120 protein-coding genes (2 of these 120 cut by a window edge) are annotated in these 115,343 nt (G+C 30.6%); 16 read left to right on the forward strand and 104 right to left on the reverse strand.

The genetic code is table 11. The annotated features are described in order from the left end of the window. Positions 1 to 132, reverse strand: the beginning of a protein-coding gene (pta, locus tag G9F70_RS16445) for a phosphate acetyltransferase (protein WP_164944218.1). It extends 870 nt beyond the left edge of the window; the window shows 132 of its 1,002 coding nt (coding positions 1–132); the start codon lies at positions 130 to 132; its stop codon lies off the left edge, out of view. Between the two features lie 344 nt (positions 133 to 476). Here pta and G9F70_RS16450 point away from each other — a divergent pair, with 344 nt between their 5' ends. After that, positions 477 to 1,700 carry a nucleotidyltransferase gene (locus G9F70_RS16450; protein WP_164944219.1) on the forward strand — a complete coding sequence of 408 codons (1,224 nt, stop codon included), beginning with the start codon at positions 477 to 479 and terminating at the stop codon, positions 1,698 to 1,700. 123 nt (positions 1,701 to 1,823) lie between these two features. Further along, on the forward strand, positions 1,824 to 3,002 hold the full coding sequence (gene ylbJ / locus G9F70_RS16455; protein ID WP_411956005.1) for a sporulation integral membrane protein YlbJ: 1,179 nt from the start codon (positions 1,824 to 1,826) through the stop codon (positions 3,000 to 3,002). Here ylbJ and G9F70_RS16460 read toward each other — a convergent pair. The 6 genes from G9F70_RS16460 to G9F70_RS16485 all read right to left on the reverse strand — a co-directional run bounded on the left by G9F70_RS16460 (position 2,985) and on the right by G9F70_RS16485 (position 8,787). Beyond that, positions 2,985 to 3,509, reverse strand: coding sequence for an ATPase (locus tag G9F70_RS16460; protein WP_164944220.1), 525 nt, complete (start codon positions 3,507 to 3,509; stop codon positions 2,985 to 2,987). The two genes, ylbJ and G9F70_RS16460, sit on opposite strands and share 18 nt — an antisense overlap. A 10-nt stretch (positions 3,510 to 3,519) precedes the next feature. Further along, entirely contained in the window at positions 3,520 to 4,002 is a 483-nt protein-coding gene (gene coaD, locus G9F70_RS16465; protein WP_124999006.1) for a pantetheine-phosphate adenylyltransferase, read from the reverse strand. 39 nt (positions 4,003 to 4,041) lie between these two features. Further along, complete coding sequence (rsmD, locus tag G9F70_RS16470) at positions 4,042 to 4,605, reverse strand: 16S rRNA (guanine(966)-N(2))-methyltransferase RsmD (RefSeq protein ID WP_164944221.1); 564 nt, start codon at positions 4,603 to 4,605, stop codon at positions 4,042 to 4,044. A gap of 76 nt (positions 4,606 to 4,681) precedes the next feature. Then, positions 4,682 to 6,718, reverse strand: a complete 2,037-nt coding sequence (gene recG, locus G9F70_RS16475; RefSeq protein ID WP_164944222.1) for an ATP-dependent DNA helicase RecG — start codon at positions 6,716 to 6,718, stop codon at positions 4,682 to 4,684. A gap of 61 nt (positions 6,719 to 6,779) precedes the next feature. Then, positions 6,780 to 8,423, reverse strand: coding sequence for a DAK2 domain-containing protein (locus G9F70_RS16480; protein ID WP_164944223.1), 1,644 nt, complete (start codon positions 8,421 to 8,423; stop codon positions 6,780 to 6,782). Positions 8,424 to 8,436: 13 nt separating this feature from the next. Beyond that, positions 8,437 to 8,787, reverse strand: a complete 351-nt coding sequence (locus G9F70_RS16485) for an Asp23/Gls24 family envelope stress response protein (RefSeq protein ID WP_124998997.1) — start codon at positions 8,785 to 8,787, stop codon at positions 8,437 to 8,439. A gap of 196 nt (positions 8,788 to 8,983) precedes the next feature. On the opposite strand from G9F70_RS16485, the gene rpmB reads away from it, so the two are divergent. Then, entirely contained in the window at positions 8,984 to 9,175 is a 192-nt protein-coding gene (gene rpmB / locus G9F70_RS16490; RefSeq protein ID WP_124998995.1) for a 50S ribosomal protein L28, read from the forward strand. A 208-nt stretch (positions 9,176 to 9,383) separates the two neighbouring features. On the opposite strand, the gene G9F70_RS16495 is transcribed toward rpmB, so the two are convergent. From G9F70_RS16495 to G9F70_RS16600, 22 genes are all read right to left on the reverse strand, one after another. Then, a complete protein-coding gene (locus G9F70_RS16495) occupies positions 9,384 to 9,554 on the reverse strand; it encodes a hypothetical protein (protein WP_164944224.1) in 171 nt (56 codons plus the stop codon). Positions 9,555 to 9,687: 133 nt separating this feature from the next. After that, positions 9,688 to 10,323, reverse strand: coding sequence for a thiamine diphosphokinase (locus G9F70_RS16500; protein WP_164944225.1), 636 nt, complete (start codon positions 10,321 to 10,323; stop codon positions 9,688 to 9,690). 1 nt (position 10,324) lies between these two features. Continuing rightward, complete coding sequence (gene rpe, locus G9F70_RS16505; RefSeq protein ID WP_164944226.1) at positions 10,325 to 10,975, reverse strand: ribulose-phosphate 3-epimerase; 651 nt, start codon at positions 10,973 to 10,975, stop codon at positions 10,325 to 10,327. Beyond that, on the reverse strand, positions 10,972 to 11,841 hold the full coding sequence (gene rsgA, locus G9F70_RS16510; RefSeq protein WP_164944227.1) for a ribosome small subunit-dependent GTPase A: 870 nt from the start codon (positions 11,839 to 11,841) through the stop codon (positions 10,972 to 10,974). Before rsgA ends, rpe begins: the two co-directional genes overlap by 4 nt. Positions 11,842 to 11,908: 67 nt before the next feature. Further along, positions 11,909 to 13,804, reverse strand: coding sequence for a Stk1 family PASTA domain-containing Ser/Thr kinase (gene pknB / locus G9F70_RS16515; RefSeq protein ID WP_164944228.1), 1,896 nt, complete (start codon positions 13,802 to 13,804; stop codon positions 11,909 to 11,911). Beyond that, positions 13,779 to 14,525: a Stp1/IreP family PP2C-type Ser/Thr phosphatase gene (locus tag G9F70_RS16520; protein ID WP_164944229.1), complete on the reverse strand. Its 747-nt coding sequence runs from the start codon at positions 14,523 to 14,525 to the stop codon at positions 13,779 to 13,781. The genes pknB and G9F70_RS16520 overlap by 26 nt, the downstream gene beginning before the upstream one ends. 2 nt (positions 14,526 to 14,527) lie before the next feature. Further along, the gene (rlmN, locus tag G9F70_RS16525) at positions 14,528 to 15,574 is read right to left on the reverse strand and encodes a 23S rRNA (adenine(2503)-C(2))-methyltransferase RlmN (RefSeq protein WP_164944230.1); all 1,047 of its coding nucleotides are present in this window, start codon (positions 15,572 to 15,574) and stop codon (positions 14,528 to 14,530) included. A gap of 20 nt (positions 15,575 to 15,594) precedes the next feature. Then, positions 15,595 to 16,923 (reverse strand): 16S rRNA (cytosine(967)-C(5))-methyltransferase RsmB, encoded by a 1,329-nt coding sequence (gene rsmB, locus G9F70_RS16530; RefSeq protein WP_164944231.1) that lies wholly within the window; start codon positions 16,921 to 16,923, stop codon positions 15,595 to 15,597. A gap of 29 nt (positions 16,924 to 16,952) precedes the next feature. Further along, positions 16,953 to 17,630, reverse strand: coding sequence for a zinc metallopeptidase (locus tag G9F70_RS16535; protein WP_164944232.1), 678 nt, complete (start codon positions 17,628 to 17,630; stop codon positions 16,953 to 16,955). Between the two features lie 16 nt (positions 17,631 to 17,646). Further along, a complete protein-coding gene (gene fmt / locus G9F70_RS16540; protein WP_164944233.1) occupies positions 17,647 to 18,576 on the reverse strand; it encodes a methionyl-tRNA formyltransferase in 930 nt (309 codons plus the stop codon). 1 nt (position 18,577) lies between these two features. Continuing rightward, complete coding sequence (def, locus tag G9F70_RS16545) at positions 18,578 to 19,030, reverse strand: peptide deformylase (protein WP_124998974.1); 453 nt, start codon at positions 19,028 to 19,030, stop codon at positions 18,578 to 18,580. A gap of 19 nt (positions 19,031 to 19,049) precedes the next feature. Beyond that, positions 19,050 to 21,251 carry a primosomal protein N' gene (gene priA / locus G9F70_RS16550; RefSeq protein ID WP_164944234.1) on the reverse strand — a complete coding sequence of 734 codons (2,202 nt, stop codon included), beginning with the start codon at positions 21,249 to 21,251 and terminating at the stop codon, positions 19,050 to 19,052. Positions 21,252 to 21,298: 47 nt separating this feature from the next. Then, a complete protein-coding gene (gene coaBC / locus G9F70_RS16555) occupies positions 21,299 to 22,489 on the reverse strand; it encodes a bifunctional phosphopantothenoylcysteine decarboxylase/phosphopantothenate--cysteine ligase CoaBC (protein WP_164944235.1) in 1,191 nt (396 codons plus the stop codon). A 1-nt stretch (position 22,490) separates the two neighbouring features. Beyond that, complete coding sequence (rpoZ, locus tag G9F70_RS16560; protein ID WP_124998968.1) at positions 22,491 to 22,709, reverse strand: DNA-directed RNA polymerase subunit omega; 219 nt, start codon at positions 22,707 to 22,709, stop codon at positions 22,491 to 22,493. Further along, the gene (gene gmk, locus G9F70_RS16565) at positions 22,702 to 23,313 is read right to left on the reverse strand and encodes a guanylate kinase (protein ID WP_164944236.1); all 612 of its coding nucleotides are present in this window, start codon (positions 23,311 to 23,313) and stop codon (positions 22,702 to 22,704) included. The genes rpoZ and gmk overlap by 8 nt, the downstream gene beginning before the upstream one ends. Next, positions 23,313 to 23,585 (reverse strand): extracellular matrix/biofilm regulator RemA, encoded by a 273-nt coding sequence (remA, locus tag G9F70_RS16570; RefSeq protein ID WP_124998964.1) that lies wholly within the window; start codon positions 23,583 to 23,585, stop codon positions 23,313 to 23,315. The genes gmk and remA overlap by 1 nt, the downstream gene beginning before the upstream one ends. 14 nt (positions 23,586 to 23,599) lie before the next feature. After that, positions 23,600 to 24,478 (reverse strand): YicC/YloC family endoribonuclease, encoded by an 879-nt coding sequence (locus tag G9F70_RS16575; protein WP_164944237.1) that lies wholly within the window; start codon positions 24,476 to 24,478, stop codon positions 23,600 to 23,602. Positions 24,479 to 24,686: 208 nt separating this feature from the next. Beyond that, a complete protein-coding gene (locus G9F70_RS16580; protein ID WP_187352967.1) occupies positions 24,687 to 25,841 on the reverse strand; it encodes an aminotransferase class I/II-fold pyridoxal phosphate-dependent enzyme in 1,155 nt (384 codons plus the stop codon). Between the two features lie 150 nt (positions 25,842 to 25,991). Further along, positions 25,992 to 27,413 (reverse strand): NCS2 family permease, encoded by a 1,422-nt coding sequence (locus G9F70_RS16585; RefSeq protein WP_164944238.1) that lies wholly within the window; start codon positions 27,411 to 27,413, stop codon positions 25,992 to 25,994. A gap of 265 nt (positions 27,414 to 27,678) precedes the next feature. Then, positions 27,679 to 28,674 (reverse strand): asparaginase, encoded by a 996-nt coding sequence (locus G9F70_RS16590; RefSeq protein ID WP_164944239.1) that lies wholly within the window; start codon positions 28,672 to 28,674, stop codon positions 27,679 to 27,681. A 280-nt stretch (positions 28,675 to 28,954) separates the two neighbouring features. Then, positions 28,955 to 29,155 (reverse strand): hypothetical protein, encoded by a 201-nt coding sequence (locus G9F70_RS16595; protein WP_124998954.1) that lies wholly within the window; start codon positions 29,153 to 29,155, stop codon positions 28,955 to 28,957. Between the two features lie 279 nt (positions 29,156 to 29,434). Beyond that, positions 29,435 to 29,578 carry a hypothetical protein gene (locus G9F70_RS16600; protein WP_164944240.1) on the reverse strand — a complete coding sequence of 48 codons (144 nt, stop codon included), beginning with the start codon at positions 29,576 to 29,578 and terminating at the stop codon, positions 29,435 to 29,437. Positions 29,579 to 30,027: 449 nt separating this feature from the next. On the opposite strand from G9F70_RS16600, the gene G9F70_RS16605 reads away from it, so the two are divergent. Next, the gene (locus tag G9F70_RS16605; RefSeq protein WP_164944241.1) at positions 30,028 to 30,213 is read left to right on the forward strand and encodes a hypothetical protein; all 186 of its coding nucleotides are present in this window, start codon (positions 30,028 to 30,030) and stop codon (positions 30,211 to 30,213) included. A gap of 124 nt (positions 30,214 to 30,337) precedes the next feature. Here the strand turns inward: G9F70_RS16605 and G9F70_RS16610 are convergent, their stop codons facing one another. Further along, a complete protein-coding gene (locus G9F70_RS16610) occupies positions 30,338 to 30,829 on the reverse strand; it encodes a ferritin family protein (protein WP_164944242.1) in 492 nt (163 codons plus the stop codon). 283 nt (positions 30,830 to 31,112) lie between these two features. Between G9F70_RS16610 and G9F70_RS16615 the strand changes: the two genes are divergently transcribed. From G9F70_RS16615 to G9F70_RS16625, 3 genes are all read left to right on the forward strand, one after another. Then, the gene (locus tag G9F70_RS16615; RefSeq protein WP_164944243.1) at positions 31,113 to 34,064 is read left to right on the forward strand and encodes a hypothetical protein; all 2,952 of its coding nucleotides are present in this window, start codon (positions 31,113 to 31,115) and stop codon (positions 34,062 to 34,064) included. 248 nt (positions 34,065 to 34,312) lie between these two features. Next, positions 34,313 to 34,858 carry a glutathione peroxidase gene (locus G9F70_RS16620; RefSeq protein WP_164944244.1) on the forward strand — a complete coding sequence of 182 codons (546 nt, stop codon included), beginning with the start codon at positions 34,313 to 34,315 and terminating at the stop codon, positions 34,856 to 34,858. 381 nt (positions 34,859 to 35,239) lie between these two features. Continuing rightward, the gene (locus G9F70_RS16625) at positions 35,240 to 35,686 is read left to right on the forward strand and encodes a MarR family transcriptional regulator (RefSeq protein WP_318011000.1); all 447 of its coding nucleotides are present in this window, start codon (positions 35,240 to 35,242) and stop codon (positions 35,684 to 35,686) included. Between the two features lie 74 nt (positions 35,687 to 35,760). Here the strand turns inward: G9F70_RS16625 and G9F70_RS16630 are convergent, their stop codons facing one another. Further along, on the reverse strand, positions 35,761 to 36,183 hold the full coding sequence (locus G9F70_RS16630; RefSeq protein ID WP_164944245.1) for a putative ABC transporter permease: 423 nt from the start codon (positions 36,181 to 36,183) through the stop codon (positions 35,761 to 35,763). A gap of 210 nt (positions 36,184 to 36,393) precedes the next feature. On the opposite strand from G9F70_RS16630, the gene G9F70_RS16635 reads away from it, so the two are divergent. Beyond that, entirely contained in the window at positions 36,394 to 37,158 is a 765-nt protein-coding gene (locus tag G9F70_RS16635) for a YkgJ family cysteine cluster protein (protein WP_164944381.1), read from the forward strand. Between the two features lie 91 nt (positions 37,159 to 37,249). Here G9F70_RS16635 and G9F70_RS16640 read toward each other — a convergent pair whose 3' ends face one another. Continuing rightward, a complete protein-coding gene (locus G9F70_RS16640) occupies positions 37,250 to 38,527 on the reverse strand; it encodes an FAD-dependent oxidoreductase (protein WP_164944246.1) in 1,278 nt (425 codons plus the stop codon). Then, a complete protein-coding gene (locus G9F70_RS16645; RefSeq protein ID WP_318011018.1) occupies positions 38,524 to 39,483 on the reverse strand; it encodes a sulfide/dihydroorotate dehydrogenase-like FAD/NAD-binding protein in 960 nt (319 codons plus the stop codon). Before G9F70_RS16645 ends, G9F70_RS16640 begins: the two co-directional genes overlap by 4 nt. A gap of 158 nt (positions 39,484 to 39,641) precedes the next feature. On the opposite strand from G9F70_RS16645, the gene G9F70_RS16650 reads away from it, so the two are divergent. Further along, positions 39,642 to 40,301, forward strand: a complete 660-nt coding sequence (locus tag G9F70_RS16650; protein WP_164944247.1) for a phosphatase PAP2 family protein — start codon at positions 39,642 to 39,644, stop codon at positions 40,299 to 40,301. A gap of 89 nt (positions 40,302 to 40,390) precedes the next feature. On the opposite strand, the gene G9F70_RS16655 is transcribed toward G9F70_RS16650, so the two are convergent. Together G9F70_RS16655 and G9F70_RS16660 are read right to left on the reverse strand one after the other, a co-directional pair. Next, positions 40,391 to 42,727, reverse strand: a complete 2,337-nt coding sequence (locus tag G9F70_RS16655; protein ID WP_164944248.1) for an ATP-dependent Clp protease ATP-binding subunit — start codon at positions 42,725 to 42,727, stop codon at positions 40,391 to 40,393. A 179-nt stretch (positions 42,728 to 42,906) separates the two neighbouring features. Further along, positions 42,907 to 43,059, reverse strand: a complete 153-nt coding sequence (locus tag G9F70_RS16660) for a hypothetical protein (protein WP_164944249.1) — start codon at positions 43,057 to 43,059, stop codon at positions 42,907 to 42,909. Between the two features lie 229 nt (positions 43,060 to 43,288). Between G9F70_RS16660 and G9F70_RS16665 the strand changes: the two genes are divergently transcribed. Then, positions 43,289 to 44,890, forward strand: coding sequence for a recombinase family protein (locus G9F70_RS16665; protein ID WP_164944250.1), 1,602 nt, complete (start codon positions 43,289 to 43,291; stop codon positions 44,888 to 44,890). Positions 44,891 to 45,150: 260 nt separating this feature from the next. Here the strand turns inward: G9F70_RS16665 and G9F70_RS16670 are convergent, their stop codons facing one another. After that, the gene (locus G9F70_RS16670; RefSeq protein WP_164944251.1) at positions 45,151 to 46,278 is read right to left on the reverse strand and encodes a D-alanyl-D-alanine carboxypeptidase family protein; all 1,128 of its coding nucleotides are present in this window, start codon (positions 46,276 to 46,278) and stop codon (positions 45,151 to 45,153) included. Between the two features lie 122 nt (positions 46,279 to 46,400). On the opposite strand from G9F70_RS16670, the gene G9F70_RS16675 reads away from it, so the two are divergent. Then, positions 46,401 to 46,985 carry a DUF2953 domain-containing protein gene (locus G9F70_RS16675; RefSeq protein ID WP_164944252.1) on the forward strand — a complete coding sequence of 195 codons (585 nt, stop codon included), beginning with the start codon at positions 46,401 to 46,403 and terminating at the stop codon, positions 46,983 to 46,985. After that, entirely contained in the window at positions 46,978 to 47,400 is a 423-nt protein-coding gene (gene ytfJ, locus G9F70_RS16680) for a GerW family sporulation protein (RefSeq protein WP_164944253.1), read from the forward strand. The genes G9F70_RS16675 and ytfJ overlap by 8 nt, the downstream gene beginning before the upstream one ends. A gap of 107 nt (positions 47,401 to 47,507) precedes the next feature. On the opposite strand, the gene scpB is transcribed toward ytfJ, so the two are convergent. The 37 genes from scpB to dapF all read right to left on the reverse strand — a co-directional run bounded on the left by scpB (position 47,508) and on the right by dapF (position 78,205). Continuing rightward, positions 47,508 to 48,107, reverse strand: coding sequence for an SMC-Scp complex subunit ScpB (gene scpB / locus G9F70_RS16685; protein ID WP_164944254.1), 600 nt, complete (start codon positions 48,105 to 48,107; stop codon positions 47,508 to 47,510). A gap of 1 nt (position 48,108) precedes the next feature. Further along, entirely contained in the window at positions 48,109 to 48,849 is a 741-nt protein-coding gene (locus tag G9F70_RS16690) for a segregation/condensation protein A (protein WP_164944255.1), read from the reverse strand. Positions 48,850 to 49,037: 188 nt separating this feature from the next. Next, positions 49,038 to 50,219 carry a D-alanyl-D-alanine carboxypeptidase family protein gene (locus G9F70_RS16695; RefSeq protein WP_164944256.1) on the reverse strand — a complete coding sequence of 394 codons (1,182 nt, stop codon included), beginning with the start codon at positions 50,217 to 50,219 and terminating at the stop codon, positions 49,038 to 49,040. 219 nt (positions 50,220 to 50,438) lie between these two features. Beyond that, entirely contained in the window at positions 50,439 to 50,663 is a 225-nt protein-coding gene (locus tag G9F70_RS16700; RefSeq protein WP_164944257.1) for an endonuclease III, read from the reverse strand. Beyond that, complete coding sequence (gene spoIIM, locus G9F70_RS16705) at positions 50,660 to 51,310, reverse strand: stage II sporulation protein M (protein WP_164944258.1); 651 nt, start codon at positions 51,308 to 51,310, stop codon at positions 50,660 to 50,662. The genes G9F70_RS16700 and spoIIM overlap by 4 nt, the downstream gene beginning before the upstream one ends. A gap of 178 nt (positions 51,311 to 51,488) precedes the next feature. Then, complete coding sequence (gene spo0A, locus G9F70_RS16710) at positions 51,489 to 52,304, reverse strand: sporulation transcription factor Spo0A (RefSeq protein ID WP_124998911.1); 816 nt, start codon at positions 52,302 to 52,304, stop codon at positions 51,489 to 51,491. 203 nt (positions 52,305 to 52,507) lie between these two features. Continuing rightward, positions 52,508 to 53,731, reverse strand: coding sequence for a SpoIVB peptidase (spoIVB, locus tag G9F70_RS16715; protein WP_164944259.1), 1,224 nt, complete (start codon positions 53,729 to 53,731; stop codon positions 52,508 to 52,510). Between the two features lie 341 nt (positions 53,732 to 54,072). Next, complete coding sequence (recN, locus tag G9F70_RS16720) at positions 54,073 to 55,761, reverse strand: DNA repair protein RecN (protein WP_164944260.1); 1,689 nt, start codon at positions 55,759 to 55,761, stop codon at positions 54,073 to 54,075. An 11-nt stretch (positions 55,762 to 55,772) separates the two neighbouring features. Beyond that, positions 55,773 to 56,225 carry an arginine repressor gene (locus tag G9F70_RS16725; protein ID WP_164944261.1) on the reverse strand — a complete coding sequence of 151 codons (453 nt, stop codon included), beginning with the start codon at positions 56,223 to 56,225 and terminating at the stop codon, positions 55,773 to 55,775. Continuing rightward, the gene (locus G9F70_RS16730) at positions 56,194 to 57,075 is read right to left on the reverse strand and encodes an NAD(+)/NADH kinase (protein WP_164944262.1); all 882 of its coding nucleotides are present in this window, start codon (positions 57,073 to 57,075) and stop codon (positions 56,194 to 56,196) included. Before G9F70_RS16730 ends, G9F70_RS16725 begins: the two co-directional genes overlap by 32 nt. A gap of 60 nt (positions 57,076 to 57,135) precedes the next feature. Beyond that, positions 57,136 to 57,948, reverse strand: a complete 813-nt coding sequence (locus G9F70_RS16735) for a TlyA family RNA methyltransferase (protein ID WP_164944263.1) — start codon at positions 57,946 to 57,948, stop codon at positions 57,136 to 57,138. A gap of 35 nt (positions 57,949 to 57,983) precedes the next feature. Then, the gene (dxs, locus tag G9F70_RS16740) at positions 57,984 to 59,846 is read right to left on the reverse strand and encodes a 1-deoxy-D-xylulose-5-phosphate synthase (protein ID WP_164944264.1); all 1,863 of its coding nucleotides are present in this window, start codon (positions 59,844 to 59,846) and stop codon (positions 57,984 to 57,986) included. Positions 59,847 to 60,090: 244 nt separating this feature from the next. Next, entirely contained in the window at positions 60,091 to 60,960 is an 870-nt protein-coding gene (locus tag G9F70_RS16745; RefSeq protein ID WP_164944265.1) for a polyprenyl synthetase family protein, read from the reverse strand. Between the two features lie 152 nt (positions 60,961 to 61,112). Continuing rightward, a complete protein-coding gene (locus G9F70_RS16750) occupies positions 61,113 to 61,343 on the reverse strand; it encodes an exodeoxyribonuclease VII small subunit (protein ID WP_164944266.1) in 231 nt (76 codons plus the stop codon). Continuing rightward, complete coding sequence (xseA, locus tag G9F70_RS16755; RefSeq protein WP_164944267.1) at positions 61,343 to 62,548, reverse strand: exodeoxyribonuclease VII large subunit; 1,206 nt, start codon at positions 62,546 to 62,548, stop codon at positions 61,343 to 61,345. The genes G9F70_RS16750 and xseA overlap by 1 nt, the downstream gene beginning before the upstream one ends. Beyond that, on the reverse strand, positions 62,538 to 63,386 hold the full coding sequence (locus G9F70_RS16760) for a bifunctional 5,10-methylenetetrahydrofolate dehydrogenase/5,10-methenyltetrahydrofolate cyclohydrolase (protein WP_164944268.1): 849 nt from the start codon (positions 63,384 to 63,386) through the stop codon (positions 62,538 to 62,540). The genes xseA and G9F70_RS16760 overlap by 11 nt, the downstream gene beginning before the upstream one ends. Positions 63,387 to 63,528: 142 nt before the next feature. Further along, on the reverse strand, positions 63,529 to 63,924 hold the full coding sequence (gene nusB / locus G9F70_RS16765) for a transcription antitermination factor NusB (protein WP_164944269.1): 396 nt from the start codon (positions 63,922 to 63,924) through the stop codon (positions 63,529 to 63,531). A gap of 137 nt (positions 63,925 to 64,061) precedes the next feature. Beyond that, entirely contained in the window at positions 64,062 to 64,451 is a 390-nt protein-coding gene (locus G9F70_RS16770) for an Asp23/Gls24 family envelope stress response protein (protein ID WP_164944270.1), read from the reverse strand. A gap of 81 nt (positions 64,452 to 64,532) precedes the next feature. After that, entirely contained in the window at positions 64,533 to 65,033 is a 501-nt protein-coding gene (locus tag G9F70_RS16775; RefSeq protein WP_164944271.1) for a SpoIIIAH-like family protein, read from the reverse strand. A gap of 38 nt (positions 65,034 to 65,071) precedes the next feature. Continuing rightward, the gene (spoIIIAG, locus tag G9F70_RS16780; protein ID WP_164944272.1) at positions 65,072 to 65,722 is read right to left on the reverse strand and encodes a stage III sporulation protein AG; all 651 of its coding nucleotides are present in this window, start codon (positions 65,720 to 65,722) and stop codon (positions 65,072 to 65,074) included. 112 nt (positions 65,723 to 65,834) lie between these two features. Next, entirely contained in the window at positions 65,835 to 66,428 is a 594-nt protein-coding gene (spoIIIAF, locus tag G9F70_RS16785; RefSeq protein ID WP_164944273.1) for a stage III sporulation protein AF, read from the reverse strand. A gap of 43 nt (positions 66,429 to 66,471) precedes the next feature. Then, a complete protein-coding gene (gene spoIIIAE, locus G9F70_RS16790; RefSeq protein WP_164944274.1) occupies positions 66,472 to 67,620 on the reverse strand; it encodes a stage III sporulation protein AE in 1,149 nt (382 codons plus the stop codon). Positions 67,621 to 67,629: 9 nt separating this feature from the next. Beyond that, the gene (spoIIIAD, locus tag G9F70_RS16795; protein WP_124998876.1) at positions 67,630 to 68,013 is read right to left on the reverse strand and encodes a stage III sporulation protein AD; all 384 of its coding nucleotides are present in this window, start codon (positions 68,011 to 68,013) and stop codon (positions 67,630 to 67,632) included. 17 nt (positions 68,014 to 68,030) lie between these two features. Further along, a complete protein-coding gene (gene spoIIIAC / locus G9F70_RS16800; RefSeq protein WP_124998874.1) occupies positions 68,031 to 68,228 on the reverse strand; it encodes a stage III sporulation protein AC in 198 nt (65 codons plus the stop codon). Between the two features lie 16 nt (positions 68,229 to 68,244). Further along, positions 68,245 to 68,763 (reverse strand): stage III sporulation protein SpoIIIAB, encoded by a 519-nt coding sequence (gene spoIIIAB, locus G9F70_RS16805; RefSeq protein WP_164944275.1) that lies wholly within the window; start codon positions 68,761 to 68,763, stop codon positions 68,245 to 68,247. 1 nt (position 68,764) lies between these two features. Next, on the reverse strand, positions 68,765 to 69,685 hold the full coding sequence (gene spoIIIAA, locus G9F70_RS16810; RefSeq protein ID WP_411956022.1) for a stage III sporulation protein AA: 921 nt from the start codon (positions 69,683 to 69,685) through the stop codon (positions 68,765 to 68,767). Between the two features lie 173 nt (positions 69,686 to 69,858). Further along, the gene (efp, locus tag G9F70_RS16815) at positions 69,859 to 70,416 is read right to left on the reverse strand and encodes an elongation factor P (RefSeq protein ID WP_164944276.1); all 558 of its coding nucleotides are present in this window, start codon (positions 70,414 to 70,416) and stop codon (positions 69,859 to 69,861) included. A 347-nt stretch (positions 70,417 to 70,763) separates the two neighbouring features. Beyond that, positions 70,764 to 71,171: a hypothetical protein gene (locus tag G9F70_RS16820; RefSeq protein WP_224617637.1), complete on the reverse strand. Its 408-nt coding sequence runs from the start codon at positions 71,169 to 71,171 to the stop codon at positions 70,764 to 70,766. 5 nt (positions 71,172 to 71,176) lie between these two features. Beyond that, the gene (locus tag G9F70_RS16825) at positions 71,177 to 71,617 is read right to left on the reverse strand and encodes a hypothetical protein (protein WP_164944278.1); all 441 of its coding nucleotides are present in this window, start codon (positions 71,615 to 71,617) and stop codon (positions 71,177 to 71,179) included. Positions 71,618 to 71,622: 5 nt separating this feature from the next. Continuing rightward, positions 71,623 to 72,399: a hypothetical protein gene (locus G9F70_RS16830; RefSeq protein WP_164944279.1), complete on the reverse strand. Its 777-nt coding sequence runs from the start codon at positions 72,397 to 72,399 to the stop codon at positions 71,623 to 71,625. A gap of 27 nt (positions 72,400 to 72,426) precedes the next feature. After that, complete coding sequence (locus G9F70_RS16835; protein ID WP_164944280.1) at positions 72,427 to 72,885, reverse strand: hypothetical protein; 459 nt, start codon at positions 72,883 to 72,885, stop codon at positions 72,427 to 72,429. Continuing rightward, the gene (locus G9F70_RS16840) at positions 72,875 to 73,333 is read right to left on the reverse strand and encodes a hypothetical protein (RefSeq protein WP_164944281.1); all 459 of its coding nucleotides are present in this window, start codon (positions 73,331 to 73,333) and stop codon (positions 72,875 to 72,877) included. Before G9F70_RS16840 ends, G9F70_RS16835 begins: the two co-directional genes overlap by 11 nt. After that, positions 73,330 to 73,776, reverse strand: a complete 447-nt coding sequence (locus G9F70_RS16845; RefSeq protein ID WP_164944282.1) for a type II secretion system protein — start codon at positions 73,774 to 73,776, stop codon at positions 73,330 to 73,332. Before G9F70_RS16845 ends, G9F70_RS16840 begins: the two co-directional genes overlap by 4 nt. Next, positions 73,757 to 74,200, reverse strand: a complete 444-nt coding sequence (locus G9F70_RS16850; protein ID WP_164944283.1) for a type II secretion system protein — start codon at positions 74,198 to 74,200, stop codon at positions 73,757 to 73,759. Before G9F70_RS16850 ends, G9F70_RS16845 begins: the two co-directional genes overlap by 20 nt. An 85-nt stretch (positions 74,201 to 74,285) precedes the next feature. Beyond that, the gene (locus tag G9F70_RS16855) at positions 74,286 to 75,482 is read right to left on the reverse strand and encodes a type II secretion system F family protein (protein WP_164944284.1); all 1,197 of its coding nucleotides are present in this window, start codon (positions 75,480 to 75,482) and stop codon (positions 74,286 to 74,288) included. 71 nt (positions 75,483 to 75,553) lie between these two features. Further along, positions 75,554 to 77,233: a GspE/PulE family protein gene (locus G9F70_RS16860; protein WP_164944285.1), complete on the reverse strand. Its 1,680-nt coding sequence runs from the start codon at positions 77,231 to 77,233 to the stop codon at positions 75,554 to 75,556. Positions 77,234 to 77,383: 150 nt separating this feature from the next. After that, positions 77,384 to 78,205, reverse strand: coding sequence for a diaminopimelate epimerase (gene dapF, locus G9F70_RS16865; RefSeq protein WP_164944384.1), 822 nt, complete (start codon positions 78,203 to 78,205; stop codon positions 77,384 to 77,386). A gap of 185 nt (positions 78,206 to 78,390) precedes the next feature. Here dapF and G9F70_RS16870 point away from each other — a divergent pair, with 185 nt between their 5' ends. Beyond that, on the forward strand, positions 78,391 to 80,130 hold the full coding sequence (locus G9F70_RS16870; protein WP_164944286.1) for an NFACT family protein: 1,740 nt from the start codon (positions 78,391 to 78,393) through the stop codon (positions 80,128 to 80,130). 158 nt (positions 80,131 to 80,288) lie between these two features. Here the strand turns inward: G9F70_RS16870 and G9F70_RS16875 are convergent, their stop codons facing one another. The 26 genes from G9F70_RS16875 to mraZ all read right to left on the reverse strand — a co-directional run bounded on the left by G9F70_RS16875 (position 80,289) and on the right by mraZ (position 104,099). Further along, on the reverse strand, positions 80,289 to 80,747 hold the full coding sequence (locus G9F70_RS16875) for a hypothetical protein (RefSeq protein WP_164944287.1): 459 nt from the start codon (positions 80,745 to 80,747) through the stop codon (positions 80,289 to 80,291). 495 nt (positions 80,748 to 81,242) lie between these two features. Further along, positions 81,243 to 82,382: a class I SAM-dependent RNA methyltransferase gene (locus G9F70_RS16880; RefSeq protein WP_164944288.1), complete on the reverse strand. Its 1,140-nt coding sequence runs from the start codon at positions 82,380 to 82,382 to the stop codon at positions 81,243 to 81,245. A 209-nt stretch (positions 82,383 to 82,591) separates the two neighbouring features. Beyond that, positions 82,592 to 83,875: a uracil permease gene (uraA, locus tag G9F70_RS16885; RefSeq protein WP_164944289.1), complete on the reverse strand. Its 1,284-nt coding sequence runs from the start codon at positions 83,873 to 83,875 to the stop codon at positions 82,592 to 82,594. A 143-nt stretch (positions 83,876 to 84,018) separates the two neighbouring features. Continuing rightward, a complete protein-coding gene (gene pyrR, locus G9F70_RS16890) occupies positions 84,019 to 84,555 on the reverse strand; it encodes a bifunctional pyr operon transcriptional regulator/uracil phosphoribosyltransferase PyrR (protein ID WP_164944290.1) in 537 nt (178 codons plus the stop codon). A 184-nt stretch (positions 84,556 to 84,739) separates the two neighbouring features. Continuing rightward, positions 84,740 to 85,657 (reverse strand): RluA family pseudouridine synthase, encoded by a 918-nt coding sequence (locus G9F70_RS16895; RefSeq protein ID WP_164944291.1) that lies wholly within the window; start codon positions 85,655 to 85,657, stop codon positions 84,740 to 84,742. Next, the gene (gene lspA, locus G9F70_RS16900) at positions 85,658 to 86,104 is read right to left on the reverse strand and encodes a signal peptidase II (RefSeq protein ID WP_164944292.1); all 447 of its coding nucleotides are present in this window, start codon (positions 86,102 to 86,104) and stop codon (positions 85,658 to 85,660) included. 132 nt (positions 86,105 to 86,236) lie between these two features. Beyond that, complete coding sequence (locus G9F70_RS16905; RefSeq protein WP_164944293.1) at positions 86,237 to 86,839, reverse strand: TraR/DksA C4-type zinc finger protein; 603 nt, start codon at positions 86,837 to 86,839, stop codon at positions 86,237 to 86,239. Between the two features lie 126 nt (positions 86,840 to 86,965). After that, positions 86,966 to 87,772 (reverse strand): 3-deoxy-7-phosphoheptulonate synthase, encoded by an 807-nt coding sequence (gene aroF / locus G9F70_RS16910; protein WP_164944294.1) that lies wholly within the window; start codon positions 87,770 to 87,772, stop codon positions 86,966 to 86,968. An 11-nt stretch (positions 87,773 to 87,783) separates the two neighbouring features. Further along, on the reverse strand, positions 87,784 to 88,476 hold the full coding sequence (locus tag G9F70_RS16915) for a 5'-methylthioadenosine/adenosylhomocysteine nucleosidase (RefSeq protein WP_164944295.1): 693 nt from the start codon (positions 88,474 to 88,476) through the stop codon (positions 87,784 to 87,786). A 121-nt stretch (positions 88,477 to 88,597) separates the two neighbouring features. Then, positions 88,598 to 89,209 carry a DivIVA domain-containing protein gene (locus G9F70_RS16920; protein ID WP_164944296.1) on the reverse strand — a complete coding sequence of 204 codons (612 nt, stop codon included), beginning with the start codon at positions 89,207 to 89,209 and terminating at the stop codon, positions 88,598 to 88,600. A gap of 16 nt (positions 89,210 to 89,225) precedes the next feature. Further along, a complete protein-coding gene (locus G9F70_RS16925; protein WP_164944297.1) occupies positions 89,226 to 89,999 on the reverse strand; it encodes an RNA-binding protein in 774 nt (257 codons plus the stop codon). Between the two features lie 17 nt (positions 90,000 to 90,016). After that, a complete protein-coding gene (locus G9F70_RS16930) occupies positions 90,017 to 90,274 on the reverse strand; it encodes a YggT family protein (RefSeq protein WP_164944298.1) in 258 nt (85 codons plus the stop codon). A gap of 27 nt (positions 90,275 to 90,301) precedes the next feature. Then, positions 90,302 to 90,751, reverse strand: coding sequence for a cell division protein SepF (locus G9F70_RS16935; RefSeq protein WP_164944299.1), 450 nt, complete (start codon positions 90,749 to 90,751; stop codon positions 90,302 to 90,304). A 2-nt stretch (positions 90,752 to 90,753) separates the two neighbouring features. Further along, a complete protein-coding gene (locus G9F70_RS16940) occupies positions 90,754 to 91,425 on the reverse strand; it encodes a YggS family pyridoxal phosphate-dependent enzyme (protein ID WP_164944300.1) in 672 nt (223 codons plus the stop codon). 125 nt (positions 91,426 to 91,550) lie between these two features. Continuing rightward, the gene (locus G9F70_RS16945; RefSeq protein ID WP_164944301.1) at positions 91,551 to 92,264 is read right to left on the reverse strand and encodes a DUF881 domain-containing protein; all 714 of its coding nucleotides are present in this window, start codon (positions 92,262 to 92,264) and stop codon (positions 91,551 to 91,553) included. A gap of 9 nt (positions 92,265 to 92,273) precedes the next feature. Next, the gene (locus G9F70_RS16950) at positions 92,274 to 92,615 is read right to left on the reverse strand and encodes a small basic family protein (RefSeq protein ID WP_164944302.1); all 342 of its coding nucleotides are present in this window, start codon (positions 92,613 to 92,615) and stop codon (positions 92,274 to 92,276) included. Positions 92,616 to 92,625: 10 nt separating this feature from the next. After that, positions 92,626 to 93,345, reverse strand: a complete 720-nt coding sequence (locus G9F70_RS16955) for a DUF881 domain-containing protein (RefSeq protein ID WP_164944303.1) — start codon at positions 93,343 to 93,345, stop codon at positions 92,626 to 92,628. A gap of 46 nt (positions 93,346 to 93,391) precedes the next feature. Further along, positions 93,392 to 94,198 carry a cell division protein FtsQ/DivIB gene (locus tag G9F70_RS16960; protein ID WP_164944304.1) on the reverse strand — a complete coding sequence of 269 codons (807 nt, stop codon included), beginning with the start codon at positions 94,196 to 94,198 and terminating at the stop codon, positions 93,392 to 93,394. Between the two features lie 251 nt (positions 94,199 to 94,449). Then, positions 94,450 to 95,556: a stage V sporulation protein E gene (gene spoVE, locus G9F70_RS16965; protein ID WP_164944305.1), complete on the reverse strand. Its 1,107-nt coding sequence runs from the start codon at positions 95,554 to 95,556 to the stop codon at positions 94,450 to 94,452. A 148-nt stretch (positions 95,557 to 95,704) separates the two neighbouring features. After that, positions 95,705 to 96,658: a phospho-N-acetylmuramoyl-pentapeptide-transferase gene (mraY, locus tag G9F70_RS16970; protein ID WP_164944306.1), complete on the reverse strand. Its 954-nt coding sequence runs from the start codon at positions 96,656 to 96,658 to the stop codon at positions 95,705 to 95,707. Next, a complete protein-coding gene (locus G9F70_RS16975; protein ID WP_164944307.1) occupies positions 96,655 to 98,106 on the reverse strand; it encodes a UDP-N-acetylmuramoyl-tripeptide--D-alanyl-D-alanine ligase in 1,452 nt (483 codons plus the stop codon). Before G9F70_RS16975 ends, mraY begins: the two co-directional genes overlap by 4 nt. Next, a complete protein-coding gene (locus G9F70_RS16980; protein ID WP_164944308.1) occupies positions 98,107 to 99,552 on the reverse strand; it encodes a UDP-N-acetylmuramoyl-L-alanyl-D-glutamate--2,6-diaminopimelate ligase in 1,446 nt (481 codons plus the stop codon). It lies immediately after the preceding gene. Between the two features lie 351 nt (positions 99,553 to 99,903). After that, positions 99,904 to 102,099: a stage V sporulation protein D gene (locus G9F70_RS16985; protein ID WP_164944309.1), complete on the reverse strand. Its 2,196-nt coding sequence runs from the start codon at positions 102,097 to 102,099 to the stop codon at positions 99,904 to 99,906. A gap of 76 nt (positions 102,100 to 102,175) precedes the next feature. After that, the gene (locus G9F70_RS16990) at positions 102,176 to 102,685 is read right to left on the reverse strand and encodes a hypothetical protein (RefSeq protein ID WP_164944310.1); all 510 of its coding nucleotides are present in this window, start codon (positions 102,683 to 102,685) and stop codon (positions 102,176 to 102,178) included. A 27-nt stretch (positions 102,686 to 102,712) separates the two neighbouring features. Beyond that, positions 102,713 to 103,645: a 16S rRNA (cytosine(1402)-N(4))-methyltransferase RsmH gene (rsmH, locus tag G9F70_RS16995; protein WP_164944311.1), complete on the reverse strand. Its 933-nt coding sequence runs from the start codon at positions 103,643 to 103,645 to the stop codon at positions 102,713 to 102,715. Positions 103,646 to 103,676: 31 nt separating this feature from the next. Beyond that, positions 103,677 to 104,099 (reverse strand): division/cell wall cluster transcriptional repressor MraZ, encoded by a 423-nt coding sequence (mraZ, locus tag G9F70_RS17000; protein WP_164944312.1) that lies wholly within the window; start codon positions 104,097 to 104,099, stop codon positions 103,677 to 103,679. Between the two features lie 309 nt (positions 104,100 to 104,408). Between mraZ and ychF the strand changes: the two genes are divergently transcribed. Further along, a complete protein-coding gene (gene ychF / locus G9F70_RS17005) occupies positions 104,409 to 105,506 on the forward strand; it encodes a redox-regulated ATPase YchF (protein WP_164944313.1) in 1,098 nt (365 codons plus the stop codon). A 60-nt stretch (positions 105,507 to 105,566) separates the two neighbouring features. Here the strand turns inward: ychF and G9F70_RS17010 are convergent, their stop codons facing one another. After that, a complete protein-coding gene (locus tag G9F70_RS17010) occupies positions 105,567 to 107,861 on the reverse strand; it encodes an AAA family ATPase (RefSeq protein ID WP_164944314.1) in 2,295 nt (764 codons plus the stop codon). Positions 107,862 to 108,107: 246 nt separating this feature from the next. On the opposite strand from G9F70_RS17010, the gene G9F70_RS17015 reads away from it, so the two are divergent. Next, entirely contained in the window at positions 108,108 to 108,527 is a 420-nt protein-coding gene (locus G9F70_RS17015; RefSeq protein WP_164944315.1) for a hypothetical protein, read from the forward strand. Between the two features lie 210 nt (positions 108,528 to 108,737). Here G9F70_RS17015 and G9F70_RS17020 read toward each other — a convergent pair whose 3' ends face one another. Then, positions 108,738 to 111,275 carry a cation-translocating P-type ATPase gene (locus G9F70_RS17020; RefSeq protein WP_224617862.1) on the reverse strand — a complete coding sequence of 846 codons (2,538 nt, stop codon included), beginning with the start codon at positions 111,273 to 111,275 and terminating at the stop codon, positions 108,738 to 108,740. Positions 111,276 to 111,633: 358 nt separating this feature from the next. Here G9F70_RS17020 and G9F70_RS17025 point away from each other — a divergent pair, with 358 nt between their 5' ends. Next, entirely contained in the window at positions 111,634 to 113,277 is a 1,644-nt protein-coding gene (locus tag G9F70_RS17025; RefSeq protein WP_164944317.1) for a putative manganese-dependent inorganic diphosphatase, read from the forward strand. Between the two features lie 84 nt (positions 113,278 to 113,361). On the opposite strand, the gene G9F70_RS17030 is transcribed toward G9F70_RS17025, so the two are convergent. The 3 genes from G9F70_RS17030 to G9F70_RS17040 form a co-directional block, all read right to left on the reverse strand. Continuing rightward, positions 113,362 to 114,141 (reverse strand): hypothetical protein, encoded by a 780-nt coding sequence (locus G9F70_RS17030; protein ID WP_164944318.1) that lies wholly within the window; start codon positions 114,139 to 114,141, stop codon positions 113,362 to 113,364. Positions 114,142 to 114,285: 144 nt separating this feature from the next. Continuing rightward, positions 114,286 to 115,083, reverse strand: a complete 798-nt coding sequence (locus G9F70_RS17035; protein ID WP_164944319.1) for a flagellar hook-basal body complex protein — start codon at positions 115,081 to 115,083, stop codon at positions 114,286 to 114,288. 28 nt (positions 115,084 to 115,111) lie between these two features. Continuing rightward, positions 115,112 to 115,343, reverse strand: partial view of a flagellar hook-basal body complex protein gene (locus G9F70_RS17040; RefSeq protein ID WP_164944320.1) — the final stretch only. 551 nt of this gene lie beyond the right edge of the window; the window shows 232 of its 783 coding nt (coding positions 552–783); its start codon lies off the right edge, out of view — the gene reads right to left on this strand; the stop codon is at positions 115,112 to 115,114.

A 115,343-nucleotide genomic window follows, 5' to 3' on the forward strand; every position in this document is an offset into this window, starting at 1 on the left:
TATTACCTCAGCTATTGAATTATTTTTTATGATTTCACTAGCTCTTATAGTTCTTTCTTCCTCACCTTCTGGAAGTGCTATTATTTTCACATCTGATTTTGCCATTTTACATATTTTCTCTATAAATGCCATTCTTATTTCTCCTCTCACTTATTATCAACTTATATACACTAATAATATACTACTTTTCTGGTATACATTTCAACCTAAAATATGAAAATCCACTACATATATTGTATTTTATTTATTCGCCATATTCGTAATTTTCTCTTATTTTTATTTTATCCTTGAATATATATGCTTTTATTAATTTGTATTATATAATATAAATTAATAAATAGAAGTTTTCACCCTACTCCAAAATAAAATTTTTCTGCTTTTTCTTCAGCTTATATTTATAGATAAATTTTAGCTTATATTTAGTATGGTGGTAATTTATTTACTTATATTTATATAAGCTTTCATGAGGTGATTAAATGAATATTTCAGGTATAATTGTTGAATATAACCCATTGCATAATGGTCACGTGTATCATATTAATAAAACCAAAGAAATCACAAATTGTGATGCACTAATCTGTGTTATGAGTGGGAATTTTGCTCAGCGTGGAATTCCATCCACTATAGATAAATGGACAAAAACTAGAATGGCACTAAACAATGGAGTAGATTTAGTAATAGAACTACCCGCAATTTACAGTGTTTCTTCAGCAGATTTTTTTTCCTATGGCTCTGTAAGTCTTCTAAATAGCTTAGGCATAGTGGATAATATTTGTTTCGGTAGCGAACAGGGGAATATAAAGGACATATACGATATTTCCAATATACTGCTTAAAGAACCTATTGAATTTAAATCATTATTAAAAACTTATTTATCCAAAGGTATTGTCTACCCACGAGCTAGATCTAATGCACTTTATGATTATTTAATTAATTCAAAAAATGACATATCAAAATTATTATTGGAGGATTTTCTTAAATCTCCTAATAATATACTAGGTATTGAGTATTGCAAAAGCTTAATAAAGTTAAATAGTTCAATTAAACCCTATACCTTAAAAAGAGAAGGTGCATCCTATAACAGTAACATGTTGCATAATGAATTTTCAAGTGCCACGGCTATAAGAAAATTCATTAAAGAAAATGGTTCACTAGGGGAGCTAGAAGGTCATGTTCCAAATTCAGTATTAGCTGAAATCTTAAATTTATACTCAAATAATTACGGATTCACCTTTGAAGATTCCATGTTTCCGTACATAAAACATAAATCTGCTACATCAAAAAACTCATTAGTAAACTTACCAGACGTGTCAGAGGGTATTGATAATAAGATTATTAAATCCTTACAAAACAATTTAAGCTACGGAGGCGCCCTAGAAGATATAAAAAGTAAACGCTACACATATACCCGAATTAGCAGGATATTATGCCAATATTTTATAGGATTTGATAGCTTTGATTCCAAAAAATTAAGAGTAATGGCTTGCCCTTATGCACGTGTCTTAGGATTTAATTCAAAGGGAAAATCAATTCTAAAATCTATAAAATCAAACAGTAGCATTCCACTTTATACTAAAATCCCTAAAGATCAAAATGATACCTTGCGGCTAGACATTCAGTCTACAAGAGCTTACAGCATAATAAATAGCAGTATAAATCCTAATAGTGATTATTTAATATCCCCAATAATTGTAGATTAAATAAAATAAATACTACTATCATAAAAATATAGTAGTATTTATTTTATTTTAACCACTTCAATACATAAGTTTATTAAAATTCAAATATATTTAATACAGAAATACTTTAAAAGGGGTTTAAAATTGAAGTTACTATTAGTTATAATATTACTTCTCACAATGTTCTTATTGTTTAAACTATTTAAAACTTTGAATATAAATATTTTAATAACAATAATTTGTTCCCTTGCTATTCTCCAAATAATATTAGCACCAAATATTTGTATAAAGTACACTATATCTGGTGCAAAATTGTTTTTCAATGCTGTTTTTCCCTCTCTTTTCCCATTTTTAGTCGTAATAAATATTATAATAAGCTACGATGGTATTCATATTTATTCTAAATTATTAGGTAATATAATTTGCAAACCATTAAAACTGACCAAAGAATGTAATTTTGCACTGTTAATTAGTATATTATGCGGTTACCCCTTAGGCGCACGATATACTTGTGATTTATATGAAAAAAATCTAATTGATTTAAATACCTGTGAAAGGTTGCTAAATATAGCTTCGAACTCCAGCCCTTTATTTATTATAGGTTCAGTAGGTGCTTCTATGATGCTAAGTGCTAAGATTGGCTATATATTATTGCTTTCTAATCTTTTATCTTGCATGTTTATGGGATTTATTATTCCATCAAAAAATTCACTTTATAAAATTAAGAATAAAAATACTAATTCTTCTAAAAGGACAGATTCAACTAAAAATATTGGCATAATATTTAAAAATAGTATCGAAGATGCCCTAAAGAATTCCTTAAATATAGGTGGTTTTGTCATCGTATTCTCTGTAATAACAGGTATAATTAAAGACAATGCGCTATTTCACATTGTCATTAATAAGGTTTCTTTGATTATTGGTCTTTCTAGAAGTTTTATAGAGGGATTAATATTAGGATTATTAGAGGTAACTAATGGATGTTATTTAATATCTTCTAGTAATTCAAGTTTATATATAAAACTTCCAATTTTAAGCTTTTTAATTGCTTTTAGCGGTTTATCTATCATTTCGCAAGTTTATAGTTATACCTATAAACACGATGTGTCAATAAAAAAATACATCCTTCGAAAATTTATTCAAGGCATAATTTCTTCAATTTTGACAATAATTTTATATTATGTTTTTCTTCAAACTTCATCTATTTTCACCTTTAATGATATAAATTTATATAGCAGTAGTAGTTTGTACTTTTTAATACTGTTAATTTTGTTTGTCCCACTACTGCTCATAAACATAATTAGACTATTTCATAGTTCTTAATTCTTTAACATTTTCTCTTATTAAAGTTGTGGTATCCGTAACTTCTTCTTGCAGAGAGATTAAGAATGTTTGAACATCCGCTTTAATCTTATGAAGCATCTGTTGACCTTTTAACTCAATTTCTTTATCTAATTGAGTTAATATTTCATCCGCATAGTCTTTAGCACCTAGCCTCATGATTTTAGCGTCTCTTTGCGCTGCAGCTATGATCTCTTCAGCTCTTGTTTGCGCTTCTTTAACTAGGTCTTGCTTTTCAACTCTTCTTCTTATTTTGTCAATGGTTTCTTCCTCGAAAATTTTAGCTTGTTTTTTTGCATCAATAAGAATTCGCTCTTTTTCATCACAAATCCACTGAGCCTTCTTAAATTCATCTGGCAAGTGATTTACAACTTGATCAATTATATCCAATATTTCTCTTTTGTTTATCACTGACTTACCTGTAACAGGTATTTTAGATGAACTCTCAATAATTTCTTGAAGATATTCTAAAAGCTTTATAACATCCATATTTACCCTCCTATTTAGAATTAATTTTCCTCATAATATCTGGAATAATCTGGTCAGGTACTAATCCCTTAATACATCCCCCAAACATTGCAACCTGCTTAACTGAGGAAGAACTTAAATAGCAATATTCTGCCTTCGTCATCATAAACATGGTTTCCTTAGTTGGATCCAATTTATTATTCATGGATGCCATTTGAAACTCATATTCAAAATCCGAAAAAGCTCTAAGGCCTTTCACAATAACTCCTGCTTCCTCTTTATTCATTAGATCAACAAGTAAGCCGCTAAACTTCTTGACCCGTACATTAGGTAAATCCCTCACTAAGCTTTTTATTTGTTCTACTCTCTCGTCTACAGAAAAGAGATTTTTTTTCTCAGGGTTAACAAGCACTCCTACAATCAATTCATCAAAAACCCTAGCCGCCCTCTCAATAATATCTAAATGTCCGTTGGTTATTGGGTCAAAACTTCCAGGGCAAATTGCTTTTTTCATGTTATTCCTCCATGTCTTCCTTTGGTATACTAATAATTTTTAACTATTAGTTCCCTTGTATTCATAAAATAAAACAGTGGTATTTCCATATTTTCTCAAATCAGAAAGATGAATAATATTATTTCCTTCATATATTTCTTCTGAAGAATCTATTTTACAAACAATCAATCCATCCACACTTAAAAGTTTATTTGCTCCAATAATCTCAATTGCAGGCGGAATCATATCTTTAGCATATGGCGGGTCTATAAAAATTAAATCAAAAACAACTTTTTCCTGCGCAAATTGTTGCATATATTTATATGTGTCACCTTTTAAGCACTTACATTTATCATTAAATTTTAAATTATCTACATTCTTCTCTAACATGGCAAAAGTAGTATCTCCCATGTCAATTAGATAGCATTTTTCAGCTCCTCTACTTGCTGCTTCGAGACCTAAGCTCCCCGTACCTGAAAACATATCTACCACTACTGCATTCCTTGTTCTGTCTTGGATTATATTAAATATTGCTTCTTTTATTCTATCTAACGTGGGCCTCGTTCCCATCCCAACAGGGGACAACAGCTTTCTTCCTCTTGCACTTCCCGAAATTATTCTCATATGTTTATTCCTCCATCTAGCCAGTTTCGATAATATTTTAACATATTTATGTAATATATACAAAGATATTTTTCCCCTAATTAAAACAAATATAATTAGAACTTTGCTGTATTTTTTCTGTTATTTCATTCTTTACCTTTATGTCTTCAATATTATTACTTTTTATTAACTCTTTTGCTTCACTATTTGCTAGTTTTAATATATTAATATCTTCAATTACATCGGCTATTATTAAACCTGATTCACCATGCTGCTTAAACCCAAATAATTCTCCCGCGCCACGAGTTTTCAAATCCTCTTCAGCAATAAAAAAACCATCATTACTTTTTATCATTATTTCTAATCTTTTTCTTACTATTTTGTTTGTTATATTCGCCAGTAGTATGCAATAAGACTTATGCTCTCCTCTTCCTACGCGTCCTCTAAGTTGGTGAAGTTGTGCAAGACCAAACCTTTCTGAATTCTCAATTATCATAACAGTAGCATTGGGAACATTCACTCCAACTTCTATAACAGTGGTACAAATCAATGCTTTAATTTCTCCAGTTTTAAATTTATCCATGATTTCATTTTTTTGCTTACTAGGCATTTTACCATATACCATTGCTATTTCTGTAGAGTTAAAATATTCACCCTTTAGTTTTTCATAAATCACCTGAACTGAACTTAATTTCATTTCTTCATTTTCTTCTACCAAGGGGCAGACTATGTAAACTTGTCTTCCTTTATTAATTTCTTTTAATGCAAATTCATATACATGTCTACTGGAGGTCACGCTTTCATAGGAGGTATCAATATTCTGCCTACCTGGTGGCAATTCATCTATTATAGATACGTCTAGATCACCATATAAATATAAAGATAGTGTTCTTGGTATAGGCGTAGCTGTCATTACAAGAATATCTATGTTTTTACCTTTATTAGAAAACCTATTTCTTTGTGACACTCCAAAGCGATGCTGCTCATCAGTAACAATCATACCTAAGTTTTTAAATTCTACATTATCTTCAATAAGTGCATGTGTTCCAATAATAATATCAATGGTTCCATTCTTTAGTTCTTGTTTTATTAATTCCTTGTTTTTAGGGGTTGTACTTCCAGTTAATAGCTTTATGGTAAGCGGAAAATCTTTTAATACATTTTGAATTTCCTCGTAATGTTGATTTGCTAGAATTTCAGTTGGTGCCATCATAGCTGCCTGATAACCATTTTTCACCACATTAAACATGGTAATTATAGCAACTATTGTTTTACCGCTTCCAACATCCCCCTGTAAAAGCCTATTCATGCCTTTATCCTTCTTTTGATCTATTAGAATTTCCCGCACAACTTTACTTTGTGCTTTTGTAAGATTAAACGGAAGTCGCTCTTTTAATGTTGTAAGTTCTGGGGCTATTTTAAACTTGATACCATCATTATTAGTTTTTATAAACTCTTTTAACATTAATATTTTCAATGAATATGTAAATAGCTCTTGAAATTTTAGTCTTTTTTTTGATGAATTAAGTAATTCTAAACTTTTAGGGCTATGAATACTTCGAATAGCTTCATCTAAGGAACAAAATCTGTATTTATCCAGGAGCCATTTAGGCAAGTTCTCTGTTATTTCAATATTACAGAGAACGTCAGATATAATTTTATTGAAAAAATTATTTGTAACATTATTTTTAAGTGGATATGTTGCAATAATTTTATTTGTATCCATCGACGTATTTTTAACTATTTTTGGATTCATCATTGTGATTTCACCCTTAAAATTATTCACTTTGCCAGTGATGATATAACTATTTGAATTTTTAAAGCTATTTTTTGCATAAGTTTGATTAAACCACTTACCTTTGAATTTATTTTCACCTTGGCAAAATAGTATCGTAGAAAGAGTTTTATTATTTTTTAACCTCTGATCTTTTAATATATTTAAAACAGTACATTCTACAATAATTTTTTCATTATCTTGGCAATCCATAACATTTTTCACAGCAGATACATTCTCATAATTTCTCGGAAAATATAATAAAAGATCTAATACATTAAAAATTCCACATTTATTCAATGTTTCTGCCATTATAGGCCCAACACCTTTTATATATTTTATATCACTATAAATATCCACAAATACCACTCCAAAAATAAGATTTTAATTAATATACCTAAGAAAAAAAGCCCTAGGGCTTTTATTCAACTGAAGCAATAAAATAATATAGTGGCTGTTTTCCATTGTAATGTTGAACATCTATATTTGGGTATTTATTCTCTAACTCAGAAATAAATGCTTCCACTTCACTTATTATACAATCCTCACCATAGAAAATCGTAACAAGCTCGCTATCTTCAGTAATCATACTATCTATAACATCGGTGCAAACTTTGTAAATATCTGTTCCAACTTCTTTAATTTTGTTCTCAACTAAACCTAGGATATTTCCTTGTTTTATTGTTTTACCATCAGATTCAGTGTCTTTAACTGCATAGGTCACAGAAGCGGTTACAACATTTTTAATTGATTCTTTTAGTGTATGTTCATTTTCTTCTACACTAGCTTCTGCATTAAACATTGTTACGGCAGTTATTCCTTGAGGAATAGTTTTAGAAGGAATAACTATTACATTTTTATCTGACAGTTCCACTGCTTGCAGCGCTGCCATAAGTATATTTTTATTATTAGGTAATACAAATATATTATCCGCATTAATTTTATTAATACTATCTAATATATCTTGTGTACTTGGATTCATAGTTTGGCCACCCTCTATTACAACATCCACACCTAAATCCTTAAAAATATTTCTAATACCCTCACCAAGTGCAACAGATACAAATCCGTATTTTTTATTTTCAGTTGTATTTTCTGCTGCGGATTGCTCTGCTACTTCCTCTTGAATCCCTAATAAATTTCTATGTTGCTCTCTCATATTTTCAATTTTTATCTTAGAAAGCTCACCTAGTGTTACTGCTTTTGAAAGCACTAACCCTGGATCATTTGTGTGTATGTGAATTTTAAGAAATTCATCTTGGGTCACCACAACCATTGAGTCTCCATGTTTTTCTAAGTAAGTCTTTAATTCATTAGTATCAACATTTTCAGCAATAACTAATAATTCAGTACAGTATCCATACTTTATGTTTACAGGCATATCTGTAGCTGCAGGTGGTATTATTTCTGATTTACTACTTTGCTTATCTGATTTATTAATGGTAGCTTCCATATTGTTTTTTAAAGCTTCATGCATGCCCTTAAATATTATTAAAAGTCCCATGCCACCTGCATCAACAACTTTTGCTTCTTTTAATGCTGGAAGCATATCTGGAGTTTTATCTAACATAACTTGACTATGCGTGCAAACTTCTTCCATAAGTTCAACAACATTTGTTGCTCCGCTACTAACTGCACTTTCACCAGCAGCTTTAATTATTGTTAAAATAGTTCCTTCAGTAGGTCTCATAACAGCCTTATATGCAAAAGTGGCACCTTCTAAAATACTTTTAGCAAATTCTTCAGAAGTAACTTCAATTTTGCCTTCTAGGCCTTTTGCAATCCCTCTAAATATTTGTGATAGTATAACGCCTGAATTACCTCTTGCACCCATCAGCGCGCCTCTAGCTATCTTTTGTGATATCTCACTAATAGATGTAGTTGACATGTTTTCAACTTCACACACTGCAGCCTTAAATGTCATTGACATATTAGTGCCTGTATCTCCATCTGGAACTGGAAATACATTAAGCGCATTTACGTATTCCTTTTGATCTTCTAACCTATTAGATGCATTAATTACCATATTACGGAAGTGTTGTCCGTTTATTTTTAAGTATTCCACTGTCTTTACCCCCTTAAACCCTTACACCTTGTACGTTTACTGTTATTGCTGCCACTTTTAGTCCTGTATAATTTTCAACATTATATCTTATTTTTTGAATTATATTATTTGCAATTACAGAGATTTTTGTGCCATATTCAACTATTATATACAATTCAATAAATAGTTGATTTTCCTTAGAATGAATTTTAACCCCTTTATTTAAACCATCACTTTTAATTAATTGCCAAAATCCATCCTTAGCATCTTTTAATGCCATTCCCACAACTCCATAACACTCCATTGTAGAAATGCCAACTATATTAGCTAACGATTCCTCTGAATAATATATAATACCATTCTCGCTCGTAATGTTACCTTTCATTGTAATTCCTCCTTATAACGCTATATAGATTATTTTATAGTATAAAGCTAATTTATTCAAGAAAATTAATTGTTAAATTACTTTAGTTAGTAATAATTTTGTATTCTACTTGCAAGAGTAGTAGTATCTATGTTACAATAATGCGTGTTTCAATTGAGAAATTTTTTTTCTTATTAGTCTTAAGGAGGTGTTTTCATTGTCAAGAAAATGCGATATATGCGATAAAGGTGTTATTTCTGGTGTTCAATATAGTCACTCACACCGTCAATCAAAGAGAAAATGGGCTCCAAATATCCAAAAGGTTAAAGCTATAGTTAGCGGAACGCCTAAATCTATACATGTATGTACTAGATGTCTTCGTTCAGGTAAAGTACAACGTGCTATATAATTAGAAACAAAAAATGCAGCTTATAAAGCTGCATTTTTTTATTTTAACGACATTAGTGAGAATATTAATATCATTATAAACTTTTCTATGTTATTTTCTAAAGAAAAATCTAATTATTCGAGATATAAACCTGGGTACTTTAATAGCCACAATTTTCATCTTTATTCCCCCCTAAACCTGAGCTATAAACCTGTCTATCACCACATTACTAACAATGATCGTTGTGATTCATTATAGTAAAGCCACAATAAACAATTCCTCCTCCCGCAGCAATCAGCCACCACCAAAATGGAACTATTACTGCTGCTATAATCCCTATTCCCACACACGCAACAATTACTCCAAGTTGATCTCCTAGATGCTTATAATACTTTTTCATAAGTTGTTATCCTCCAAAAGTATTCCAATATTATTATATGATTTACTGTCAGCAATGTTGCAAAAATAAAAAACTATTTTTTTATCGAGATTATCAATAAAAAAATAGTTTCTATATAGTTTCTATAAAGATATTAATCTAATGATAATATTATCATTAGAGTTCCAGATTTAAATTTAAGTTCAACCTGAGGCACCACAAACTCGTTTGAAATAGTTATACTCTGTCCAGTTTTCAAATTATAATTATTTAGTGGATATTTTGAGCCCTCAATGGTTAATCCAATTATTTCATCACCATAAGATTGTAGTGAGAATATCTGCCCCACAGTACCACTTAATGATGTTGAGGTATTAACTAGCCTAATATCATTGTTTTCATCCTTTATGCAAGCATCAACGCCATTTTCCATGCAAATTTTCAGCATTCCAATATTCCCAAGCAAATGATCAACTCTACTCCCTATGCAACCGAGAAACACTATTTTATTTGGTTTCATGCTGAGAGCCTTTTTAACTGCAATTTCAGTATCAGTAAAATCTTTTTCTGCAGGATAAATGTCTATAATACATTTGCTTTTTTTAAAATAATCAAATGCCCCTTTATCAATGGAGTCAAAATCTCCTACTAATAAATGAGGCTCTATATTATAGTCATATAGACAATTTGCCCCACTATCAGCTCCAATTAAAAATGTATCCTTAGTAATTTCCTTTGTGATAAATTCCTTGGATGGCGGATTACCTCCTGATATTATTATGACCTTCATTCTAAATACCAGCTCTTAATTCTTTTATATTTTTCTCAATTTCATCATTCTTAAATATAGCAGACCCAGCTACAATTACATTAGCACCGCTACGCGCGACTTCCGAAATATTAACTTTATCAATGCCACCATCTACTTGAATCATAAGGTCTTTATTATATTTATCCGAAAGAGCTCTGACTTCTTTAATTTTATCTGAGCAATATTTAATATATTTTTGCCCACCAAATCCAGGGTTTACAGACATAATAAGTACCATATCAAGATTACTTATTAAATCTTTAATACAGTCTACAGGTGTAGCAGGATTTAATGCAATTCCTGCTTTAACACCAAAACTTTTTATGTAATTAATAGTTCTATCAATATGCCTATCTGCTTCATAATGAACAGTTATAATGTCAGCTCCTGCCTTTGCAAAATCTTCTACATATCTAGATGGTTCTTCAATCATAAGATGCACATCAAAGGTTAATTTTGTTAGTTTGCGAACACTCTTAATAATTGGAATACCAAAAGAAATGTTAGGTACGAACATACCATCCATTACATCAATATGAATCATATCAGCACCATATGCATCTAGCTGCTTTATATGTTCTCCTAACCTTGAAAAATCCGCTGACAATATAGACGGTGATATTTTAATCATTTTCTATTCCCCCTAGCAATAATTTCTTCTAATGTTTTTACATAAAACTTATACCTATCCCCGTAAATTTCATTATTTTCTACAGCCTCTTTAACTCTGCAGTTAGGTTCCTTATAGTGCATACAATTAGAAAACCTACATTCACATCTATGTTTTTCAAATTCTGGAAAACAATATTGTAATTGTTCTTTGTCTATGAAATCTAAACTTAAAGAGGAAAATCCTGGTGTATCTAACAAAAATCCTTCTTCATATTCAATAAGTTCACTGTGCCTTGTAGTGTGCTTACCTTTTTGGGATTTCTTACTTATATCTCCGGTTATCATAGCTTCTCTTCCAACTATGCTATTTAGTATAGTTGATTTTCCAACTCCAGAAGGTCCACAAAAAACACTAATATTATTTTTTATTTTTGTTTTAAGTCCGCCTAACCCTTCGCCTTCCTTTGCTTTTAAAAATACTATATCACATCCCACACTCTTTAATTCTTTTATAAGGTCCTCATTAACTTCTTCAACTAAATCTAGCTTATTTAAACAAAGAACTATTTTTAACTTATAAAATTCACAAAGCACTAAGAATTTATTGAGTAAATCCATATTTAAATCAGGTTGCTTAAAAGCAAAAACCACAAAAGCTTGAGTGACATTAGCCACTACTGGGCGTATCATCTCATTATCTCTTTCAAAAATTTTTTCAATTACACCTTTGCTCTCGTCTAACTCTATCATTATTTCTACTTTATCACCAATAACAGGGGAAAGCCCAGCATACCTGAACTTCCCTCTTGCCTTACATTGAATAACTCTATCTTCAACTTTTACAAAATATAATCCGCCTACACCTTTTATGATTACTCCTTGCATATATCCTCCAATGTTTAACTTTCATTTAATTTTTTTAAATGTATTTCATATCCTACTTTATATCTTTTTATTGACCGGTTGGCGGTGTTACTGGAGCCTGGGCCTTTGAAGTTAATGTTATAGTATCTCCAACATTTACCTTAGTCCCTGGCTCCTTATCTTGTTTATCAATGATATCTGCATCATTACCACTAACAACTATAGTTATGTCATTTTTAGCAGCTAAATCTCTTGCATCCTTAACTGTTTTTCCTATAAAATCTGGAACAGTAAATTGCTCTTTTGGGGGTTCTTTATATCTATAATAACTAAAACCTACAGAATTACCTTGCTCAACTTTTGTATTTGCAGGAATTGTTTGATTGAAAATTTTACCATCCTGTGACTTATCCTTAGTTTCCACTTCGTTTGTATTACCTAATTTTAAATTTGAATTTTGCAATACGCCTTTAGCTTCATTTTGAGATAGTCCGAATAATTCTGGAACTTTTGACCACTTAACATCTGCTCCCTTACTTATTACTAAATTTACTTTATCACCCTTTTGAACTAAACTTTCTGCACTTGGATCTTGGCTTATTACTATACCACTAGCAACGGATTCACTGAATTCCTTTGTAACATTGCCTAATACCAAACCCTTTTGTTCAATAGCAGCTTTAGCGGAAGCTTCGTCAAGTTCTTTAACATAAGGAACTGGCAAACCCTCTGGCCCTTTACTCACCTTAACTCTTACTTCTTTATTAGCTTCTATTTCTGTTCCTTCCTTTGGCCAGCACTCTACCACCGCACCCTTGGGTTTTTCACTATTTTCTTCTCCAATTTCTGTATAAATCAAACCTTTTTCTTCAACTGTTTTTTTTGCTTCAACTTTATCTAACCCGATAATTTTAGGCACTAGTAATTGAGCTGTAACTTTAACATTCTTATCTCCAAAAATACCTTTATATATTACGCCTGCTGCACCCAGTAGCACAATTAATAAAATTACTGCAACAGATACTATTATTTTTGTTTTATTTTTTTTATTAATTTTTGGTTTTTCATTTTTGGGAACCTCTGGTTTTTCATAATCCTCTACATTTACAGGTGCCATAACTCTAGTATATTCATTTTCCATGGTATTTGTTGTGACAGTATACTCACTATTTTTTTGTATCCTTTGTAAATCCAAAAGCATTTCATTGGCAGTTTGATATCTTTTTATAGGTTCCTTCTCTATTGCTTTTAATATTAATTTATTTAAATTTTCAGGAACATTGTCATTTATGTCCTTAGGTGGCACAACTGGTTCCTGTATATGTTTAAGAGCTACGGATACAGGACTTTCAGCATCATAAGGCACTCTCCCTGTAACCATCTCATAGAGAACTATTCCAAAAGAATAAATATCCGTTCGAAAGTCCACAAAGCTGGCCTTAGCTTGTTCTGGTGAAAAATAATGAGCTGACCCCATTACTGTACTAGTATTAGTTATAGTTACAGAACTAGAAGCTTTTGCTATACCAAAATCTGTAACTTTCACTGTCCCATCTTCAGTCACTAATATATTATGCGGTTTTATGTCCCTATGTATAATGTTATTCTTATGAGCACACTGGAGTGCTTTTGCAATTTGAATACCATAATCTATTACCTGACTATTATTCATACTACCATTTTGAAGTATAACTTGCTTTAGTGTTTTACCTTTTATATATTCCATTACAATATAGTTAATGTCATTCTCTTGACCAACATCATAAATGTTAACTATATAATTTGATGAAAGACTAGCTGCAGAAGCGGCCTCTTTTTTAAATTTTTCCATGAAATCTATATTATTTGAAAATTCTTCTTTTAATATTTTTACAGCAACATTACGATTAAGAAGATGACACTTAGCTTTATAAACTATTGCCATTCCACCTTCTCCAATTTTTTCAAGGAGTTCATATCTACTCCCTAACATGGTTCCTATCATCTCTGCACTCTCCTTCAAATACGATAACTGATATGTTATCGCGTCCACCCTTAGATTTGCTTAAATCCACTAACATTTTGCAGCTAGAGTCATTGTCATTTTTGATAATAATATCATACATTTCATCATAAGTCACATCATTGGTAAGACCATCTGTACATAAAATACATTTAATTACGCTAGCCAAATCCACATCAAATAAATCAACTTCTACTTCTTCATTTGTTCCAAGTGCCCTTGTAATAATATTTTTATTTGGATGATTTCTAGCTTTTTCTTCAGTAATAGTACCATTATCTAAAAGTTGTTGTACAAGTGAATGATCTCTTGTAATTTTTGATAATTTTCTTTTATTATCCATAACATAACAACTACTATCCCCCACATTTGCAACAACCATCCTATCTTGCTTTTTAAAACAAATTGTTATAGTTGTGCCCATACCTTTAAGTGAATCGTCCTCACTTGCCATATCATAAATTTTCTTATTTGCATGTTTTATTCCTTTTGAAAGCACTTCTTTTAGATCGGAGCCATCTTGATTGACCTTTACGTATTCTATTATAACCTTAATAGCCAGTTCACTTGCAACCTCTCCTGCGTTGTGTCCTCCCATACCATCAGCTACAGCATAAATGCCAAAATCACTACATTCAAAATAACCTACAGAGTCTTCATTTGTTTTTCTAACATTTCCAACATCAGATAAAACCCCCAGCATTTCTACACCCCCTCATTAACCTTATTCCCCTTAATGTAGCTTCTTCTAAGCTGTCCACATGCCGCATTAATATCTAGGCCCATTTCGCGCCTTATTGTTGTCTGAATATTATTAGCTTCAAGTACATCCTTAAATCTAGAAATAGCATCATTTGAAGATCTTTTTAACTCGTTCTCTTTTATCTCATTAACTGGGATCAAATTAACATGGCATAACATACCCTCTAGTAAAACACTTAATTTTTCCGCATCTCTCGTGGTATCATTAAGATCCGCTACAAGAGCATATTCAAAAGTTATTCTTCTATTGGTTTTATTTATATAGTATTTACATGCATCAATAATTTCTGCAATAGAATACTTATTTGCAATTGGCATGCTCCTCATTCTAATTTCATCTGTAGCTGCATGAAGTGAAATAGCTAGTGTTGTTTGCATATTCATATCTGCAAACTCTTTTATTTTTGCTACAATACCACAAGTAGAAATAGTTATATGTCTTTGACCAATATTAAGTCCGTTTTCTGAATTCACAATATCCAGAAATTTGATAACATTTTCAAAGTTATCAAAGGGTTCCCCACTTCCCATTAGTACAACATTAGAAATTCTCTCGCCAATTAGATGCTGCGCTTTCATTATTTGAGACAACATTTCTCCAGTTGTTAGATTTCTAATAAGTCCTCCAATGGTAGAAGCACAAAATTTACATCCCATCCTACATCCAACTTGAGTGGATATGCATATAGAATTTCCATGTTTATATTTCATAACAACACACTCAATTAAATTACCATCATTTAGTGCAAAAAGGTATTTTCTTGTATCGTTTATTTTTGAAGTATATTCTTCTACAAGCTCCGGTATTCCTATATAAAAATTACTTTGAAGTTTTTCTCTTGTAGCTTGTGGAATATTATTCATATTTTCAAATTTCCAAATGCCCTTATAAATCCAGTCTGAAACTTGTTTAGCTCTAAATTCACTCTCGGAATTACTTTTCATCCATTGTTTTAGCTCTGCTAAATTTAAGTCTAAAATATTTGTCATTTTATACACCTACCACCATTTTATAATTTTACGATTTTGGCTATAAAAAATCCATCCATGTACTCATTTGGCAATATAGTTACATAACCACTATCACTATAGTTTATATTCTTCAGATCACCATAAAATACTGGCTGAATTTTAAACTCTGGATGGTTTTCTATAAACCAATCAATATTGCCTTCATTTTCTTCCTTGTTAAGGGTGCATGTTGAATATACAAGCACTCCACCTTTTTTCAGGTATTTAGAAGCATTCTCCATTATTTTTCTTTGTGTATGTACTATATTCTCTATATTTTTTATATGCTTACTCCACTTTATCTCAGGTTTTTTCCTAATAATCCCAAGACCGGAACAAGGTACATCCATAAGTACCCTATCTGCAGATTCCAAAAGATTCGGATCATAAATCGTAGCGTCCATAACATCACAAGTTGTATTTATAATTCCTATTCTATCTAAATTTTCTTTTATTAAGGACAACTTGTTTTTATGGATATCAAATGCAGAAATGTGTCCTGTGTTTCTCATGATTTCTGCAATGTGTGTCGTCTTTCCACCTGGCGCACTACAAAGATCTAATACTTCTAGATTTGGTGCAAGGTCCATAGAATGAGCTGTAAGCATTGCACTTTCATCCTGAACTGTAATGCTGCCTTCATTAAATAAAAGGTTATTCTCTATATTTTTCCCTTTTATAATTCGTATTGCATCAAGGCACGCGTAACCTTTTTCTATATTATACCCATTTTCTATAAGTTTTTCCCATATTTCTTCATAAGTTAATTTCAGAGTATTAACTCTAACTGTAACATCAGGTTTTTTATTTAAGCCACTTAGAATTTCTTCAGCGGTTATAATACCGTATTGTTTTATAAAAAGTTTAACTAAAGCCTTAGTGAAGGAATACTCAAAACATAATCTTTCAATATCATTTTTTTCATTATAGTACACTGCTGCATCATCTCTTAAGTAGTTCCTAAGTACTCCATTAACAAATTGTGCAGCTCCCGCATTACTCATCTTTTTTGTTAAGTTTACAGCCTCATTAACCACAGCAAAGCTAGGTATTTTATCTAAAAACCTAATTTGATAAATTGATATTCTTAATATATTTAAAACAAAACTATCTAAGGATTCGAAACCTTTTTTTATAAAGCTACTGAGTATTTTATCTATAGTATATTTATATTTTAAAGTACCATAAACTATCTCTGTAACTAGTGCTTTATCTTTATCATTTAAATCTGATTTATTAAGTTCCAGGCCTAAAACTATATTAGAATATGCATTTTCATTTATTACTTTTTCTATAACTACAATTGCTACTAACCTACTATTATTCATATTTTTACCTCTATTTTCCATTAAATTATTTATCTATCCCGACTTATAAGAACAAGACGTATAAGCTGAGAAATTGCCATAATTGCTGCAGATACGTATGTCATAGCTGCTGCGCTTAATACTGATTTAGCTCCTTTTATTTCATCTCCATAAAGTATACTTCTGGATTCTAAAATTGTAAGGGCTCTACTAGATGCATTAAATTCAACGGGCAAGGTAATTAACTGAAATACTACTACCCCCGAAAATAATATAATTCCAATATTTACTAAAGAAGGAACACTTAAAATTATTCCCATTAAAAATAGTAACCAGGATGCATTAGAACTAAAATTAACTACCGGCACTATAGCGTTCCTTATTTTTAAAGGTGCATAATTTTCTTTATCTTGAATCGCATGCCCAGTTTCATGCGCTGCAACTCCTATAGCTGCAACTGAAGTCCCATTATAGACCTCCTGAGAGAGTCTCATAACTCGTTTAGAAGGGTCATAATGATCAGTAAGTTTTCCGCCTACTATTTCCACTGGTATATCAAAAATACCACCATCATCCAATAGCATTCTAGCTACCTGTGCTCCTGTATAACCATTTGCACTATTTACCTTTGAATATTTACTAAAGGATGCCTTAATTTTAAACTGTGCTAAGGCCGATATAATTATAGCTGGTAATAATATGATCATAGTACTATCATAAAAAAACATATTACTTCACCTCTCTTTATTTTAAAACCACACCTTCATCTATCTTATTTCCTATTATATAATCTTTAACTTTTAGTGGTTTTTTGCCAGGAAATTGTATCTCTTCAATAAGTAGAACACCACTACCCGTTGATACCTTTAATCCCTCTTTTGAAACCTCTATAATACTTCCACTACTTTTATTTGACTGCTCGTTTATTACTCTTGATTTATATATTTTCATTACCTTATTCTCATAATGAGTGTAAGCAATAGGCCATGAATTTAACCCTCTTATGAAATTGTGAATGTTCTCGCTACTATGCTCCCAATTTATCACAGCCATTTCCTTGCCTAGCATGGTTGCATAGGAGCTAAGCTCATTTTCTTGTTTAACTGGCTGCACCTCATTATTTACTATACCATTTATCGTTTTGATTAAAAGCTGCCCACCACTATTCATCAGAATATCATGCAATTCACCGGCCGTAATAGTATTTGTTAGTTCTATTTCCTCTGTTAAAAGTATATCCCCTGTGTCAAGTCCAACATCCATAAGCATAGTTGTATTTCCACTTTTAGACTCGCCATCAATTATACACCAATTTATAGGAGCGGCGCCTCTATACTTTGGTAATAGTGATGCATGTAAGTTTATGCATCCATATTTAGGAATGTCCAATACTTCTTTTGGAAGGATTTGACCAAAAGCTACTACTACAATAAAATCTGGTTTTAAATTTTTTATTACCTCTATCATTTCCTCATTTTTTTTAAGTTTTAAAGGCTGATATACTGGTATATTATAGGAGTTCGCTAAAAGTTTAACTGCGGACATTGCTAGATTTTTGCCTCTACCCTTAGGTCTATCTGGCTGAGTAAAAACTGCTGAAACCTCAAATTCATTTATAAGTTCTTGAAGGGCAGTTGCTGAAAATTCTGGTGTACCCATAAAAATTATCTTCATATTATTTCTCCTCGTCGTCTATTGCTTTATCTACAAATAAAATACCATCTAAATGATCAATTTCATGGCAGAGGGCTCTTGCAAGAAGACCTTCTCCGTTTATTATTATTTCTTCAGCCTTTTCGTTTATTGCCTTCACTGTTACTTTTTCAGGCCTCTCTACATTTTTTTGTACCCCTGGTATACTTAGGCAACCTTCATTAGATATATTTGAACCTTGCATTTCTAATATTTCTGGATTAATAAGTGCCATAGGTCCATCTCCAACATCAATAACTATTATTCTTTTTAAAGTTCCAACCTGTGGTGCTGCAAGACCTATGCCCTTAGAATTGTACATCGTTTCTTCCATATCTTTAATTAATAATAATATCCTTGGGTTAATTTCATCTACCACTCTGCTTTTTTTTCTTAATAATTCATCGCCATAGTTTCTAATTGTTCTTATAGCCATACAAAAACCTCCTTGCTTCTTAAAACATGCTGCTAGGATTAATATCTATACTAACCCTTATATTATTATAAATATTTTTAACTAATTCATAAACTAAATTCTTTATATTTTGCGCTGTAGTTTCTTCAATATTTCCTTTAATGATAATTTGCCACCTGTAGAAATTTTTAATTTTAGAAATTCCACAAGGACAAGGTCCAAGTAATGTAATTTTATCATTATTTTCAAGCTTATATTTTAAATTTATGCCAACATTCTGTATACTTTTTATTAACAAATTTTCATCTTCAGAGCTCATAGTTATGACTAGGATTCTTGTAAAAGGTGGATAATCCATAGCTTTTCTCATCATAATTTCGTTTTTATAGAAACTATCATAATCATTAGCTGCGGCATATTGTATAGTAGGATTATCTGCACTGTATGTCTGAATAACCACGCTACCTTCTTTTTTACCTCTACCAGATCTTCCTGAGACTTGAGTTAGAAGTTGAAATGTTCGCTCAAAAGCCCTAAAGTCTGGCAAATTTAAGGATAAGTCTGCAGCTATTACTCCTACCAAAGTAACATTTTCAAAATCTAAACCTTTAGCCACCATTTGAGTTCCAATTAAAATATCTGCCTCTCTGTTTTTAAAGGTATTATATATATATTCATAAGAATTTTTTTTCCGTGTTGTATCAAAATCCATTCTTAGAGTTTTTGCACTTGGAAAAATTCTATTAATTTCTTGTTCAATTTTTTCTGTTCCTACTCCAAAATACTTCACATAACTACTTCCACAACTAGGACAAGTTTTACTAATTCTCTCTTTCTCACCGCAGTAATGGCAAGTTAAATACTCCCCTGCATTATGATAAGTTAATGAGATATCGCATTTTTTACATTTAAAAACATATCCACATTTTCTACAAGATACAAAGGTTGAAAAACCTCTTCTATTTAAAAATAATATCACCTGCTCTTTTTTACTTAGAGCCTCGATAATACCTTCATGTAGCAACCTACTAAATATTGAACGATTGCCTTTCATGAGTTCTTCCCGCATGTCAACAATTTCTACACTGGGCATGGCCGCACCATCCGCCCTATCATTAATAGTAATCAATTCTAATTCCTTTATGGAAGCCCTATAATAGCTTTCAATAGAGGGGGTAGCTGAACCGAGTAATAATTTGCAGTTTTCTAGTTCGCATTTCATATAAGCTATTTCACGAGCATCAAATTTGGGGTCACTGTCTGATTTATAACTGAGTTCATGTTCCTCATCTATAACAATTAATCCTAAGTTTTCAAAGGGCAGAAATATAGCAGATCTTGCACCAATGGCTATTTTAACATTACCAAACTTAACTCTCATCCATTCATCAAATCGTTCACCATCTGATAACCTACTATGAAAAACTGCTATATCACGTCCAAATCGGCCTTTAAAGCGCTCTACCATTTGAGGTGTTAAAGATATTTCTGGTATCAAAATTATAGATTGTTTGTTCTCTTTTAACATATAACTAACCAAATTCATATATATTTCAGTCTTTCCACTACCTGTAACTCCATGCATTAAAAATTTTTTCTTGTTAGAATTTATTATAAAATCTACTGATTGTTGCTGTTTCTCATTTAGTATTTTTTCTTCGTATCTAGAATAGTTTTTTTCATTATATCTATTAATTATAATCTCCTGAGTGGCTAAGAATCCATATTTAATCATGGTATTAATTGAGGACAGTGACTGATTGAAATTTTTACTGAATTCACTTTTGTTATATTTCATATTATTCAATTGTATTAACCCATAGATGTTTTTATAAGGCTCATTTAAGAATTTCCCTTCTAACTCTCTACTTACAATTAATACTTGCATGGTCTTTTTCTTTATACCTTTTGTTATTCCTCTTGGAATAATAACTTTTATACACTCCAAATATGTACAAAGGTACTTTTTTTTCATAATCTTTACAAGTTCGATATCAGTTAATCTAAGCAGTGGCATTTCATCGCAAATGCTGGCTATATCCTTAATTTTATTCACATTGTCACATTGTTCATATAATTCTAATACAAAAGCATCTAATGTCTTGTTTCCCCTGCCAAATGGTACTTTTATTCTAAATCCCAAAAGGACCTTTCCTATCAAACTAATAGGTATCTTATATGTGAAAATCTTATCTACTTGAACAGAATCGTTATTCACCACAACTCCAGCATACTGATACACACAATCACCCTTTTAATTTATAATTTTCTATAATATAAAAAAGCGCATTAGCGCTTTTTATTTATTAAACTAAACAATTCCCTAGCGACTTGTTTTTTTGCCATTTTATCTAATGCTATTGGACTGTTATCTTTACTTAGTATAATTACTTTATTATCATCAGTTCCAAAACCAACATCTGCTTTTGATATATCATTGGCAACTATATAATCCAAATTTTTCTTCAAAAGCTTTGCTTTTGCATTTTGGAGTAAGTCATTGCTTTCAGCTGCAAATCCTACCAATATTTGCTTTTTCTTGATGATTCCTAATTCTTTCAAAATATCATTGTCACGTACAAATTCTATGTTTAATCCATTTTCGCTTTTCTTTATTTTACTACTGCTATAACATTTAGGTTTGTAGTCAGCTACAGCTGCTGCACTTATAACTATATCACTGTCTTCATAATTATTTATTACAGCTGCCCTCATCTCCTCATTAGTATTTATCCTTATGACATTTGCGCCAAAAGGTACTTTTTCATGACATGGACCAGATATTAAAGTTACAATTGCTCCTCTATCTATAGCTTCCTTTGCAATTGCATATCCCATTTTACCTGTTGATCTATTTGTTATAAATCTTACAGGATCAATAGGTGCAATTGTTGGTCCTGCTGTGACCAAAACTCTAGTTCCCAGCATATCTTTTATTGGATACAACTTACTCATTATTATTTCAACAATTTCTTCGGCCTCTGCTAATTTTCCTTGTCCTATGTCACCACAGGCCAACCTTCCTGAGGTTGGGTATATAAAATCGTACCCATAGTCCTCAAGCTTTTTAATATTATCCTGTACTATTTTATTATTATACATATTTACATTCATTGCTGGTGCAAAAATCACCGGTGCCACTGTTGCCATAATAGTAGTAGTAAGCATATCATCTGCAATCCCATTTGCAACTTTACCAATTATATTGGCAGTTGTTGGAACTACAAGGAGCAAATCAGCTTTTTTAGCAAGAGCTATATGTTGTATCTCCCAAGCTCTAGGCTCTTCAAACATATCATGAATCACCATGTTTTGACTTAGTGTTTGAAAACTTATTGGGTTTACAAATTCCAACGCCGCTTTAGTCATGATAACATGTACGCAAACATTTTCTTTTCTTAATCTACTAATAACATCTAAAGCCTTATATGCTGCTATGCCTCCTGTTACACCAATAACTACTGTTTTTGTATTTTCCATACTATTTTATTCCTTCTGTTGTTGTAATAGCCACAATAGCTCCTTCATAAATCTCATGTATAGCTATAGTAACAGGTTTAGTTGAATCCACATGTACAAGTGGACTTTGACCCTCTATTATTTGTCTTGCCCTTTTTGATGTTGCTACAACTAAAGAATATCTGTTGTCAACTCTTTCTAATAAATTTACTATTGATGGGTTAATCATTGAATTATTCATTAATAATTTCCTCCTTTAGAAAATCTCCATTCATTCTATCTACTCTACATCTTTCTGCAATTATAATGCTTTTAATTTTTAAGCAAGCAGTACTTACAGTGTCATTTACAACTGCATAATCATATTTTGATACAAAACTAATTTCTTTATGAGCTGATGTAAATCTAGTAATTAAAGATTCTGGGGTTTCACTACCCCTATTTGTAATTCTATTTTTTAATTCCTCCATAGATGGAGGAAGAATAAAAATAAATAAACCATTTGGATAAGCTGTTTTTACCTTAAGAGCACCTTGAATATCTATTTCGAGTATTACATCCCTGCCGCTATCTAATACTTTTAAAACTTCTGATTTAGGTGTTCCATAAAAATTTCCATAAACTTCTGCATATTCAAGAAAATCATCTTTCTCAATTTTTTGTAGAAATTCTTCTTTGGTTATGAAATAGTAGTTTGTGCCATCTATTTCATCCTTTCTTGGACATCTTGTGGTGGCGGACACCGAAACCCAAAAATTGTTTTTTTCAAGAATTGCCTTACATACAGTTCCTTTACCAGCACCAGAAGGTCCTGAAATAACAATGAGCTGCCCTTTACTCATCATTATTCCTCGACCTCATCTATATGTTCCTCATCTTTAACAGATAACCGGTGTGCAACAGTTTCAGGTTGAACAGCTGATAAAATAACATGATCACTATCAGTGATAATAACTGCTCTGGTTCTTCTTCCATAAGTAGCATCTATTAGCATGCCTCTATCTCTTGCTTCTTGAATTATTCTTTTAATTGGTGCTGATTCAGGGCTAACTATGGCTACCAATCTATTTGCTGAAACAATGTTCCCAAAACCTATGTTTATCAATTTTATACTCATTGCGCGCCTCCTGTTTATTCTATGTTTTGTATTTGTTCTCTGATTTTTTCTATTTCGCTTTTCATATTGATTACTGTATTTAAAATTTCTAAATCATTTGCTTTTGATGCTATTGTATTAGTTTCTCTGTTCATTTCTTGAATAATAAAGTCAAGCTTTCTTCCAATTGGTTCGTCTAAAATTAGCGTTTCCCTCATTTGCTGTATATGACTATTTAATCTTACAATTTCTTCATCAATTCCAGCTTTGTCCGCAAAAATTGCGACTTCCATGGCAACTCTATTTTCATCAAATTCAACTTCCTTATTCAGAGCATTTAGTCTTTGAGTTAGTTTGTCTTTATACTCATTAAAAACAAAGGGTGATCTTTCCTTAACCTTTTGAACAAGCCCACTTATAAAATCACATTTAGTTATAACATCCTCTAGTAATTTTTCACCTTCCCTTTCTCTCATAAAAAGAAGAGCTTCAAGGGCTTCATTTAATGATTGCTCAATGGCATCAAAGGTTTCTGAGATATCTTCTTCCTTTTGTTTAAGAGTTATTACCTCAGGTAATCTCGCTATTTGAGAGACTGATATATCGCCTTCTAGATTATATTTTTCCTTTAAAACTCGAAAGCATTCCATATAACTTTCAGCTAATTTTTCATTCAAATTAGCAAAAGCGTCGTCCTTATCATAATTGCCTTGAGTTACAAATACATCAAGTTTTCCTCTTTTTACTTTTTCACCAATTATTTTTCGGATTTTATCCTCAAAAGATACTAATGCTCTAGGCATTCTTATATTAGTTTCGAAATATCTATGATTAACACTTTTAATCTCAATGGTAAAGTTTTTACCATCTTTTTCGCAGTTCCCTCTCCCAAACCCAGTCATACTCCTAATCATAACAACGCATCCTTCCAATGTTCATTGTGAACCCTTACAATTATACATAAACTCTCACTACAATTTCAAGTTAAAATTATAAGTTGTCACTTTTATCAGGATTTTTATTAAAAAAATACTGTTTTATTGTAATTTAATGTATTTTAAAAATAGTTCACACTTATAATAAAATATTTCCTATATAATTTATATTATACCAATAATATTATTAATCACCACATTTATTTAGAGATTTTAAAGCTTCTTCAATAATAACCTTATCTTTAGTCAATGCTATACGGAAATAATCATATCCAAGTTTTCCAAAAGCATTACCAGGCGTAACCACAATTCCATTATTAATCAATAGCTCTTCACAAAACTTGTTAGTTGTATAATTGTCAGGTGTTTTGCACCACAAATAAAAAGTCCCCTCTGCATCAAAAAAATTAATGTTTTTTTGTAGTAAAACACTTTTAGCAGCTTCTCGTCTTTCATCATATATTTTTCTCATATTGTAAACATAATCTCGTTCTAAATCAAGAGCAGCAATTGCGGCCTTTTGCACCGGAATAAATTGCCCAGAATCGCAATTACTTTTCACCTTTAAAAGAGCATTTATTACTCTAGCATTACCAACAGCATATCCTATTCGATATCCTGTCATATTGTATGTTTTAGATAATGTTCCAAACTCAACACATTGCCTTTTTATATCATACTGCATAAGACTAACGGCTTTTTTATCTGCCTTAATTATCTCATTATATGCCGAATCATTGCATAAAACAATATTATTATCATAAGAAAACTTTATAATACTCTTATAAAACTCACAACTTGCTACAGCACCAGTTGGATTATTGGGATAATTTATAAACATAAGTTTACAATTAGCAATTATCTCTTCAGGGATAGTATTAAAATCTAGCATATATCCGTTTTTTGGCGTTAAAGGTACAGTATAAGGTATAGAGCCCCATAGTTTGGAACAAATCCTGTAAACAGGGTATGCAGGTTCTGGCACTATTACAGTATCTCCTATGTCACATACCGCTGGAATAATATTGCTTATTCCTTCTTTTGAGCCTATAAGAATTATTACTTCATCGGAGTCTAGACTTACAGAATAAACCTGTTTATAGTATTTAATAACGGCATTTTTAAGTTCAATTACGCCATCATAGGGTGGATAATTATTATACCTATAATCTTTTAATCCATCTATTAGAGCACTTGTGATTTTCAAATTAACTTCTAAATCTGGATCTCCAATACTCAAGTCAATAATTTTTTTACCCGTTAGAATCGCTCTATTTTTCATGTCCTCAATTTTTTTAAAATGATATTCATTAACATTTGATAGTCTATTATTTATTTTCATAATATCACCCTTTACACAATTTTTTATTATGTTATTCAAGTGGTACTAACTTTGTTACAGTACTTTATTTATAAAAAAAAAGAAGAGTATGCTTAAAACTCTTCTTAACTGTTTTATCTATTAATAAGTGGTGTATAAATATATTCTCCCTTAGGGTAATATAATAAATCTAACTATAAATAATAGTGCTAAAACATAAACTATAGGGCTTACTTCCTTCCTCTTTCCTGTTGCTACTTTTACTATTGGATAGAAAATAATTCCTGCTGCTATACCATTTGCTATACTATAGCTAAAAGGCATTATTGCTATAGTAAAGAATGCTGGAAGTGCTTCTGTAAAATCTTCAAAATCTATTTTAGTCACTGAACTCATCATAAGCACTCCAACTATTACAAGTGCTGGAGCAGTAGCCTCAGCTGGTACTATTCCTACAAGTCCACTAAAGAATAATGAACATAAAAACAACACTCCAACTGTGGCTGATGTAAGGCCTGTTCTTCCACCTTCGGCAACTCCTGCTGTAGATTCAACATAAGTTACTACAGTACTTGTTCCCATGAATGCTCCTGCCGTAGTAGCTACTGCATCTGACATCAATGCCTTTTTCATATTTTTCACTCTACCTGTTTCGTCAAGCATGTTAGCTTTTGTTGCTGTTCCTACAAGGGTTCCTATGGTATCAAACAAATCTACTAAACTAAAGGTTATTACAACCATTATTACACTCATTATTGCTGCAAATAATCCTTTACCGGAACCTGCTCCTAAAAGACCTGCAAAGTCAAATTGCATAAATGTAGGTGCAAGAGATGGTGGTGCGCTAAATACTTGAATTCCTGAGAGTTTAGTAATTCCAAACGGAATTCCTACTATTGCGCTTATGACGATTCCAAATAGGATAGATCCCTTTACTTTTCTAGCCATAAGTATTGCCGTAACAGTTATGCCTATTAATGTTACTATTGCACTTGGATTTGTAAAGTTACCAAATGTTACTAGAGTTTCTTTACTTCCTACGATGATACCACCACTTTTAAAACCTATAAGTGCTATAAACAGACCAATACCACCTGAAATAGCGAGTTTTAAATTTTGTGGCAGCGCATCCACTATTTTTTCTCTTATTGAAGTAAGCGTTATTATTATAAATAAAATTCCAGATATAAGAACCGCCGATAAGGCTTGTTGCCATGTATATCCCAGTGTTAAACATACACTATATGTAAAGAATGCATTGAGTCCCATTCCTGGTGCCTGTGCAAAGGGCAAATTAGCATAGAATGCCATTACAAAAGTACCTACTGCTGCTGCAAGACATGTAGCAGCAAAAACTGATGCTACAATTGGGTCATTTAGAGCATTAAATGCTGCTGCCCCATCTCCCTTTAGCCCTGGTAGATTCATTCCAGCAAATTTGAGAATGTTAGGGTTTACAAATATAATATACGCCATGGTAATGAATGTAGTTATACCAGCGAGTATTTCTGTTTTAACTGATGTATTATTTTCTCTTAGTTTAAAAAGTTTTTCAAATATAGAATCTTTGGCCTTGTTTTTTATTGATTTCATATTTATCCCCTATTCTGTATTTTATTATATCTTGGGTAATGATTACAATTTTATCTTTCGTTTATAAACGAACTCCTTCCGTTTTAAATTAGCTACATAAGTTAAAAAATGTGGTTAAAACAACGAAGCTAATATATTTACAATACAAAAATAAAACCACTAAGGTTCGTGAACCCTTAGTGTATATTTACTTTTATACAAACATAATACCAAAAACAGACTTGTACGTCAATACCATCACGAATATTTAATTTTGAAATGTATTTTATATTCGGCTTTTATATCTTCCTCTTTCAAACATAGATTCAATTTCTTCTAAATTTGTGGTGCTAGCAAGTGCAAGCATAAGTTTAATTCTAGCCTTTTGCCCCGGAAGGCTATCTCCAAAAATCACACCAGCATTTCTAAGCTCTTTGCCACCACCGGGATACCCATAAGAATCTAATACTCTTCCTTTGAAGCATCTAGATACCATAACTACTGCCACACCCTTTTCTATAGCTACTTTTACTCCTTCTGCCATTTCAGGTGGGATGTTTCCTCTTCCCATGGCTTCAATAACAAGTCCTCTTGCACCCTGCGCCACACAAAAGTCAATTAATTTCGAATCCATCCCAGCACAAGCTTTTATTAAATCTACTCTAGTTTCTATTTTTTCTGTTAGTATATGTTCTTTTTTTAAACTATCTCTGTAGAATATTACCTCATTATTGTCGATAATCCCTATAGGCCCAAATTCAGGGCTCTGAAAAGTATTTAGATGCATTGAATGTGATTTAGTGACTTCCCCTGCACAATTAAGTTCATCATTTAAACACACGAGTACTCCCCTATTTCGTGCCTCTTCTGAAATTGCAGTACAAATAGAAGCTGATAAATTTGCTGGCCCATCATACCCAAGTTCCGAACTATTCCTCATTGAACCTGTAACAATTACCGGCTTTGGATTATCTATAGTTAGGTGCAATAGATAGGCTGTTTCCTCAAGTGAATCCGTACCATGTGTCACTACAACCCCACATATATCGTCTCTAAGCAGGAAAGTTTGTATATATTTAGACAATTCCATCATAAGTTCTGGTGTCATATGAGGCCCCGGTAAGCTCGAAAACGTATATGATTCTATTTGTGCATAATTTTCAATTCCCGTAACCATAGACATTATTTCTTCTCCACTTAGAGTTGGAATTGCAGCCTTTATTCTTGGATCAACCGTCATAGCTATTGTCCCGCCATTAAATATAACCGCAACTTTTTTCATTTGAAATTCCTCCTAAAATTTAGTCTTAAAATTAAATAATGTATTTTATTGTTTGTCAATAATAGAGATAATTTTTCTAAGACAAACAAACTCTATTTTACAATATATTAATAATAATTACATCTCTTATATTAAAATTTTGTGCCTGATAATAAAAGAAAATAAGATATGCTATTTGTTACAAGCATATCTTATTTCCATTATAATGATTAATTATTGCTAATATGTGCCATTTAATATAAAATAGGCATTCACGAATATGACAGTATAAATATACAAACTATTTACTTTTTAAATATTCAAATAAATTCCTTTCTATTTCATCTGCAGCATTATCATCTAAGGTTATATACTCCCTACGTCCATCTAACGCTTTAACTTCAACCCTCCCTATTTCTTGGCCATTAACTTTATCAATATCACGTTCAAACTTCATTATCTTATACCCTTGATTTATAAAATACTCTGTTTTATTTTCCATGGGTTCTCGCTCCCTTTCTAATTGCAGATGTGTACTTTAAATCATCATCTAAAATGTCGTTAAAATTTAAAATTAAATATAACTCTAATCCTAAAAATTTATTTCAATTTCTTCTTTCCTTCTTCTGGTCCTTTTGTTTATCGCTAGAATCTGTTCTTTTAGTCCCAATATTAACTTCTTGCCTATTAGCCTCACTTTTTTTACCCTTTTGCATATTATTACCTCTCCTCTAAATGATTTTTTTCGCAACATAGTTTTTTTTAAAATTCATTTGAGCATTTACTCAAGAGTTTCTCCATTGAAATTTTCATACAAAGGTGGTGATTTTTTATCTCCTTTACTTTTTTTAGGTTTACTAATATTGTCACGTTTAACATTAATATTACTATTTTTACTACCTCCAACATGTTGATGATCAGGCATCTTTAAAACTCCTTTCAAATTAATTTAGGTTCTATTTTCAAACCACATCTAAAATTTTTACCTTAATAACCTCATTTGCTACTAAATACATTACATGTACTTTATTATTTTCTCTCATTGTAAGAATAATTATACCTAGAAAGCAGATTTAAAATTCATTTTAGCATGGACTTATAAAAATCTTTATCTATTTATTTTGTAAACAATGAAAAACCTAGTAACAATTTCTTTGAATCTCCATAGTATATATTAAAGTAACTTTAATTATAGGATTTTTAATATTATTACCACTTATTTGTTTATTTCTATCCCCCCAATAAAAAACCACCGCTCTATTAAATAGATTGGTGGTTTTATCATTATTATTGAAATATTTATTTATATATGGAATATTAATTTGACTGTAGATAATATATATATATAAGCAAGTAATTGATGAGGTGTATTAAATGGATGATGACTTAAAAAAAATAATCCATGACGAAATTAATGAACCGCTTAATAACATTGTTGATGTTTTCACTCCAAAGCCTAAAAAAACAGATTACAAACTAATGGTCCTTTGGTTTCTAGTTGGCTTTTTAGCTATATTATTACTTTACTATGGTTATGAAATGATCTTTATTTATTTTTAGTGTATTTTCACTCTATTATATGATTTAATAAAACAATTTTATAATTTCTTATAAAAAAATAAGGTATCTATGATTATAACATAGATACCTTATTTCCATAATTAAATCATCTTCTAAAATATAGTTAAAATGGTGCATAACCCTGCTCTGACCACCATTCTTCTTTTAGCTCTTCATACTGCAATGAAAATTTATCCAAATGAATTTTTTCCCATTTAATTAAAATATTAAATAGTTCCTTTGCCTCTTTAATTCCCGTCTCTTTAGCAGCCTTTGCATAGTATTCTATTGATGCTTTTTCCATTTGTATTCCAATGCCAAAAGCAGATACTGCAATGCCAGCATCCTTTCTATCAAGGTTCTCCCATTTAAAAATTGCTGGAGAAGCTGGTTCTGGAATTAATGCCAATTGAAAATCCACCACATTATCATCTTTAACCTTATTAAATAAATCTTTTAACCAAACTACATGTTGCATCTCTTCCTGCGCAAGTTCAAAAAAAGCGTTTTTCACCTCAGCGGAATTAGCCTTATTCGCCGCCATATTATAAAATTCATACCCTTCTATCTCGTTTATAATAGCTTGTTTTACAATCATAAGTTCTTGATTATTCACTAATATCTCCTCCTAAATATACTATTAAATTATCATTTTTGATGTTATATTATCAAATAAATATTAGTTATTTATTAATAATTAATATTTATTTATTATATTAGCATATTTTGAAAACTAATACAACAATTATGTTTTTTCACTTTAACGTAGGCAAACTATTATGCGCCTTTTAATAAATATAGATAAAATTAAATTTTCCCAATCTTGTTATAAAATTTTAACAATTGTGTTAAAATAATTGAGAACGTAAAAGAAAGTATATTAGGGGGTATTACAAGAGATGAGAAAACTATTGAAAAAAGCATTTATTTTATTGTCATTTTGTATTTTATTATTATCTGCACATACTTCATATGCATTTGAACCAAATAATGATCAAGTAGTTAGTGCAAATAAAGTCTGGAATATTCAATTTAATAAAGAGCTTAAATATGATGATGCAACACAGAAATCTATTACCGTAATAGATAGTGTTGGGAAATTAATAAATACAAAATTAGAACTAGGAAAAGATATGAAATCTATTTTAATTAAACCGCCAGTAAAAGGATATGTACTAGGAGAATCATATACCTTGAAAATTGCTGCAGACATTTATTCAAAAGACGATATGAAACTTTCCAAGCCGATTCAGCTGAATTTTAAAACCAATAATAACCTACTTGTAGAAAACAATGAAAACCTTAAGGTTATTTTTAATGATAATTGTATTAACCTTTTAGATAGTGGTTGGAGTAGAAATTCTGAAAATACACAAAGCAACTTTATAGGCGATACTAGTGATTATAATAACTATTATACTCATGTTCCATATGAACAATATTTGTTTTATAATAACTCTCAAAATTCAATTTCAAAAATAAGTAAAGATGTAGAAATAGGAGCTGGGCCTTTTAATATAGAATTCGATGCTAAAATCACTGATTTGCAAACTCCAAGTAAAAATGCAAACTGGAGAGGCTTTGCAATAGATATAATTGCTAATAATAAAAGGTACCGCTTAAGCTTTAATAGCAAAGACTCAGATAACAAAATAAAAATAAACTTAATGAATAAAGCATCAGGAGATGGTTCTTTTCAAACCGTTGATGCATATTTACCAAAGGATAATAATATTCATAGATGGTCTATCAAAAATAATGGAAATAACAATATTTCCATATTATTAGATGGAACTAAAATAGCGAGCTTCAATGACCCACAATTAGCAAGTACTGGTCTTTCTGATATGGTTGTTTTATATAATGATATGACTGATGCACTTACTGGTATAAATCAAATATATATTGAAAATTTTGCTATAACGAAATCCCTATCAATAAAAGATTGTACTGTAACAGCTGATGAAAATAATCAAACTGTAAATGCTTCCATAGCTATGACTATTGAAGATGAAAAGCTTATAAGGGAAAAACATTATGTAGTTAAATGTGCCTTATACAAAAATGATAAAATTGTAGCAGAAAATACAAAGACACTAGACAATAAAAACATCAGTTTTGCCCTTAATAATATAACCCAATCTGGCGAAATGAAGCTTGTACTTACAGTTATTGCAGTCGACAAGAAAATTGAGGAAATATCAAAAATTATTACCCTTAATGTTAAGACAATTAACTTAGAGCCAGGCCAAACTATAAGTTCCCAGCCAGGAAAAGTATACTTATATAATAAAATAGATAAAATGCTGGCAAACGATCAAAATGACGCTCCGCACTCAGGGTGGGGACTAGAGACTTACAAAGATTATGACTCGAATGAAAATGGAACAATACTTGAAAATGTAGAAAATGCTCTTCCAATAAATATGCCCGTAAAACTAAGTGGCTGGTTTAGGGTTTATGTTGGATATGTTACAGGTACGGAAAGCTTTAAAATAAGTCAAACAGATGGCTCTTCCACGCTTCAAATAAAAGGTGATATTTCTCTTGAATCTAAAGAGTTATACGGTGATCAGTTTATTAATGAGGAATCTACAATAATATCAAATTTTAATAGTAGCTCAATTAAAATTTCTCCAAACCCATCTCAAAGAGCAAGGATTGCTTATATTAAATTAGTGGGTTTAACTAAGGAACAGATCTCAATATATGAAAAACAATCGGATAATAAAAAAACAGCTCTATATGATTTTGATGGATATTCTGGTTTTTTTGATGGGTCATACCCTGATATTGAAACTCTTAAAAGTAAAACGGTAGATATTTTTACTGGAAAAAATGTTGGAGAATTAAATTGGTGTTTAGGAACTACTGGCATGTTAAATTATAATAGTAAATATGCTGGCAACGCTTTTGAAGGTCTAGAAATATATGATGACCAACTTAGAGATGGTGATAAATTAGCAAAAAATCAAATATTAAACATCTTAAGTTCTGGTAAATCCCCTTTAGAAATCATTGCTGATAGAGGCAAGGAAAAAGGAATGAAGGTTAATGCTTCACTTAGAATGGATACATTTTATAGTCCATTAATTTACGGATTTTTAAATGGTGCTATGTATAATAAATATTATAATTTTACTCAACCTGGAAGCTTTTACTTAGACTATTACTATCCAGAAGTCAGAGCTTATATAAAAAATGTACTAATGGAAGCAGCATCTTTTAATAATGTTGGAGGCATAACATTAGATTTTTGTAGGTATCCTACACTCTTCGGTGAAAATCGTTCAAATGAGGAAAAGATACGTATTATGAATGATTTTTTACGAGATTTAAGAAAAGACCTACCAAAAGACAAGACCATTAACATAAGAATACCTTATAATGACCCCATTAAGTATGGTTATGATATTAATACTTGGATTAAAGAAGGTTTGCTTGATAGATTAATACCCTCAAGCATTAGTCGCGAGGAATATTTCAACATTAAACCTTATGTAGACATGGTTAAAAACACCAATGTACAATTATATATTGGTATTTCTGCAGATGTTAGTGGGCATGATATAACAAAACAAGAAGAAGAATTAGTAAAACAAGGTCTATATGTAAATAATAAAGTTTATTTAGATATCCAACAGTATTTGCTACGAGCTTATGAAGTATATAAAGCTGGTGCTGATGGAGTATTTTTATTCAACTCAAGTTCTAGCCTTCTTGTGGATAACAATGCGCCAATTGAATCAACCTTCCTAGGTGATAAAACATTAATTCAAAAGTGGCGTGAATTTGATTATGTATCAGGCTTTATGATAAATAAAATTAATGTTCAAAAGCCCACCTTTTAAGTACAATATAAGGATTTATTTTCAATAATATACGGATTATTATAAGCATGCCTTATGATAATCCGTATATTTTTTTATACAAAACTTAAATCTCTTATTTCACAAAAGAAGTCCTTGACAGTTTATGATTAACATGATATATTAAATTCATAAAACAGTTGCATGCAATTTAGTTTTACATGTTTAAATTGATGCAAATTAATATATTGCTATATAAGAAAAAGCATATAAAGGAGGATTATTAAATTATGAATATTTATGACTTTAAATTTAAAACTATCGATGGAGAGGATGCAGCCTTAGATAAATTCAAAGGCAAAGTATTATTAATTGTAAATACTGCAAGTAAATGTGGTTTTACACCTCAATATAAAGATTTACAAAAACTATATGAGAAATATAATGCTAAAGGCTTTGAGATACTAGGTTTTCCCTCTAACCAGTTTGCAGACCAAGAACCTTCAAATAATGATGAGGTAAAAAACTTTTGCGAAATTAATTTTGGAGTAACTTTCCCACTTTCTGAAAAAGTTGAAGTTAGAGGTAATGATGCACACCCAATATTTAAGTATTTGACACAGCAAGTAGCCTTTGGAGGCTTTGATATGAATAACCCAAGCGGTAAAATGTTACATGCATTTTTGCAAGAAAAATTTCCTGAATTTTTATTAGGTGATTCAGTTAAATGGAATTTCACTAAATTTTTGATAGACAAAAGTGGTAATGTTATAGAAAGATTTGAATCTCCTATAGAACCAATGGAAATTGAAGAGAACATTAAAAAGCTTCTATAAAATTCCATTAAATTTATCCATCTCATTAATTTTACTAGTGTGGACGTAAAACATATTTTCAAGCTATAATATATGTTTTATGTTCATACCTTTTTTTATTTTAACTACATTTCAGAAGGAAAGTCTCCCACTTCTATAAGTGGGGGTCACATACTACAACAAACAGAAAACTTCAGCGGGGGGGTAACAATTGAGAATTGTTACCTACTCCAGAGGACTACAAAGGGGTAAATCTCCTTCTGAAGTCGTTAATATTGCAGCATCGCAGATGATGATTTAATGACATTTCTAAAGGAAATCCGCCCACTTCTATAAGTGCATGTCATTAATATTACAGCGTCGAAGATGATGATTTAATAAACCATAAAGGAAGTGATTAAAGTGAACTATGAACCACTTAAATTAGATAACCAATTATGCTTTGCTCTATATGCTTGTTCCCGTGAAATAACAAAATTGTATAAGCCCGCCCTAGATAAACTCGGTATAACCTATACTCAATATATTTCTCTTTTAGTATTATGGGAGAAAGATAATATAACAGTAAAAGAGATGGGAAAAAAATTACATCTTGATTCTGGCACCTTGACTCCACTATTAAAAAAATTGGAGTGTATGGAGCTAGTAAATAGAACTCGGGATACCGTAGATGAAAGAAAAGTATTTGTTAAGTTAACTGAAAAGGGCATTGAATTAAAAGAAATGGCCATTGAAATACCAACTAAAATTCTTTGCTCTACAGGACTTACCCTTCAAAGTGCAGAACTTTTGAAGGAAAATATCACTTCACTATTGCTCAGTTTAACTCCTAGCTATAATAGCAAATAAAAAATATACGGTGTGTTTAATGTATTTATTACATTGAACCCACCGTATATTTTTTTGTATTTATAACTTCCTTCTCATTTAGAATTATAGTTGATACTGCTTTCAATGCATATTATAGCATCATGGATTTTTTCAAAGATAATCCCAACCACAATCCATACTGGTGCATAAGCCAATGTAATTATTCCACCTATTGATAATGTTTTATTTTCATAGTTCCAAGGGCACACACCTAAAACCGATTTAAGCAGCAGTCCGCAAACTAATTCTACTGCAAATATAAGAACCATGTATATACCTCCCCGAGCTATAAGCGGAAGATGTTTTATCCTATAATGCACCGGTTCAAGAAATACGGCAAGCCCATATATAGGAAACATCCAAATACAGGTAGTGCCCCTAAGTAAAACATCACCCCTAAGCATTGCGCCAAAAGCATTCCATAAAACCTCTGCGCAGAGACCTAAAAGTCCGTATATAATAAATCTTTTCCACATAAATCTATTGTTTGTATTCCCTTATAAAATATACTGCTAACTTTATTTATTAGTTTAAAAATAAAAATATATTTTTACATTTGCAGTATATGATACTATAATAAATTTACCACTACTTTTAGAATCAACATATCTATTGTAATATAATGAGAAAACACAAATCATATATAGGTATTTATTCAAACGTAATTAAACAAGGGGCGGATTAAAATGAAATTTAATGCTAGTGTATCAATAATTCCCAAAGATCAATTATGTATATGCGGAAGTGGATTGAATTTTTCTGATTGTTGTATGAAAAAAAATCATACTTATGAAGCAATATTGTTACCTGATGCTGGAAGACAAATCATTTATGATCAAACTGAAATTATCACTGCAGTACAAAAAATAAATAGATTTATTGAATCTAGAATTGATTCAATAATTTCTGGATTATCTCCAGAGGAGGCCTCTAGGAAACTCAGACGCCTTTACGAAAAACTTGATAATGCATTAAAGCCTATAGAGAAAGTTACTTCTTGCAAGCAGGGCTGTAACCATTGCTGTTTTTTACCAATATTATCAAGTCAACTTGAAAATGAATTAATAAAAGTTTACATGAGTGAGCATTATTCTAAAGATATGATGGCTGAATTTAATTATAAAATCAACCAAAACAGAGAAATTTTATCACGCCTTGTTCATACTAACGGTAGATTTATAGATGAAAATTATAAATTATATGCAAACGCTAATATTCCTTGTGCCTTTTTAGATAGCAATAGCAATTGTACAATCTATTCTGTAAGGCCTTTTATATGCAGAAAATATTTAGTTTTTAATGAGCCAACCCTTTGCGAAAACACTTTAAATAAAACTGATCAGTATTATTCGACTTACCTAACTAAAGTAAAAGATTCCATAATAAAACTTAACAAACTAACCTATGGTGAGGGTTTTCAATACAAGCATATATTATCTTGGTTTGTTTAGGCTTAATAATTTTAAAATACCTAGCAATTATAAAGGTTTAGAAAAGTGAAAAGGTCCGCTCCACCTTAAGCTGACCTTTCCAAATCTTTCTCTATATAAGTTTTTCACTAAATATATTAGTTAAATTTAATTTTTCTACTTTTCCCTTTATCTTATCTATATCCAAAGTATAAAGTCCCATTTCCACCATTCTATTAAAATACTCCGCTCCTGCAAAAGTATATCTGTTTGTTCTTCCTTCTTTAGAATTTATTTTTTCATTTGCATAGGCAATTATATCTCCAACGGCTAGGGACCTTGGTAATATCAAAAGAGGCATGCCTAAATAGTTTCTTATTGCATTGTGTCCAGCTAAAGCACCAGTTATAATGGCTTCTGTATGACCTACAAATAATCCAGCCTTCTCACCTGCACAAAACAAATTATCGAGGCCTACAACCTTCATACTGTTTGTTCTTGGAGCTACGGATAGATACCTTATGGAGTTTCCCTTTCCCCCTGCATATGGATCTATATATTTTGCGTTTTCAAGTCCTTTAATTTTTCTTAACTTTTCCAATGGATAATACGAAGTCATAAGCTTTGCATGACCTGTATCTAAAAGAATTATATTTTCTGCAAACTCTTTAAGTGCATACTGCTGACATACCTTTAGTTTAAGTTTATCCAAATTAATATCTTCTTCTGGAACCTTTAAAATAACTAATCCTGTTTCATCCAGTTGTTTAATAACATCCTCTGCTAAAGAATCTTTGGCTAGTTTGCAAGAACCACTAATAGCTCCATATACATCTTCTTCTCTTTCACCCTTTAGGTCTTCAATTCCTGCTCTGTAGCTTATGCTTACCCTTGGCCCAAAAGCTGGACATCTTAAAATGCACATCGAGCATCCATTTCCATATTTTAAACAGTTACCCATTGGCCCTGTGGAACCTGTAGTTTCTATAAATACATCAGCCTGCACATATTCTCCATCTGATAAATATATGCCTTTTATTCTATTGCCTTCTTTTTCAACATCCACTACTCTTGTTATCATGTTTATTTCTATATCCATAGCTTTTAAATATTTTAGAACTGCTGGCTCAATCTTGTTTACATCGTAAAGCCAGGCATGTTTATGTCCAGGAAAGTCGATATTTTTATGTCTACTATTTCCATCAGTCAAATGTATTAAATCTCCTGCTCCTAGCGCTATCATTTCTTCTGATGCGGTATACCTTCCATTATTTCTCATTATACCACCTACATTACCAAGTCCTAAAAGCATATCTGTTTTTTCGTATAATACAACTGTAGCACCCGCTTTCTTTGCTGCAATTGCCGCACTACAACCAGACCACCCACCACCAATTACAATAACCTTCAAAATATTCTCCTCCCCTCTAATACGTATTTAGGTTCTGTCTGCATTTTGCAGAGCCTTCTTAGTTTACGGTCATTATTTTTTCTTGTACAGCAGCCACATATGCCTTCTCCACAGCACATCTTTGCATTATTACAACATGAATATTTAATATTTTTGTCTATATCTTCTATGACCTTCATCAATTCATAATTTAAAACATCTGCTGCATCACAATGCACTAATTTGATATCATTATTATTAATTAAATCCTTCAATATATTATTAAATTCCTCTGTGATCTTTCCATGGCATATAGTACTTACAAGTATAACTTTTGAAGCATACTTTTCCATGTATTCATTAACAAAGCTATTTTTATAGGGGGCATTGTCAATTATAACTGTAATTTCATTATTATTTCCATGCAAATGTTTAAGCGGAGGTATCATAGGGGCCTGACCTATACCTCTTGCTACAATTAAACATTTACTATTTTTAATAGTATTTATGTTTTTCACACCTAAAATACCATTCCAAAATGGTGCTTTTACTAGCATCTCTTCTCCTTCTTTTAATATATCTAAGTCCTTGGTTTTTGTTCCTTTTAATTCTATAGCAATAGTTATAGTATTATTTCTCGTATCTGTATCCATTATTGATATCGGAGTATCAAACCTTGCATCTGTATCTGGACGGCGAGCAAAAACATAACTCCCTGCATGAACCAATTCACTTACCAATTTATCACTTACTTCAAGAGTAAATATAACAACATTATCTTCAAATTTATTTTTCTCTACTATTTTGCAATGATAATATTTCCTGCTTTCTTTAGCTTTGTAATTGTTTGAAGCATAGTCTTGATATATGCATACTCCATTCCAATTACAACAATCACAGAAATTTTTACCTGCTAGCTGAGAACATAATATACAGTCTCCTGTTTCTGCCAGACGGCAAGGACATGCTCGAAACACCAAACTGCGATGATCTCTTGTGCATTTTATACTCTCTTTTCCACATATTTTTTTATTTTTTTATGATAATGACACAATATCGATAAAAAATTTCACGAAAATCATTGAAAACATTGTGATTTTCCGTTAAAATAGTCTTTGAAGAGAGGACTGATTACTTGAAAAAACTTTTTAAAAATTTATTACCACTGTTACTTATTGGTTCTATCCCTTTTTCTAATTTGTTTTATTGGACGCTAAATAATACCCAAAGAGGGGTCTATGACCTAACTACTGATTTAGATAGATTTTTACCACTTATAAAAGTCTTCATAATACCTTATATGACCTTATGGTTTTTCTTAGCCTTTTGTTTTGTTTATTTGTGCTTTAAAAACAGAAAAGTTTATTATAAAATTATGCTTACCTTAATCTTATGTTATGTTGTTGCTTTTATAACTTTTTATTTTTTCCAAACCACTGTAGCAAGGCCTATTGTCACTGGAGAGGATATATTCTCAAAATTAATCTTATTTACTTATAACTCTGATATGCCGTATAATTGCTTTCCAAGCATACACGTAATTACTACATACCTAGCAGTTAAAGGGATTAATCTTACAAACGCTAATAAATGCATTAAAATTCCAGTTAATGTGGTAGGATTTCTTATTATAATATCTACTCAATTTATTAAACAACACGTGATAATGGATATATTTTTCGCAATTTTTTTATGTGAAGTATTTTTCACAGGGATTACTTATATAGAGGAATATTACAAAATCTACAATTCCAAAAAAGCTTATAATTTATTAGAAAAAGATATTGAACAATAACGTGTAAAAGCTGCTGAATAATTTTCAGCAGCTTTTACACGTTACTCCGTACATTAACATAATTTAACTATACAAAAGGCTTATTATTACTATAGTCTTATAACAATTTTACCTTCTTTTAATTCTAGGAATATATTTGACCCTTCACTAAATTCATTTTGGAGATACTGCTCTGCAATCTCATCCTCAATGTATTTTTGAATAGTTCGTCTCAGTGGTCTTGCTCCATATTTGTCATCGTATCCTTTTTCTAATACAAAGTCCTTTACCGCGTCTGTTATGTCCACTGTAATTTTCTTTTCTTTTACCTCTTCCACAACTTCCATAATCATTAAATCTACTATTTTGCGAAGTTCTTCTTTTTTAAGAGGAGTAAATACAATAGTTTCATCTACTCTATTTAAAAATTCCGGTCTAAAGGTTTCTTTTAAAGCATCCTTCACATGAGCTTCTAAAATATCATAATTATCCTGAACAAACCCCATACTACCGGCTTTAAACTGAGTACCTGCATTAGATGTCATTATTATTACAGTGTTATCAAAGAAAACAGTTCTTCCCTGACTATCTGTTAATCTTCCATCCTCAAGAATTTGTAATAGCATATTAAATACATCCGGATGAGCTTTCTCAATTTCATCTAAAAGAATCACGCTGTAAGGCTTTCTTCTGACTTTTTCAGTTAATTGGCCAGCTTGATCATAGCCTACATACCCTGGTGGTGCACCAATCAACTTTGAAACAGTATGTTTTTCCATGTATTCAGACATATCTATACGAATTAATGCATCCTCGCTTCCAAAGAGTTCCGAGGCTAGTGCTTTAACTAGCTCTGTTTTTCCAACCCCAGTTGGTCCAACAAAAATAAAAGAGGAAGGCTTTTTCTTCTTTCTAAATCCTGAACGATTCCGCCTAATTGCTCTAGATAAACTAGTAATCGCCTCATTTTGGCCTATAACTCGTTTATGTAGTCTGTTTTCTAAGTCCAATAGCTTTTTGGCTTCTTTTTCTGTAATCTTTTGAATTGGAATTCTAGTCCATGATTCAATTACAAAAGCAATATCCTCCTGCGTAATTTTCACCTCACTGCATTTTTTCTTAATTTCAACAATATTCTCTTTTATTTTACATAGTTTCATCCTATATTCTGCAGCTTTTTCAAAGTTTCCAGTAGCTTCTGCATCATCCTTTTCATTTTGTATTTTTTCTGACTGCTGCTTTAATCCTGAAAGTTCAATAAGTCCAATATTTTTTAAATTAGCCCTAGAACCAGCTTCATCAATGACATCTATAGCTTTATCTGGAAGAAACCTGTCAGTTATATATCTTTCAGATAAGTTTACAACTTCTTCAATAATTTCATCAGATATTTTAACTTTATGATATTCTTCATAATAGCCTCTTATTCCCTTTAAAATTTCTATTGTCTCTTCTATGCTTGGTTCTTCAACTAGGACTGGCTGAAATCTTCTCTCAAGAGCTGCGTCTTTCTCTATATATTTTCTATATTCCTCGAGAGTAGTAACTCCAATAACTTGTATTTCACCTTTGGCTAAAGCTGGTTTTAAAATATTTGCTGCATTCATTGACCCACCCTGAACCTCACCAGCGCCCATAATATTGTGCACCTCGTCAATAACCAATATTATATTTCCACTTTCCTTAGCTTCTTCAATAATTGACTTCATCCGACTTTCAAATTGTCCTCTAAATTGTGTACCTGCAACAACAGCAGTGAGGTCAAGCAGATAAACTTCGGCATTAAACAATTTCTCCGGAACTTGTTTTTCTGAAATTCTCACAGCTAAACCCTCTGCAATAGCTGTCTTACCAACACCTGCTTCCCCAATTAATATGGGATTGTTTTTAGTTCTTCTATTTAAAATCTGAACTACGCGATCAATTTCTTTATTCCTCCCAACAACCTTGTCTACACCCTTTTGATTTGCTTTGTTTGTTAGGTTTATCCCATATGTCTCTAAGTGCTTTCGCTTCTTTTTAAAGGGATTCTTTTTCGACTTATCTTCTGGTGCATTCACAATCTTTGGTGAAGTTTCAATTTCCTCATCTATGAAATCTTTATTTTCATCTTTAGGTGAAAATAAGCCATTGAAAATATTACCAATGAGTTTTTTACCGTCACCATTCTCATTGTTCATATCTTCAACCTTCACATCTTCTAAATTCATATCTTCTAAATTCATATCTTCTAAATTCATATCTTTAAAGATATTACCCATTTGCTGATTTAAGTTTTGAATATCCTCTGAAGATATCCCAGCTTGCTGCATCAATTGATCCATAACTGGAACTCCCCTCTTTTTAGCACATTCTATACATAAAGCTACAGTTTCAGTTTTTCCGCTTTCAATTTTTGATGTTAATATCATTGCTATATTTTTTTTACATACATCACATAACTTCATATAAATCATCTCCATATTTCATCTTGTATTAATATTATAATAGTATATCATTCTTTAATAGAATTTGTTTAGTATATTCAGGATTGTTTGTTTTTTATTAATAAATAACACTACTCATTAGTATTTAACTCTCTCTTTTCTATTTATTCTACGCTTTTAATCATATTACCTCTTAAATACTAGTGTTGGGTTAAATTTTCTATTAATTCGTTTATTTCTTGTAATGAAAGCTCAGGCGTTAATATTTTTAAAGCAGTCCTTGTATATAGTCCATTCAAAAGTTCTGTTTCACTCTTATTTAATTCTAAAAGAATAGTAGAGTTAACCTTCATTTATATTCCCCCAAATACACTGTTATATTATAGTATGCAGTTTTATAAGCAATGTTACAAAGGTATATATAGCTAAATATATTTACTTATATAGATAACATAAGCATATTATTTTTTTAAAATACATATCTTTATTTTGTAAAGCTATTATGGTAATTAGGGAATTTCACCTATTATATTCATTTTACCTTTTAACAAACTTTAAATCAATTATTAAGGAGTAAGTAAATTGAAAATTGCCGCTATATACTCCAGAAAATCAAAGATTACAACAAAAGGCGAATCAATAATTAACCAAATTGAACTATGCACGCATGAAGGCACTCATTTAGGAATTGAAAAATTTATAATATACGAAGATGAAGGCTTTTCAGGAAAAAATATTAAAAGACCTCAGTTTCAAAAAATGCTAAGTGATGCAAGAGAAAAAAAATTTAATGTTATTATCTGTTATAGACTAGATAGAATCAGTAGAAATATATCCGATTTTTCTACCCTTATAAATGAATTAGATAGTCTGCATATAAGTTTTATAAGCGTTAATGAACAATTTGATACCTCAACTCCTATGGGACGTGCAATGATGTATATTGCCTCTGTTTTTGCACAACTGGAACGTGAAACTATCGGTGAGCGGGTTCGTGACAATATGTTAGAGATGGCTAAAAATGGCAGGTGGTTAGGAGGTCAAACACCTTTAGGCTATGAAAGTAAAAAAATCACCTATTTAGATTCCCAGTTCAAAGAAAAAACAATGCATACATTATCACCTATAAAAGAAGAACTAGATGTTGTAGCCTTCATATACGATAAATATTTACATTATAAATCTATTAGCCAAGTTTTTATCTGTGTTTTCCAAAAAAACATAAAAACAAAAAATGGGGCTGACTTTAATAAGAAAAGAATTCAACTTATATTAAGAAATCCCCTCTATGTTAGAGCAAATGAAGCTGTTATGAAATATCTTGAATTTATTGGAATGAATGTCATGGGAAAATTTGATAATAAGCATGGAATTCTAATTTATAACAAAAGTAAAGGAGCTAAGATTAAGCGAGATATAAATGAATGGGTAGCTGCAGTTTCTACACATGAAGGAATTATTGATTCCCCTGTTTGGCTTTTAATTCAACAAATATTAGATGAAAATAAAAATAAAGCACCACGCCTTGGAACTTCCTCCGCTGCATTACTTACCGGAACTTTAAAATGTTCTAAATGCGGTAAAAGTATGATTGTTAAACATGGACATATTAGTGCGCATTCCAATAAAAAAATTCAATACTATGTTTGCAGTACTAAAGATTATTCAAGGGGCCTCCGATGTAACAATCCTAATATCCGCGTAGATGAACTCGAATCAATAGTTATAGAAAATTTGAAAAATGTCACACTAGACAAAAATGTTCTACTTGAAGAGTTAAATAAAATCAAATCTGATATGACCAAAAATAATTTTATGCATTGTGAAATAGATAATTTACAAGGACAAATAAAAATTAAACAATCTCAAATAGATATTCTAATAAGCCAGTTATCACTAGACAATGAAATATCCAAATATATAAGGCCACAAATTTTAAAATTAGGAGATGAGCTAGAAAAGCTAAAGGATAAATATGAAAACTTAAAAACTGCTTCCTATGAATATAAAAACAATAAGTGGGACGCAAATAAATTTATATATTCCTTAAATAACTTTTCTTCCCTAGTAGATGTTTTAGATTTCAATAATAAACGCCTATTAATTAATAGTATTATACATTCAATATATTGGGATGGTACTAAAGGTATCATTAAAATAAATCTAATGTCTTTAAAAATGTAATCTCATTATCGTCGTTTAGTGTAGCTAGAACAAAATTCACTTCCTACATCAATACAATCATAGGGTTCATAACTCATAAATATAACCTCCTAAGCACTATACTATTAAAATATTTATAAATGTAGAAATTGTGACAAGTTAAATAATAATAATAATAATAATAATAATAATAATAATAATAATTAGAAATGCTAGATGAATACCTAGTCACCCCCCTTGTGAACTTATCCCTAGTAAATAAAAGAGTCTTATGGGCTCTTTTATTTACTAGGGATAATTAAATTCACAATTTCATCTAATTTTTGTCTAAACATATTTTTTCTTGCCACAGAATTTTTAGCTACTAGAGCCTGCGTAAACAAAAGTTTATTATTTGAATATATATCTACCCTACCGAGTTTTTCGCCCAGCTGTACTGGAGCAATTATCTCATATAGTGGCTTTTTTATTTTAATCTCAATATTTTCATCCTTCTTTACTGGAACTATAATATCTCCCTTACTTGCTATTTGAACACTAGATACACCATTTTTTATATTAAGAGATTCCAAAGTATCATCTTTACTAATCACTTTCTTATATTCATAATTTTTATCTATATATTTACTTATTTTTTCAGTTTCTTTCCATCTAGGGGTACAATTCAAAGTAATTATAATAACCTCTCTATTTTGAATTTTAACAGAAGTAACTAAACATTTACCTGCCTTTCCGGTAAAACCAGTCTTTACTCCTGTGGCATTTGGTAAAAGATATAGAATTTTATTTATATTATGATAACTTCTATTAAAACCGTATTCTTTAGCATCAATATCTTTAGAACTTACTATATCATTAAATAGTTTTATTTCTTTTGCCTTTGCAGTAACCAAAGCTAAATCATAGGCTGTAGAATAATGATTACTACTATCTAAGCCATGAGGAGATTCAAAGTTACTATTTAATAATCCAATTTCTAGTGCATACTCGTTCATTAGTTTTAGAAACTCATCAACACTTCCACTTACTCCTTCTGCAATGGCGATTGCTGCATCATTTCCAGATCTTAACATAAGTCCATATAATAACTCTTTTAAGGTTATTTCTTCTCCAACCTTTAACCCTATTTCTGAACCACGTATAGATGCCGCCTTTTCTGATACAACTATTTTTTTGTTTAAATCCCCACATTTAATTGCTACAAGGCAAGTTATTATTTTTGTAGTGCTTGCAATCTCAATTGGAGTGTATGCATTTTTTTCATATAAAACAAGTTTAGAATCACAATCTAATGCTATAGAACTTATGGCGTTAACATATATATCTTCAGCATAAACATTTTGAATTAGTGATGTGAATAAAAAAAACATACTTAAAATAAGTGATAAAAAAATTTTATTTTTTTTCATGACTTCACCTCTTTTTATATATTAGTGTATAATTTTGAATACCTATAAATAATAGTGATTTACTGATTTTTTTATAGATTTTTGGACATAATACCAATTATTAGGCGTACTGGGAGGTTAACATGTTTAAAGGTATAATAGTGTTTCTTTTAACCTTAACAATTATATTATTTCCAATCCCTTTGAAAATAACTCTTAAATATAAAAACAAAGTTTTGGAAATTTACATATATAATAAAAAAATAAAGGCAAAAACGCCTTCGAAAGATAAAGTAAATTCAAAAATAAAAATCATCGAAAAAGAAATCACAAAGACAGATTTTTTAAAATCATTAACTTTTAATGATTTTAAATTAATTATTAACAAAATTAAGAATTTAAAATTCAAGCCAACAATGAGTTTAAATACTTATTTAGAATATGGTTTTGATGATGCTGCTTTTGTAGCTATTTTATTTGGCTTAATTCACTCCACCTATAGTTTTCTTTATTTACTATTACAAAAATTCACTAAAGTTAAAAAGATAGATTTAAAAGTTACCCCTCACTTTAAAGAAAATGATATTAATATGGAAATTTCGGGTATAATTTATGCCAATTTAGGAAAAATTATTTATATATCATTTGTAATGATAAGTTGCCTTATAAATATTAAGCATAAGAAAACAAATTCTAAAAAATATAAAGGAGGAAATGTACATGGATAATCATCCAATTGAAAATTTAATGAGAACCACTATGGAAAGTATAAAAGATATGATAGATGTGAACACCATTGTAGGCGATCCTGTAGAATCTATAGATGGTACTACAATTATTCCTATTTCAAGGGTATGTGTTGGTTTTGCATCTGGAGGTAGTGAATTTAATAATATTAAACCTAGTGTTTCAAGCGATAAATACCCTTTTGGTGGTGGTTCTGGCGCTGGAGTTACCGTTAGGCCTGTTGCATTTTTAGTAGTTAAAAACGATTCAGTAAGGCTATTATCTGTAGATCAACAGAATACATATGATAGAATTGTTGATACTGTACCACAGGTTATAGATATTGTTAAAAGTATGTTTAAGGATAAAAGTGATAAACATACACAAAATGAAGACAATGAAAAGTGTGATGAATAATCTAATATAAAAACTTATAAATATACCCCCCATAATAAAGTTTTCAATATAAAAGCTTTATTATGGCGAGGTTTTATAATTTTATACCCATAAATCTTTGAAAATAATTATTCAGCTTCATTGCTTTCAATATTTGTTTGTAAATTTTCTACATTAAAATCTTCTAAGGGTGGCATTTCAGCCAGACTGTAAAAATTAAAATGTTTAAGAAATTCATCTGTAGTTACATAAATTATTGGTCTTCCAGGAACATTTTTTCGTCCACTTTCTTCAATTAACTTTTTTTCTGCTAAGGTATATATTGCTCTATCACTCTTGACACCTCTTATATCTTCTATTTCAACTCTAGTTATAGGTTGTTTATATGCAATTATTGCTAAAGTTTCAAGCGATGCCTGAGATAATGATTGTCTAATATTAGTTTTTAACAGTTTTTGAACATATTCGCTATTACAGGGTTTTGTAACAAATTGATATTGATCATTAGTTGCTATGATTTTAATTCCTCTGTCCTCTTCTTCATATTTTACTATTAATTCATTTATTAGTTCTCTTGTAAAATCATTGCTACATTCTAATATATTTGCCATAACCGTTAGTTTTAATGAATCTCCAGTAACAAACAACAAGGATTCAATAATGGAAAAATATATTTTTTTAGTAGATACCTCTTCAATGTCTAATTGTTTAATATTAAATTCATTCATTTTAATTTATCCTTTCTAAATATATATCTTTAAAAGTACTTTCCTGAATTACTCTCACACTTCTAACTTTAATTAGTTCGAGTAATGCTAAAAACGTAACAATAACTTCTATTTTTGATGAATATCCAGTGATTAACTTTGAAAAATAGACTTTTCCAAATAAATCAAGCGCTTCTTTCAATTCTAGCATTTTATCTTCTATTTTGTATTCATCCACTAATATTTTTTTATTTATAATATTATCAACGTTCATTTTATTTATATATTGTTGCATTAAATTATTGTACAAATTATACAAATTAAGCATTGTAACATTTTTCAGAAAATCTATTTCTTTAATGTTTTTACTATCTTCTTCAATTATTTCTGGTTTCTTACTAAACATTATACCTGCTCCCTGCTCTAGCATCTTTAAGTTATCAGCTATAATTTTATATTTCCTATATTCTATTAATTTATTTAATAATTCTGCTTCTACATCATTTTCTTCTTCTTTACTATTTTCCTCTTTATTTTTAGGTAGCAATCGTTTGGATTTAATTTGGATTAAAGTTGCGGCTATTACAATAAATTCTGATGTAACCTCTAAATCCATTTCTTTCATAGTTTTAAGATACTCGAGGTACTGGCTAGTGATTTCATAAATATTAATATCATAAATGTTCATCTCATTTTTCTTAATAAGATGCAATAACAAGTCAAAGGGACCCTCAAAATTAGTTACTTTTATACTTAATGGCATGTACACTCGCTCCTAGATAAAAATTTAATTATAAAGAAATATGGCATTTATGTTAGTTTCTTTATATCAAGTTCTTTTAAGTATAGTGCATCTTTAAAAAAATAACTAGTCAGTATAAAAAATTAGCTTCTAAGCAAAGAAATTTTTGCCTAGAAGCCATAATTTTGTATTACAATAAATGTATTAATTTAAATTGCTCTATCAAACAGGTCAGTAAAATTATTTTTAATATTATCCCATACTCTAGATTTTTTTATATCTCTATCACTATAGATAATAATCTTCCCACATAATTCATTATCAACATATATTTCACAAACTCCAATTGCTGCATCTTTTTTATACTCTGTAAGGCCTTCATCTAAAACTAATTTTTTAGTGATTTCATTCTTCTTACCTCTTTCAAGTGTTATAAGAAAATTTTCTTGTGCTTTAGCTATTATAAATTTATCACCTTTTTTATTTAAAGGTATTTTTTCTAATTCTTCATCTTTAGCTATTACTTTTTTAGTTTCAAATTTAGAGAATCCATAGTTCATTAACATGCTAGCATCACTATTTCTTATTTTAAAAGTTGGAGCACCCATAATTATTGCTAGCATTCTTACATTGCTTTGCAATGCAGTAGCAGATATACAGTATTTTGCCTCACTTGTAAATCCAGTTTTAAGTCCATCACAACCTTTGAAAAATCTAACAAGCTTATTATGATTTACAAGACCTATAGGCGTCTTTCTGCCCTCAGTAATAGTCTCCATATAAGTTGATGAATATTTTAATATTTTAGGATGTTTTAATAACTCTCTAGACATAATTGAAATATCAAAGGCTGAGGTAAAATGTCCATCTGCACTGAGCCCTGTGCAATTTTTAAAAGCTGTATCTTTCATATTGAGGCTTTTTGCTTTTTCATTCATCATAGATACAAATGCACTTTCACTACCACCTAAATATTCTGCCATTGCTACAGCTGCATCATTTCCAGATGCAATAGCAATACCTTTTAAGATTTCTTCCACAGTTCTAATTTCACCAGTATCAAGTATCATACTACTTCCACCCATTTTTTTCGAGTTTTCACTTATAGTTATTTTATCTTGTAATTTAATCTTACCTGAATCTACAGCCTCCATAGCGAGTAACATAGTCATTATTTTAGTTACTGAGGCCGGAGCAAATTTTTCATGAGAATTTTTTTCATATATTATTTTGCCACTAGACGGTTCCATTAGTAGTGCCGACTTCGCTTCTACTGTAATTCCGCTGTTAACTTTATTTTCTCCTTCTGCCTTTGCTGATATTGTAAAAACCTGCGCCGTAAAAATTAACGATAACATCAAACATAATACATTTTTAATATTTCTTTTCATATGTATCCTCCTCATGTTTTTTCCGCTAGGCAACAATTATTAAATGCTGTCTACCTTGCTTAAAATTTATATCATTATTTTTACCAAGTTACCACAATATTATCACTATATATTTAAATAAAGTAAAAAATTTATAATATGTATAAAACAAAACTTGCCTTCACATTTGAAAGCAGTTTTTGTTTTGTTTTGCTAAATTCTATTTAATTTATGAATGCTTTAGCCTCTAAAAAACAAATAAAATGTAAGAACATAGTTATAAGCTAATTTATAATTTTTATCCACTAATTTGTAAACAAATATAGAATTTTTGTAAATTGTTGTATTATTTAAACTTTGAAGTATGCAATCCACAGCTTTAGGCAATAGAACTCCAATTACTAGTAAAATCACAAAGCATTTTATCGTTAGCATTACAAACCGCCATAAATCTTTATTCTTCATTTACTTACGCTTCCTAGACCATTAATAAGATTTTTTATGAAATAGGGTGCAATATAAGATTCTATAATTATACCTATAAACAAGAATGCTATTAGTACAATAAATATTACGCTATAATATATTATTCTGCTAGATATACTACTTGTCCATTGTTTATTAAACTTGTCTTTAAGTAGCATTATAGAAAATTCCATTGATACTACCGATGCGAAAATGATGCATGGAATATAAATCAAATTTTGAGGCAGAACTCCTAGTACTGCAATTCCAATCCCACTTTTACCAAGGCCACTAATCATAAAGCTAAATGTAAATCCAACTGTAAATCCCTTTAATAAATCAATAATTATGATTATTGGTATTCCCACAATAGTTAAACCTAAAAACCAAAGAAAAATAATCACAGGTAGATTATTTTTAAGTGATTGGAAGAATATTAATTTATAACTGATGCCACTTGTATTAGAAGGGTCAATAAAATTCATCAAATAATTTACTAAATCATTTTGTTCAATTTCCCCCATGTATTTCACGCTATAGATTCCTAAAATTATACCTGTAAATACACAAAGAATACTTATAATATATAGCCAAAAATTTTCTTGTATGTGTTTGTTTATATTGCTTATTAGTGTATTAGATGACATAAATTACTCCCCCTTTGTTAATCATTTTTCTTATTTATTAGTATCATAATTAATTATAAAATTAACTTATTTCATATTTATGATAAGGAAGAGTGTTATATGCTTACTTAGTTTAAGATTATTTTCTTATTAAAAAAATATAACCTATGTGCATAGTGCACATAGGTTATATTTTTAATTAACTTACTCTATTTTGTAATCTTAGCTTATCAGCTACCATAGCTATAAACTCGCTATTTGTGGGTTTACCTTTAGCATTATGTATGGTGTACCCAAATATCTTATTTATAGTTTCGACTTGACCACGCCCCCATGCTACCTCTATAGCATGCCTTATTGCTCTTTCTACCCTACTAGCAGTTGTATTAAATTTTTTAGCAATAGATGGATATAATTCTTTTGTTACTGCAGATAAAAGTTCAATATCGTTTACTACCATAGTTATTGCTTCTCTTAGATACATATATCCTTTAATATGAGCTGGAACACCAATTTCATGAATTATACTTGTTATTTCAGCTTCTAAATCCATTGGTTCATTGCGATTACTTTTTCTAGGTTCAGTTGTGTCAATAAAAGAAATTGATTTCTTACTGCTATCACTAGAAATTGTATTATTAAACATCTGTCTTATTCGTTTTGTAAAAACATCCATATCAAAAGGTTTTACTACATAATAATCTGCTCCCAAAGTAATGGCTCTTTGCGTTATTTTATCTTGACCTACTGCCGATAATACTATTATTTTAGGTATTGGATCAAGATCCATGCTACCTAATCTCTCTAGTACACCAAGACCATCTAAATGAGGCATTATTATGTCTAGTACTACTAAATCAGGTTTTCTCTCCTTTATTAATTTAAGAGCTTCTATTCCGTCTTTTGCAATGCCTGTAACCACAATATCTCTTTGACTTAACAAATAATCATTTAATATATTACAGAATTCTTTATTATCATCTGCAATAAGTACACTAATTCTAGGTTCTTCCATATTATAACTCCCCCTTACAAATAAATTATCATTTCCCATAACTTAACAAATTATAAATTCGACAAAAGAATCTTAATTCCTTCTAATATTGAAAAAAATTACAAATAAATAAATATTTATTATTATTCATAAAATAAAAGATAGCATTTGCTATCCTTTACCTGTTAATCTCTATTTTACCTCTTTTTTTTTAAAATTGCTAGTTATTTTGATAATATACCTGCATCTTTAAGCATCCACTCTATATATATCCCATATCCCATATCAGGCTTATTAATTAAAACATGGGTAACCGCTCCAATAATTTTATTGCTTTGAATTATTGGACTGCCGCTCATACCTTGCACTATACCTCCAGTTTTTTCTAGAAGCCTAGGATCTGTAATTTTAATAATCATGCTTTTAGATCCCGATGTATTTTGAGGTAATAATTTCTGAATTTCTATTTGGAACAATTCAGGTTCACTACCGTTTATAGTGGTTAGAATTTCAGCTTTCCCTTCTTTAATTTCATTTCTTAGACCTATTTTCATAGGCTTATTAAATTTACTATTTATAAGGCTTTTGGTTCCATTTCCAAATATTCCACATTCTGTATTATTTATTATTTGCCCTTTAATTTTATTTTCATCTATAAAAACCCCTCTCAATTCTCCTGGATTTCCCTTTGTTCCTTTTTTTATAGATGCAATATTAGATGATACAATTACACCATTACTGACACTTAGTATTGTTCCAGTATCTGCATCTGTAATAGGGTGTCCAAGCGCTGCAAATTTTTTAGTTTTATCATCATATAAAGTTAATGTTCCAACGCCGGCTGTTGAATCCCTTACCCATAGTCCTATTTTTCTTTTCCCATCTTTAGAATCAACTGCAGGTTTAACCTTAATTTCAAAAGCATTTGCATTATTTTTTCGCTGTACTTTAAGAGTGATTTCTGAATTTTCTTCCCTATTTACAAATCTTGTTACATCTTCTGCATGAGTTATTTCAATATCATTTATTTTTATTATACTATCTCCTATTTGCACACCTGAAGTTGCCGCTGGACTTGCTATTTTGCCATTACTGCTATCAATATCAGATAAAGCTACTACTAAGACACCTTTAATATTCAATTTGACACCAATTGGTTGTCCTCCTGGATAAACCATGATTTCTTCATTTTCCTGCACAAAAGTAGATTTGGTTTCTATAAGCTTTGAAGGATTTAAATCTCGATTTTTGCTTTTCTCAGTTACATAGGAATTGGTAAAAATATTGTCTTTGCCTCCATTAACCTTTGGAATTTGACTAGAATATAAACTTTTCATGGGTATGTTAAATATAGGAGCGATATTATTTTGAGTTTTAAAATATAAATTTAAAGCAATAATTACTATAGGCGTCATAATCCAGCATATTAAATTTAATCTTTTCTTCATGTGCTTTACCTCCTTCTTATAGTTATGACTTTAAGTTACCCTCGAATTCTTTACATTATGCTATAACATTAATTCAATAATAGTTAAAGACATAGATTGAAAACTAAATTATCATAAATTAAAAAAATTGTTCAGTATTTCAATTATTTTCACATTTTTTTATAAATTATATAGCTTAAAATTTGTTATTATAGATATATCAATATTATTTTTTTATTTACTATATTTTCAAAATAATAAAGTCATAAAAAAATAAAGTTATCAATGAAATTTTTCATTGATAACTTTATTTTTTCCTATAAAGGTATTTTTATTACTATATTATTTTATAAAAACAAAAACTAAAGTAACTTTTGTTTTTTCGCCATATTTATCATTTCTTTAGAATTTTCTAAAGTTAATTTTGTAACCTCGGTACCACCTATCATTCTAGCTATTTCCTGTTGTTTTTCATCATCATTCATTTTTATAATATTAGTATAAGTTTTATCATTTTTAACATTTTTAGATATTAAATAATTTGTATCCGCCATACTAGCTATTTGTGGCAAATGAGTTACGCAAAAAATTTGATGGTTTTTAGATATTAAATACATTTTTTCTGCCACACATTGTGCAATTCTACCACTAATACCAGTATCTATTTCATCAAATATAACAGTAGGTATTTCATCCTTATCAACGAATACTGTTTTCAGTGCAAGCATTATACGTGATAACTCTCCTCCAGACACAATATCCACAAGTGGGCTAAGTGGTTCTCCCGGGTTTGTAGATATACAAAATTGAACCCTATCACATCCATTTTCATAAAATTCATTTTCTAATTTTACTTCTATGTAGAATTTGCTTTTTTCAAGTCCAATATAATTTAATTCATCTTTTATTTTATCTTGGAGATCTTTTGAAATATCACATCTAATTTCATGAATTTCACTGCCTAAAATTCTCATTCCACGCTCGTAATCTGCTTTTTCTTTTTGAAGACGAGTAATTATTTCATCACTATTAGTTAATTCTTCATATTCAGCTTCAATTTTTTCTTTATATTCATAAATTTCTTCAATAGTGGGTCCATATTTCCTCTTGCAAATATTAATTTGGTTTATTCTGCTATTTAAATATTCCAATTCTTTTTCATCATAGTAAATTGTCTCTTTTAAGTTTCGAAGGTCTGCAATATTTTCTTCTATATTATAGTAGCTTTCTTCTATTGAGTCTGTAATTGTTTTTATCTTTTCCATATGTTTTTCTATAGTTCGGAGTTCCTTAATAGCTATAGCTAAATTGTAAAAAACAGAAGTACTTTCCTCATCGTTAATATATAACAATCCATAACTTTTTGATAGATGTTTTTCCAATTTTTCTGCATTACTAAGAATTGCATACTTTTCTAAAAGTTCTGTATCTTCACCAATTTTTATATTAACACTTTTAATTTCTTCTATTTGGTAATTTAAGAAATCAATTCGCTTTGCACGGTCTCCTTCATTTCCTTCAAGTTTGTGAATCTTGTTTTTAATCTGGGTGAGCCTTGCATATTTCTCATTATATCTTGAAAGAACCACATTAATCTTATCATCTCCAAAGGAATCTACATAAAATATATGATTAGCACTATCTAATAAATTATGATTATCATGTTGACCATGAATATCAAGCAAGGTCTTACTAATATATTTAATCTTTGATAGTAGCAATGATTTACCATTAACTTTAGCAATACTTTTTCCAGATTGAAATGTTTCGCGACTTACAATTACCATGTCTTCATAATCAATTTCCATCTCATCTAGTGCATTTTTGTTATTCTTATTATCGATGGTAAATATGGCTTCAACATAAGTTTTGTCTTCCCCTGTCCTAATTGTGCTTTTATTAAATTTCCCACCTAACACATAATTTATAGCATCAATCAAAATTGATTTTCCTGCTCCTGTTTCACCAGAAAACACGTTAAATCCCCCTTCAAAATTAATACTTAAATTTTCAATTAGAGCAAAATTTATAATATTTAATTGTAGGAGCATACTAATTCCTCCTATACGTTAATCATTTTTTTGATTTTTTGAACTATTACTTTAGTATCTTCTTCATTTCTAGCTAAAATAAAAACAGTGTTATCCCCAGCTAAAGTTCCTACAATACCATTGAATTTCAAAGAATCTAAAGCTTCAGCAGCAGCAGGAGCCGCTCCAGATATAGTTTTAAGTACTATAAATTTATCTACATTGTCAACATATATCACGGTTTGACAAAAAATGTTGACCAATTTATTTGATAAGAAACTATCCTCTGGAGAAATAGTAGCATATTTGTGAGTTCCATGTGAATTCATAACCTTAATTAATTTTAGTTCTTTTATGTCTCTTGATACTGTTGCTTGAGTAATATCAAAACCTTTACTTCTTAGTTCTTCTGCTAACTGCTCTTGTGTTTCAACTTCTTTTACCTGAATGATTTCAATTATTTTCGCATGACGTGCAATCTTCATTTTTATCCCCTTCACAATCTGTAGTTCTAGAAATTATTTTTTTTCTTAAGATTTCAAAATAATTATAATCATTAAATTTAACCAATCTACATTTTTTATTTGAAACACTTACTAATATTTTCTCATAATTATTTAACTTTATTGCGCGTTGTCCATCTAGTGTCAAAAATATGCTTTCATGTTCACATTTTATATTTATAGCTATTTCACTTTTACAGTCCAGCACTATAGTTCTCATAGATAGTGACAATGGGCAAATAGGTGTTACAGCTATAACATCTAGATTCGGATAAATTATAGGCCCACCAGCAGATAATGAATATGCTGTAGATCCTGTTGGTGTAGCAATTATAAGTCCATCTCCTGTAAAATCAATATAGAATTTATTATCTATGTAAAGTTCATATTTAACAACTCTTGCTAGTGTTCCCTTTGATACTACTATATCATTTAAAGCAGTATACTCTTCATGTCTTTTTCTACCAGGTAATTTACAATTAAGAATCATTCTATCTTCTACATAATAATCATCTTCAATAAATCTTTTCATGGCCTTTTCAAATTCTAGGAGCTCCACACTGGAAAGAAAGCCCAAATTGCCTATATTCACCCCGAGTATTGGAATATTATAGTTATTTAGATTTCTTGATGTTCTTAAAATAGTTCCATCTCCACCTAAGGCTATAATAATATCTAAATCGTTATGTTTTATATTTTCAAGGCCAATTGAATCTTTAAACATGAATATATTAGTTTCATCAATATATTTGCTAATAATATTTTTTACATGTTTAATTATTTTGCCATCTTTATCCTTTGTGGTATTTATATTAATGCCAATGCTTTTCATAGTTCCTCCTTGCCCTTCTCTATAGCAAATATGGACTATTAATTTTTGCTTGCCCTGACACTAATTTAGATTCTTATGGGCATTACTAACTAATAGCTCTATATTTTCCATCACAAAATTCACATAGTGATCTTTAGATTTTGTAAAATATATTAAATATTCAATATTACCATTAGGTCCTTTTATTGATGAGTAATCAATGTTGATAACATTTACATTGAGACATTTCAAAAAGTTTATTACTCTAGTTATTACCTCTATATGTTCACTCTGTTTTTTAACTACACCTTTTTTATTAACTTTGCCTAGGCCTACTTCAAATTGTGGCTTTAATAATGCTACAACACTTGCATTATTTTTTAATAGACCCAGCAAATTTGGAATAACTTTTTCCAGCGATATAAACGACACATCTATACTTGCAAAGTCGGCAAGTTCCCCTATACTATCCAGGCTTAAATACCTTATGTTTGTATTTTCCATTGACACTACTCGCGCGTCGCATCGCAGCTTATCATCTAATTGGTCGGTTCCAACATCTATAGAGTATACTCTGCATGCCCCATGCAAAAGCATGCAGTCTGTAAACCCTCCTGTGGATGCTCCTATGTCCAGGCATACTTTATCTTTAAGGTGAATGTGAAAGGAGTCTATAGCCTTTTTAAGTTTTAATCCCCCTCGGCTTACATAAGGAATATCTTCTCCAATAAATTCAATCTTGGATGATAAATCTATTTTTTTTCCGTATTTGCGAGTTATGATTCCATCCACAAATATATTACCCGCAATAATATTTTCCTTTGCTCTTTCTCTAGAAAACAAAATTCCCCTTTGGACTACAAGAACATCTAATCTCTCTTTATTTTCTATCATGAAAAACTCCTTATAAATCCACTAAAGTGGATTATTTAAATTAACTTTAGAATGCTTTGGAAAATTCCAGAAGCGTCTAGTTTATATAATCTATATAGTATATCAACTGTTCCATGAGGAATAAATTCATCTTTAAACCCTAAATTAATAACCTTTGTTTTCTCCTCAAGTGTGTTTACATATTCTAGTACTAAGGAACCTAATCCTCCATGTACAATATTATCTTCTATAGTTACTATTGAATATTTTTTATGGACTAACTCTGAAATTAGTGCTTCATCAATGGGCTTAATAAAGCAAGCATTAATTACTGTAACTTCTACTCCCATGTCTTTCAGTTTTTCTCTAACTAAAACAGCATTTTGGACCATTTTGCCTGTAGCTACTAAGGCTATTTTACCACCTTGGAAAAGAATCTCCCATTTCCCTCTTTTAAAATTTTGAATAGAAGACATGCTAATATTTGGATTGTCTCCTCCCCTAGGATATCTTATAGCAATTGGATAATCTTGTTTAACTGCAAAAGCGAGCATCGACTTAAGTTCACTGATACATTTTGGAGCCATAATTGTCATATTAGGAATATGAGATAAGTAGGATAAATCAAATATGCCTTGGTGTGTTTCTCCGTCTTGGCCAACTATGCCAGCTCTATCTATGGCAAAAATAACAGGTAGCTTTTGAATGCATACATCATGTACAATTTGGTCATAGGCCCTCTGCAGAAAAGTGGAGTAAACTGCAAAAACAGGTTTTAAACCTTGTGATGCCATTCCTGCCGCCATAGTAACTGCATGTTGCTCAGCAATCCCTACATCAAAAAATCTATTAGGAAACTGTTTTGAGAACTTCTCTAGCCCAGTACCTTCAGGCATAGCAGCTGTTATTGCCACTATATTTTTGTTTTCCTTTGCAAGGCTTACAATTTGCTCCCCAAATCCATCAGAGTAACTTTCCTTAGAACCACCACTCAACTCTCCAATTAAGGGGTTAAATGGGCCTACGCTATGATATTTACCTGGCTGGTTTTCAGCAAATTTATAACCCTTTCCTTTTTTAGTTATAACATGAATAATTACTGGTCCCTCTATATTTTTAGCTAGCTTTAAAACCTTACTTACTTCTTTAATATCATGTCCATCTATAGGTCCTAAATATTTTATACCCATATGTTCAAATAACATCCCTGGAACAACAACCTGTTTAATTCCATCTTTAATTTTATGAATTGATTTGGCCATACCATTGCCTACACTAGGAATTCTTCTAAGGGTAGAATTTATTTCTTTTTTTATTCTATTATAAGTTGGATCAATTCTAAATCCGCTTAGGTACTTAGATATTCCTCCAACATTTTTAGAAATAGACATTTGATTATCATTGAGTACAATAATCATTTTAGTTTTCCTAAAGCCTACATCATTTAAAGCTTCCAACGCCATGCCGCCTGTAAGTGCACCATCACCTATTACTGAAACGACATCGTAATCTTTACCTTGCAGATCTCTAGCCCTTGCCATACCAAGGCCAGCAGAAATAGAAGTGCTACTATGCCCTGATTCAAAGCTATCATATTTACTTTCTTCTCTTTTAGGAAATCCACTGAGTCCTTCAAAATTTCTAAGTGTATCAAATTTATCTTTTCTCCCTGTAAGAATTTTATGTACATAAGATTGATGCCCTACATCCCATATTATTTTATCACTATCTAAATCAAATACATTGTATAAACTTAGAGTTAATTCTACTATACCTAAATTTGAAGCTAAATGCCCTCCAGTTTTAGAAACTTTTTCAATGAGAAAATTTCTAATTTCTACTGCAAAAACATTTAATTCTTCTATAGACATTTTTTTCACTGCATTTATATCATTAAAATTATCTAAAATTCTACTCATATTTCTCTACCTTCTTTATTAATTATAATATTAAAAAATCCCCAAAAATAAAATCAATGCACCTATATTATAATAACCTATTGATTGAAATGTACCAAAAACTAATAAGGCATTGACTTTATTTTGACCGCATTTATGGGGACATTATATCATATAATAATATTTAATTCAAAAGCTATTTCCACTTATATAAGCAATTTAGCGTAATTTTAGAATGTTCTCATTAATAGCAATATACCGATTTTTAAAATTCCCTTTCCAATAAAAATTCTGTAATTTCTTCTAGATATTTTGTATTTACCTCAAGTTTCTTTAATATTTGGAAACATTCCTGAGTTAAAGCATTACACTTTTCCTTGCATTTTTCTAAGCCATACATGGTTATAAAAGTTGTTTTATTATTGCATTCATCACCTTTTATATTTTTACCCAGAATATCAACGTCACCAATTACATCCAATATATCATCTTTTATTTGAAAAGCCAGGCCCAATTTTTCACCGTAGTCACTTAAATCCTCTAAATCTTCCACCGATGCATTTGCAAGGATTGCACCACTCACTATTGCCGCTTTAATTAGTTGACCAGTTTTATTTCTATGCATATAAAGAAGCTCTTCCTCGGATATTGTGATGCCTTCACTTAAAATATCGCAAATTTGCCCAGCTATCATTCCTTGAGATCCAGAAGCAGTTGCTATAACAGCGCTTGCTTTAATTTTGTTTAAATCTCCATCTAAACATTGATTTAGCATTATTATCATGGCCTCATTTAATAATCCATCTCCTGCAAGGATAGCTATTGCCTCCCCATAAATTTTGTGATTTGTGGGCTTTCCTCTACGCAAATCATCATTGTCCATGCTAGGCAGATCATCATGAATAAGAGAATATGTATGAATCATCTCAAGAGCTGCTGCAAACGGCATTATGTCTCTATAATCACTCTTGTACATATCATATGTAAGAAGCATTAAAATCGGCCTAACTCTCTTACCACCAACCTTTATACTATAAATCATTGCTTCAAAATTTCTATTATCAACTTCAGGCTTATTATCAAAATAATCGCTTATCCACTGTTCTAATGTATCCTTAACGGCTTTTGTATTCATTTTATCCCTTCTTTTCTTTACAAATTTTAAAAATAATATAGTTCAAGGCACATTAAAATAAATAACAAGCACCTATACTAATCTATTTTGACTTGTTGTTTATTTACATGCACCTAAATTGATTTTTAAGGACATTTTAGAAGGAAAGTCTTCTATTTAACCACTTCAGGTATTACCATAAAATCTTTTTCACCTTCGGCTGTTAGTATTTTTATTTTACCTTCTGTATCATTTAAAATTTTATATAAACTGTTGCAAATTTTTGTACCTTCTTCGTAAATAGTCATGGTTTGCTCTAATGTAATTTCATTGCCATCCATGGTATCTACAATTTCTTCAAGTCTTAACATCATATTTTCATAGGATTCTTTTTTCTTTGCCATTAAATCATCTCCAAATCGCTTATTTTAAATTCAGCGCTACCATCTTTTAATGTAATTTTAACCTGTTTTATATTTTTCAAATTGCTAATTTCACTAATAACTTTATTTTCATCATTTTGCAATAGTGCATAGCCCTTATTTAATACATTCAAAGGGTTATGTGCCTGCAAAAGAGCATTGAACTTGGAAAGTTTCTGCTTTTCTAATGAAATCACAACATTAAATTTATAGCTTAGGTTTTCTTTTAAATTATCTATATGAATATATTGATTAACTATATAATTTAAAGGGTTATTTATTTTTAGTGATTTATTTAGTAAATTAACTTTATTGTATTCCTTAGTGAGCTTAGATTCCACAGATCTCAGTAATAATTCTCTAAGTGCTTTAATTTCATTATTTAAATCTTTTAAATTCTTCACAGCAATTTCCGCTGCGGCTGATGGAGTCGGTGCTCTATAGTCAGATGCGAAATCTGCTATAGTAAAGTCTGTTTCATGGCCAATTCCAGTAATTATAGGTATTTTAGAATTATAAATTGCGTAAGCTAAGTTTTCTTCATTGAATGCCCATAATTCCTCTATAGAGCCTCCTCCTCTTGCAATAATAATTAAATCAACATTTTTTGTGCTATTAAAATATTTTATGCCACCTTCAATGTCCGCGCTTGCGCTTACACCTTGAACTAGGGCTGGATATATTAAAATGTTAACCAAAGCGTTACGTCTTGTAGCAACATTAATAATGTCCTTAATCGCAGCCCCTGTTTCTGATGTAATTATTCCTATTTTAGCAGGAAATAAGGGTATATTTTTCTTATGAGTACTTTCAAATACTCCTTGTTTTTCTAACTTTTCCTTTAGATTTTGAAAAGCTAAATATAACTGCCCTTCACCGTCTGGCTCTATAGACTCACAATAAATTTGATATGCCCCATCTCGTTCATAAACTGAAACCTTCCCACGAACAATAACATTCATACCATCTCTAGGGGTAATTTTAAGTTTATGTGTTTGAGATTTAAACATTACACAATTTATCTTCCCAAATGCATCTTTTAATGAAAAATATATATGCCCACTAGAATGCAATTTTACATTAGATAGCTCGCCTTTAACACTCGCATTGTTTAATATAAAATCACTATCTACTATTTTTTTAATGTATCCATTAAGGGCGGTTACTGTTATTACTTTAATAAACATTATTCCTCCAGGCTTCGCAAGCATTTTTAATAAGCATCGTGGTAGTCATGAGGCCCGTTCCACCTGGCACAGGTGTAACATAGCTTGCATGATTAATAACATCGTAAAAATTTACATCCCCTGCAATTTTATCATTTATCATTGTAGTACCAACATCTATAACTACTGCTCCCTCTTTAATAAAATCACTTGTAACAAACCCTGGTTTACCAATAGCCGCAACTATTATGTCTGCTGTTTTACAAATTTCTTTTAAATTTAGTGTTTTAGAGTGACATATAGTTACTGTTGCATCTTCATTAAGTAGTAATTGTGCTGCTGGTTTTCCTACAATATTACTTCTACCTAAAACAACAGCATGCTTTCCTTTAATAACGCATCCAGTATTTTTAATCATTTCAATTACCCCTAAAGCAGTACAAGGAATAAAACAATTCTCTCCCTTATAAAATCTGCCCATATTCTTATCGGTTAATCCATCAATATCTTTTTTATATGAAATTTTAGAAGTAATTTCTTTCTCATTATATTTTTTTGGTAATGGCAATTGAAGTATTATACCGTCTACACTACTATCTTCATTAAATTTTTCTATAAGCTCTATAATATCTCTTTCATCCACGTCTTTATCTAAATGAGTACAACTATATGAAACACCTAATTTATCGCAGAGGTTATTCTGACTTTTTACGTATGACAATGAGCCACCATCATCACCAACTAAAATTGTTTTAATTGAAGGCACTCTTAGTCCCTTCGAAGTCCCTTGGCTTATAACTGCCTTAATTTCATTTCTGTAGTTTTCAACTATTATTTTACCATTAACTTTAATTCCCATATTATCCTCTCCTTATTGGTTTTAAAATATTAATTACTACAATAGACTTCTCTTATAATTTCAAATTTCCTCTTTTAAAGTAATAAAATAGACTAGTATAGTGACTAGTCTATTTAAAAATAGCATAAAAGGCTCTAACATTTTAGATCATTTTTGCTAAAATACCATTTATAAAAGCAGGAGAAGCATCTTCCCCATATTTCTTAGCAAGTTCTATTCCCTCATTTACAGAAACTACACTCGGTATCTCTTCCTCGAATAGTATTTCATATGTACTAATTCTTAAAATGGCTAGGTTCATTTTTGATAGTCTATCCAATTTCCACTTAATTAAATGCTTTTCAATATTTTTATCAATTTCCACACCATATTCATGAATTCCCGCGAGTACCCTTGTAATATATGACATATCAACCTCTTTTAAATCCTCATCTGTATACTCTTTGAAGTTTTCAATTATCTCCTCATAGCTCTCTTTATTTATTGACATTTCAAAAAGTAATCTCATTGCTACTTCTCTTGACTTTCTTCTATTCATTAGTAATCCTCCTAGTTTTTCTATCAAATATAATAATAAACATCATAAAAATATAAAATTTGTTTTAATTATAATTATGTCCAAATTCATATATTTTTAACGTATAAACACCCTCTGATTAGAGAGGGTGTTTATTCCTATGCTTCTATTTCCTCTACCTTTTCTGTTTTAGGTAGTACAACATTTTGTACATACACATTTACTGCTGAAACTGTAAGTCCAGTCATTAGCTCTACAGATTTTTTTACATTTATTTGCGCTTTCTCAGTTACTTCTGGAATTTTAACCCCATATTCAACTACAACGTGTAAATCAATTACTGCACTATTTTCTCCAACATTGACTTTAACGCCTTTAGATAAATTTTTCTTACCACTTAATATTTGAGTTATTCCACCAACGAGACTAGCACTCATTCCCACAATTCCCTGTATTTCAGCAACAGCGAGTCCCGCTATAACACTAACTACATCCTCAGATATCTTAACAGTACCCATTTCCGTTTCATTTAAAATATTATCTTCCATATTAGTACCCCCTTGTTTAGCTTAGGTAAAACATGATAATGCTATATTTATTATAGCAGATAAATATTTGATTTACAATTATTATTCTTTTACCTTAACATCGATATTCTCTAATTTTGTTTTACTCATTACAACATCTTGAATACCTCGAAGCTCTTCTTTTGAAAGTTCTTTCTTGGAACTTTTAACAAATATTTCCACCTTGTCATCAACTATACTGCAAAGTGCTTCCTCAAACCCTTTAGCTTTTAGTGCAAGTTCCACGTCTGATTCTTTCTGCGTAGTAGTTGATACATCTAAATATTCATCAGCAGCCTTTTTCTTTTCTTCTTTTGGAGTATTAGCGTCATCGATTATTAATTTAATTGCTTGAAGCGCTTTTGCACTTTCTTGATTTCTTGATAATTTTGCTTCTGCAAAAAAGGTTGAAGAACTTTTGTTTTCTTTTAAAGATATTGCACTCTTCTCACCAAAATCACCATCATTTACATATAATGGCCCATTTACCTTTGTTGCAAGATACCCTGCACAAATTATAAGTACTACCAACGTAACAATTATACCTGATTGTTTTTTATTCATAATATTTCCCCCCATCTACCTTTCTAAGAAATTATATGCTAATTATTCATAGGATATACATTAACTTTATTTTCAGGCAAATTAAATAAATTAATTACTGCCTGTCTAATCCTAAGCTCAGTTATTTTTTCATTTGATCCTTCTGCCACCACACATACACCAGTAATAATAGGCTTGTATTTTTTTACAATTAGCGGTTCATTTGTATTTCCGTTATTGGACATAACAACCGTTCTTCCATCATTTTTTTGAGTGATATTTCTTTTTCCTCCTCCAGTATCATTTTCTACTGTAAGACTTTCAGAATCATTTATGTTTACTGCAGGAACACTCTCCTCCCCACTCTCAAAATAGATCATAAGCTGTACCTTTCCAACTCCTCTAATTTCTTCAAGTGTTGATTTAAGTTTATTTTCTAATTGTGATTCATAATCACTTAATCCTAAAACCTTTGTTTCTTTTATAATTTTATCCTTCTGCGTCTCTTCTAAGGCAGCTGATGTTGAACTGTTATTTTTAAAAAAACTACTCCCAAGGACTATTACAACTGCCACTAAGATCATTAATACCAGGTTTCCGAGTAGCTTGTCAGATTTTTTACCATTACCCAGTTTCTTTTTGTCATCACCACCATTTAATTTTGATTTAATATACTTAGTAAATTTACTAAGCAAATCATCATTGTTCATAGGAATCCCCCTTTTTTCTTATTTTTAATCTTAATCTCATATAGATAAATAATCAGTATGCTATACTAACTTAATAAGCCTTATGCAATATACTAATTGTTAATCTCATTTTTTATGAGTTTAATTTATAAACAGTAACAATACTCGCAGATATTTTAAATTTACTACTTAAGAGCCTCTTTATTTTGTCCCCTTGTTCCCCCTTTAAAATATCTCTTTTAGACGCATTAACACTTTTAGCATTAATTTCTATTTTCCTAATATTTCTAACCCCTTTATCTACAATTCCAATTTCAATTTTATTAATATTGAATACTGCCTTTTTATCATCATAGATAATATCTATATCGGCATTATACTTATTTTCCGGATAAGATTCTTCTAAATTTATAATACATTGCTTCTCTAAGTTTTTTTTAAAATTTTCAGTGGTATTTAGCATGTTAATATCTTTATACTTTTTTATATCTGTGACTGCAGTACTTGACTCCATGTAACTTGTTGCTTTATTGGTATAAGAATAAAAATTAAAGTCCTTATTAAAAATCTTTATTATAGGGTTTATAATTACTACAATTAGCATCAGTCCTAATACAAATTTAGCATATTTTTTCATGTTATTATCTGGTAAAATCATCTCCACTGCTGTAATGAAAAATATAGCAATAGTGATGTTGATTACCCAGACTTTTAATGCTTCAATCAAATTAGCACCACCCCCTTTTTTATAAGTTTAGAGCTTATTTGTTTCAACCCATCATTATCCCTTTTCCAGTGGAAGCTATTATTGCCACCATTATGAAAAACATTACACTTACAGATATTACGCAGGACATTAAAAGAATAATAGAATCCCCTACTGAATTTATACAATCTACTGTGCGACTATCACTTATTGGTTCAATTATTGCAGCTGTAACTTTATATAGAAAAGCCATAATTAACAGTTTTATAATAGGCAATAAAACTATTACTAAAATAATAATAAGGCCTAACCCACTTATGGCATTTTTTAAAAGAAGTGAGTATCCAGCTACTGTAGAAATTGCATCAGATAAACATTTCCCAACTACAGGTATAAAATTATCTACTGCAAATTTTGCTGTTTTTATAGTAACTTGATCTATAGTTTTTGCTGCTATACTTCTTAAGGTAATTACCCCAATGAAGACTGTCATTACTATTCCCTGAACCCATATAGCAACTTGTTTTAAAAGTTTTGTTAAATTATTAATTTTAAAATCACTAGATATATTGTTAACAAATTGTAGTACAAAGCTCATAAATATTATAGGAATGAGAATATCCACATAAACTCTAGAACTTACAGTAGCAAAACCCATTATTACAGGGTCCAGCAGTGTAGCTTCGGTAAATCCTCCCACACTAGCTAGTAGCATCATTAGTACTGGCATAAGCGCTGCCATAAAATCCGCCATATTAATAATTGTGCTTTTAGCAAGCTCTACTCCTATATAAAAGCTTTTAGTTATTAGAATTATCATTACACCATAACAGGCAAAATAAGCAATGCTTGATAAATTTTCACTACTAAAAGCACTTTGTAGATTGTGAAGTAGGGCGCACACAATAGCAATAATTAAAAGACTACCAATTAGTTGCAATGACGCACATATTTCTTTAAATGTGAATTTAATAAGATAATTAGAGATATTTTTAAAACTAAATCCATTTTCGCCAGTTTTCATAAATCCATCTACAAACGCTTTTGGCTCCATATCATTAAATATCTCATACTTTGTTTTTATATTAGTAATGTAATCATATAAATTGCTTATTTCTTTTTGCTGTTTTTCTCCAATTTTGCCTACTTCGGTAGCATGTACACTAATAGGTAAACATATTAAAAGTAATAAAATCATCAATATTTTTTTCATATTATACCTCTACATTATTTTTAGAATAGATTGCATTATTGCCATTAAGATAGGTATTGCCAAAACTAATATCAATATTTTCCCGGCAAATTCAACTTTTGCCCCGATGCTATTTTCACCAGCATCCCTACAAATCTCACTGCAAAAAGATGCTAAATATGCAATGCCAAGTATTTTGAAAACTGTGTTTAAATATACAACATCAATATTGGCCCTATTTGCTAATGTTTGCAAAAAACTCATTATTATTGTAAGTTTGTTTATCATAAACAAAAAAATTAATATTCCTGCTGCAATACTAACTTGAATAGCTAAATCATCCCTTTTGTCTTTAAATATAAGCACAATAAATAAAGCCATGAAAGCAAATGCAACAACTTTAATTATTTCCATAATGCCCTCCTCTTGTGCTAAAACTGAAACAAAGTTTTTACAGAAGTAAATAGTTTGCTTACTAGATTTATCACCATAATAAGAATTATTATTACTCCGGCTAAATTTGCAACTACAGCAATATCTTCCTTTCCCCCACTTTTTAAAATCTTGTCAATAATAATTATGAGAATACCTGTTGCCCCTATTTTAAACAGCAAACTAACATCTAACACTTAGAAAACCTCCCCCCTATATTAATACTATTACAATCATCGCCCCAAAAGAAAAACCTAAATATCTATACATTCTTATATTTTTATTCATAAAATCTTCTGATATTTTAATTTGTTTTTTTAAATTTGCAAGGGTCAATGAAAATATATTGATTTGACCTTCAATATCAGACTCTCCCAAAGTTTTAGATAAATCCAAAATAACATTTATATCATCAGAGTTTAGATATATTCTACTTTTTACTGAATTCATGGCACTGTTCATTGCCTCATAAACATTTTCATAGTTATTGCCTGATAATAATTCACTGGTTTTATTAAAAAGCTCCCCTATTGGCTCTTTGCTTTTTTGTGCTACACTTTTAAATGCATCCGGCAAAAGAGCATGTACATAAGTTATTTCATTTTGTAGTTGATATATCGCTCTTTGAACTTCATTTAGTTGAAAAACCCTATACTTTAACCTTTCACTATATATAAAACCAGCTATAGTTGAAGCAGTTACAATCACAACACATGCAATTATTTTAATCATATTATGACCTCCATATATCTGCACCTTTAGTAAAATCATAAATGCATTCTATTGTCCCAATACCTTTTTTGTTAGAAAGCACTATGCCTCTTGAAAATACGTAATTTTCCATGATATCTTTAAAAACCAATCTTTTATACAGGTCTTCAATTCCAAAGCCATGAATAGTTGTAATTAAACTAATACCAGAATTTAATGCCATTAAAATGCTTTCCATATCATTTTGAGTACCAATTTCATCACATACAATAACATCAGGTGACATACTTCTAATTGCCATCATAATCCCTTGGCTCTTGGGACAATTATCTAGTACATCCGTTCGAATGCCCACATCCATTTGTGGTATGCCTTTAAACGAACCTGCTATTTCAGACCTCTCATCAATTATAGAAACATTTTTACCATTAAAATTTTTATTTTTATCCCCCTGGGATATATGCCTCGTAATATCTCTAAGTAAAGTTGTTTTTCCACATTTAGGAGGAGATATAATAATTGTATTGTGTACTGAATTATTACACGTAATATAAGGCATTACGATGCCCGCACAACCAATAATTTCTTTACACGCTCTTATGTTTATAGATGATATATCTTTAATAGTTTTTATGCTATTATTCTCAATAACACAAATTCCACATAGTCCAACTCTATGTCCACCTTTTATAGTTATATATCCTTGCCTGATTTCGTCTTCAAAAGCATATATTGAGTAATTGCTTATTCTCTGCATTATATATTTAATATCTTCAGCCGTTGCAATATAATTCCAAATTTCTTCTTTATTACCAACATGTGTAAGTATAGGCTTGTTTACTTTTATCCTAAGCTCTTCAAGTTCCTGTATTTTATTAACCTGTTCTAATTTACTTCTAATAGTCATAGGTAATATTTCAAATAAATCTTTTGTAACTAAAATTTTTATCACCCTCTCATATATAATTTCTATTATAGGTTACTGTAAAATATTCCATATAAGTCTAAAAATTATTAGCTTGAACCATTCATTTTACATAATATATGTGATAAGTCTTCAAAAAAGAATAAAAAAAAAGAACCAAATTGGCTCTTTTTAAATATATAATCTATAGCTTATACTCTTAGCATATAGTCACCATTTCTGGTATCTATTCTTATAGTTTCGCCTTCATTAACGAACATTGGAACTTGAATTATTGCTCCTGTTTCTACAGTAGCTGGTTTTGTTACACTTGAAGACGTATTACCGCGAACACCTGGTTCAGTAGCTGTTATAACTAGTTCTACAAAATTTGGAGCTTCCACTGAGAAAGCCTCATTCTTATAAAATTTTATTACAGCAAACATGTTTTCTTTTAAGTATCTTATGGCATCTTCAACTTTTTCGTAGTTAAGTGGTATTTGTTCATATGTTTCTTGATCCATAAAGTAGTATAATCCATCTGCTGCATATAAGTACTGCATTTCTTTTCTTTCTATAACCGCTTCTTGTAGTTTTGTAGTTGGATTAAAGGTTTTTTCTGTAACCCCTTGGTTAATAACATTTCTTAACTTAGTTCTAACAAAAGCGGCCCCTTTACCAGGTTTTACATGTAAAAATTCTATTACTGTGTAAACTTGTCCACCTTCATCAAATGTAGTTCCTTTTCTTATATCTCCTGCTGAAATCATTAAGTATCCCTCCAAAATTCATTGTTAATTCAATTAACCCATTATATTATAACCTTATTAGATATATTAATACCAATTTCTACAATTATATTGTAGAAATCTTTTTATCCCAGTAAATTTAAATTTGACCCGTTTATAATTCAAATTTCCCTATGTAAAAATCGCTTTAAAATTTTTCTTATAATCTCAGTAAATGTAAACATTACAGTGGAACAATGTTATTTTATCAAAACTTAATGATATTTGCAAATATAATTATATAATATTTAAATAATCTTTATCTTTTTCATAATTATACCACTTAATCATCTTCTTGAGGCTAAAATATTAAGGCTATCACCCATAATTTACTTGTTTTTTTTAAAATCAATACTTATAGTTGTAGTTTTAGATTCCTTATTAATATTAATACTGTTTATGCTTAAAAGACTCTTACTTTCATTTAAAGAATATAATGAAGTATTCAATAATTTTATATCTCCCCTGTAATCTACTTGGACATTACATTTCTCCTGTCCTATCATATTGATAGTTTTCACTCCAAAATCACTATTTCTTCCTATAAGTTCCAAAATGTCACTGTATCCATATTTTTCTACCACCACAGGGTTTTTATCCACTTTAATATTAACTACGTCTTGGTTTTTAATAAAGTTAAATTTATGCGCTACAAAAATAAGTTTAAAAGACAAAATCCCCATTATAATTAGTAAAATAAATAGAATCCATTTAAATTGTCTGTTTTTATACATCATTATACCTATAATATAACTTTAAAGTTAAACTTCCCTTCATTTTTAATGTTTGGAGTTAATTTTTTAATGGAATATTTATCTTCTATGAGTCTTACTACACGAATATATTCCTCATAGTTATTAACTTCTATATCTATTTCCAAATTATTTTTTGTTATATTAATATTCTTGTAGGTGAAATTATTATTCTCAAAAAATTTGCTTATTTCTTTATGCTTTTCAATAATAATTCTATCTTTTCCAGCAGTTTCTATAATATTAACAGCTTTATTTTCACTAGCTTTCTCGCCAGCCACATTTTTTATCCCATTAGAAATATTAAATATGAGGCTTATCAAAATAATGTTTACTATTAAAACTATTTTAATACATAATTTAACTTTTTTATTCCATATTTCACTTTTTCTATCTTCGTACCAATTTGGAATGAATGTTTTTTTCACCATAACATCTACCCTTTTATTATCATATATTTTAGCAATTGTTCCCTTTTTAAATTTTCTAATATTTCCTTAGGCAATGTAAGATATCTGAATTCTTCTATATTTAACCCTTCCACATTTACATAATATATTTTTTTACATAGTTTAGCATAGTCGTTGTACTTATCTAAAAACTCATTCATTGCATATGAAAATTTAAACAATAGCAAATCCACAACCCTAACAATAGTATTAGCCACAATTTCATCATTATTACATATTATCAAGTATAAAATATCATTGTAATAAAAAACCAATATATAGTTTTTCTCATAGATTTTGTTACAATAGTAATCTTTAAAACAAAACTGAATTAAGTTTACTTTTTTTAAACTGATATTATTATCACTGGAGCTTTCTAATACGTTTAGCTTATTTCCACTAAGGCAAAAAACTAATATTTCCATATTAAATTTATCTTTTTTAATAAGCTTATAAGTAAATGAAATATGCTCTATGTCTTTATAATAGTATCTTAGTTCATTTTTAATCAAATCATTAATTAGATGTTTTTTCACCAGCGGTAGGTTTATCATTTTAATATATACTGTCTCCCCCTCGACAAGAACATATAGGTTTTTGTTCTTTATATCCATTTCAAAATCTTTTGTATTGAGAGTATCCTTATAATATGTATTTCTGCAGGCTATAGTATTAACTCTATTTAATATTCTGTTTTTTGAAAATTCTGTGCCTGAAATTCTTTCTGCTGAAACTTCTAAAAGCATATTCCTTCTAAATTTCATTTTTTCCACCACCATTTATTGTTATAATCACTTATTTAAAGGTTCAGCCACTTGCCCAGTGTGTGGCACTTTATACTCTGTTTTTATAAATACCATATGAAAACTTTCACCAATAGATTGTAATTCAAAGTAATCATTTCTATTTGCACCATACTTGTAAGGTGTTGTAAAAATGAACTCATTGCTTTTATTAGAATAGTTCACCTCCGCTTTTTCATACTTTACTATGTAGCTTTTAGAATTGTAAAAAAACTCATTTATCCCTTTTTTTATTTCTTCTTTATTTTCATTAATATAAGTAAAAAATAAAGTCATTAGGTATTCACTGTATCTTTGATATTCATCCTCTTTAAGTAGATATACTTTAGTACTTTTGGAATACTTTACTTCTGACAGTTGAATGTCAAATATATACATCATTATAGTTAAACAAATAATTCCTACTAAAGTAATATAAACCATTATAAATCCCTTTTTAGTTTGCATTTTCTATCGCTAAACACCTCTCAATGCTTTGACCATTATGCCAGGTAACTTTAATATAAAGAGTTTTTCTGGTTCTTCTGGCCACAAAGTCTTTCACATCATCTATAATTACATTTTTATGGGAATTTTCTACAGGTGTAATATTCTTTGTACCATACAAGATATAAAGATTTCCATTGATACATTTTATGTAATTTATGGTGATTCCATCAGAATAATTTATTTTAATAATATTATCCTCAGTTGTTATTGTACTTGCATCCTCATTAACTTCTTTTTCTATTATTGCTATGGCTTCGTTTAAATAATTAAACCCTTCATTTTCTAATACATTATTTTTATAATTTTTCAAATATGAGATAAGCATACTATCTACAACCCCCACCATTAAAAATACCAAGCCCATAACAATTACTATTTCTATAAGTGTAACTCCACTTTTTTTCATTTATGATCGCCTTTATAGAAATTACACTGTAATTCTATAATATTCTTTGGACCCCCAGAATGTAATGATAAGCTTAAAGTGTATACCTTAAATTCACATTTTAAAAAGCTCAATTCTATATAGGGATCCGTAAGTATTGCTTCCTCTGAAAACACGTCCAATACTCCGCTTTGAATTTTATTCAAAGTCATATTTTCCTTATTTACAAAAACTCTGTTATTTTTCTGTAACCCTTCTAACTCCTCAAAGGTCATAGAATATATAATATTGTTTTTAAGGCCCTCCATTATGGATACATTATTATTTATAGTTTTAATATCTTTTTTTATATTATGAGAAGTTAGGTCAAAGGACATCATGCAAATGAAAATGGTAGAGAATATTCCTAGGCTACATAGTACCTCAAGCAATGTAAATCCTTTTTTACTTATTGATTTTGACATATGACGTACCTACTCTCATTGTAATTTCCTGTTCTATTGAATTATTATCCTTTAATATTATTGTGCATGCATCATTACTAAAACCATCCTTATCAATTTCAATTTTTCCATTTATTCGTCTACCTTGAACTTTATATAAGGTTATCTCCTTTGTGAATGCTAGTGTTTTTACCGTATTACGGTCATTTTCTAAATTCATTTCATTTTTTCCTATATCAAAAGTTATTTTTGCACTACAAGAATTTTCTCTGCAATACATCTTTGAATTATTAATAAAACCTACTGTTGCATTGCAATAATAATCTAAATCCACTTTATTTTTTACTGATTTATGGAATCTTAGAGAAATAACGCTACAGCCTGCAATCATGCTCATAATTGCTATAACTAATACCATCTCAATTAATGTAAATCCCTTACGCATAATTTCACCTTCCTTACTAAATCATCATCTGTGCTAATGAACAGCACCATCGGTGATGAACAGCACCATAGGTGCTGAAATGTCTTTAAAATTTGCCTGCGGAGTCCATAACGCTTAGCATTGGTAGCATAACCGCTAATATTATTGTACCTATCATAACTCCTAAAAATATTATTAGAATTGGCTCTAGTAGTGCAGTAGCTTTTTCTACATTTTCCTCTGCATCTTCATAGAAGATGTCTGCAGCTATTAAAAACATGCCATCTAAATTACCGGTTTCTTCTCCTATTTTCACCATAGCCACAAAAAATTGTGGGAATAGGTTCATTTCATTTAAACAGCTTGATAAATCTCCCCCTTTCTTAATGTCACTTGAAACTGTTTTAAGTTTTAGCTTAAAATATCTATTTCCAATAATATCATGGATTATTTCAAAAGCTTTTAAAAGACCCACGCCACTAGTTAGCAATATATTAAGCCCTCTAGTAAATCTTGTATAAATGAGACGTTTATATACTGGGCCTAATATTGGGCAAATAAATTTAAATTTGTCAAAATCCATCTTGCCCTTTTCTGTTTTAAAGTATTCTATAGAAATAAAAATGAGAGTTAAATTTATCATTAAAATCCATAAAAAATTTGCTCCTAAAAAGTTACTCATCCCTAAAACCAGTCTGGTGATTAATGGAGTTTTTGCATGGAAAGAATTTAAATTTGTAATAAATACGGGAATTACTTTTATAAACAAAAAAAATGATACAATTGTTAATGTAACAAATACTGTGCAAGGATAAATCATTGAATTCGTGAATTTTTTTAACAGCTTATGCTCTTTTTCATAATACCCTGCCAATTCTTCTAGAATTATATCTAGCTTTCCACTCTCTTCACCTAAATAAATCATATTTATCATAAACTCTGGGTATACATTTATAGTTTTTTTCATACTCTTATGCAGTGAATTACCCTTTTGTACATTTTCCCTAATGCTTAGGAGACTCTTTTTTATTGACTTATGTACCATTTGTTCATAAAGCAAATTAAGAATGTCACATATAGGAATGCCTGATTTAATACATATTGAAAATTGTCTGCAAAACATAGATATAGTTTTCAAATTAGGTTTAGTAGAAATTTCAGTTATTTTTTTTATATTCCTACACTTTATTAAAAATAATTTTTTTTCGCGTAATTCAAGTGCTAAATCTTCTATACTATCACTACACGTAGTACCCTTTATTGTTATTCCGTTGAATGTTTTGGCCATATATTTAAATCTCATATTATATTTCACCTATCACTAATTCTCTTTTTTTAAAAAACTAGTCCAATACCAATCTATTATGGTAAGACTTATTTAAAATTGTAGCTATAAGTAGCATTTATAAATTCTTCTATGGATGTTACACCATTGCGCACTGAAGCCCTGCAAGTCTCCATAAAAGAATCTGATTTCTTTTCATTACAATATTTCCAAAGCTCATCACTTATGCCACTTCTTGCTATAATAGATTTATGAACATTATCTAATTTCAGTAATTCATATACCACTGTTCTACCTTTATATCCAGTTCCATTACATTTATTACACCCCACTCCTTTATATATTTTCTCTCCATTATTAAATCCTAAATGCTCAAATTCGTCATTAGTAATCTCATATTCCATTTTACAAGTGGAGCACAATTTTCTTATTAATCTCTGAGCAAGTACTACAACTAATGAATCTGCAACTAGATATGATGGAATACCCATATCTATCAGCCTGGATATTGACGTAGTTGCATCATTTGTATGAAGACTTGTTAATACTAAATGTCCTGTTATTGATGCCCTCACAGCAATTTGTGCCGTTTCTTCATCTCTTATTTCTCCAAGCATTATTATATCTGGATCTTGCCTCAAAATACTTCGGAGCCCGGTTGAAAAAGTAAGACCCGCTTTATTATTTACGTTTACTTGATTAATTCTAGGCATATTATATTCTATTGGATCTTCTATCGTAACGATATTTTTACTTTTACTATTAATTTCATTTAGCAGTGCATATAGTGTTGTTGATTTTCCGCTTCCTGTTGGTCCTGCAACGACAATCATTCCATGAGAAAGCTTTAATATATCCTTTAAAATCATAACCTTATCGCAGCTAAAGCCCAATGAGTCTAAATTTATAAACCTCTCTAACTTGTATAAAACTCTTATAACTAGCTTTTCTCCATACATTGTTGGCAGCGAAGATACCCTAAAATCATAGTCTATTCCATCAATATTTTCAGTTATTTTTCCATCTTGTGGAATTAATTTAGTGGCTATATCCATGTTTGCCATTATTTTTATTCTTGTACATAGTGATTTATATACGTTACTTGGAATTTGATTTATCTCATTTAGAATACCATCTACTCTCATACGAAGTATGGCAAAATCCTTAAAAGGCTCTAGATGAATGTCACTAGCTTCTGCATTTACGGCTTGCTTTAAAAGGGAATTTGTTATTCTTATAACTGGTGCATTTTCAGTAGAAAATTCTGAATGTGCCTCTTCATTTTTTTCACTTTCCTCTAGCATATATTCTTTTCTCATTTCTTCCACTGCCACATCCACAATTTGTTTTCCATAACAGTTTTCAATAGCCTGGTCTATATTGCTACACAGTGCAAAAAATATTTTTATTTTTTTGTTTGTTATAAATTTAAGTTCATCAATAACTTTTATTTCAAATGGATTTGAAAAAGCAACATGTACTTCATTACTATTATCATAAAAAGGTATTAAGCCGTATCTGTCAGCTACCTCCCTAGATATTAGTTTAAACGCTTGATTTTTTTTACTATTAGATTCAAGCTCCGTATAAGATATGTTAAAATCATTTTCTAATATTAAAATAAGCTGATTTAAATCTATTTTTAAGTCCCTTAAAATTATTTGTTCTTCACTACACCCTCTTTTAAATGAGTCCTCTTTTATCTGTATACGTTCTTCCTCTGTAATTAGGTTTTTGTCTAATAATAATTGAAGTAAATTTTTTTTCATATTATTTTACCTTTTCTAATATTTGATTTTCATAGGATATCCTTTTTTAATTTTTGTCCACTTTCACAATTTTATTCACCTTTTAGATCAGAAATTTTCGACAAAATAAAAAACAACTGTACTATTGTTAAATAGACAGCTGTTTTAAAATTAATTTAGAAAAAATTTGCCTTCAAAGGTTATTTCCGCTGGTCCTTCCATTAGAACCTCATCTTTAGCAATCTCTACAGTAATTACTCCACCGGGAACCTGTACTTCTGCCTTTTTATCAATATATCCTAGTCTATTTGCTGCTACTACAGATGCACAACTACCAGTACCACAAGCTAATGTTGGTCCTGCACCCCTTTCCCAAGTTTTCACCCTTATCACATTTCTTCCTACTATTTCACAAAAATTTACATTTGTTTTTTCAGGAAATAGGTCGAGACGTTCAATAAATTTTCCTTCCTCAACCTGATACTCTTCCTGCTTGCCAAAAACAATAGTATGTGGCACCCCCATAAACATTGAAGTAATGTAATACTCTTTATTACTAACCTCTATCTTTTTATTAATTATTTCTGACTTAGATAAAGCAGGAATACTACTGGGATTAAAATTATATTTTCCCATATTTATATTTACGCTTTCAGCGAATCCATCTTTAATGCATATATTAGCCAGCTTTACACCATCACCAGTTTCTATTTTCACATTTTCCTTTTGCACATATTTCTTTTCAAAAACATATTTAGCAAAGCACCTTATGCCATTTCCACACATGGATGCATAAGAGCCATCCGCATTAATAATTATCATCTGAATATCTGCTATATTACTTTTTGTAACTATTAAAATCCCATCTGCACCTATTCCAAAATGCCTATCACAAAGTTTTATAGCCAGGCCTTCCAAATTAGCATATTTGCCCTTAAAATCTTCAATAACAATAAAATCATTTCCCGTTCCCTGCATTTTTGTAAAATTTATAATTTCCAAATAGCTCCTCCTTTTTGCAATACAACTAGTATGACTTTTCAATAATTTTCTTTAATGGTATAATATAAATATAACTTAACTTATTAATATTATATTATATAATGTATTATTTACAAAGCATAAGTGCATAATTTTATAAAGTTTTAAAGACGTTTCAGAAGGAAAGGGTGATACGTATGGCATTAGATGGGATTTATTTATCTAGCCTCATTGAGGAAATAAAAGATGTTATTATAGATTGCAGAGTTGATAAAGTAACCCAACCAGAAAAAGATGAGATCATATTAAGTTTTAAAAAGAATAGAAAAATATATAAGTTATTAATAAGTTCAAGTTCAAATTATCCTAGAATTCATTTTACAGAATTTAATAAAGAAAACCCAGCACAAGCACCTATATTCTGTATGGTTTTAAGAAAATATTTAAATACTGCCACAGTTTTAGATGTAAGACAATTAAACTCCGATAGATTGTTAATTATCGACTTTAAAAGTAGTGATGAATTAGGCTTTGATAGTGTCTACTCTTTGATAATTGAAATAATGGGTAGGCATAGTAACATTAGCTTAGTCCGTACCCGTGATAATTTAGTTATGGATAGCATAAAACACGTTACAGCAGATGTAAACACTTTTAGAGTTTTATTTACTGGTGTAGAATATGCATACCCTCCTATTTCTACAAAACTAAATCCTTTTAATTTTACTTATGAGGAGTTCTATGAGTATATAACCACTAAAGAAATACACTACGCTGAAAAATTCTTTACAGGTACTTTCACAGGAATAAGTTCTAAACTATCCTCTGAACTCTTATATAGGTATTCTTTTGAACATAAAAGTTTTGATTTAGAACATGCCAAACACATTTATGATTTTACAGTAAATATGTTTAAGTCACTATCTAAAAATACTTTTTTAGCTTCCTATACTGTGAAAGGTAAACTAGAAGATTTCCATTGCGTTAAACTAACCTCTTTAAAAGATTGTGAATACGCAGAGTATGATTCACCCTCTAAATTAATAGAAAATTTTTATTTTCAAAAGGATAACCACGATAGATTAAATTCTAAAAGTGCAGGTCTTCAAAAAATAGTTCATAATAACATTAATCGTTGTGATAAAAAAGTAAAAATACTTAAAGAAACTTTAAAAGAATGTGATACTAAAGGCGCCTATAAGTTAAATGGCGAACTCTTAACTGCAAATATATACTCCCTTAAAAAGGGTGACAAGTTTGCTAGCGTAGTTAATTATTATAGTGAAGATGGAGCCTTTGTTAAAATAAAACTTGATGAAAATAAAACTCCCTCACAAAATATTCAGTACTACTTCAAAAAATATAACAAATTTAAGATAGCAGAAGAAATGGCCATAATTCAAATGAATCTTACTGAAAATGAATTAAAATATCTTCATTCTGTACTCACTAACATAATAAATGTAGAAAACTATAATGGAATTGAAGATATTAAAAATGAATTAATAGAAACTGACTATATTACATTTAAAAAACATAATAAAGGTAAAAATAAAAAGGCAAAGCCAACAAAGCCCATGCATTTTGTTTCAAGTGATGGAATAGATATTTATGTGGGTAGAAATAATATTCAAAATGACTTTTTAACATTAAAGCTTGCTAATAAAAATGATATGTGGCTTCACACAAAGGATATCCCAGGTTCCCACGTTATTATTAAAAACTTTGGTGATATACCTGAAACCACACTACTGGAAGCTTGCAACTTATCAGCATTTTATAGTAAATCTAAGGATTCTTCTAGTGTACCTGTTGATTATACAGAAGTGAAAAATGTAAAGAAGCCCTCAGGTGCAAAACCTGGAATGGTTATTTACTCTACAAATAAAACTATGTATATAACTCCTAGCGAAAGCACTTTAAAAAGGGTTGAATAAAAAATATGATATTATCTTATACCCTCACTTATAGAATTAATGGGTGCATTTTCGAGGTGTATATATAACAACTAACACATTAAATATTATACATTTTAACAATAGAAAAAGCAGAGGGTTTAAACACAGCCTTCTGCTTATATTTTGAGGTATTGCCTTTAACTTATCTTTCGTATCTGTACTTGTTCAGGTAAATTTTCTTTTAGAATAGTAATATCTTTATCGTAATCACTCTTTTTAAAATGAAATGTTTGCTCCATAAACCCACCTGCTAACTTAACCTTTATATCCTTTGAACTAATTACAATAACTTTTTCAATTTCATTCCATAATACAATCTCTTTATATCTATACATTGATATGAAACCTTTTGAGTTAATTCCTTGTTTAATCCATATGCTTACAAACATAACAATAGCTAACACTCCTATTACATAATGAACCCAGGTATTCGCATAAAAATATATAATACCTATGAAAATGATCACACAAAACAATACAGTAATAATTTCTACATACGTTTTTCTTGTTGGCATTATTAATTCTTTCATGTATCTTAACTGTTTTAAAATAATCGCAATAAAAGATAATGGAATAATAATATCAAAAATACTCATTCAAACTCTCTCCTTCACAAGTAATTTTAGTTGTTTATATTTAGTGTTCCTTTTATTCATGTCCTAAGTTTTTACGACTATCAAACAACTTACAGATAGATTGTACCATTTGATACCATGAAATAACCTTCATTCATCAAAATATAAGACAAAAATAATGGAATGAATATATGTATAATATATCCATTCCATTATCTTCATTTAGAAATTCTCATAAACCTTCCGCAGTAACATGCATAATAGTATGAGCTTTCTCCAAAGTGACTTGCAATAAGAAGCGCAGTAACATTGAAATTTAATTTAGAAATTCTTCTTTTTTCAATATAAAATTCTCGTAAGCCTGCCAGGACGGCAGGCTAGCGAACCTGAGCCAGGAAGGCGAATGTGAGTGTTAGAGAAATTTATATTGGAAAAAGATTAGAATTTCTTAATAAAATTTCACGTTTTAAGCTCTTATTGCAAGGCACGTAGGAGAAAGCTCATAGGGATACACTCTTACTCTTCTTTTTTCTTTCTAGGTATTTCTTTTATATATTGGTAATAATAACATAAAAGTCTTCCATTATATAATTTCCTATTTTTATCTGCTTTCTTTCCAAATTCCTTCTGAAATTCACCATTAGCGGTTATGACAAAGCAGGACCATTCATTTAGACTCTCATACATCTCTCCAAAATCAATATGAAGTTTTTTTACTTCTGTTGCCTCTCCTATTCTCTCTCCATAAGGTGGATTTGTTATTATAACTCCATATTTCTGCCTAGAGGTAAAACTTTGCATTGGTATTTTTTGAAATTTTATAAAGTCCTTAACTCCTGCTTTTTCGGCATTAGCTATGGCTGTTCTAAGTAAACCTCCATCAATATCTGAAGCTAATATTTCAATTTCATTGTTATTTACAGTTTTTCTTGCACCTTCGCGTACTTGCTCCCATATATCAGTCTCAATATTTGGCCAAGTTTCACTGACAAATTTTCTATTTATCCCTGGAGCAATATTTTTTGCTATAAGGGCCGCTTCTATGGCTATAGTCCCAGAACCACAAAGGGGGTCAGCTAAAACCCTTGAACTATCCCATTTACTTATTAGCACAAGGGCTGCAGCTAAAGTCTCTTTAAGTGGTGCCTCGCCAGCATATTCCCTATATCCTCTTTTATGTAGTCCCACACCTGAAGTATCTACGGATAGCGTTACTATATCCCTTAGAATTGCAACCTCTATCTTATACTCTGGTCCCTTCTCTGAAAACCACTCACTATCATATTTTTTCTTCATAGACTCAACTACTGCCTTTTTTACTATGCCTTGGCAATCTGGCACACTGTGAAGCTGTGATTTTACAGATTTACCTACGATATGCATATTACCGTCTTCTGGTATTAAATTGCCCCAATCTACGGCTAAGGTGCCTTGAAATAGCTCTTCAAAAGACAAGGCCTTAAATTCAGCCATCTTTATAAAAAGTCTTTCTGCTGTTCTTAGCCAAGTATTGCATATAGCAATGTCCATTTCATCGCCTTCAAAAGTTACTCTTCCATTTTCAACCTTTAGATCTTCGTATCCTAGTGCTTTTAGTTCTTTTGCTGTTACTGCTTCTATTCCAAAAGTAGTAGTGGCAATTAAAGTATACATCATATATTATCGCTCCTATTTCTTCTTTTCTTTAGTCATCTTAAAAAAATAGCTAGTCAGTATGCTAGTTACTCATTTAAGATACTTTATTGTTAGTATAACTCATATTATAATATCTCTATTTCTTATTATTGTCTAGAAATTTTAAATTTCAATCTAAATAAAAACAAAAGTGCCAGAATTAAATCTGACACTTCTGTTAAAAAATCATATTAATTATCTCCTGACTTACTCTTTTCAGGTAAAACTAAGTTCAGTATTATGCCCACCAAGGTTGCAAGGGCTACCCCTGCAATCTCAAATTCTCCACCTGCAAATGGGAACTTAATACCTCCTCCACCAACACCTAAAACTATTATCACTGAAGCAATTATAAGATTTCTCTTTTTACTAAAATCAACTTTGTCCTCCACAAAAATTCTAAAACCAGAGGATGCAATTATTCCAAATAACATAACACTAACTCCCCCAATTACTGGAAGTGGAATATTTCCTATTACTGCTGAAACTGGTCCTATAAAGGATAATATAATTGCTATTATTGCAGCTCCTCCAATTACCCAAACGCTGTAGACCTTTGTGATTGCCATAACTCCTATATTCTCACCGTAAGTGGTATTAGGCGGTCCTCCTACAAACCCTGCAAACATTGTAGCAATTCCGTCTCCTAGGATTGATCTATGTAGCCCTGGATCTTTTGTGAAGTCACGGCCACAAACATTACTTGTAACATATACATGACCAATATGTTCGGCAAGTGTTACGAAAGCTACTGGTGCCATAAGCATAATAGCATTTATGTTAAAGGTTGGCAAAACAAAACTTGGTAATGTAAAAAATCTAGCCTTACCTATTTCCTGTAGAACTTCCTTTGGAATTACCCCAAGTAACATAGAAAGTGCATATCCAATTACCATTGCAATGAGTATTGGTACTACCCCGAAAAATCCTTTGAAATACATAGTACCTATTATAGCAATTGCAAGTGTTGTCATCGATACAAGTATCCATGCGCCTCTAGATACACCCTCAAGTGCTGGTGTTGTAAAGGATGAATTTAGCCCTGCCCAATTTATTGCAACTGAAGCGAGACTTAGTCCTATTACAATTACAACAGAACCTACCACCACTGGAGATAGCATTCTATCTAACCATTTGGTTCCTGCAAATTTAATAATTAAAGCTACAATTACATATACAAACCCTGCTGCAATAATTCCTGATAACATAGAACTTTGGCCATATGCTTTTGTGGCCACACCCATAGGTCCAATGAACGCAAAGGATGATCCTACATATGCAGGAAGCCTAGCCTTTGTACATAAAATATATAGTAACGTTCCCACCCCACTACAAAACAGTGCAATTGAAGGACTAAGACCTGTAAGCATTGGTACAAGTATAGTGGCTCCTACCATAGCAAATAAGTGTTGGAAGCTTAATGGGAGAGTCTTCATGATTGGTAATCTTTCATTAACATCTACAATATTATTCATTTGTTCCTCCTTTTAGTCTCACGGACTATTTTAAAAGATTATTTATCTTCTTCGAAGCTATGCATCTTCTTCGAAGCTATGCATCTTCTTCGATGCTATTTATCTTCTTCGAAGCTATTTATCTTATCGAAGCTGAGATGTGGTTATATCTCATATATACTTACTGAGTCAATTTCATCAATTTCTAAAAGCTCCACAGAAATCATTTCTTTTCCTGAAGTAGGTATGTTTTTTCCTACATAATCTGCTCTAATAGGTAACTCTCTGTGTCCCCTATCTACTAAAACGGCGAGTTGTATCATTTGAGGCCTACCACTAGCTATTATGGCATCAATTGCAGCTCTGGCAGTTCTTCCGGTATACAATACATCATCTACTAAAATTATTTTTTTACCTCTTACATCTATACCCAAATCTGCATTGTTTAAAACCGGTTGCTCATTTATAGCGCTAAGATCATCTCTATATAAAGTAATATCAACACTACTTACTGGGACTTTAGTTCCTTCAATCTGCTCTATTAAAAGAGCGATTCTTTTTGCAATTGGTACTCCTCTTCTTTTTATCCCCACAAGGATAATATCCTCTATACCCTTATTTTTTTCAATAATTTCATGTGCTACTCTTGTCAATGTTCTTTGTATAGCTTTTTCATCTAATAGCACTGATTTAAATTCCATATACTTTGCCCCCTATTAAATAATAATTATTTATTTTCATTTTTAAAATATAAAAAAGCCTTTACCATAAAGGTAAAGGCATACTATACACATAATAGTATTGCTATCATTATCCTTATGTTCTCTCTGGAACATTTAAAGGCATAAGTATTTAATTTAACAACATATTATCACATATTATGTTCTATTTCAACTCATTTCTTAACTTGATTATAATTTTTTCAAAATAATTTGGAAGTGGTGAAACAAATTCCATGTATTCATTAGTACTTGGATGTATAAATCCAAGCATTTTCGCATGAAGAACCTGCCCTTTTAAATTAAAATGCTGCTTTTTAAATCCATATATCAAATCCCCTACTAAAGGATGTCCTATCTTTGCCATATGTACTCTTATTTGATGAGTTCTTCCTGTTTCTAAGTTACATTCTAATAATGTATGGCTTTCAAACCTTTCTATTACTTTATAGTGGGTAATAGCCTTCTTGCCACTTTCTACTACTGCCATTTTTATCCTATCTTTAGGGTGCCTTCCAATAGGTTCATCTACTGATCCTTCATCTTGCTTAATTATACCTTCTACAAGGGCTACATAACTTCTTGTCATTGAATGATCTTTAAGCTGCTCTGCTAAAGAGTTATGTGCATTATCATTTTTAGCTACTACAAGGGCTCCAGATGTATCCTTATCGATTCTATGAACTATTCCTGGCCTTAGAACACCATTAATGCCTGATAGGTCCTTGCAATGGTATAGCAGTGCATTAACTAAGGTGCCACTATAATTTCCTGGCGCTGGGTGAACCACCATATCCTGTGGTTTATTAATTACAACTACATCACTATCTTCATATATGATGTCCAAGGGTATATCTTCTGCCTGAACGTCTAACTCTGTAGCCTCTGGAATGGATAAAGTAATTATTTCATCCACTTTTAATTTGTAATTACTTTTTCTCATTTTGCCATTTACAAACACCGCTCCACCTTCAATTATTCCTTGAACGTATGACCTGGATTTATTTTCTAATTCATTAGAAATAAATACATCTAACCTTGTACCAACTGAATCCTCATTAACTTTATACTCAAAACTGTCCATTTATACCTCATCCTTTACTATAGAAATTGCTAAAATCAAAGTACCCACAACTACTAACATATCCGCTATGTTAAATGTTGGGAAATAATATATATCTTTATAATGAAGTAAAATGAAGTCTACTACATATTTATAAAATAGTCTATCATATAAATTTCCAAGTGCCCCACTTATAATTAGCGCGAAGCTTATTCTCAGGAATTTTGATTTTGGTTTATATCTAATAATATAATATATCATTCCTGATATAACAAGTAGAGTAACTAACGCTAGCAATATGGTTTTGTTTTGCAAAATTCCAAAAGCTGCTCCTCTATTTTCTAAATATTCTAATCCGAAAAAATCTTTAATTAATATAATTCCATTATTATCTTTTAAAGAACCAAGGGCCCAAACTTTAGCTAATCTGTCCAATAGCAAACCTAAAAAAATAATTAATAGTTCCATACCCTTCCCCCCCTATAGATAAGCATATATTGCAGGAATATGTTTTTTACCTAAATATCTCTAAACTCATTCAATGCAATATATGCTTTTTTTATTCTGCCTAATTTAAAATATTGTTTGGATTTAACTTTTTTAATCTGGCAACTGATTTTTATATTGCTCATTACTTATTTTCTCTATAGGTTCAACATACCCATTGTCATTATCATCATCGTAGTAGTCAATTATGTCTTCTATTTTATTAAAGCGTTCTACTGCCATATAAATATCCTCAGCATCAATACCTGCACCAACCCTAGTACTATATCTAAAAGTTGTATCCAGTACATCTTCTTCCACTGGTCTATCATTTCGCTCTGCTGGTTTTTTATCACCAATGGCTTTTTCGCATGATACACAGTTCTCTGCGTATGGTATAAATTCTAATCTTTCCTCAATTATATCATTACCACAACTCTTACATTTCCCATAGGTATTGTTTTCTATACTCTTTAATGCATTTTGAATCTTTTTAATAATTGACATTTCATTGACCTTAAGTGCTAACCCTTTTTCTATATCAAAAATTTCTGTGGCAGTATCTGAGGGATGATTGTCATAAAATGATATTTCAGACGATATTTCACTGTTAGAATTTGCAACTCCATTTTGTTTAAGTTGATTAATGAGACTTTGAACTCGTGACTTCTCACTTATTAATCTTTTTTTAAAATATTGAATTTTTTCATCTTCCATGATAACAACTCCTCTAGTTATTAATATAGTAGTAATATCGAACTGATAAAATTCCTATAGGTTTATGTTTTCTCATGGAGTGAATTTTATTACACATATTTAAAATTATTTTAATAATTATACATCTTAGTCCCTAAACATCCCATCAAATTTCCTTACATTTTTCACTATTTGACCTACGGTATCTATTGACACTGTTTGCCTTGCGTCAGATATAGCATTGTCCGGAGTAATATGACTTTCAATCATTAATCCATCCGCACCTGCAGCTATTGAAGAAAGTGACATCCTTGCTACTAATTCACGCCTGCCCGTCCCATGGCTTGGATCAACAACTATTGGAATACGATATTTTTGTTTAATTGCAGCAACACTACTTAAATCTAGTGTATTTCTTGTGTAGGTATCAAAGGTTCTAATACCTCGCTCGCAGAGAACAACATTTTCATTGCCATTTGCCATAATATACTCTGCCGCATAGATCCACTCTGATAGTGTTGCACTCATACCTCTTTTTAATAAAATAGGTGTTTTTAATTTTCCAACCTCTTTGAGTAAACTGTAATTGTACATATTTCTAGACCCTATTTGTAACATATCAGCATACCTTAGAACTAAATCTATGTCCTTTGAATCCATAACCTCTGTTACTATTGGCATATTAAATTCATCGCCAACAATTTTAAGTGTTTTCAGTCCTTCTTCCATGAACCCTTGAAAATCATAGGGTGAAGTTCTTGGTTTAAAAGCTCCGCCCCTTAATATATGCACACCTATTTTTTTTAAACCACTTGCTATATCATGCATATTGTCATAACCTTCAACTGAGCAAGGCCCTGATATTATTACTTTTTCTTCTCCACCAATAACTATGTTTTTAACCTTTACCAATATATCTAAACCACTATTTTTATGAACTAATAACTTTTCCATATACAAGACTCCTAAATTAGTTTTAACATATTATTTAAAATTTTTGTGGAATTCTCCACAGCAATATCCTTGAATTTCTCATACTCCATATGAGCTCCATTATTTGCATTGTCTGATATTGATCTAATAACAACAAATGGGATTTCATTTAAATAGCATACTTGAGCTATACTTGCCCCTTCCATTTCACAAGCCAAACATTCAAACTCAGAATTAAGCCATTTTATTTTATCAATGTTTGCAATAAATTGATCACCTGACACAATTCTTCCCACAAAATAATTATGACCACTTATATCCTCGCAAGCCTGCCTTGCGTGATCTATTAGTTTTTTATCACATTTGAAATCAAAAGTATCCAGTCTCGGAATTTGTCCTATCCTATCACCAAATGCAGAAGTATCAATATCATGTTGTACTAAATTATTCGCTATTACAATATCTCCAGGGTATATATTTTTTTTAGTTCCTCCTGCAATACCAACATTTATAAGATAATCCACCTTAAAATCATCTATTAATATTTGAGCACAAACTGCAGCATTAACTTTTCCAATACCACTAGTAACTATTACTACATTTTTATTATGTATAGTGCCAAGACTAAATTTCATATTAGCCTTAACCTCACTTGTTTCAAGCTCCATATCTCTAAGTAAAAATTCAACCTCTTCACTCATTGCTCCAATAATACCTATATTCATTTTTTATTCCTCCTTGATCCTCTATGATGCAAATGACAAATACTTATTTGAAAGTACTTAATGTATTATATCACATTTGCGACATAAAAAATCTCACCCATTGAGTGAGATTTCTATGTTTTTAATCTTTTGCAAAAAAACTTTTTATTTCTTTCATCTCATTGTTATGAAAATCTTTTTCATCAATGTTTTTTAATGTTAATTTTGAATATTCTGAGGTTTCAGTATTTTTTTCACCCATTTTTTTATCCGCAATTTCATTACCCACATTGTAACTCTTAAAATAATCACTTTCTAAACCATCAAACATCTCAACTTGACAATTCATAAAATTCCTAAATTGCGTTCTAAACTTTGCAAATTCTTGCTTAGTTCTATCATATTCATCATTTATCTTAAGTACATCATCATGAGCTTTATCTAACATTCTTTGAGAAGAATCATTTGCACTTCTGATAATCAATTCCGACTCCTTTTGAGAAGAAGACTTTGCTTGTTCCGCAGCATTTTGAGCCAGCACCAAAGTGTTTTGAATTGTAGATTCTATTTTAACATGATGATCTAATTTTTCTTCTAAAAAACTGTTTTTTTCTCTTAGGTTTGAATTTTCTTTGTACATAATTTCATATTCTTCAGATACTTTATCTAAAAACTCATCAACTTCATCCGCATTGTATCCTCTTAAACCCTTTTTAAACTCTTTATTATTAATGTCCATGGATGTCAATCTCATTTTTTCCCCCCCTTAATTATGTATACTGCTTTATTGCAACTTTTAAACGGTCCTTTTGAGTGCTCCCTATAATCTCTGCAACCACTACTTTACCGTATCCTCTAATGGTTATGGTATCATTACACTTTATAATCTTATCTTTTTTTAAACACTGAAAATAATTCACTAATATTTTACCCGTGGATATAAGCCCCACTGAATTATTTCTTGAAACATTGCATATAGCTGATACCATGCCATCAAGGCGAAGTGAGGTAGATATAATAATTTTCTCTTGGAATTGACCCTGAGGAAGGTCCTGTGATGTATAAGGGTATTCATTAACTTCACATGGACAATTGCCTATATCATTCAAATTACTAATTATATAACTACTTATGTCACTACAGACTGGCACATAGCATATTTTATCTCTAATTATTAAGTCCCCTAATTTTTCTCTTTTAATTCCTAGTGACATTATTGCACCTAAATAATCCTTATGCTGAAGGGTTCTAAACTTCGAGTTATTATTTATTTTTAATAAGTTTATGGGATATGTTAAAGGAACGCCTTCGGATGAAAATGCTAACATCCTCCTGTCGGAATCTTCAAATATTCCATTTGCAAATGATTTTATTTTATAATTTTCACATAGGACTAAAATTTGATTCCATACAATTGGTGATAAAAAATCATTAGTAAATATGATTTTATTTGTTTTTTGCGCTATTTGCATTTTATTAAATATGTTAGAAATCAAATTTTTATCTTCATGATTTATACTATTTAAAAAATAGGTCTTATCCATTTAACTCATTCCTTAATTTAATAACTCAATAAACCAAGCACTATTGATTTTAAAATCATCAAAATAAAAAGTGCGATTATTGGTGAAAAATCTACCATTGTATTGCCAAAATATTTATCTTGAATTTTTCTACCAGGCTCAAGTAGAGGACCTGTAATCTTATGCAGCAATTCTATATATTGATTTGTACCCCTATAAACCCAAGATAAAATCACTTCGATAAATATTGCACCCTGCAGTGCATTAAATATTAATTCAAAAAATCTATAAAACAAATTTTATAACCTCCAGTATTTCTCTAATTATTTATTCCAATTAAAAATCCCTTTTGAACTTAGTTCATTTTTTAATTCGTTATCAACCTCTACATTAGAAGGCGATAATATATATACTCCTTTTTCTACTTGCTGAAGATCTCCACCTAAAGAGAAACAAGACCCTCCTATAAAATCTAGTAATCTTTGACCAGTTTTAGCTTCTAGTCCTGTAGTATTAACTACAACAATTTTTCTAGACTTCAAGTTATCACTAATTGTAGTTGCTTCATCAAAATCTTCTGGTTTAATAATAACCACTTTTGTAGATGCTGTAGTATGGATATTGACTACTTTACTTTGCTTTTTATTTGCAGTCATCAAAGATTCAATCTCCATATTATCCTCCTCTTCAGTCTCCATTTCTTCAATTTCATCCGATGCATCCTCTGCCATACCTAAAAAACCCATAACCTTGTTTATTACTTTACTTGCCATTGTTATCCCTCCAGTTTTTTATACTCTCTTCTTCCAAATATTTTCTCACCAAGCCTTATCATGTTGGATCCTGCTTGTAGTGCAATTTCAAAATCTCCACTCATACCTAAAGATAAAAATTCCATGGAAACATTTTTATATTTAAAAGTTTTTAGATTATCAAACATACTTTTCATCTCATTAAAATACATTCGACAATCCTCTACATTGCCAATTGGGATTGTAGCCATTAGGCCTTTAACTTTTATGTTGTTACACTTCTCACAAGCTTGTATTAGAGAATCAATTTCCGAAGTATCTATGCCAGTCTTAGCATCTTCTTTTCCTATATTAACTTGAATTAAAACGCTGGCAATTTCATCTTTAGCCCCGTATTGCTTTTCAATTTCCTGCAATAAGCGTATGCTATCTAAAGAATGAATAAGATGAACTTTTCCAACAATATATTTCACCTTATTCCTCTGCAGATGCCCTATAAAATGCCATTTAATGTCTTGTTCTAGGTTATCATGTTTTTCCATTAATTCTTGTGCTTTATTCTCCCCGAAATCTCTAGCTCCAGCTGCATATGCTTCTTTTATTTCATGAATCTGTCTAGTCTTAGATACACATATTAATTTTACATCTTTTGGAATTTCATTCTTTAAGTCCTTATAAGCTTCACTAATTCCCAACTCAACTTGCCTCCTTGCGGTTCTAATGGTATAACGCAATTATTAATTGTTATCTTCCATTTCTAGTTTATTTCTTCATTGAAGAGAAAAATTCCTTCATTATTTTTATATGAACTTAAATTATATTATTTTTTTTTATTTATAGCATCCATGTATAAATATTTATATTTACCTGTATATGCTAATATTTTTATATCATCTGACTTAACAATGTTAATTTTAGCTTGTCTAAACTTTAACTCTTTTATATGGGTGGACTCTAGTGTTACATAATTATATAAAACATCTTCATTTCCTATGGCATCAATGTAGAATGGGACTACTATCTTAACTCCATTTAAATCAATAGGCGCGCCATTACATAATGCATAATTATCATAGACAATTCTTTGACCATTAACAGAAATTGCTTCTGCTCCTGCACTTCTGAGGTCATTTATCACTTGCACAATATCACGGTCATGAATTAACTGTGCATTACTATACTCATTAATATCACTGATACCATCCTCTAATGTGATTTTAATCCCATTTCCTTGAACATCACTCTTTCCTAATATAATATTGTTTTCATTAACTTCATTTTGAATTTCTTCTAAAACTTTATATTTTTTTACATCGCCACTATCATATTTTTTAAGCTTTGATGTGGAATCAAAGTATTGCTGCTTTAAATTGTTTAGTTCAGAATATAATTTACTTCTCTCATTATAGGCTAAATCATATTGCTTTACATCTAAAAAATTGTGCTTCCCTTCAAATCCAATATTCATAGCTATAAGAAGTCCTATTATTATTGACGCAATAAAAACAAATATAGTAGCTTCATTATTTTTCATTTAATCACCTCACGAGTGAGATTTGGTTTTGTCTATTAAAAGTCGTCTAATAATTGCAAAGTTATCAAATATCCTTCCTCCAAATACAATAACTGCAGCCAGATAAATTGGAATTCCCAATTTATCACCTAGATAAACCATCGCTACAGCTAATGCTGAATTCCCGAAAAATCCTGACACAAAAATATCTGCTCTGAAATTATGTGAGATTGACCCTCTAAGTGCCCCAAAAACAGAATCTAAACATGCAAAAATTGCTACAGAAATATATGGAGAAAATTTAATCGGAATATCAACATTCCATACAACCCCTAATATAACACCTATTAATAACCCTACAAAAGCAACCATTTCATCACCTCTACTTCTTTTCTATTGGTTTAGCAAACTCAAATTTATATGCTTTATTATATTTAGGAATCACAACCTTGGTTGATTTTTCCATTGTTATATCGCAGGTCTGACTGAGAGTTAGTGGAATTGCTCCCGCAAAACTAATACCACCTTCTAAAATGTCCTTTTTCCCAATTGCTTTAATAGTAATTCTATTATTATAAGAAATTCTTTCATCATTTATAATAATTGCATTCCCTGCATTTCTTATCCCACTACGAGAAGTAAGTCTAATATCATTAATGGAAATTGCTTCAGCACCTGCAGCATTTAATTCATTTACTATATGTACTAAATCTGTATCATTTATAAGCTGGGCTTCAGGGTTACTACCAAAAACGTCACTTTTAGGAGTTATATATATTAACATACCCTCTCCTCCTACTTCGGTTCCTCCAGTAAGTATCCTTGTTTCTTCCAACTCTTTGTACAATAGTCCGCTTTGTTCATCTCTTCCCTTAGCAGCATTTTCATATTCCTTTGTTTTGGTATCTAATTCATCAATTTTTTTCTGCATGGCTTCTTTACTCTTTTTTAGTTGCTCATTTTCAGTTATAATTTCTGGTGTGTTCTTATTAGTATCCACTGTTAAATTTTGTTTGCTTATCATTTTAAATTGGTAAGTTATCATAAATCCTAGCAATATACATATTACGCCAATAGACATTTGGGATTTAAACTTCTTCATTGACTTCCTCCTTGCTACTCTCTGGGGATATAATTACTATTTCCTACTACTTGCTCCTAAAAATAACTGGATTACCGGCAAAACTAACATCCACATATCCCTTGGCGCTCTTATATTCAGGTTGCGAAATAATGTTTATCGCCTTATTAAATTTGTTTTTCAAATCATCCGATGTTCCAAATTTAATACACATCTCTCCAGAAAAAGCCTTTACATCTAAAACATTGCTTACATCTACCATAGTTATTTTAATGGCACTATTGGTTTTCCTATAGGTAGTAATGATATTTGTTATTTCATTTGCAATATTGATTTTTCTATCATCTTCCGATACAATTAAATCTCCGATTTCGCATTTTTCGTAATTAAATCCAACTAAATTAACTAAGTTCTTATCTTTAATATCGGATCTTTTTTCAAGCAAAATGCCTTTGTTATCTAAAATGTAATAAGCGTTGTTTACTTTTCCATAAAATACAGCTATTCTTTCCTCTACTCTTATTGTAATCTTATTTGGAAGAACTTTTTTAAATGTTACGCCTAATATATAAGGATTTTTAGTAATTCTTTTTTTACTCTCTTTAAAACTCGCATAAAAAATATTACTTCCGGGTTTAATTTGAGCAGCCTCGGTAATTTCAACTTTAGAAGCATTTGAATTTCCTAGGATTTCAATAGTTTTAATATTAAAATAAGGTAATTTAAAACATAGTGTAATTAATATGCATACCATAATTATTGATAACCACACTAAACGTTTTACTCTTTTTTTATGCTTTCTTTTAAATAATAATTTTTCTTTATTTTTTATAATATAATTCCCATTTTTAAAATTATCACTTTTCTTGTTCATTCACTTCCTCACATTCAATAATACATATTTTTTTATAGATTTGCACTTTTAAAGTGTAAACTTATAGACAGTAGATTACACCTGTGTTTAATTTATATTAATCAACTTTATAACTCACTTATCTATATATAATACCACTTAATTTAATTATTTTCATCTCAATTTGAATGTATTTTATAGTATTTTTAAAAAATTAATATTTTATGTTAGGGAGCACTATAAAAGGCATGCATTTGTGCATGCCTTACCTTTTAATTTTTGCTTGTACTTTGCCTTGACACATTTAAAAGTATTCCCATGGCAATCATATTGAAAAGAAGGGATGAACCACCATAACTTATAAAAGGCAGCGGCACACCCGTAACCGGCATTGACCCAGTAACTACTGCTATATTAATAATTGCTTGAATAGCTACAACAGATGTAATTCCAATAGCTAAAATGGTACCGTACATATCTTTAGCAGTAACTGCTATTTTAATACCACGCCATACAAGTATTACAAATAACAAAATTATAAAAGCGCATCCGATTAGGCCTAATTCTTCACCAATTATTGGAAAAATAAAATCCGTCCAGGGTTCCGGTATATACAAGCACTTTTGTCTTGATTGTCCAATCCCCGCACCAGTTACTCCACCTGATCCAAGTGCAAGCAGTGATTGAACTAGTTGGTATCCCTCACCTTGACTATCAGCAAAAGGATCTCTAAAATTCATAAGTCTTTTCAATCTATACTCTGCAGTAATTGCTAACACACCAACTGCAGCTACTAAAGAGGAACCAATAGCAAAAATGTGTACAAATCTTGCCCCTACTGCAAATAAAATAATTACAGTAACAATCATTATAACAGATGCAATACTTAAATTAGGCTCTAGCAAGATTATAGCTGCATAAAATCCCGAAACTAATAGGTATGGAACTATACCTTTAGTGAACTCTTTAACCTTTTCGCCTTTTATATCTAAGCTTTTAGCCATATATAATACTATAGCATATTTTGCAATTTCCGATGGTTGAAGACCTGCGAATCCTAATGGAATCCATCTCCTAGCACCGTTAACGGCTGGGCATGCAAGTACAACAATCAATAGTACTAATGTAATTACCATAATAATCCCAGTATATTTTTTTATAATATGATAATCAGTTTTAACTGCTATAACCATAAAAACAAAGCCAATAACCGCCCACATTAATTGCTTTTTCAGATAATATTCTGGATCATTTAATTTGAAAGCCGCCGAATATGAGCTGGCACTATACACCATTACTACTCCTATGGCCACAAGAAGCATTATGGTTGCAAATAATACAAAATCTATTTGTCCCATTTTAACCTTGGATTTTTTCATAATATATCCTCCTTAAATCATCTCCTAGGAGCTGAAATTAACGACTTCAGAAGGATATTTAGACTCCCACTGAAGTTTTATTTTTGTTGTAGTATGTAACCCCCGCTTATAGAAGTGGGAGACTTTCCTTCTGAAATGTCGTTAAACTCTAATAGGTAAAGGATAGAAATCCAACTATACATAAAATTACTGTTACAATGGAGAATACTGCAACAATTTTAGTTTCCTGCCATCCACTTAATTCAAAGTGATGATGAATTGGAGACATCTTAAATACTCTCTTACCTGTAGATTTAAATACTAAAACTTGAATAATAACTGAGAGCGCCTCTAGAACATATACACCACCTACAATAGCAACGAGTAGTGGCAATTTTAGTATCATACCCACTGCAGCTACTGCACCACCAAGTGCCAGAGAGCCCATATCTCCCATAAAAATTTGTGCTTTATAAGAATTGAATTTTAAAAATCCTAATAATGCCCCTGCAAGGGCAGCGCAAAATATTGCAAGAGTAGAATGAAACATCATATTACTAACTAATGCAAAAAATGTCATAACTACTATTGTAACCGAAGTAGAAAGGCCATCTAATCCATCTGTTAAATTAACTGCATTTGTAGTTGCTGCAAAATAAATAATAATAAAAGGCACATACCCATAACCCAAATCTACACTTTTATTTAAAAAAGGTATCATTATATCTGTTCCTATTTTAATTGAAGAGTAATATCCAACCACGCCTCCCACTATAAGTAAAAGTAGCATCTTTTGTCTTGATGTAAGTCCTTCATTTTTTTTATGTTTTATTTTTAAAACATCATCAATAAGTCCAATTAATCCAAAAGCTATAAAACAATATAATGCAATCATAGCTTCATCGCTAGTATGTCTAACAATGATTAACATTGTAATTATTGTTGAAATCATAAATATAATACCACCCATAGTAGGTGTGCCTGCTTTTTTAAGATGACTTTTAGGTCCTTCTTCCCTTATATTTTGACCAAACTTAAGTTTATGTAACATTGGAATTAATAGTGGACCTTGTATAATTGATAGAAAAAATGCAATTAGAACTGCATAAATAATTAAACTCATTTTCCAGTCACCTCTTTGGCATTTATATGCTCTAACGAATTAAGATTCGCAGGCGAATTAATATTCTCACGTGAATTAAGATTCACGAGTTCATGAGCTATACTCTCAAACTTCATATATCTTGAAGCTTTAACTAAAATAACATCATTTGGAGCGATAATTCCTTTTAGAAAAGAAATTACCTCATCATAAGTTTCAAAACACCTATATTTATTTATATCATTAAATCCTTGTTTATATGCCTCATTAAATTCCCCTAGGGTAATTAATAAATCAATATTTTTAACTTTTGCATATTCTCCAACTTGTTTATGTGCATCAAAGGCATTATCCCCAAGTTCTCTCATAGTACCTAGTATGGCAATTTTAGACTTCCCACTAACATTACAAAGTACATCCATTGCAGCTAGCATTGAATCCGGACTAGCATTATAACAGTCGTTAATTATAGTGAATTTTTCACCCTTTGTTATATCTAGACGCATAGAGGTGGCTTCTAAATTTTTAAAGCCACTAGCAATTTCATCATAGCTCATGCAAAGTACCCTTCCGCAAGCTACTGCTAGCAAGGAATTTAAGACGTTATGTCTTCCAGGTACATTAACCTCAATTGTATCTTTCGCTAAAATCCCAGCCTCTTTTACTGCAAATGTTATTTTGTGCTCAAAAATATTCAAATCACAGGCTTTAAAATCTGCCATAGAATCAATTCCTGTTTTTATAGTTTTATAGTTTGATGAATTTACGTCTTCTAATAAATCATTATCTGAATTTACAATTAAAACACTATCCTCTGTAAAAAAATCCGTTATCTCCATTTTAGCCTTTAAAATATTTTCTCTTGTTTTAAGATTTTCAAGATGAGACATTCCAATATTAGTAATAATACCAATATTAGGTTTTGAAGTCTCACATAGGTTATGAATCTCTCCAAAATCACTCATGCCCATTTCTAGCACTGCAATATCATAACTTTTATCTAACTTAAATATCATCATAGGTAATCCTATTTCGTTATTAAAATTGCCCAGGGTCTTAAAAACTTTAAATTTTTGGGACAGCACTGCTGCAACCAAATCCTTTGTAGATGTTTTGCCTGTAGAACCTGTAATTCCTACTACTTGTAAATTTAACTTACTCAAATAAAATTTTGCAAGGTCCCTTAATGCTTTTTTAGTATCTCCTACCTTAATTATAGTAGTTTTACCATTAATCTCAGTCTTTTCAAATTTCATTTCATCAATTATGCAAATTGAGGCTCCTTTTTTACTAGCCTCGCAGGTAAAATCATTAGCATTAAAATTTTCACCTTTTAATGCTATAAAAATATCCTTGTCTTTTATGGCTCTTGTATCCATGCAAACATTGTTATATAAGGTACTTTCGCCTTTAACTAATATTTCCCCACGTGTTGCACAAATTATCTCGTCTAGTGTAATATACTCCATCTAAAAACTCTCCTTTATTATATCTAAAACAATTTCTCTCTCATCAAAATGTATAGTTTTATCTTTCAAAACCTGATAGTCCTCATGGCCTTTTCCTGCAATAACAATTACATCGCCTTTCATTGCAATTTCAATTGCTCTTTTTATAGCCAAAGTTCTATCCACTATAATTTCAAAATTATCTTTTTTAATGCCGGATGCTATATCATTAATTATTTGCACCGGGTCCTCAGTTCTTGGATTATCAGAAGTTATTATTGAAATATCACAAAGCTGCGTCCCGATTTTTCCCATTATAGTTCTTTTGGTTTTATCTCTGTCTCCACCGCAACCAAAAACACATATAAGTTTACCTTTTGTAAATTCTCTCACAGTTTTTAGTATGTTTTCTAGTGCATCTGGTGTATGTGCATAATCTAAAATTATTTCAAATCCTAAGTTATGTGTATTTGCAACAAGTTCACAACGCCCAAGCACTTGTACTTTTTTTAACCCTAGTTTAATTGCAGGTATATCTATTCCCTCACTTAAACAAACTCCAATGCATCCAAGGGCGTTATGTATATTATAATTCCCGGGTATATTTAATTGGATTTCAAAAGAGCTGTCTTTATATTGTAGCGTGAAATTACTTCCCCTTGAGTTCATTTTTATATTACTAGCCCTAATATCTGCACTAGAATTTAATCCATAACTCAATTTACTACTCTTAATTAAATTATAAGCTTTATCCCCATAAGAGTCATCAATATTAATTATAGAGTTTTTACTATATTTAAATAATGTTAGTTTCGCATTGAAATAGTTTTCGAAGGTTTTATGAAAATCTAAATGATCTTGTGTTAAATTTGTGAAAATGCTTTCACAAAACTCTATTCCATATACCCTTTCTAAAGTCAAAGAATGAGAAGACACCTCCATAACACAATAATCCACACGTGACTCCACCATTTTTTTGAAAAGCTCATGTAACTCTAGTGATTCTGGAGTAGTTCGCTCAGTATGAATTTTCTCGTCACCAATAAAATTTGCTATAGTTCCAATTAGTCCAACTTTATACCCTTGCTCCTCTAAAATAGCTTTAATCATAAATGCTGAAGTTGTTTTTCCATTAGTACCTGTGATTCCTATGATTTTCATCTTACTACTAGGTTTCTCATAGTAATTTGATGCACCTAGGGCTAATGCCTTTCTGCTATCTCCTACTTTAATTACGCTGCAATTTGATTGCTTTTCTATATTCTTCTCACATACAATAGCAACAGCTCCATTGTTAATTGCATTTTGTATATATTCATGTCCATCAACTTTATACCCTTGTATACAGAAAAATAAATCTCCACTTTTTATTTTTCTTGAATCATATTGAATTTCGTTTATATCTATATCCATATTCCCACAAATTAAATCCAAATTAATATTCTCCATAATTTTTTTAAGTTTCATATTACCACTCCCTTAAATGTGTGTTTACACATAAATGTGTGTTTACACATAAATGTGTGTTTACACATAAATGTGTGTTTACACATAAATGTGTGTTTACACATATAGCATGCTTACAAAAAATACTTTTCTTATTATTACTAACCTTTTTTGAAAATAGTATACATCTAAAGTATATTTCATAAAAAGATTACTATAACTCGCAACATGGCAATCAGTCAATTTAGAAATTCTGAGTGCCACCTTTTTTTATCATCTTTATGTTACACGAAAATAAATAACAAGTCAAAGTTCTCCATACTGACTTGTTATTTATTTTCTTGCTTCTTATATATTATACAGCATACTTAGCTAGTCAGCCATAAGATCTAAATGTACTGTAATGGTAGTTCCCTTTTTCACTTCAGAGCCCTCCATGCTTTGTTCTGATACTATTCCATCTCCAATAAATTCAACTTTTAGCCCAAGACTATTTAACATTTCACTAGCTTTTTCTGGGCTACTCCCTTTGATATTTGGAACTATTACTGTATTACTATACTGTAATTTTGTATCCGTGTGTAGAATGATTTCAGTTCCTTCTTTAACTGTATATCCAGGTTTTGGAGTCATATCTGTAATAACTTCTCCCTCTGTTGTTAATTTTAGCTTTAAACTATTTTCTTTTAATATTTTCTCGGCCTCGGCTTTTTTAAGACCTCTTACCTCAGGCACAATAATATCCCTAAGTAAACTTTTGGAAGTTTCCTCAATAGAAGCATCGGATTTTAGTGATAAGTAATTAAATATATCATTAAAAGCTTGTTTTGCAACTACTGTTGCAATCTGCCCACCATAATAGTTGGATGGGTCCGGTTCATCGATTGAAACCAAAAGTGTTACTTGCGGGTCACTGGCAGGTGCCATTCCAGCAAAGGAGGCAACATATTTTCCTGGTGCATAACCTACCCCTGTGGAATTAATCTTTTGAGCAGTTCCTGTCTTCCCAGCAATATGGTATCCTGCAATATACGCCTTCTTACCGCCACCATTTTCTATAACCTGTTCTAGGTAACTGCGTAGTTGCTTTGCCACTGCCTCATCTATTATTTTTCTTTCATTAAAATTAGAATATGCTTGTATAATTTTTTTATTCTTTAAATCATCATAAGCTGCTATCTCTTTCATAACATGAGGAGTTATAAGTTTCCCCCCATTTGCAATAGCATTAAAGGCTGTTAAATACTGGACACAAGACAGTGTATTACCTTGACCAAAGGATGTTACTGCTAAGTCAAGAGGAGTCATATCTTTAGTCTTTCTAATTATTCCTAGCGCTTCTCCATTTAAATCAATAGCAGTTTTTTTGCCAAATCCAAACAAGTAAATGTACTTATTTAGTTTTTCTGGCCCCAGTCGTTTGCCTAGTTCCATAAATCCAACATTGCAAGAGTTTTTTAAAATATCTACAAAACTTTGAGACCCATGTCCTGTGGTTTTCCAACACTTTACCACTTTACCGTTAACTACATTACTACCATTGCATACAAATCTATCAGTATCATTAACTACCTTCTCCTCCATGGCCGCTGTAGCTGTAACTACTTTAAAAATAGATCCTGGCTCAAAGGTATCACTTACTGCTCTATTTCTCCAAGCCTTTTGATTTTCATCAAAATTTTTAGTAAGATCCCAAGGGTCATTTGGATTATAGTCTGGTTTATTGACCATGCCCAATATTTCTCCATTTTTAGGATTCATTGCAATTATAGTAACAGCATTTGCCTTATTATCAACCATAGCCTGCGTCGCTGCTTTTTCACAAAAATATTGAATCATCTCATCAATAGTAAGCATTACATCTTTACCATTTACTGGTTTTGTATAATCTGATATTTTATAGGGCAAATTCTCACTTTTTTGATCAGTTTCAGAAAGATTTATCCCAGGTATGCCAGATAGATATTTATCGTAATACAGTTCAACACCTGTTAATCCATTACCATCAGAGTTAGTATGTCCTAGAACGTTTGCTAATAAATTATTATTGGGATAGTATCTTTTTGTATCTCCAGTAATTACAATTCCTCGGAGCTTTTTACTGGCCGAAAAATCAACAATTTTATCGGCTATATCCTTATCTATCCTTCTCTTCAAAATAGCTGATCCAACAGATTTCCCCTTTGAATTTTTCCGAGTTAAAATAGATAAAACATCCTTAGATTCCATTCCAAGTATTTTAGCCAATTCTGGTGCAATACCCTCCATAGTTAATTTGTTTTTCTTTGTAGTATCTCTTAATGAATTAAGATCTAAGTCTACTCTAAAAACATTTGCACTTATAGCTAATTCATTTTCATTTCTGTCTAAAATTCGTCCTCGTTGTGGTGCAATACGAACGTCACTTGTCCACTGCAATATAGCTCTTTCTTTGTAATCCTTTCCCTTAACTATCATTACGTAGCTTAACCTACTAACTAATAGCAAAAACAAAAGAAAAAGTATGAAAAAGACAACCAACATTCTACGCTTAACTAATACCTTGTCCCTATACTCTCCTTTTGGCAATGTGGTTCCTCCTTACTAATATCTGCGAAATACTAATATCTGTGAAAATAAAAATGCAAAAATAATAATTGCTACCCTAAAATATGAAATTTTTTATTTTATTTACTATTTCGTTACTTACTTTAACTTCTGGTTTTTTCTCTGCTACTAAATTGTTTTTGCTCAAATTGCAGTATTGTACATCGCTAATCCGTGGTTTGACCATATGAAGTTTCTCTGTAGCTGTTTTCTCAATATAACTTATATTCCTAAACTTAATTAGTTGTACCTTATAAGCATCATTTTCTCTACTTAATGTTTCTATTTGAGATTTGGCTTTAGAGGTTGTATCTTGATAATTATAAATCATACAATACCTAGCAATAATAACAACTCCGATAACAAAACCTAAAAGAATATTTGTAAGAATATTTTTTTTATTTTTTATATCCTTTAGTCTTTTACTTTGGTTTGTCTGTTGCCTTGATTTTTCTAAATCCTCATACTCTTTTTTTCGTGTCTCCTCATATTTTCGTTTTCCAGTCTCATGATCTGGTGATAATACAGTATTCCCATCCATTCTAAACTTGTTTTTTTCTACTATCACTTTATTCACCCCATCTCTAAATTAGAACTAATTTTTTTGGGCCACTCTTAGTTTTGCACTTCTGCTTCTTTTGTTAATTTCTAATTCTTCCTCAGTTGCAACTATAGGTTTTCTGCTTATAAGTTTCACAATTGGTGTTTTACCACACACACACATAGGCAACTCTTTTGGGCATTTACAAGGATCTTGCAAGCTTTTAAATTCATTTTTAATAATTCTATCTTCAAGTGATTGAAATGTAATAACTGCCATTCTTCCACCGTGATTTAGTCTCTGTACTCCATCTTGTATTGCCTTACTTAATATTTTTAATTCCCCATTAACCTCAATTCTTATGCCCTGAAATGTTCTCTTAGCCGGATGTCCACCTTCTCTCTTATACTTGGCTGGAATAGCTGCATCTATAACATTCACTAGTTCCAAAGTAGTCTCAATAGATTTTTCGGCTCTTCTATCTATTATAAAATTAGCTATTCTTTTTGAAAATTTTTCTTCTCCATAATTTCTTAAAACCTCTCCTATTTCTTCCTCGCTGTAATTATTCACCACATCATAGGCTGTTAAACCTTGGCTTCTATCCATTCTCATATCAAGCCTTGCATCTTTCATGTAGCTAAATCCACGTTCTGCACTATCTAATTGAAAGGAAGATACACCTAAGTCCATGAGAATACCATCCACTTTTTTTATTTCCAATTTTTCGAGTATTTCTTCAATATTGTAAAAATTATTATGCACATATGTAACATTATTATATTCTTTAAGATTTTCCGCGGCTGCCCTTAATGCATCCTCATCTTGATCAATTCCAATTAATCTTCCCTGGGGCGATAATCTTTTTAAAATTTCTATGGAATGCCCCCCACCACCTAATGTACAATCAACATAAATTCCATCCTCTTTAATATCCAGTGCGTCAAGGCACTCATTTAATAAAACTGGCAAATGCTTAAATTCCATAATTTATCTCCTTTTTTATACCTATTTTAATTTATAATTCCATCATTTTTTCTGCTATCTCATCAAAATTCATATCTGAGTCATTATATTCATCCCACTTACTTTTAGCCCATATTTCTATCCTAGTTGATACTCCTATACTTACTATTTCCTTTTGCAATCCAGCATATTCACATAAATTTTGTGGTATTAAAGCTCTTCCTTGCTTATCGATTGTTATTTCATTAGCACCCGAGAAGAAAAATCTCACAAAAGCTCTTGCATCCTTGCTGGTTAATGGAAGTTTCTTTAACTTTTCTTCCATTATTGTCCATTCTGGCAATGTATAAATGTATAAACACCCATCTAGACCCTTGGTTAAAATGAATTCATTTCCTAATCCCTCTCTAAATTTAGTGGGAATAATTATTCTGTTTTTAGCATCAATGGCATGTTGATATTCACCAATAAACATTTTATTCCCCCAGCTTATAAATTTGACCCACTTTAACCCACTTTAATCCATTCTAAACCACTTTTTATTATTATTCTATAGAAAAGCGAAAATTCCTTCTTATTTTAAGGAGTTATTATCAATTTTTAATATTAATTAAAATTATTTTTTGTTTTACTAGAATATATTTACTTAAAATACAATATTAATCTCCTATAGGTTTTAGTTGAAAACCTACACCTGGATTTACTTTCTTGATATGCAAACAAATCTAGAGTATAATTAATAAGGTGTTAATAATTTAAAAGTAAGAAAGGAATGTACATATATATGAAGCTAGGAATTGTAGGTTTACCAAATGTAGGGAAGAGCACATTATTTAATGCAATAACAAAAGCAGGAGCAGAATCTGCTAATTACCCATTTTGTACTATAGAACCAAATGTAGGAGTTGTTAGTGTTCGTGACAAAAGACTAGATGTGCTAAAAGCTCTTTATAATAGTAAGAAGGTAATTCATACTGCAATTGAATTTTATGATATAGCAGGTCTTGTAAAAGGAGCCAGCAAAGGAGAAGGTCTAGGTAATAAGTTTTTATCTCACATCAGAGAAGTAGAATCTATAGTTCATGTGGTAAGATGTTTTAAAGATGACAATATCATTCACGTAGATGGAAGCGTTGACCCACTACGTGATATAGATACTATTAATTTAGAACTTATTTTTTCTGATCTTGACGTACTGGAGCGAAGAATGGAAAAGTCAGTAAAACTAGTTCGTTCTGGTGACAAAACAGCAAAAACAGAATATGAACTTATGGAAAGAGTAAAAAACCACCTTGAAGCAAACCTTCCAGTAAGAACACTTACATTTACTGAGGAAGAATCTATTTTTGTAAACAGCCTTTTCCTAATTACTTCAAAACCAGTATTATATGCAGCAAACATTAGTGAAGATGATTTAGTGTCCGGTAATCTAGATAATGATTTGGTTAAAAAAGTTAAAGAATTTGCTAGTAATGAGAATTCAGAAGTAATTATAGTTTGCGCAAGGCTTGAAGAAGAACTTTCCACTCTAGAGGATGATGAAAAAATAGAACTTCTAAATGAATATGGTCTTGATGAATCAGGACTAGATAAGCTTATTCACGCAAGTTATAAGTTACTCGGGTTAATGAGCTATCTAACTGCAGGTCCTCAAGAAATAAGAGCATGGACTATAAACAATGGAACTAAAGCTCCTGCGGCAGCTGGAAAAATCCATTCAGATATTGAAAGAGGATTTATAAGAGCAGAAATAGTTTCCTTTGACAAATTAGTTGAATGTGGCTCTGAAGCCGCTGCTAAGGAAAAAGGACTATTTAGACTTGAAGGAAAAGAATATATTATGCAAGATGGCGATGTAGTTAATTTCAGATTTAACGTATAAAAAAACAGGACTTGTATATTTAAAATATATCAGTCCTGTTTTTTTAATAGCATTAAATCATCATCTTTTGCTATTATATTTTTTTAATTCTTTGTTTATAGCTATCATTATGCTTTGGACATCCGTATCAGAAGTTCCCATTAGAACCTCCATAGCATCTTCTATAGAGGTCATAGTATATATGTGAAAGTTTCCATTCTTAATTTCTCTCTCAACTTCTGCACTTAAAACCAAATCATCTGCATTAGACATTGGTATCATTACGCCTTTGCCCACTATTGTATCTATTGCCTTGCAAACTCCAAAAAAACCCTCTATTTTATCGTTTACTCCACCTATAGGTTGAACATCCCCAAATTGATTTACAGAGCCTGTGACTGCAATATTTTGTTTTACAGGTATCTTACTTAGGGCTGATAGCATACATACTATTTCTGCCACAGACGCACTATCTCCATCCACTTTCCCGTAAATTTGTTCAAAACTTAGGTGAAAGTCCACTGGTAATTTAGTGAGTCCCCCATTAATAGCACTTATATATCCCTTTAGAATATTAATGGATTTACTATGGATATTTCCACTAAGATTACTATCCTTTTGAACGTCTACAATATTTCCTTCTCCCTTATAGCAACGGCATGTAATCTTTATTGGTTTACCAAAACTTAAATATCCAGTATCAATTACCGATAATCCATTCACTTGTCCGATTCTACTATTTTTAACGTCAATGAGCATTTTCTTTTCAGTATAGTTATTTAAAATCTCCTTTTCCATAATGTCTTGCCTGTATGCTATGTGGATTATATCTTCTGCACTAATTTCTTGCCTATTTTCTTCGCACACCCTATTGTTTGATAATGTTATTAGCTTACTTATTTCATATTTATCATAGTATATTTTTTTCCTACTCTGAGCCTTTCGAGATAAGACCTTTGCCACTTCTCTTACCGCTCCACTCGTAAGAATTTTAAAATTATTTTCACTACAAATATTATTTATTTCAAATATTAAAGAGCTCTTTAAATCATTATCTATATCCTGAAGCGGACTACATTCTGCTTTTATAGTGAAAATTTTTCTAAAGTCTTCATCATAATTATAGAGCAAGTCGTAAGTTTCATAATCCCCAATAAGAATTACCTTTTCTTTAATTGGTATGGGCTCTGGTTTTATTGTACTTAATGAGACCATGTCATAATAACTTCTGTTGTAAGTCACATCCACTTTCTCTGCTTGCAATGACTTTTTTAAATAATAGTAGGCTGAAGGATTACTTAACAATGTGTTTGCTCTAATCACCAAACACCCTTCATTTGCTTTTAACATACTACCACTTTTTATAAGTTCTATATTCGTAGAATAAGCCCCATTATGATTTTCATATTCTATATTTCCAAGTAAGTTTGTTAAATTAGGATCTTGTTCAAATATTACTGGTGGAACGAACTTCTTACTATTATCTACCATTACATTTACAGCATATTTAAATATAATTTCATTTATTTTTTCCTCATCCTCATCAAAGCTTAGTGAATAATTATCTATAAGTTTTTTTTCAATGTTACTTTCTACCATATGAAAATAATTTTGAACAACTTCATCTTCAATGAATCTATTTTCATATTCTTTTTTTAAATCATTCATTTCATTTTTATAATATGCTTCCATTATTTGTTTTAGTTTATCTATATCCCTTGCTTCAATATCTTTTAACTCCTCTAATGTTTCCCTAGCTTTATCTTTTAAAATACGCACTGTCTCTAAAATTCCTTCTTTTTTTTCACTATCTAATATATCATATTCATTTTCAGTCATTTCTTTCCCGCTACTTAAAGGAATGAATGTAAATCCATTATTAGCAGATTTTATATCGAAGCCTTTATCTTTAGCTGCATCTATTAGTTTAGAAATTAGTTCATTTCTTTTCTTTTGAATATTTTCCTGAATTTCTTCCTTTTCTTTATCTGTAGAATTGTTATAAAACTTAAACGTGCACTCTAAATACTCATTCTGCAGATCCTCAAGAGTGTCTTTTAGCCTATTAGCACCCCCATTACTTACAGAAATCGCTTTAGGAAATTTTTCATCTTCATATAATACATAACAAATATCTTTTGGTTTTGGCTTATTTTCGAAAATTTTATTTACATATTTCATAATATCTTTAAGAGCCTCTTTTGAAAAATCGTCTATTAAATAAACATTAAAGCCCTCTTTATCTATACTCAGAGCAGTTTTAATATCTTCTATTACATCAAAATACTGTGGCAATGAATCTAATGGTTCGCGTGTGCTCATATCTTCAATATCAAATTCATAAATAATGTCCTTTGGAGTTAATTCCCTGTTCATATTCCTCCTCCTTTCAATCCTTTATTATATTAATATTCTTAATTTACTAATTTAGGAACAAATATTATCATTAAGAAATAATAATATTTTTTACAATTATGCGTTTACATTTTTTTCCAAGAAAATTTGAATCATGAAATTAAAAATAGACTTTTATTAATACTTGAGTTAAATTACAACATAAGATATAATAAGTTATTGACTTTTTATATTTTTTATAATTTCTATTGTAAAGGAGTAATACTGATGGGATTTAAAGACAAATTGACTAATAGCTATACACAGGCTTATTTAAAAAGATATGGTGATAGACTTACTCAAGCTCAAGGTAGAGTTCTATCTGTCAAAGTAGAGGAAAAAAGTTACTTTAAAATATTTTATAAATTAATTGTAACCATCTTAGTAAAGGCAGACGGAAGTAAATCTATTGCTAAGTGCGTATTTAAGAAAAAACGTTGGTTTAAAAAAATCAACTTTATTTCTGTGCTTCAAGGTCATTCTGTTATAATTCAAGGAATGAAGGGTAAAAAAGGAAAAGAGCACAGAGAGCAGATTCAAATTGTAAATATTAGAAATATGACTACAAAGAAGGATCTAGTTCCAACAAAAGGGAATACTCCTGCTCCAAAAGTTCAAAGGGCAAGATCTGATAAACGTTTTAAATAAAGTTAAAAAAGTATATATTACTACTAATGCGTTCATTTCGCTAAGAACTACTAATTTTATTTTTAATTAATCTGCTAAAAAACATAAACTCGCATTCGCTCAAACATATGTTTTTCTTAACGCACCTTAATTAAAAATAAAATAAGAAGTTCTAAAGCTTATTCAAACGCATTATACGTAATATATACTTTTTTTTATGCGTAAAAACATTTAATGATTGTGAATTAAATATAAGTACAAGCTATTTATAAAAGAAATAATACCAGAGAAAAACAGGATAATTAACCATTGACCAAGCTGGAGTGGTATTGTATGAAATACCCTTTGAAGTGCTGGTACGTAAACTATGCTAAGTAGCATAAATACGGATATTCCTACAGCACCTATCAGGTATAAATTAGTAAATGGATTGATTTCAAATAAAGATAGCTTTTCTGACCTACATTCAAACACATGTATAAGTTGCGATAAAACTAGAGTTCCAAGAGCCAGTGTTCTACATGCCTCAAGGCTCATACCATAATATTTACCACCAATAAAAGATAATATTGTACATACACCAATGAGACATCCCCGGATTACAATCTTTTCTGTAAGTCCTCTTGAAAATACACTTTCATTCTTTTCTCTTGGCTTTTCAAACATAATATCACCGTCAGCAGGATCAACTCCAAGAGCAATAGCAGGAAGTCCATCTGTAACTAAATTTACAAATAAAATTTGTATTGGAAGCAGTGGATTTTCTAAATAGAATAGAGAAGCCAAAAACATAGTAAGTACTTCCCCTAAATTACAGGACAATAAATACCTAATAAATTTTCTTATATTATTATATATTACACGCCCCTCTTCTACTGCTGCAACAATGGTTGCAAAATTATCATCTAAAAGAATCATTGAGGCTGCCTCTTTAGTTACATCTGTTCCAGATATCCCCATAGCTATGCCGATATCTGCTTCTTTTATGGCTGGAGCATCATTTACACCATCTCCTGTCATGGCAACAATTCCGTTACTAAGTTTAAATGCTTTTACAATTCTTAACTTATGTTTTGGGCTTACTCTTGCGAATATTTTATAATTATTTATATTTTTTTCTAATTGCTTATCGTTTAATAGGTCAAGTTCATCTCCAGTTATAACCTCACTAGGCTCACTACAAATATCTAACTCTTTACCAATAGCATAAGCTGTGTTTTTGTGGTCTCCTGTTATCATTACAGGTTTTATACCTGCAACCTTGCATTTTAAAACTGCCTCCTTTACTTCAGTCCGAGGAGGATCAATTATACCTACAACACCTATAAAAATTAAATTAGACTCTAGATTATCGTTTTTCACAATACCCGCCACCTTATAGGCAGATGCAATGCATCTTAGTGCCTTATAAGACATAGAATCTATAGCCCTGAGTAGTGCATTTTTATAGCTCGGAAGCATCGGCTGCACGTTTCCATCTATCAATATATAATTGCATTTTTCTACAACTCTTTCTGGAGCACCCTTTACATAGCAAACTTCTCTATCACATTCTTTTACAATGACAGACATAATTTTTCTTGTTGAGTTAAAAGGTATTTCATATACACGTCTTGATTTTTTTAAAAATTCTTGTAACTCCTTAGAACTTCCAAAAAAACCTTTAATTAATGCGGTCTCAGTAGGATCACCAAAGAGGCACTTTTCTAGATTTTTTCCATTGAAATCATAATTACAATCATTACAGTATGTATATGCACTTTTCATAATTAGATTTAATGGAATTTTGTCTGTATCAACATTGTAAATCTGGCCATTAAAATACAATGCTTTTACTGTCATATTATTTTCAGTTAGAGTTCCTGTTTTATCTGTGCATATTACAGAAGTACAACCTAGTGTTTCAACCGCTGGCAGTTTTCTAACTAGTGCTTTTCTTTTAAGCATTCTAGATACTCCAAGGGCCAAAGCTACCGTAACAATAGCAGTTAAGCCTTCTGGTATTGCAGCTACTGCTAGACTTACCCCAAGTAGGAACATTGCGTACTTATCTTGCCCACGCCAAATACCCATAAATGTTACAACGGCACAAATTATTATACAAAGTGCAACTAATATTTTCCCAAGATGATCCAGCCTTTCTTTCAATGGAGATTTCTCATTCTCAATATTATGAAGCATATTTGCTATTTTTCCCATTTCTGTGCTCATTCCTGTTGCCACAACTTTTGCTTTAGCTTTTCCTGTAAGCAATATTGTTCCCATATAAATGTTATTATCACCAGAACTTACACTTTTGTGTGCTCCTGCTGACTCCCCAGTAAGTAGTGACTCATCTAGCATTGCATTACTATCCTCAGTCAAAATACAATCCGCTGGTACTCTATCTCCACTTTCTAAAATCACTAAATCACCAGGAACTAAATATATGGCATTTATGACTAGTATCCCTCCATTTCTAAGTACTTTAGCAGTTGGTGCTGCTAGCTGACTTAAAGCCTCAAGAGACCTCTCAGTTCTATACTCTTGAATAAAACCTAGTATTCCATTCATTATAACTATAATAAATATAGTTATTGCATCTGCTTTTTCACCCATGATTCCTGAAATCAATGTTGCAACAATTAGTATCCAAGTAATAAAATCATTGAATTGCGAAAAAAATATTGAAACAGGAGATATCTTTTTTTTATTTTCTAATTTGTTAAATCCATATCGCTTTAATCTATTTTCAACCTCTTCTGTGCTTAGCCCCTTTGATGTGCTTATACTATCATAAACAGATCCATCCTTATTTTTATCCTTTGCACTATCCTTTGACAATTGTTCGTTAATCACTTCCATGCCCCCTTATACTTCTCCCACCTATATACCATTTACTAATTTTGTTACCTTGCTATATTACTATATATTTTATTCTTTAATAATATATGTGTTTATTTACTTACATATGAAAAGAATCTAGTATATTATTTTACATAGCATTGGTTTTTTCTTTACAATATACAAGTTTAAATATAAAATAGTAATAACAATGATTATTAATAAAAAATTACAAATGAGATACTAGGATAGGTAACAATTGATAATTTTCACCTATCCCAGACGAAAACTAGGAGGAACATACGTGAAAAACATTATTTATGTTACTGGACATAAAAATCCAGATACTGACTCTATTTGCTCTGCTATTGCATATGCAGAGTTTAAAAATAAAACTGGAAAAATCCCTGCAGTTGCTATAAGACTGGGTGCAACAAATTTAGAAACACAATTTATCCTTAATTACTTTAAAGTAGCGGAACCTGAGCTTATAACTACGGTTAAAACACAGATTTCTGATTTAGATATAGATATTGTAGCCCCTATATCACCTGATATTTCTCTGAAAATGGCCTGGTCCATTATGAAGAAAAATAATATTAATACTCTGCCTGTTATAGACGAAAATGATAGGCTAGCTGGTGTAGCTTCGATTTCAAATCTTGCCGCAAGCTATTTAGATATTTGGGATAATTCTATTCTAGCTAAGAGTAATACTACACTTGAGAATATTTTAGATACTCTAGCAGCTAAATGCTTGTTTAAACCAGAAGATACTTTTAAAATAACTGGAAAGATTATTGTAGCTGCTATGAATCCTGAAAGTACCAAAACTGTAATTGAGGCTGGTGACATTGCCATATGTGGCGATAGAGAAGATTCTCAGTCTTTAATAATTAATTCTAAAGCTTGTCTTTTAATTATTACAGGAAATCATCCTCCAAAGGCTGAAGTTGTAAAACTTGCAAAGGCTAATAACTGTACAATTATATTAACCCCTTATGATACTTTTACAGCTTCTAGATTAATAACTCAAAGTATCCCTATAGATTATGTTATGACAAAAAAAAATGTTTTAAGCTTTAATACAGATGACTTTATTGAAGACATAAAGGATATTATGCTTGAAACTAGGTACAGAAGTTACCCAGTAATTGATGAAAATAATAAGGTTATTGGAAGTGTATCCAGATTTCATTTGATATCCCAAAACAGAAAAAAAGTAATACTTATGGATCATAATGAAAGAAGTCAGTCTGTGTCAGGCCTAGAAGATGCTGAAGTATTAGAAATAATAGACCATCATAGAATTGCAGATGTGCAAACTGGCTTCCCTATATATTTTAGAAATGAGCCTGTAGGTAGCACTTCCACCATCGTAGCCTCCATATTCTTTGAAAATGGAATTAGGCCTTCAAAAGGTGCTGCTGGTCTTCTATGTGCAGCGATAATCTCGGATACACTGCTGCTTAAATCTCCTACATCTACTATAGTAGATGAGCTTGTATTAAAAAGATTAGCTCAAATTGCCAATTTAAATATAGAAGAGTTTGCTAAAGAAATGTTTAAAGCTGGTACATCCCTTGAGGGTAAAACTGCTCAAGAAATTTTCTATCAAGACTTTAAGACCTTTTCTCTTAATAATTATAAAGTAGGAGTATCACAAGTTGGTACAATGTATATTGACGGCTTTGACTCATTGAAAGATGATATAATAACACTAATGAATAAAAAATCCAAGGAAAGTAGCTATGACATTATTTTACTAATGCTAACTGACATATTAAATGGAGGTTCCGTATTAATAGCTGCAGGGGAACATAAGGACATTGTTTCAAAAGCCTTTAATGTTACTCTTACTGATAATGGTGTATATATTCCTGGTATAGTATCAAGAAAGAAACAGGTTATACCACCTATTTCTGCTGCCATAAATCAAACAAAGTAAATCACATAATTCAAATAAAAAAGCAAAGCATATGCTTTGCTTTTTTATTTGAATTTATTATAACCCATAAATATTATTATAGAACTATACTAGTTTTAGAAGCAAAATAGTAATAAAGAGTATAAAACATATAGAATAACTTATACTTAAATAATCCTTAATGCATTCATCATCAATCTTGTTATTATATTCTCCATAACTTTTTAGATAATGCATATTATTACCATTATAATGAAAATAAAAATTAACGGATTCTATATAAGCCGCTAGTATATCTACGTTAAGAAGAGGTGTTTTCCAAAGGTTATTAATATAATCACCTTTAAACTTTATCCTTAAGCTTTTATTTTTGAAAACATAAATTGAATATAAAAACATCTCACCTATTAATGCTGGAATTATACAAGCTATAGATAGAATTCTACCTATTATATTCAAATCCTCATCAAAGCTCAAATTATAAATTAAAGCGAATATTATAGCAGCTCCATTTCCAAGCATAATAATATAAAATAAAGGCGCAATAAATCCACATATAAGTGATCTAGAGATAGTGGACATCGTGTCATAAAAACGTTTTCTTTCAGTGTGATCTAAGTTCTTCCTCTCTGTATTACTTATATCTATTACTATAAAAGCCGCCAATGCATTGTATAACTCAGTACTTTTCATAATAGAACTATTTTCCATAAAAGTAAGCCAAATATATATAACAATTACAGCAGAAAAATATAAAGTTTGCACCACATATATATTTTTTATTTTTTCCCTTAATTTTATATTAAGGGAATTAAATAAGCCTTGCCTATCTAGTCTCCATAGCAATATACTAAGTAAACACCCAAATACATATCCTATTCCCATTTACTTTCCCCCCAGATCATATTATTACGCACTTTAATATTAATATATGAGGATAACTCTTTAATTAAAACTATTTTTATTTTATTATTTAAATCAAGACAAAATAGACATGCCTATAAAAGCATGTCCATTTTAATAATAAATTTATTTGCGTAAATTATTAGCCATTTGCCACATTTCATCAGCAGTTTTTAAAGTAGACGAACTAAGTTGAAACGCCCTTTGAGTCACAAGCATATCCGTCATTTCTGTTGCCATATCAACATTAGATAGTTCTAAATATCCCTGCATAACAGAATAATCATTACTTTGCACAACCTGTGCACCAGGCTTTGGCATAAATAAACTGTCTCCTATAGAAATCATTGAATTATCACCTATAACATTTGCAATTTTCACTTTTCCCAGAGATACGTTTCCAGTGCCACCTTTTATAGTTACAACACCCTTGTCATCTACATTAAAATTGTTTCTATTGAATTTATAAGGTCCACCCACTCTGTTAATATTATTACCCTGTGCATCAACTATACTTAATCTATTTCCCCCCTGATCAACTATGGTACCACTTGAATCTGTGAGAAAATTACCTGTTCTTGTATAGGCTTTACTACCGTCCGGCTGAACCACCTCAAAATAGCCTGTACCATCTATAGCCAAATCCGTTGGAAGGTTTGTATTTGTAACACCGCCTTGCATATTATCTCTTGTCCATTCTCCTAGTCTAACACCAGTACCGTTTTGAAGTATGGATTTACCATTTTTATCAGAAGATACTGGGTATCCATTTCTATCAAGTGACTCGTAAACAAGGTCCTTAAAATTTGCATTAATTTTTTTATAACCATTGGTATTTACGTTTGCAATATTATTTGATATACAATCTAATTTTTCTTGTTGAGCCATCATAGAGCTTTGACTATTCCATAAAAGTCTTAACACTTGCTACATTCCCCCTCATTTGCACGTTTTATCTTACTGTACCAACATCATTAACAGCTTTTCCGAGTGTTTCATCCATGGCTTGTAAAACCTTTTGATTACTTTCAAAATTCCTCAAAATTGTCATCATATTTATCATTTCATTTGTAATATTAACATTAGATTTTTCTAGTGCGTTTTGTCTAACTATAATATTTTGATTTTGCAACGGATTTACTCCTTCAAACAAATTATCTCCAACTTTTTTAAGAGTTTTATAA

The sequence above is a fragment of the Clostridium sp. FP1 genome, assembly GCF_011065975.2.
In the GTDB taxonomy this organism is placed as follows: Bacteria; Bacillota; Clostridia; order Clostridiales; family Clostridiaceae; genus Clostridium_AD; species Clostridium_AD tagluense.

Coding starts and splice junctions, on each gene's coding strand:
- G9F70_RS16730 (WP_164944262.1), bottom strand. CDS start 57,075: ATGAAAAGCATTGGCATTAATATAAATACCACAAAGGATAAAGATGGC.
- G9F70_RS17010 (WP_164944314.1), bottom strand. CDS start 107,861: ATGAACAGGGAATTAACTCCAAAGGACATTATTTATGAATTTGATATT.
- G9F70_RS16485 (WP_124998997.1), bottom strand. CDS start 8,787: ATGAAAGGTAACATTACGAGCGAGAATGGTATTATATATTATTCAGAG.
- G9F70_RS16925 (WP_164944297.1), bottom strand. CDS start 89,999: ATGGATAAGACCTATTTTTTAAATAGTATAAATCATGAAGATAAAAAT.
- G9F70_RS16750 (WP_164944266.1), bottom strand. CDS start 61,343: ATGGCAAAGAAAAAAGAATCCTATGAAAATATGATGTTAAGACTTGAA.
- G9F70_RS16835 (WP_164944280.1), bottom strand. CDS start 72,885: ATGCAAACTAAAAAGGGATTTATAATGGTTTATATTACTTTAGTAGGA.
- spoIIIAD (WP_124998876.1), bottom strand. CDS start 68,013: ATGGAAATAATTAAAGTTGTTGCATTTGCTTTCATGGCTTTATTTATT.
- def (WP_124998974.1), bottom strand. CDS start 19,030: ATGGCTATAAGAACAATTAGAAACTATGGCGATGAATTATTAAGAAAA.
- G9F70_RS16595 (WP_124998954.1), bottom strand. CDS start 29,155: ATGGAAAATAAAACAGAGTATTTTATAAATCAAGGGTATAAGATAATG.
- G9F70_RS16495 (WP_164944224.1), bottom strand. CDS start 9,554: ATGAAAAAGTATTATAAGCATCTAGGAGATCAACTTGGAGTAATTGTT.
- G9F70_RS16895 (WP_164944291.1), bottom strand. CDS start 85,657: ATGGACAGTTTTGAGTATAAAGTTAATGAGGATTCAGTTGGTACAAGG.
- G9F70_RS16450 (WP_164944219.1), top strand. CDS start 477: ATGAATATTTCAGGTATAATTGTTGAATATAACCCATTGCATAATGGT.
- G9F70_RS16915 (WP_164944295.1), bottom strand. CDS start 88,476: ATGAATATAGGTATTATTGGAGCAATGAGTGAAGAGGTTGAATTTTTA.
- G9F70_RS16830 (WP_164944279.1), bottom strand. CDS start 72,399: ATGAAATTTAGAAGGAATATGCTTTTAGAAGTTTCAGCAGAAAGAATT.
- G9F70_RS16585 (WP_164944238.1), bottom strand. CDS start 27,413: ATGAAATCAATAAAAAACAAGGCCAAAGATTCTATATTTGAAAAACTT.
- uraA (WP_164944289.1), bottom strand. CDS start 83,875: ATGAATAATATTGTAGATGTTAATGAAAGATTACCAATCATGAAGACT.
- ytfJ (WP_164944253.1), top strand. CDS start 46,978: ATGGATAATCATCCAATTGAAAATTTAATGAGAACCACTATGGAAAGT.
- G9F70_RS16840 (WP_164944281.1), bottom strand. CDS start 73,333: ATGAAAAAAAGTGGAGTTACACTTATAGAAATAGTAATTGTTATGGGC.
- G9F70_RS16845 (WP_164944282.1), bottom strand. CDS start 73,776: ATGTCAAAATCAATAAGTAAAAAAGGATTTACATTGCTTGAGGTACTA.
- rsgA (WP_164944227.1), bottom strand. CDS start 11,841: ATGCAAGGAGTAATCATAAAAGGTGTAGGCGGATTATATTTTGTAAAA.
- G9F70_RS16860 (WP_164944285.1), bottom strand. CDS start 77,233: ATGAAAAAAAATTTACTTCAATTATTATTAGACAAAAACCTAATTACA.
- G9F70_RS16945 (WP_164944301.1), bottom strand. CDS start 92,264: ATGAAAAATAATGAAGCTACTATATTTGTTTTTATTGCGTCAATAATA.
- coaBC (WP_164944235.1), bottom strand. CDS start 22,489: ATGGAAAATACAAAAACAGTAGTTATTGGTGTAACAGGAGGCATAGCA.
- G9F70_RS17015 (WP_164944315.1), top strand. CDS start 108,108: ATGGGATTTAAAGACAAATTGACTAATAGCTATACACAGGCTTATTTA.
- remA (WP_124998964.1), bottom strand. CDS start 23,585: ATGAGTATAAAATTGATAAACATAGGTTTTGGGAACATTGTTTCAGCA.
- spoIVB (WP_164944259.1), bottom strand. CDS start 53,731: ATGAAGAAAAGATTAAATTTAATATGCTGGATTATGACGCCTATAGTA.
- G9F70_RS16745 (WP_164944265.1), bottom strand. CDS start 60,960: ATGAATACAAAAGCCGTTAAGGATACATTAGAACAGTGGATAAGCGAT.
- gmk (WP_164944236.1), bottom strand. CDS start 23,313: ATGATGAGTAAAGGGCAGCTCATTGTTATTTCAGGACCTTCTGGTGCT.
- G9F70_RS16675 (WP_164944252.1), top strand. CDS start 46,401: ATGTTTAAAGGTATAATAGTGTTTCTTTTAACCTTAACAATTATATTA.
- G9F70_RS16535 (WP_164944232.1), bottom strand. CDS start 17,630: ATGTTTTTTTATGATAGTACTATGATCATATTATTACCAGCTATAATT.
- G9F70_RS16875 (WP_164944287.1), bottom strand. CDS start 80,747: ATGAGTATTTTTGATATTATTATTCCATTATCTTTTATTGCGATTATT.
- G9F70_RS16575 (WP_164944237.1), bottom strand. CDS start 24,478: ATGATTAGGAGTATGACTGGGTTTGGGAGAGGGAACTGCGAAAAAGAT.
- G9F70_RS16520 (WP_164944229.1), bottom strand. CDS start 14,525: ATGCTGGGGGTTTTATCTGATGTTGGAAATGTTAGAAAAACAAATGAA.
- G9F70_RS16620 (WP_164944244.1), top strand. CDS start 34,313: ATGAATATTTATGACTTTAAATTTAAAACTATCGATGGAGAGGATGCA.
- G9F70_RS16735 (WP_164944263.1), bottom strand. CDS start 57,948: ATGATAGAAAATAAAGAGAGATTAGATGTTCTTGTAGTCCAAAGGGGA.
- rsmD (WP_164944221.1), bottom strand. CDS start 4,605: ATGAGAATAATTTCGGGAAGTGCAAGAGGAAGAAAGCTGTTGTCCCCT.
- mraY (WP_164944306.1), bottom strand. CDS start 96,658: ATGAGTTTAATTATTTATGCAGTTCTAATTGCATTTTTTCTATCAATT.
- G9F70_RS16660 (WP_164944249.1), bottom strand. CDS start 43,059: ATGAAGGTTAACTCTACTATTCTTTTAGAATTAAATAAGAGTGAAACA.
- lspA (WP_164944292.1), bottom strand. CDS start 86,104: ATGGAACTATTAATTATTTTTTTAGGTTTGCTATTGGACAGATTAGCT.
- G9F70_RS16980 (WP_164944308.1), bottom strand. CDS start 99,552: ATGAAACTTAAAAAAATTATGGAGAATATTAATTTGGATTTAATTTGT.
- spoIIM (WP_164944258.1), bottom strand. CDS start 51,310: ATGTCATCTAATACACTAATAAGCAATATAAACAAACACATACAAGAA.
- G9F70_RS16690 (WP_164944255.1), bottom strand. CDS start 48,849: ATGCCATTAAGTATAAAAGTAACTAATTTTGAGGGTCCCTTTGACTTG.
- efp (WP_164944276.1), bottom strand. CDS start 70,416: ATGATTTCAGCAGGAGATATAAGAAAAGGAACTACATTTGATGAAGGT.
- rpe (WP_164944226.1), bottom strand. CDS start 10,975: ATGATTAAAATATCACCGTCTATATTGTCAGCGGATTTTTCAAGGTTA.
- G9F70_RS16635 (WP_164944381.1), top strand. CDS start 36,394: ATGAAATTTAATGCTAGTGTATCAATAATTCCCAAAGATCAATTATGT.
- G9F70_RS16920 (WP_164944296.1), bottom strand. CDS start 89,209: ATGAGATTGACATCCATGGACATTAATAATAAAGAGTTTAAAAAGGGT.
- G9F70_RS16825 (WP_164944278.1), bottom strand. CDS start 71,617: ATGGTGAAAAAAACATTCATTCCAAATTGGTACGAAGATAGAAAAAGT.
- G9F70_RS16670 (WP_164944251.1), bottom strand. CDS start 46,278: ATGAAAAAAAATAAAATTTTTTTATCACTTATTTTAAGTATGTTTTTT.
- spo0A (WP_124998911.1), bottom strand. CDS start 52,304: ATGGAAGAACCTAGAATTAGTGTACTTATTGCAGATGATAATAAAGAA.
- G9F70_RS16460 (WP_164944220.1), bottom strand. CDS start 3,509: ATGGATGTTATAAAGCTTTTAGAATATCTTCAAGAAATTATTGAGAGT.
- G9F70_RS16820 (WP_224617637.1), bottom strand. CDS start 71,171: ATGATGTATAAAAACAGACAATTTAAATGGATTCTATTTATTTTACTA.
- G9F70_RS16500 (WP_164944225.1), bottom strand. CDS start 10,323: ATGAAGGTCATAATAATATCAGGAGGTAATCCGCCATCCAAGGAATTT.
- G9F70_RS16760 (WP_164944268.1), bottom strand. CDS start 63,386: ATGGGAATTAAAGTTAATGGTAAAATAATAGTTGAAAACTACAGAAAT.
- G9F70_RS16580 (WP_187352967.1), bottom strand. CDS start 25,841: ATGAAAATAAATAATAGACTATCAAATGTTAATGAATATCATTTTAAA.
- spoIIIAG (WP_164944272.1), bottom strand. CDS start 65,722: ATGAACAATGATGATTTGCTTAGTAAATTTACTAAGTATATTAAATCA.
- G9F70_RS16960 (WP_164944304.1), bottom strand. CDS start 94,198: ATGAACAAGAAAAGTGATAATTTTAAAAATGGGAATTATATTATAAAA.
- G9F70_RS16695 (WP_164944256.1), bottom strand. CDS start 50,219: ATGAAAAGAAATATTAAAAATGTATTATGTTTGATGTTATCGTTAATT.
- G9F70_RS16725 (WP_164944261.1), bottom strand. CDS start 56,225: ATGAAGATTGCACGTCATGCGAAAATAATTGAAATCATTCAGGTAAAA.
- G9F70_RS16700 (WP_164944257.1), bottom strand. CDS start 50,663: ATGAAGAATAAAGATTTATGGCGGTTTGTAATGCTAACGATAAAATGC.
- mraZ (WP_164944312.1), bottom strand. CDS start 104,099: ATGTTTATTGGTGAATATCAACATGCCATTGATGCTAAAAACAGAATA.
- scpB (WP_164944254.1), bottom strand. CDS start 48,107: ATGAATGAATTTAATATTAAACAATTAGACATTGAAGAGGTATCTACT.
- spoVE (WP_164944305.1), bottom strand. CDS start 95,556: ATGAAAAAATCCAAGGTTAAAATGGGACAAATAGATTTTGTATTATTT.
- xseA (WP_164944267.1), bottom strand. CDS start 62,548: ATGTTTATTAAAGTAATAACAGTAACCGCCCTTAATGGATACATTAAA.
- coaD (WP_124999006.1), bottom strand. CDS start 4,002: ATGAAAAAAGCAATTTGCCCTGGAAGTTTTGACCCAATAACCAACGGA.
- G9F70_RS16630 (WP_164944245.1), bottom strand. CDS start 36,183: ATGTGGAAAAGATTTATTATATACGGACTTTTAGGTCTCTGCGCAGAG.
- G9F70_RS16850 (WP_164944283.1), bottom strand. CDS start 74,200: ATGCGTAAGGGATTTACATTAATTGAGATGGTATTAGTTATAGCAATT.
- G9F70_RS16855 (WP_164944284.1), bottom strand. CDS start 75,482: ATGAGATTTAAATATATGGCCAAAACATTCAACGGAATAACAATAAAG.
- G9F70_RS16605 (WP_164944241.1), top strand. CDS start 30,028: ATGGATGATGACTTAAAAAAAATAATCCATGACGAAATTAATGAACCG.
- G9F70_RS16975 (WP_164944307.1), bottom strand. CDS start 98,106: ATGGAGTATATTACACTAGACGAGATAATTTGTGCAACACGTGGGGAA.
- rlmN (WP_164944230.1), bottom strand. CDS start 15,574: ATGACAAATATTTTAGACTTAAATTTAGCAGAGCTAAAACAATGGATG.
- spoIIIAE (WP_164944274.1), bottom strand. CDS start 67,620: ATGAAAAAAATATTGATGATTTTATTACTTTTAATATGTTTACCTATT.
- aroF (WP_164944294.1), bottom strand. CDS start 87,772: ATGGAAAAGTTATTAGTTCATAAAAATAGTGGTTTAGATATATTGGTA.
- recN (WP_164944260.1), bottom strand. CDS start 55,761: ATGCTCCTACAATTAAATATTATAAATTTTGCTCTAATTGAAAATTTA.
- G9F70_RS16615 (WP_164944243.1), top strand. CDS start 31,113: ATGAGAAAACTATTGAAAAAAGCATTTATTTTATTGTCATTTTGTATT.
- G9F70_RS16655 (WP_164944248.1), bottom strand. CDS start 42,727: ATGAAGTTATGTGATGTATGTAAAAAAAATATAGCAATGATATTAACA.
- G9F70_RS16770 (WP_164944270.1), bottom strand. CDS start 64,451: ATGGAAGATAATATTTTAAATGAAACGGAAATGGGTACTGTTAAGATA.
- G9F70_RS16955 (WP_164944303.1), bottom strand. CDS start 93,345: ATGAAGAAGTTTAAATCCCAAATGTCTATTGGCGTAATATGTATATTG.
- rsmB (WP_164944231.1), bottom strand. CDS start 16,923: ATGAATAATAGTAGGTTAGTAGCAATTGTAGTTATAGAAAAAGTAATA.
- G9F70_RS16775 (WP_164944271.1), bottom strand. CDS start 65,033: ATGAATAAAAAACAATCAGGTATAATTGTTACGTTGGTAGTACTTATA.
- G9F70_RS16600 (WP_164944240.1), bottom strand. CDS start 29,578: ATGCCTGATCATCAACATGTTGGAGGTAGTAAAAATAGTAATATTAAT.
- pknB (WP_164944228.1), bottom strand. CDS start 13,804: ATGATAGGAACCATGTTAGGGAGTAGATATGAACTCCTTGAAAAAATT.
- nusB (WP_164944269.1), bottom strand. CDS start 63,924: ATGAATAGAAGAAAGTCAAGAGAAGTAGCAATGAGATTACTTTTTGAA.
- ychF (WP_164944313.1), top strand. CDS start 104,409: ATGAAGCTAGGAATTGTAGGTTTACCAAATGTAGGGAAGAGCACATTA.
- rpoZ (WP_124998968.1), bottom strand. CDS start 22,709: ATGAATAATTCAATGATTAACCCATCAATAGTAAATTTATTAGAAAGA.
- G9F70_RS16905 (WP_164944293.1), bottom strand. CDS start 86,839: ATGGAAGATGAAAAAATTCAATATTTTAAAAAAAGATTAATAAGTGAG.
- dxs (WP_164944264.1), bottom strand. CDS start 59,846: ATGAGTAGAATTTTAGATAATTTTAATGATATAAATGCAGTGAAAAAA.
- G9F70_RS16950 (WP_164944302.1), bottom strand. CDS start 92,615: ATGGTTGCTTTTGTAGGGTTATTAATAGGTGTTATATTAGGGGTTGTA.
- G9F70_RS16590 (WP_164944239.1), bottom strand. CDS start 28,674: ATGAAAAAAGTTGCGGTTATATTTAATGGCGGGACAATAGCTATGACG.
- G9F70_RS16870 (WP_164944286.1), top strand. CDS start 78,391: ATGGCATTAGATGGGATTTATTTATCTAGCCTCATTGAGGAAATAAAA.
- G9F70_RS16880 (WP_164944288.1), bottom strand. CDS start 82,382: ATGATGTATACTTTAATTGCCACTACTACTTTTGGAATAGAAGCAGTA.
- G9F70_RS16935 (WP_164944299.1), bottom strand. CDS start 90,751: ATGGCAAGTAAAGTAATAAACAAGGTTATGGGTTTTTTAGGTATGGCA.
- G9F70_RS17030 (WP_164944318.1), bottom strand. CDS start 114,141: ATGGGAATAGGATATGTATTTGGGTGTTTACTTAGTATATTGCTATGG.
- fmt (WP_164944233.1), bottom strand. CDS start 18,576: ATGAAGATAATTTTTATGGGTACACCAGAATTTTCAGCAACTGCCCTT.
- spoIIIAB (WP_164944275.1), bottom strand. CDS start 68,763: ATGATTAAAATAATTGCATGTGTTGTGATTGTAACTGCTTCAACTATA.
- rsmH (WP_164944311.1), bottom strand. CDS start 103,645: ATGGAATTTAAGCATTTGCCAGTTTTATTAAATGAGTGCCTTGACGCA.
- pyrR (WP_164944290.1), bottom strand. CDS start 84,555: ATGGAATTTAAATCAGTGCTATTAGATGAAAAAGCTATACAAAGAACA.